Annotated in this window: 108 protein-coding genes, 1 tRNA gene and 1 CRISPR repeat array (1 of these 110 running past the window's edge); of the genes, 49 read left to right on the top strand and 60 right to left on the bottom strand. The window is 34.2% G+C overall.

The features are described from left to right. The 6 genes from IEW45_RS06315 to IEW45_RS06290 all read right to left on the bottom strand — a co-directional run. Positions 1-1,212 carry the 5' portion of a T9SS type B sorting domain-containing protein gene (locus IEW45_RS06315; protein WP_188620391.1) on the bottom strand. 1,059 nt of this gene lie to the left of the window's left edge, so only the first 1,212 of its 2,271 coding nucleotides appear in the window; it begins with the start codon at positions 1,210-1,212; its stop codon lies beyond the left edge, outside the window. Positions 1,213-1,273: 61 nt separating this feature from the next. Continuing rightward, complete coding sequence (locus IEW45_RS06310) at positions 1,274-2,116, bottom strand: ABC transporter permease (protein WP_188620390.1); 843 nt, start codon at positions 2,114-2,116, stop codon at positions 1,274-1,276. 2 nt (positions 2,117-2,118) lie between these two features. Further along, a complete protein-coding gene (locus tag IEW45_RS06305; protein ID WP_188620389.1) occupies positions 2,119-3,024 on the bottom strand; it encodes an ABC transporter ATP-binding protein in 906 nt (301 codons plus the stop codon). A 95-nt stretch (positions 3,025-3,119) separates the two neighbouring features. Continuing rightward, positions 3,120-4,979, bottom strand: a complete 1,860-nt coding sequence (locus IEW45_RS06300; RefSeq protein ID WP_188620388.1) for a BamA/TamA family outer membrane protein — start codon at positions 4,977-4,979, stop codon at positions 3,120-3,122. Between the two features lie 148 nt (positions 4,980-5,127). Next, positions 5,128-6,186, bottom strand: a complete 1,059-nt coding sequence (locus IEW45_RS06295; protein WP_188620387.1) for a nucleoid-associated protein — start codon at positions 6,184-6,186, stop codon at positions 5,128-5,130. A 33-nt stretch (positions 6,187-6,219) separates the two neighbouring features. Further along, positions 6,220-6,750: an IS1096 element passenger TnpR family protein gene (locus tag IEW45_RS06290; RefSeq protein WP_188620386.1), complete on the bottom strand. Its 531-nt coding sequence runs from the start codon at positions 6,748-6,750 to the stop codon at positions 6,220-6,222. A gap of 151 nt (positions 6,751-6,901) precedes the next feature. On the opposite strand from IEW45_RS06290, the gene IEW45_RS06285 reads away from it, so the two are divergent. Further along, entirely contained in the window at positions 6,902-8,131 is a 1,230-nt protein-coding gene (locus IEW45_RS06285) for a T9SS type A sorting domain-containing protein (RefSeq protein ID WP_188620385.1), read from the top strand. Here the strand turns inward: IEW45_RS06285 and IEW45_RS06280 are convergent. After that, positions 8,121-8,705: a DUF1543 domain-containing protein gene (locus IEW45_RS06280; protein ID WP_188620384.1), complete on the bottom strand. Its 585-nt coding sequence runs from the start codon at positions 8,703-8,705 to the stop codon at positions 8,121-8,123. The genes IEW45_RS06285 and IEW45_RS06280 overlap by 11 nt on opposite strands. A gap of 105 nt (positions 8,706-8,810) precedes the next feature. Here IEW45_RS06280 and IEW45_RS06275 point away from each other — a divergent pair, with 105 nt between their 5' ends. After that, positions 8,811-9,317 (top strand): hypothetical protein, encoded by a 507-nt coding sequence (locus IEW45_RS06275; protein WP_188620383.1) that lies wholly within the window; start codon positions 8,811-8,813, stop codon positions 9,315-9,317. Positions 9,318-9,483: 166 nt separating this feature from the next. Here IEW45_RS06275 and IEW45_RS06270 read toward each other — a convergent pair whose 3' ends face one another. Further along, a complete protein-coding gene (locus IEW45_RS06270) occupies positions 9,484-9,756 on the bottom strand; it encodes a mitoguardin (protein WP_188620382.1) in 273 nt (90 codons plus the stop codon). Between the two features lie 491 nt (positions 9,757-10,247). On the opposite strand from IEW45_RS06270, the gene IEW45_RS06265 reads away from it, so the two are divergent. The 3 genes from IEW45_RS06265 (at position 10,248) to IEW45_RS06255 (ending at position 14,196) form a co-directional block, all read left to right on the top strand. Beyond that, positions 10,248-12,437, top strand: a complete 2,190-nt coding sequence (locus IEW45_RS06265) for a glutamine synthetase III family protein (RefSeq protein ID WP_188620381.1) — start codon at positions 10,248-10,250, stop codon at positions 12,435-12,437. 100 nt (positions 12,438-12,537) lie between these two features. Beyond that, positions 12,538-13,290 carry an OmpA family protein gene (locus IEW45_RS06260; protein ID WP_188620380.1) on the top strand — a complete coding sequence of 251 codons (753 nt, stop codon included), beginning with the start codon at positions 12,538-12,540 and terminating at the stop codon, positions 13,288-13,290. A 12-nt stretch (positions 13,291-13,302) separates the two neighbouring features. Then, positions 13,303-14,196 (top strand): OmpA family protein, encoded by an 894-nt coding sequence (locus tag IEW45_RS06255; protein ID WP_188620379.1) that lies wholly within the window; start codon positions 13,303-13,305, stop codon positions 14,194-14,196. A gap of 111 nt (positions 14,197-14,307) precedes the next feature. On the opposite strand, the gene IEW45_RS06250 is transcribed toward IEW45_RS06255, so the two are convergent. Then, positions 14,308-14,967, bottom strand: coding sequence for a hypothetical protein (locus tag IEW45_RS06250; RefSeq protein WP_188620378.1), 660 nt, complete (start codon positions 14,965-14,967; stop codon positions 14,308-14,310). A 604-nt stretch (positions 14,968-15,571) separates the two neighbouring features. On the opposite strand from IEW45_RS06250, the gene IEW45_RS06245 reads away from it, so the two are divergent. The 3 genes from IEW45_RS06245 (at position 15,572) to IEW45_RS06235 (ending at position 18,109) form a co-directional block, all read left to right on the top strand. Beyond that, positions 15,572-16,750 carry an AIR synthase related protein gene (locus IEW45_RS06245; RefSeq protein ID WP_188620377.1) on the top strand — a complete coding sequence of 393 codons (1,179 nt, stop codon included), beginning with the start codon at positions 15,572-15,574 and terminating at the stop codon, positions 16,748-16,750. Between the two features lie 47 nt (positions 16,751-16,797). Beyond that, positions 16,798-17,562 carry a YqjF family protein gene (locus tag IEW45_RS06240; protein ID WP_188620376.1) on the top strand — a complete coding sequence of 255 codons (765 nt, stop codon included), beginning with the start codon at positions 16,798-16,800 and terminating at the stop codon, positions 17,560-17,562. Between the two features lie 109 nt (positions 17,563-17,671). Next, complete coding sequence (locus IEW45_RS06235) at positions 17,672-18,109, top strand: hypothetical protein (RefSeq protein ID WP_188620375.1); 438 nt, start codon at positions 17,672-17,674, stop codon at positions 18,107-18,109. A gap of 67 nt (positions 18,110-18,176) precedes the next feature. Here the strand turns inward: IEW45_RS06235 and IEW45_RS06230 are convergent, their stop codons facing one another. The 5 genes from IEW45_RS06230 to IEW45_RS06210 all read right to left on the bottom strand — a co-directional run bounded on the left by IEW45_RS06230 (position 18,177) and on the right by IEW45_RS06210 (position 22,131). Then, entirely contained in the window at positions 18,177-19,301 is a 1,125-nt protein-coding gene (locus IEW45_RS06230; protein ID WP_229665911.1) for a peptidylprolyl isomerase, read from the bottom strand. Positions 19,302-19,307: 6 nt separating this feature from the next. Then, positions 19,308-19,880, bottom strand: coding sequence for a gliding motility-associated peptidyl-prolyl isomerase GldI (gene gldI / locus IEW45_RS06225; RefSeq protein ID WP_188620374.1), 573 nt, complete (start codon positions 19,878-19,880; stop codon positions 19,308-19,310). Between the two features lie 10 nt (positions 19,881-19,890). Continuing rightward, positions 19,891-20,898 (bottom strand): DHH family phosphoesterase, encoded by a 1,008-nt coding sequence (locus tag IEW45_RS06220; RefSeq protein WP_188620761.1) that lies wholly within the window; start codon positions 20,896-20,898, stop codon positions 19,891-19,893. A 108-nt stretch (positions 20,899-21,006) separates the two neighbouring features. Continuing rightward, positions 21,007-21,444: an SRPBCC family protein gene (locus IEW45_RS06215; protein ID WP_188620373.1), complete on the bottom strand. Its 438-nt coding sequence runs from the start codon at positions 21,442-21,444 to the stop codon at positions 21,007-21,009. 6 nt (positions 21,445-21,450) lie between these two features. Beyond that, positions 21,451-22,131 carry a DUF4919 domain-containing protein gene (locus IEW45_RS06210; protein ID WP_188620372.1) on the bottom strand — a complete coding sequence of 227 codons (681 nt, stop codon included), beginning with the start codon at positions 22,129-22,131 and terminating at the stop codon, positions 21,451-21,453. Positions 22,132-22,290: 159 nt separating this feature from the next. Between IEW45_RS06210 and guaA the strand changes: the two genes are divergently transcribed. The 12 genes from guaA to IEW45_RS06150 all read left to right on the top strand — a co-directional run bounded on the left by guaA (position 22,291) and on the right by IEW45_RS06150 (position 35,585). Beyond that, complete coding sequence (gene guaA / locus IEW45_RS06205) at positions 22,291-23,820, top strand: glutamine-hydrolyzing GMP synthase (RefSeq protein ID WP_188620371.1); 1,530 nt, start codon at positions 22,291-22,293, stop codon at positions 23,818-23,820. A gap of 235 nt (positions 23,821-24,055) precedes the next feature. Beyond that, the gene (locus tag IEW45_RS06200; protein WP_188620370.1) at positions 24,056-25,024 is read left to right on the top strand and encodes a LysM peptidoglycan-binding domain-containing protein; all 969 of its coding nucleotides are present in this window, start codon (positions 24,056-24,058) and stop codon (positions 25,022-25,024) included. Positions 25,025-25,125: 101 nt separating this feature from the next. Then, a complete protein-coding gene (locus IEW45_RS06195) occupies positions 25,126-27,192 on the top strand; it encodes a LysM peptidoglycan-binding domain-containing protein (protein WP_188620369.1) in 2,067 nt (688 codons plus the stop codon). Continuing rightward, positions 27,192-27,590, top strand: a complete 399-nt coding sequence (locus IEW45_RS06190; protein WP_188620368.1) for an OsmC family protein — start codon at positions 27,192-27,194, stop codon at positions 27,588-27,590. The genes IEW45_RS06195 and IEW45_RS06190 overlap by 1 nt, the downstream gene beginning before the upstream one ends. Positions 27,591-27,599: 9 nt before the next feature. Next, entirely contained in the window at positions 27,600-27,845 is a 246-nt protein-coding gene (locus IEW45_RS06185) for a DUF3820 family protein (RefSeq protein WP_262891428.1), read from the top strand. Positions 27,846-27,984: 139 nt separating this feature from the next. Then, on the top strand, positions 27,985-29,610 hold the full coding sequence (gene pyrG, locus IEW45_RS06180; protein ID WP_188620367.1) for a CTP synthase: 1,626 nt from the start codon (positions 27,985-27,987) through the stop codon (positions 29,608-29,610). 41 nt (positions 29,611-29,651) lie between these two features. Next, the gene (yidC, locus tag IEW45_RS06175; RefSeq protein WP_188620366.1) at positions 29,652-31,556 is read left to right on the top strand and encodes a membrane protein insertase YidC; all 1,905 of its coding nucleotides are present in this window, start codon (positions 29,652-29,654) and stop codon (positions 31,554-31,556) included. Between the two features lie 105 nt (positions 31,557-31,661). Further along, positions 31,662-32,366, top strand: a complete 705-nt coding sequence (locus tag IEW45_RS06170) for a toxin-antitoxin system YwqK family antitoxin (RefSeq protein WP_188620365.1) — start codon at positions 31,662-31,664, stop codon at positions 32,364-32,366. A 62-nt stretch (positions 32,367-32,428) separates the two neighbouring features. After that, the gene (gene mnmA / locus IEW45_RS06165; RefSeq protein WP_188620364.1) at positions 32,429-33,616 is read left to right on the top strand and encodes a tRNA 2-thiouridine(34) synthase MnmA; all 1,188 of its coding nucleotides are present in this window, start codon (positions 32,429-32,431) and stop codon (positions 33,614-33,616) included. Between the two features lie 23 nt (positions 33,617-33,639). Further along, a complete protein-coding gene (locus IEW45_RS06160) occupies positions 33,640-34,221 on the top strand; it encodes a hypothetical protein (RefSeq protein WP_188620363.1) in 582 nt (193 codons plus the stop codon). A 10-nt stretch (positions 34,222-34,231) separates the two neighbouring features. Continuing rightward, on the top strand, positions 34,232-34,876 hold the full coding sequence (locus IEW45_RS06155) for a TatD family hydrolase (RefSeq protein ID WP_188620362.1): 645 nt from the start codon (positions 34,232-34,234) through the stop codon (positions 34,874-34,876). Continuing rightward, positions 34,869-35,585, top strand: a complete 717-nt coding sequence (locus IEW45_RS06150; protein WP_188620361.1) for a tRNA threonylcarbamoyladenosine dehydratase — start codon at positions 34,869-34,871, stop codon at positions 35,583-35,585. The genes IEW45_RS06155 and IEW45_RS06150 overlap by 8 nt, the downstream gene beginning before the upstream one ends. Positions 35,586-35,607: 22 nt before the next feature. Here the strand turns inward: IEW45_RS06150 and IEW45_RS06145 are convergent, their stop codons facing one another. From IEW45_RS06145 to IEW45_RS06120, 6 genes are all read right to left on the bottom strand, one after another. Further along, positions 35,608-36,462, bottom strand: a complete 855-nt coding sequence (locus tag IEW45_RS06145; protein WP_188620360.1) for a GyrI-like domain-containing protein — start codon at positions 36,460-36,462, stop codon at positions 35,608-35,610. Positions 36,463-36,556: 94 nt separating this feature from the next. After that, positions 36,557-36,943: a hypothetical protein gene (locus IEW45_RS06140; RefSeq protein WP_188620359.1), complete on the bottom strand. Its 387-nt coding sequence runs from the start codon at positions 36,941-36,943 to the stop codon at positions 36,557-36,559. 2 nt (positions 36,944-36,945) lie between these two features. Continuing rightward, complete coding sequence (locus IEW45_RS06135) at positions 36,946-38,802, bottom strand: COG3014 family protein (protein ID WP_188620358.1); 1,857 nt, start codon at positions 38,800-38,802, stop codon at positions 36,946-36,948. A gap of 28 nt (positions 38,803-38,830) precedes the next feature. After that, positions 38,831-39,424 carry a penicillin-binding protein activator LpoB gene (locus tag IEW45_RS06130; RefSeq protein WP_188620357.1) on the bottom strand — a complete coding sequence of 198 codons (594 nt, stop codon included), beginning with the start codon at positions 39,422-39,424 and terminating at the stop codon, positions 38,831-38,833. 330 nt (positions 39,425-39,754) lie between these two features. Further along, on the bottom strand, positions 39,755-40,363 hold the full coding sequence (locus IEW45_RS06125; RefSeq protein ID WP_188620356.1) for a response regulator transcription factor: 609 nt from the start codon (positions 40,361-40,363) through the stop codon (positions 39,755-39,757). A 176-nt stretch (positions 40,364-40,539) separates the two neighbouring features. Then, complete coding sequence (locus IEW45_RS06120) at positions 40,540-40,728, bottom strand: hypothetical protein (protein ID WP_188620355.1); 189 nt, start codon at positions 40,726-40,728, stop codon at positions 40,540-40,542. Between the two features lie 77 nt (positions 40,729-40,805). Here IEW45_RS06120 and IEW45_RS06115 point away from each other — a divergent pair, with 77 nt between their 5' ends. Next, entirely contained in the window at positions 40,806-41,189 is a 384-nt protein-coding gene (locus IEW45_RS06115; RefSeq protein ID WP_188620354.1) for a pyrophosphohydrolase domain-containing protein, read from the top strand. 85 nt (positions 41,190-41,274) lie between these two features. Here the strand turns inward: IEW45_RS06115 and IEW45_RS06110 are convergent, their stop codons facing one another. Then, complete coding sequence (locus tag IEW45_RS06110) at positions 41,275-42,342, bottom strand: branched-chain amino acid aminotransferase (protein WP_188620353.1); 1,068 nt, start codon at positions 42,340-42,342, stop codon at positions 41,275-41,277. A 199-nt stretch (positions 42,343-42,541) separates the two neighbouring features. On the opposite strand from IEW45_RS06110, the gene IEW45_RS06105 reads away from it, so the two are divergent. The 4 genes from IEW45_RS06105 to IEW45_RS06090 all read left to right on the top strand — a co-directional run bounded on the left by IEW45_RS06105 (position 42,542) and on the right by IEW45_RS06090 (position 44,559). Then, the gene (locus IEW45_RS06105; RefSeq protein ID WP_188620352.1) at positions 42,542-43,069 is read left to right on the top strand and encodes a DUF4920 domain-containing protein; all 528 of its coding nucleotides are present in this window, start codon (positions 42,542-42,544) and stop codon (positions 43,067-43,069) included. Next, positions 43,069-43,557: a hypothetical protein gene (locus IEW45_RS06100; RefSeq protein ID WP_188620351.1), complete on the top strand. Its 489-nt coding sequence runs from the start codon at positions 43,069-43,071 to the stop codon at positions 43,555-43,557. The genes IEW45_RS06105 and IEW45_RS06100 overlap by 1 nt, the downstream gene beginning before the upstream one ends. Before the next feature lie 64 nt (positions 43,558-43,621). Beyond that, the gene (mnmC2, locus tag IEW45_RS06095) at positions 43,622-44,227 is read left to right on the top strand and encodes a tRNA (5-methylaminomethyl-2-thiouridine)(34)-methyltransferase MnmC2 (protein WP_188620759.1); all 606 of its coding nucleotides are present in this window, start codon (positions 43,622-43,624) and stop codon (positions 44,225-44,227) included. Positions 44,228-44,364: 137 nt separating this feature from the next. Then, the gene (locus tag IEW45_RS06090) at positions 44,365-44,559 is read left to right on the top strand and encodes a hypothetical protein (protein ID WP_188620350.1); all 195 of its coding nucleotides are present in this window, start codon (positions 44,365-44,367) and stop codon (positions 44,557-44,559) included. A gap of 60 nt (positions 44,560-44,619) precedes the next feature. On the opposite strand, the gene IEW45_RS06085 is transcribed toward IEW45_RS06090, so the two are convergent. After that, on the bottom strand, positions 44,620-45,567 hold the full coding sequence (locus IEW45_RS06085; RefSeq protein WP_188620349.1) for a LysR substrate-binding domain-containing protein: 948 nt from the start codon (positions 45,565-45,567) through the stop codon (positions 44,620-44,622). 118 nt (positions 45,568-45,685) lie between these two features. On the opposite strand from IEW45_RS06085, the gene IEW45_RS06080 reads away from it, so the two are divergent. The 4 genes from IEW45_RS06080 to can all read left to right on the top strand — a co-directional run bounded on the left by IEW45_RS06080 (position 45,686) and on the right by can (position 48,921). Beyond that, the gene (locus IEW45_RS06080) at positions 45,686-46,186 is read left to right on the top strand and encodes a Dps family protein (RefSeq protein WP_188620348.1); all 501 of its coding nucleotides are present in this window, start codon (positions 45,686-45,688) and stop codon (positions 46,184-46,186) included. A gap of 67 nt (positions 46,187-46,253) precedes the next feature. Next, the gene (locus tag IEW45_RS06075; RefSeq protein ID WP_188620347.1) at positions 46,254-46,544 is read left to right on the top strand and encodes a hypothetical protein; all 291 of its coding nucleotides are present in this window, start codon (positions 46,254-46,256) and stop codon (positions 46,542-46,544) included. An 80-nt stretch (positions 46,545-46,624) separates the two neighbouring features. Beyond that, on the top strand, positions 46,625-48,259 hold the full coding sequence (locus IEW45_RS06070; RefSeq protein WP_188620346.1) for a SulP family inorganic anion transporter: 1,635 nt from the start codon (positions 46,625-46,627) through the stop codon (positions 48,257-48,259). 23 nt (positions 48,260-48,282) lie between these two features. Beyond that, the gene (gene can / locus IEW45_RS06065) at positions 48,283-48,921 is read left to right on the top strand and encodes a carbonate dehydratase (RefSeq protein WP_188620345.1); all 639 of its coding nucleotides are present in this window, start codon (positions 48,283-48,285) and stop codon (positions 48,919-48,921) included. Between the two features lie 52 nt (positions 48,922-48,973). Here can and IEW45_RS06060 read toward each other — a convergent pair whose 3' ends face one another. Beyond that, a complete protein-coding gene (locus tag IEW45_RS06060; protein WP_188620344.1) occupies positions 48,974-50,173 on the bottom strand; it encodes an LETM1-related biofilm-associated protein in 1,200 nt (399 codons plus the stop codon). 145 nt (positions 50,174-50,318) lie between these two features. Here IEW45_RS06060 and IEW45_RS06055 point away from each other — a divergent pair, with 145 nt between their 5' ends. The 3 genes from IEW45_RS06055 to IEW45_RS06045 all read left to right on the top strand — a co-directional run bounded on the left by IEW45_RS06055 (position 50,319) and on the right by IEW45_RS06045 (position 52,413). Then, positions 50,319-51,521 carry an NAD(P)/FAD-dependent oxidoreductase gene (locus tag IEW45_RS06055; RefSeq protein WP_188620343.1) on the top strand — a complete coding sequence of 401 codons (1,203 nt, stop codon included), beginning with the start codon at positions 50,319-50,321 and terminating at the stop codon, positions 51,519-51,521. Positions 51,522-51,642: 121 nt separating this feature from the next. Further along, on the top strand, positions 51,643-52,230 hold the full coding sequence (locus tag IEW45_RS06050; RefSeq protein WP_188620342.1) for a DUF4142 domain-containing protein: 588 nt from the start codon (positions 51,643-51,645) through the stop codon (positions 52,228-52,230). A gap of 27 nt (positions 52,231-52,257) precedes the next feature. Further along, positions 52,258-52,413, top strand: coding sequence for a lmo0937 family membrane protein (locus IEW45_RS06045; protein WP_188620341.1), 156 nt, complete (start codon positions 52,258-52,260; stop codon positions 52,411-52,413). Between the two features lie 163 nt (positions 52,414-52,576). On the opposite strand, the gene IEW45_RS06040 is transcribed toward IEW45_RS06045, so the two are convergent. From IEW45_RS06040 to IEW45_RS06005, 8 genes are all read right to left on the bottom strand, one after another. Further along, entirely contained in the window at positions 52,577-54,379 is a 1,803-nt protein-coding gene (locus IEW45_RS06040; protein ID WP_188620340.1) for an acyl-CoA dehydrogenase FadE, read from the bottom strand. Positions 54,380-54,419: 40 nt separating this feature from the next. Next, positions 54,420-54,755 carry a four helix bundle protein gene (locus IEW45_RS06035; RefSeq protein ID WP_229665910.1) on the bottom strand — a complete coding sequence of 112 codons (336 nt, stop codon included), beginning with the start codon at positions 54,753-54,755 and terminating at the stop codon, positions 54,420-54,422. A gap of 78 nt (positions 54,756-54,833) precedes the next feature. Further along, complete coding sequence (locus IEW45_RS06030; RefSeq protein ID WP_188620338.1) at positions 54,834-56,015, bottom strand: acetyl-CoA C-acyltransferase; 1,182 nt, start codon at positions 56,013-56,015, stop codon at positions 54,834-54,836. 18 nt (positions 56,016-56,033) lie between these two features. Further along, positions 56,034-58,424 carry a 3-hydroxyacyl-CoA dehydrogenase/enoyl-CoA hydratase family protein gene (locus IEW45_RS06025; protein ID WP_188620337.1) on the bottom strand — a complete coding sequence of 797 codons (2,391 nt, stop codon included), beginning with the start codon at positions 58,422-58,424 and terminating at the stop codon, positions 56,034-56,036. Between the two features lie 53 nt (positions 58,425-58,477). After that, a complete protein-coding gene (locus IEW45_RS06020; RefSeq protein WP_188620336.1) occupies positions 58,478-58,939 on the bottom strand; it encodes a MarR family winged helix-turn-helix transcriptional regulator in 462 nt (153 codons plus the stop codon). 211 nt (positions 58,940-59,150) lie between these two features. Further along, a complete protein-coding gene (locus IEW45_RS06015; protein WP_188620335.1) occupies positions 59,151-60,122 on the bottom strand; it encodes a hypothetical protein in 972 nt (323 codons plus the stop codon). 82 nt (positions 60,123-60,204) lie between these two features. Further along, on the bottom strand, positions 60,205-61,359 hold the full coding sequence (locus tag IEW45_RS06010; RefSeq protein WP_188620334.1) for a hypothetical protein: 1,155 nt from the start codon (positions 61,357-61,359) through the stop codon (positions 60,205-60,207). A gap of 109 nt (positions 61,360-61,468) precedes the next feature. Further along, the gene (locus tag IEW45_RS06005; RefSeq protein ID WP_188620333.1) at positions 61,469-63,244 is read right to left on the bottom strand and encodes an AMP-dependent synthetase/ligase; all 1,776 of its coding nucleotides are present in this window, start codon (positions 63,242-63,244) and stop codon (positions 61,469-61,471) included. A gap of 242 nt (positions 63,245-63,486) precedes the next feature. Here IEW45_RS06005 and IEW45_RS06000 point away from each other — a divergent pair, with 242 nt between their 5' ends. The 3 genes from IEW45_RS06000 to IEW45_RS05990 all read left to right on the top strand — a co-directional run bounded on the left by IEW45_RS06000 (position 63,487) and on the right by IEW45_RS05990 (position 65,483). Continuing rightward, complete coding sequence (locus tag IEW45_RS06000) at positions 63,487-64,065, top strand: PhnA domain-containing protein (protein WP_188620332.1); 579 nt, start codon at positions 63,487-63,489, stop codon at positions 64,063-64,065. Between the two features lie 516 nt (positions 64,066-64,581). Next, on the top strand, positions 64,582-65,001 hold the full coding sequence (locus IEW45_RS05995) for a hypothetical protein (RefSeq protein ID WP_188620331.1): 420 nt from the start codon (positions 64,582-64,584) through the stop codon (positions 64,999-65,001). A gap of 23 nt (positions 65,002-65,024) precedes the next feature. Next, a complete protein-coding gene (locus IEW45_RS05990; protein ID WP_188620330.1) occupies positions 65,025-65,483 on the top strand; it encodes a hypothetical protein in 459 nt (152 codons plus the stop codon). A gap of 79 nt (positions 65,484-65,562) precedes the next feature. Here the strand turns inward: IEW45_RS05990 and purL are convergent, their stop codons facing one another. The 4 genes from purL to IEW45_RS05970 form a co-directional block, all read right to left on the bottom strand. Further along, a complete protein-coding gene (gene purL / locus IEW45_RS05985; RefSeq protein WP_188620329.1) occupies positions 65,563-69,225 on the bottom strand; it encodes a phosphoribosylformylglycinamidine synthase in 3,663 nt (1,220 codons plus the stop codon). A gap of 108 nt (positions 69,226-69,333) precedes the next feature. Next, a complete protein-coding gene (locus tag IEW45_RS05980; protein WP_188620328.1) occupies positions 69,334-69,711 on the bottom strand; it encodes a hypothetical protein in 378 nt (125 codons plus the stop codon). A 75-nt stretch (positions 69,712-69,786) separates the two neighbouring features. Then, on the bottom strand, positions 69,787-70,353 hold the full coding sequence (locus IEW45_RS05975; RefSeq protein WP_188620327.1) for a DUF1579 domain-containing protein: 567 nt from the start codon (positions 70,351-70,353) through the stop codon (positions 69,787-69,789). Positions 70,354-70,434: 81 nt separating this feature from the next. Further along, positions 70,435-72,000 carry a choice-of-anchor Q domain-containing protein gene (locus tag IEW45_RS05970; protein ID WP_188620326.1) on the bottom strand — a complete coding sequence of 522 codons (1,566 nt, stop codon included), beginning with the start codon at positions 71,998-72,000 and terminating at the stop codon, positions 70,435-70,437. Positions 72,001-72,150: 150 nt separating this feature from the next. Here IEW45_RS05970 and IEW45_RS05965 point away from each other — a divergent pair, with 150 nt between their 5' ends. The 4 genes from IEW45_RS05965 to IEW45_RS05950 all read left to right on the top strand — a co-directional run bounded on the left by IEW45_RS05965 (position 72,151) and on the right by IEW45_RS05950 (position 74,664). Continuing rightward, the gene (locus IEW45_RS05965; protein ID WP_188620325.1) at positions 72,151-72,588 is read left to right on the top strand and encodes a PaaI family thioesterase; all 438 of its coding nucleotides are present in this window, start codon (positions 72,151-72,153) and stop codon (positions 72,586-72,588) included. A 2-nt stretch (positions 72,589-72,590) separates the two neighbouring features. Further along, positions 72,591-73,655 (top strand): isochorismate synthase, encoded by a 1,065-nt coding sequence (locus tag IEW45_RS05960; protein WP_188620324.1) that lies wholly within the window; start codon positions 72,591-72,593, stop codon positions 73,653-73,655. Between the two features lie 141 nt (positions 73,656-73,796). Next, positions 73,797-74,513, top strand: a complete 717-nt coding sequence (bshB1, locus tag IEW45_RS05955) for a bacillithiol biosynthesis deacetylase BshB1 (protein WP_188620323.1) — start codon at positions 73,797-73,799, stop codon at positions 74,511-74,513. Between the two features lie 75 nt (positions 74,514-74,588). After that, positions 74,589-74,664: transfer RNA gene (locus IEW45_RS05950), tRNA-His, on the top strand. 203 nt (positions 74,665-74,867) lie between these two features. Here the strand turns inward: IEW45_RS05950 and IEW45_RS05945 are convergent. The 13 genes from IEW45_RS05945 to IEW45_RS05885 are packed head-to-tail and all read right to left on the bottom strand — an operon-like array spanning position 74,868 to position 86,378. Beyond that, positions 74,868-76,001, bottom strand: coding sequence for a type II secretion system F family protein (locus IEW45_RS05945; protein ID WP_188620322.1), 1,134 nt, complete (start codon positions 75,999-76,001; stop codon positions 74,868-74,870). Beyond that, positions 75,991-76,458, bottom strand: coding sequence for a PulJ/GspJ family protein (locus tag IEW45_RS05940; RefSeq protein WP_188620321.1), 468 nt, complete (start codon positions 76,456-76,458; stop codon positions 75,991-75,993). The genes IEW45_RS05945 and IEW45_RS05940 overlap by 11 nt, the downstream gene beginning before the upstream one ends. Beyond that, positions 76,448-76,783: a hypothetical protein gene (locus IEW45_RS05935; RefSeq protein ID WP_188620320.1), complete on the bottom strand. Its 336-nt coding sequence runs from the start codon at positions 76,781-76,783 to the stop codon at positions 76,448-76,450. The genes IEW45_RS05940 and IEW45_RS05935 overlap by 11 nt, the downstream gene beginning before the upstream one ends. After that, positions 76,771-78,069: a polymer-forming cytoskeletal protein gene (locus IEW45_RS05930; RefSeq protein ID WP_188620319.1), complete on the bottom strand. Its 1,299-nt coding sequence runs from the start codon at positions 78,067-78,069 to the stop codon at positions 76,771-76,773. Before IEW45_RS05930 ends, IEW45_RS05935 begins: the two co-directional genes overlap by 13 nt. Then, positions 78,066-78,539, bottom strand: a complete 474-nt coding sequence (locus tag IEW45_RS05925) for a hypothetical protein (RefSeq protein ID WP_188620318.1) — start codon at positions 78,537-78,539, stop codon at positions 78,066-78,068. Before IEW45_RS05925 ends, IEW45_RS05930 begins: the two co-directional genes overlap by 4 nt. A 2-nt stretch (positions 78,540-78,541) precedes the next feature. After that, the gene (locus IEW45_RS05920) at positions 78,542-79,483 is read right to left on the bottom strand and encodes a hypothetical protein (protein WP_188620317.1); all 942 of its coding nucleotides are present in this window, start codon (positions 79,481-79,483) and stop codon (positions 78,542-78,544) included. A 2-nt stretch (positions 79,484-79,485) separates the two neighbouring features. After that, positions 79,486-80,214: a hypothetical protein gene (locus IEW45_RS05915; protein WP_188620316.1), complete on the bottom strand. Its 729-nt coding sequence runs from the start codon at positions 80,212-80,214 to the stop codon at positions 79,486-79,488. A 43-nt stretch (positions 80,215-80,257) separates the two neighbouring features. After that, positions 80,258-80,797 (bottom strand): general secretion pathway protein, encoded by a 540-nt coding sequence (locus IEW45_RS05910; RefSeq protein ID WP_188620315.1) that lies wholly within the window; start codon positions 80,795-80,797, stop codon positions 80,258-80,260. After that, positions 80,794-81,975, bottom strand: a complete 1,182-nt coding sequence (locus IEW45_RS05905; protein WP_188620314.1) for a PilN family protein — start codon at positions 81,973-81,975, stop codon at positions 80,794-80,796. The genes IEW45_RS05910 and IEW45_RS05905 overlap by 4 nt, the downstream gene beginning before the upstream one ends. Next, entirely contained in the window at positions 81,975-84,119 is a 2,145-nt protein-coding gene (locus tag IEW45_RS05900; protein WP_188620313.1) for a type II secretion system protein GspD, read from the bottom strand. The genes IEW45_RS05905 and IEW45_RS05900 overlap by 1 nt, the downstream gene beginning before the upstream one ends. 60 nt (positions 84,120-84,179) lie before the next feature. Beyond that, positions 84,180-85,589, bottom strand: a complete 1,410-nt coding sequence (locus tag IEW45_RS05895) for a GspE/PulE family protein (RefSeq protein ID WP_188620312.1) — start codon at positions 85,587-85,589, stop codon at positions 84,180-84,182. Between the two features lie 2 nt (positions 85,590-85,591). Continuing rightward, positions 85,592-86,080: a general secretion pathway protein gene (locus IEW45_RS05890; RefSeq protein WP_188620311.1), complete on the bottom strand. Its 489-nt coding sequence runs from the start codon at positions 86,078-86,080 to the stop codon at positions 85,592-85,594. Beyond that, positions 86,073-86,378: a hypothetical protein gene (locus tag IEW45_RS05885; RefSeq protein WP_308421033.1), complete on the bottom strand. Its 306-nt coding sequence runs from the start codon at positions 86,376-86,378 to the stop codon at positions 86,073-86,075. The genes IEW45_RS05890 and IEW45_RS05885 overlap by 8 nt, the downstream gene beginning before the upstream one ends. Before the next feature lie 264 nt (positions 86,379-86,642). Here IEW45_RS05885 and IEW45_RS05880 point away from each other — a divergent pair, with 264 nt between their 5' ends. The 6 genes from IEW45_RS05880 to IEW45_RS05855 all read left to right on the top strand — a co-directional run bounded on the left by IEW45_RS05880 (position 86,643) and on the right by IEW45_RS05855 (position 98,225). Further along, entirely contained in the window at positions 86,643-90,434 is a 3,792-nt protein-coding gene (locus IEW45_RS05880; RefSeq protein WP_188620310.1) for an RHS repeat domain-containing protein, read from the top strand. A 39-nt stretch (positions 90,435-90,473) separates the two neighbouring features. Next, a complete protein-coding gene (locus tag IEW45_RS14825; protein ID WP_229665909.1) occupies positions 90,474-95,468 on the top strand; it encodes a DUF6443 domain-containing protein in 4,995 nt (1,664 codons plus the stop codon). 1 nt (position 95,469) lies between these two features. Then, a complete protein-coding gene (locus IEW45_RS05870) occupies positions 95,470-96,039 on the top strand; it encodes a hypothetical protein (protein ID WP_188620309.1) in 570 nt (189 codons plus the stop codon). Positions 96,040-96,277: 238 nt separating this feature from the next. Next, entirely contained in the window at positions 96,278-96,418 is a 141-nt protein-coding gene (locus IEW45_RS05865) for a hypothetical protein (RefSeq protein ID WP_188620308.1), read from the top strand. Positions 96,419-96,459: 41 nt separating this feature from the next. Then, entirely contained in the window at positions 96,460-97,731 is a 1,272-nt protein-coding gene (locus tag IEW45_RS14820) for an RHS repeat-associated core domain-containing protein (protein ID WP_229665908.1), read from the top strand. 2 nt (positions 97,732-97,733) lie between these two features. Beyond that, positions 97,734-98,225: a hypothetical protein gene (locus tag IEW45_RS05855; protein ID WP_188620307.1), complete on the top strand. Its 492-nt coding sequence runs from the start codon at positions 97,734-97,736 to the stop codon at positions 98,223-98,225. Positions 98,226-99,337: 1,112 nt separating this feature from the next. On the opposite strand, the gene IEW45_RS05850 is transcribed toward IEW45_RS05855, so the two are convergent. The 12 genes from IEW45_RS05850 to IEW45_RS05795 form a co-directional block, all read right to left on the bottom strand. Then, positions 99,338-100,249 (bottom strand): hypothetical protein, encoded by a 912-nt coding sequence (locus IEW45_RS05850; protein ID WP_188620306.1) that lies wholly within the window; start codon positions 100,247-100,249, stop codon positions 99,338-99,340. A 4-nt stretch (positions 100,250-100,253) separates the two neighbouring features. Beyond that, positions 100,254-101,516 (bottom strand): SLC5/6 family protein, encoded by a 1,263-nt coding sequence (locus IEW45_RS05845; RefSeq protein ID WP_188620305.1) that lies wholly within the window; start codon positions 101,514-101,516, stop codon positions 100,254-100,256. Positions 101,517-101,520: 4 nt separating this feature from the next. Then, positions 101,521-101,868, bottom strand: coding sequence for a hypothetical protein (locus IEW45_RS05840; protein WP_229665907.1), 348 nt, complete (start codon positions 101,866-101,868; stop codon positions 101,521-101,523). Positions 101,869-101,909: 41 nt separating this feature from the next. Beyond that, on the bottom strand, positions 101,910-102,167 hold the full coding sequence (locus IEW45_RS05835; RefSeq protein WP_188620303.1) for a DUF4236 domain-containing protein: 258 nt from the start codon (positions 102,165-102,167) through the stop codon (positions 101,910-101,912). A 6-nt stretch (positions 102,168-102,173) separates the two neighbouring features. Next, positions 102,174-102,602 carry a hypothetical protein gene (locus IEW45_RS05830; RefSeq protein ID WP_188620302.1) on the bottom strand — a complete coding sequence of 143 codons (429 nt, stop codon included), beginning with the start codon at positions 102,600-102,602 and terminating at the stop codon, positions 102,174-102,176. A gap of 65 nt (positions 102,603-102,667) precedes the next feature. After that, positions 102,668-102,805: a hypothetical protein gene (locus tag IEW45_RS05825; RefSeq protein ID WP_188620301.1), complete on the bottom strand. Its 138-nt coding sequence runs from the start codon at positions 102,803-102,805 to the stop codon at positions 102,668-102,670. Between the two features lie 8 nt (positions 102,806-102,813). After that, positions 102,814-103,218 (bottom strand): SH3 domain-containing protein, encoded by a 405-nt coding sequence (locus tag IEW45_RS05820; protein ID WP_188620300.1) that lies wholly within the window; start codon positions 103,216-103,218, stop codon positions 102,814-102,816. 85 nt (positions 103,219-103,303) lie between these two features. Then, positions 103,304-103,474 carry a hypothetical protein gene (locus tag IEW45_RS05815; protein WP_188620299.1) on the bottom strand — a complete coding sequence of 57 codons (171 nt, stop codon included), beginning with the start codon at positions 103,472-103,474 and terminating at the stop codon, positions 103,304-103,306. Between the two features lie 101 nt (positions 103,475-103,575). Further along, positions 103,576-103,845 carry a hypothetical protein gene (locus IEW45_RS05810; RefSeq protein WP_188620298.1) on the bottom strand — a complete coding sequence of 90 codons (270 nt, stop codon included), beginning with the start codon at positions 103,843-103,845 and terminating at the stop codon, positions 103,576-103,578. A 252-nt stretch (positions 103,846-104,097) separates the two neighbouring features. Beyond that, complete coding sequence (locus IEW45_RS05805) at positions 104,098-104,763, bottom strand: response regulator (protein WP_188620297.1); 666 nt, start codon at positions 104,761-104,763, stop codon at positions 104,098-104,100. Between the two features lie 3 nt (positions 104,764-104,766). Next, positions 104,767-106,422, bottom strand: a complete 1,656-nt coding sequence (locus tag IEW45_RS05800; protein ID WP_188620296.1) for a tetratricopeptide repeat-containing sensor histidine kinase — start codon at positions 106,420-106,422, stop codon at positions 104,767-104,769. Positions 106,423-106,464: 42 nt separating this feature from the next. Next, complete coding sequence (locus tag IEW45_RS05795; RefSeq protein ID WP_188620295.1) at positions 106,465-106,647, bottom strand: hypothetical protein; 183 nt, start codon at positions 106,645-106,647, stop codon at positions 106,465-106,467. Positions 106,648-107,007: 360 nt separating this feature from the next. On the opposite strand from IEW45_RS05795, the gene IEW45_RS05790 reads away from it, so the two are divergent. The 4 genes from IEW45_RS05790 to cas2 all read left to right on the top strand — a co-directional run bounded on the left by IEW45_RS05790 (position 107,008) and on the right by cas2 (position 113,532). Beyond that, on the top strand, positions 107,008-107,736 hold the full coding sequence (locus IEW45_RS05790) for a hypothetical protein (RefSeq protein WP_188620294.1): 729 nt from the start codon (positions 107,008-107,010) through the stop codon (positions 107,734-107,736). Positions 107,737-108,207: 471 nt separating this feature from the next. Continuing rightward, positions 108,208-112,284, top strand: a complete 4,077-nt coding sequence (cas9, locus tag IEW45_RS05785; protein WP_188620293.1) for a type II CRISPR RNA-guided endonuclease Cas9 — start codon at positions 108,208-108,210, stop codon at positions 112,282-112,284. An 11-nt stretch (positions 112,285-112,295) separates the two neighbouring features. Then, complete coding sequence (cas1, locus tag IEW45_RS05780) at positions 112,296-113,189, top strand: type II CRISPR-associated endonuclease Cas1 (protein ID WP_188620292.1); 894 nt, start codon at positions 112,296-112,298, stop codon at positions 113,187-113,189. After that, a complete protein-coding gene (cas2, locus tag IEW45_RS05775; RefSeq protein ID WP_188620291.1) occupies positions 113,182-113,532 on the top strand; it encodes a CRISPR-associated endonuclease Cas2 in 351 nt (116 codons plus the stop codon). The genes cas1 and cas2 overlap by 8 nt, the downstream gene beginning before the upstream one ends. 114 nt (positions 113,533-113,646) lie before the next feature. Next, a CRISPR array of direct repeats spans positions 113,647-115,284; the repeat unit is 46 nt; unit sequence GTTGGGAATCATGAGTAAAAGTACAATTTTGAAAGCAATTCACAAC. Positions 115,285-115,343 lie beyond the last annotated feature (59 nt).

The following is a 115,343-nucleotide window of genomic DNA, read 5'->3' as shown; positions in this document are numbered from 1 at the left end:
TTGGTTAGGGATATTGTTATTATAGGCAGTATAAGATGGAAGCCTGTCTATATCATTTTCCGCATCAGTATAGTTTTCGTAATAGGTAACGCTATAGGTGTCGTCATTATTAGTAACTACAGGATTTGCCAGTTCAAGATTAAAAGTAGTAAGCCCATCGTTATTATCATCACATTGTATAAGGCTTGTAGTTACTACATCAGGATTTGTGGTGTATTCTATAGTAACTTCTCCTTCGGTAGAGCAGCCTGTGGTTAATTCTACAATAACACTGTACACTCCCGGTGTGGTTATAGTATAATTGGTAGTAGTTTCTCCTGCCATTGCATTTCCATCTTTATACCACTGGTAGCTTAAAGCATTATCATACCCTGTATTGAGTTCTAATACTTCGTCTTCACAAAGTGGGTTACCTGTACTTACTAGTCTGTCAGGGCCTAAATCAGTAATAACATCAAAACTGCCGCCACCTAAAAATATGGCAGAGTCATAACGATAATTCCCTTCATCAGCAATTACCAGTTTTATATGGTATTGTACCCCGGGCGTTACGCTTGCTTGTGCCTGCATAACTTTAGTTTGCCCGTTAAAGTTAGTAGGGTGCTCCGAACCGTTGAAAGCATCAAAATATTCTTCGTTTTGTGCAGAACAAGCCCCCGGTATGGTAGGACGAACCGATGTTACTTTTACAGGGATATCTGTATTGGGTACAACGGCTAAGTTTTGGTAAGGGGCATCAGTATTTGCCTCTTTTAAAAGGAAAGCAAAACCATCAGAATAATTGCATGGTGCAGTGTCATGGTATTCTTCTGAGGATAGCATATAATCAAAACTGATTTTATTACCCAACGGAACAAAATCAAATTCAAGTATGGTAGCGTTTATGGAGTTGTTAATGTTTAATGCATCTTCCAAATCATTGTCGCCCGGCCAGTTTATATTACCGCCATCGTCCAGTAAGGAAGTATTAGGTCCTTCGGTTTCTGTGGCTCTACCAGTGCTTAAAACAATACCATTATTAAAGGGAAACGAAGTACCGCTACCTGAAAAATAACCATAGCTTTGTACACCATTACCAAAATTACCGCCTGATACGGTAAAGTTGGAAACCGAAGCACAGGGGCTGTTTACTAAAACATTTTCAACTAATTCCTGTGCTGTGTAACTATCATCTACTTGTATGTATTGTGCTGATGCCTTGTAAGATAGCATCGTGAACAATAAGAACGTAATATAATATGCCGACTTTATTTTCATTGCGGCTGCAAAGATACTACAAATCTCTCTTTTTCAGTATTCTGTATGACATAAAAATAAAGAAAAAAGTCCATGCTAACACTATTATTATCTCATACCAGTGCGTTCCGTAAAACTTTTCTGTCACTACACCATTTGAGTTAATATTTTCCAGTGCACGATATGCCTCAAATCGTGAAAAAGGTTCCTTTACAAGGTTTGCCATAGACATGAAAGGGAAAAATTGTATTACCTTATCTGTTTGCGGACCGTCGTTTATAATAAACCATCTTAATACCCACCATGAAATAAGTTCTATTATTTGCCACAAAATAATAAACCCTACTGCAAATGCAGAGCGCTTAATTAGTATGCCTGCAAATAAGCAAAAAGAGAAAAATGCTACATGTTTAAGAAAATAGTAGGCAATGTATCCCATATCCGAAAACATAATTGATGCTTCGGTATAGGATGAAAAATTATAACCAAGTATTAGTGACAGAAGGAATATGAAAATAGTAGACCCAACTGCAAATAAAATTACTGTAAGTACTTTTGATAGTATAAATTCCTGTTTGTTTAACCCGTCAATAAGGTTTTGTTTTAGTGTGCCATAGGTATATTCATTAGACATCATAGATACTATGACTAAAGCCAAAAATATTTTTAGTATAGAAGCTATATAAGTATTAAAATGCCATATATAAGGGAAGTTAAATATTCCCTGATCTGCAAGGCGGAAATCCAGACCTATAAATTTAAAGTTAACAGAAGCCAGCATTGCTATAAATGAAAGCAATACAAAGTAGGCTATTATTAGTATTTTACTGGATCTGTTTTTCCAAAGTTTCTGGAGTTCTATATTTAAAAGGCGTTTCATTATTAATTAGTTGTTTTAGTTGAAGTTAATTGAATAAACTGTTCTTCCAGACTGTGTTTTTGCAGTACTAAGTGGCTAAGGCAAATACCTTTTTCAAATAAGTAACGATTAAGTTCGCTACCCGCTACAGGCTGGCTTAATACTACTACCAGTTTATCGTCTTTTTCTTCGATATTAGTTACTGCGGGATGGTTTGCTAAAGCCTCTTTCATTTGAGGTAAGTTATCAGCTTTTAATTCAAAAAAGCCTTCATTTGATGTCATACCTGTAACAGTACCTGTATACAACACTTCGCCACGACGTAATACTACTGCGTGGGTACATACTTTTTCAACTTCATCTAAAAGGTGAGATGCCAGTAATATAGTAGTACCTGTTGCTGCAATTTTCCTGATGATATCCCTTATTTGGCGAATACCTTGCGGGTCAAGCCCATTGGTAGGTTCATCCAGTATTAGTATTTCAGGGTCATTAAGCAGGGCAGAGGCTATAGCCAGTCTTTGTTTCATACCCAGTGAATAGGTACGGAACTTGCTGTCTTTTCTTTCAATAAGTTCAACCAGTTGTAACTTTTCGTCTATTTTGCTGTACGGTATTTGCTTTATATCACATACCAGTTTTAAGTTTTGGTATGCCGTCATGTATGGGTAAAAGTTAGGGCGCTCTATAATTGCTCCTACTTTTTTTAAGGCTTGTTGAGTATTACTGGTACCGCCAAACCAACTATAACTACCGGAAGTTTTATTAACTACATCAAGTATAATTCCCAAAGTTGTTGATTTTCCGCTTCCGTTAGGTCCTAAAATTCCGTAAACATTTCCTTTTTTTATTTCAAAGGAAATGCCTTTTAATGCCTGTACTTTTCCGTACCTCTTCTGGAGGTTATCAATAGTTAAAATGGTATCCAAAATATAACTGGTTTTAAGGTCTGTTACTTATTTGGACGATAATGTGCTGATAGTGTTACAGGAAAAGCAATAAAATTTACTTTTCAGGCTATTTCTTATTCATAAGGAACAGTTACAGGTCTGCCAATTTGGAATTCAGGCAATGTTATATCATCATTTTTTAAAGTGTTGGTTTGGAATATATTGTAACCTTGCCCCGGTATGTAGGGATAAAAAGCAATTGATAGCTGAAAGCTGTTAAACACTAAATAGTCATTGTAAATTAGTACACCTACTCCTATTTTGCTATATACTTTACTTTTAGTTAGCCTGTTATGGCTGTCGCCCAGTACCCCCATTGTAAAGTTTGCAAACGGGTTAACCCTAAACCCGGATAAATTCCAAGGGGAGTAGGATTGTGTTTGTATAGTAAGAAGTAATTTTCTGGTTCCTTGTGTTGTTCTGCTGTTAAACCCGGGAATACCGGTACCCCCTTCAAGGTTTAACTGGTCGGTTATTATAGGTGCTCTGTTATCACCATATATTAATGTTGGTTTTATAAAGTGCCTGAAACGCCAGTTCCCCCACTCCCTAACATTGGTAAAGTATAGCATATCCAAACGATAAACGCTTTGCATAGCTTGCTTTTTATAAAAATAAGAACCCACCTCTGCATTTGCACTCAGGTAGCCCCATTTGTAAAGGTTACCAAAGGCGTAACGTGCCCCTAAGTACAATCGGTTTTGGTGATTTTTGTTTTGCACCCCAAAAGTTCCTGAATATACTTTACCAATAGGTATATCCTCTACAATATCATAATTAAAGAGAAATTTATCCTGAACGAATTTTCGGGAAGTAACCCCCACACTGGCCAGATATAGTTTTTCATCTGAATAATAGTTGATAGAGTCAAATTCAATACTGGGAGATTCTTTATATACCTGATTGAAAAACCGTCCTGTGGTAACAAGGTTTGTGGTTCGGTCTTCCTCTGTAAAGCCTTTAAAAATTTTAAATGAATAACCAGCCCAATAATCCTGAGCTTCTGATTTCAGGTTTTGCATTTCCCATACGTTTTGAGCATTGGGTAACGAATCGCGTACTAAACGTTCTTCTACATACACACCACCGGCAACTCTGGTAAAAGCAGAGAAAAATTCACGTTGTACACTAACACTTTTTAAAGAATTTTCATTTTGCCATATTTCATAATTAATTTCAGTGTCTATATAAGTATTTTTAAAGTTATTAATCCTGTATCGGGCAAGGTAAGTTACATCTCCGCCGGATTGATTGGTAACACTGTTTTCAAATTCGTGTCCTAGGCCGAGGAAATTACGTTCTGTAAGTTCAGCAGACTGGCTTGAGCCTGAAATAGAGCCGTTGGGTATTAAACTCCACGAATCCATAACCCTTATATATACATCAACAGAGTCTTTGCTGCTTGTAGGTAATGCTTTTATAGCTACCCTACGGGTATAACGCTGTGTACGAATAAGACGTTCTGATTCTTTAACTAATAAAGAGTCCAGTCGTTCATGTTTCTTGAATAGCAGTAGGTTTCTTATTGTAAATTCTTTAGACTTTAAATGGACATCATTACCAAATTTTTCTAACCAGGTGTCAGGTTTTCTAACGGTATCGGTTATAGAATAACCAAAAGGGTCTAATGTTTCTATTTTTATATTGCGAATAATTTTCCCTTCATACTCTTTATAAGTATTCTGCATTTCGGGAGTACTACGCTTTATTTCTTTTCGGTTATTAGAACCTTCTTTTTTTCTTACAGGTCTGAAGATAAGTTTATGAAGGAATTTGGTGAATTTACTTTTTCGAGAGTATTCCTGTATATCATTATACATTTCCTTATGTTGCTCTTGCTTTTTAATAGAGTCATTTTGCTTTTTATCGTTCTGTGCAGTGGCAGGCACAGCAATAGCCAGCAGTAAAAAAACAATAAACAATTTAAATTTCAAGTACATTTTTTCGACTCCTTCCTTCTGAACAACTTGTATAATCTGTTGCGAAATAACGGAAAAAAACGATATATGATATAATGTTTATAATGCGTTTAACAAAAAAAGGGGCATTAGCCCCTTTTTAGTATTATTATTTAAGCTTTTATTAGCTTTTTTGTTCTTTATTAAAGTAAACAAGGTAGTAGTACATTTGTTTTTCTTCATCCCAGCCTTTTTCTACAAATTTTTCGGCACTTTCAGGGTTTACAAAGTCCATTTTAATCTGTATGTTAGTATCCAGATTAATAATATTCTTTATTTTTTTACGTGCATCACTTACCGCAGCATTAGCAATAGGGAAGTTTGTAACATCCTCAATACTGTATTTTGGTGCTTTTTCGGTTTTATAGTGTTTAAATTCCGGTATTAAGTCTGGGTTATCCAGTACTTCATTTAAAAAGTTTGTTTCTTCAAACTCATCATTTTTAGCGAAGTAGTTAACCGAACGGTTCATAAACATTACCTCCTCTTTTTTATCCTCAGCAGGCAGTACAACATCTTTAGCAAAGTCCTGTACTAACTTCATGTATTTTTTGGTCTTAAAGTTTTCGTCCTGAAAGGCATCAACCGAAAGGAAATGTTCCAGCCAGTAACGTGCATCATATCGGTTACTGTCTATGGTTAAAATTTTATACCCTTCTTCTTTTTTGTAGTTGAATATAAGGCAACCTTTATCCAGTTTATTAAGGTTAATACCCTGTTGTAAAATTATTTCAAGGTTAGTGTCTTTTTCTTCAAACTGAAGGAAATCTGCTTTTATTTCGCTTTTAAAAACACCTATAGCATCAACTACATTATTATCAATACTTACATTAGTTAAGTAGGTAACGTATACCTCACCATTTTTAATGTGCGGGTGGTTAGACTGCTCAAAAAGGTGTTTGGTTATATTTTTAGATACTTCATGCGCATTATCAGGATTAGTAAAAATCTCTGTTGCATATTTATACATTTCATGGTAGTCTAAATCTACATCGTGCGCAAACTGAAAGTAATTTTCTTCTTTATCCCTAAAGGGTTTAAAAAAGTACTCTTTTAAAAGTGGTGTTATTTCGTCGTTAAGGTTATAAGGCTGTTCTGAAAGGAAAATAGCCTCATTACGACTTTTATTGCCAACCCTATGTACAGAAAGGGTTTCAATATGAGTATTAAACAGGTTTATCATTGTATGTTAACAGAAATAAGGGTAAAAGCGTTATTAGTTCCAGTTATTATCATCAAAATGGATGTCGCCATCTAGCATATCGAAATCATCATCATCCAGGTCATCATCAAAATCATTGAATATATCATCAGCGTTTTCAGCTTCAAAATTTACCTCAGGAGCATTACTTGGCATCTGACCGTGAGAGAAAAGCAGGTCCGGATAGCTTATACCGCTTTCGGGTTCTTCTATAGCAGCAAGCTCCACAAAAAACGTCCACATATTTAAAAAGTCATATACATAGATTATTTTAGTATTGTCCTCATCAAGCATACTGTTTAGCTTATAACTTGCCATGGTTTTCTGCTCGCCCGGTACTTCACCTGTATCAAAAAGGGGTATTTCCTCATCATCCTGATTCCATTCATCATCACAGGTGTAAAAAGACGCAACTTCAAGCCCGTCAAAGCCAAAAGCATTAACAAGCGCATTGTGTAAATCTTCAAGTGTATCCTCTTCGTTTATGGCAATATCTCTGAAAACATCCTCTTCCATATCCAGTATTGCCCTGAACTTATAAATCATATTCTCTTGCTTTTTTTATAAAGTTCAAAGGTAAATGATTAATTCGAAAATATGGTTTTTGGATTTTTATAATTTTTGGGTATAACGGAATAATTCAGAAAAATGAAATATGTTTTGTAACTTCATAAGGAACACTTGAAAAAATAGAGTTATGAAGTTGATTAATATGTTGTTAGGATTATCTTTATTTGTTGCTTTACAAAGTTACGGGCAGGTTGAAGGGTGCACTGACCCGCTAGCCATAAATTACAATGCTGAGGCTACTGAAAATGATGGAAGTTGTATGTATGAAAATGAAACTGTATCGCCTGAAAGCAGTGTAGTATTACCTGATGAACTAACCGAAACATCAGGTTTAATAGTAATTGATGATAGGGTTCTTACTCATAATGATAATACGGATACGAACCTGTATGAAGTAAATAGTGAAACCGGAGTGGTAGAGGAGGTGTACCCAATTCCAGGAGTTACAAATATTGACTGGGAAGAAATCACTCAGGATGAAGACAACATATATATAGGTGACTTTGGTAATAATGCTAATGGTAACAGAACTGACCTGAAAATATTGAAAGTTAATAAGGCTGATTTGTTTAATAATGAAGCACAGGTTGAAATAATAAATTTTAGCTATTCTGATCAAACTGACTTTACACCCACAGGAGGGAATAATACAGATTTTGACTGTGAGGCTTTTATTGCTTTTGAAGACAATATTTACTTATTCACAAAACAGTGGCAAAGCAAGGAAACAAGTGTTTATATGCTGCCTAAAATTCCCGGTACTTATAGTGCCGAATTACAAGATACACATAGTGTAGAAGGGCTTATTACAGGAGCTACTTATCTTGAAGATAAAAAACTGGTAGTACTATCGGGTTACGACAGTTCTTTTTTACCATTTTTTTACTTGTTATATGATTATGATGAGAATGATTTTTTTACAGGCAACAAAAGAAAAATACAAGTTTCTACTTCTTTCCACCAAGTAGAGGGTATAGCAACTAGTAACGGTACAGATTATTATTTAAGCAATGAACGCATACAGCACCCAACTTTAGGTACTATTCCTCAAAAACTACATTATTATGATCTTTCTGTTTATTTAGAAAACTACCTTCAAGGTACTGCCGGTACGGAAAGTTTTAAGGCTAACAATGTAAAAGTATATCCTAACCCTGCTACAGGTACAATAACAGTAACAATGCCGGAGCACATACAAAACACTGGCTATACTATATATGATATGACAGGAAGAGTAATTTTAAAAGATACTTTTAGCAAAACAACTTCTATTGATATTTCTGTGTTACAGCCTGCTACCTATATTATAAAGGTAGATAGTAAAAACAGTAAGCCACTTGTAATTATTAAGGAGTAAGCAGTGGGTTTTTTCCTAATTTTAAATAGCCTATATGTTGCTCGTCTTCACTCATGGGAGAAGTAAGAGGGGTAATATTTATAGTATATTTTTCCTTTAAAGTATCGGTTAATACATCTTCTACATTGTGCAGATCATCAGCATCAAGAGCATATTTATCATCAACATGCGATACTGCTCCCTCAAAATCGTAATGTTTGTAAAAAGAAGTTTTTTTAGCACTTTTTACAGCAACACCCATGCTTTCTGCTACAATTAGTTTTTTGTAGTGATATTCTTCAAAATCTCCCGGTTTATAACCGCCAAGGTTAATAAAAAATAATTTTTGGTTTTGTTCATTGGGTTGTACTTCTGTAGTCCTCTCGTGTATAGTTATGGCATAGTCGCCTACTTTGGTTACCTCGCGCCAGGAATCTACATGCAGTTTTCCGCTTTCAGGCCAAAACCTGTACATGTCAGGTAGTAATTCTTCTAAAGAAGTACCTATCCCGAAAAAAATATCATGTTGTTCTGTTAAACGACCTTTGGGCGTACAGCCCACTAAAACCATATATAATTTTAGCTTTTTTTCCATATTCTAACAAATATATTTAAAATAAAATTGTAAAAAATTACCGATAAATATTTTTTTGGTTCAGTTTTTGGAGTTAGGCTTACTAACTATAAAAACTTAATACACATGAAAAAGATATTTTTACTTTTATCAATGGTAGGAGCACTTACTCTGACCTCTTGTAACAACGACGATGATGTTTATGTAGATAACGACACTATTGGTGAAAATATACAACTGAATGGAGTTAACCTTGGGTTTAATACGAGTACCGGAAGGTATGAAAGTTTATATGTTTTAGACCCGCCAATTTTTGATTCAGATGTAGTGTTAGTATATAGAAATGTTATTGACGATGGTTTTTCTGCATGGCAACTAATACCAAGAACATTATATTTAGATGGTGGAGATGAAGTTGATTATGACTTTAATTTTACAACTACTGACGTGCTTATATATGCAGATGCAAATTTTGATCTTGCTTTAGCTCCCCAATTTATAAGTAATCAATCATTTAGAATTGTAATAGTACCTGCTTATTTTGTGAATTCTGTAGATACTAATAACTATGACGCAGTTATGAGTGCTCTTGAAGCAGAGGGAAGAGAATTACAATTTATTGATGTAAAATAGAATACAAACTTCGATTATACTTTATATAAGTAAAAAGGTTGCTTCCCGAAAGGGAGCAACCTTTTTTAGTTGTGTTGAGGTTCAGGTTTTCAGGGTTCAGCCTGAAAACATTTCTAACTTCATTGTTCTTATTTCCATTTACTGAACCAAGAACACAATTTTTTAATTAAGCACTTGCTGTTTTGTTAACCCAGTTATTTGCTTTCTCTTTAGCAGTATTAACCGCACTTTCAGTTTCGTTTTCAGCGTTCTTCATGTCTTTTTGTGCCTTACGCTGAAGTTCATTAAGCTTGCCTTTCATATGCTGTTTAGCATCTTCTACGGTTTCTTTGTAAGCTCTTTTTTTATCTTTTCTTCTTTTTAGTAATGTCGCTACTCCTGCCAGTGCTAAAACACCTGCTGCAACACCTATAGCTACTTTTTTTCTGTTAGTATTCATGGCTATTGTTTTTAGGTTAATAATTTACTAGTACTAAATTAGGTTATTGTCACTGTTTAGCCTATTTGGTTTTATAATGTTTAACATATTTATCTTTCTGTTAAGAATTTTAAAATTTACTTAACAATAATTAGCGTACAGATGAAAATAAAACAATAAGGTTTTTCTTTTAATGCAAGAATAGTCTTATAATATAAAGAGTGTTATTTTTATGTTCAGCCTTAAAAATGTATATTAGTTTGAAAATCAATATTCTAAAATTCTATCTTCATAAGTATATATAAAAGCTCTTTTAAGATAAATTTAACCCTATTGGGGTATTAGTTGTGTTTTGTAATGTTTTTGGTATTTAAATAAGGGGTTGTTTTTTATTTATATCAATATATGATAAAAATACCCCTTAAAAATTAGGGGTTTTTATTTTTGGAATATAAAATTTGTATATTTGCACTGTTTTTAAAAAGCTATTAACAAACTAAATAAATAATTTCATGTCTACATTACGTTTTAAGGCTTTAAGCGAAACTACTAACAGAAAAGCGGTAGAGGTTAAAGAACTTGACAGAAAGTCAATCATTTTTGGAAGTAACGTGTTTAACGACAAGTCAATGCGTCAATTTTTAACGCCTGAGGCTTACAAAGCTGTAAAAAACGCAGTACAGCATGGAAAAAAAATAGAGCGAAAGCTGGCTGATTATATTGCTATGGGTATGAAAGAGTGGGCACTTAGTAAAGGTGTTACACACTACACACACTGGTTTCAGCCGTTAACAGGTGCTACAGCAGAGAAGCACGATGCCTTTTTTGAAACATCTTTTGAAGGAGCTGACCCTGTTGAAAAATTCGGAGGAAGCCAATTAGTACAACAAGAGCCTGATGCATCAAGTTTCCCTAACGGAGGTATTCGTAATACTTTCGAGGCTCGTGGTTATACAGCTTGGGATCCAACATCTCCTGCCTTTATATTTGGTACTACACTATGTATACCTACTGTGTTTGTTTCTTATACCGGTGAAGCACTAGACTACAAAACACCATTATTAAGAGCACTTGCAGCAGTAGATGATGCAGCAACAGATGTGTGCCGTTATTTTGATAAAAATGTAAAAAAAGTAGCTGCTACTTTAGGATGGGAACAGGAATACTTCCTTATAGATTCTTCTCTTGCTAATTCAAGACCTGATATTACCCTTACAGGACGTACACTTTTGGGGCATGCTTCAGCAAAAGGACAGCAGTTAGATGACCACTATTTTGGTTCTATACCAACAAGAGCCCTTAATTACATGAGGGATTTAGAAAATGAGTGTATGCTTTTAGGTATACCGGTTAAAACCCGTCATAACGAGGTAGCACCAAATCAGTTTGAGTTAGCTCCTATATTCGAAGAAGCTAACCTTGCGGTAGACCACAACTCATTACTTATGGATGTAATGGGTAAGGTAGCAGAGCGCCATAACTTTAGGGTGCTAATGCACGAAAAACCATTTAAAGGAGTAAATGGTTCAGGTAAGCACAACAACTGGTCATTATCTACTAACACAGGTATAAACCTTTTATCTCCGGGGAAAACCCCAATGAGTAACTTACAGTTCCTTACTTTCTTTATAAATACAATTAAAGCAGTATATCAAAATGAAGAACTTTTAAGAGCTGCTATTGCATCTGCATCAAACGATCACAGACTTGGAGCTAACGAAGCACCACCTGCAATTATATCAGTATTTATTGGGGAGCAGTTAACAAAAGTATTAGAAGAACTTGAAGGAGTATCTTCAGGTAAACTTTCTCCACAAGAAAAAACATCACTTAAGCTTAACGTAGTTGGTAAAATTCCTGATGTATTACTTGATAATACAGATAGAAACAGAACTTCTCCGTTTGCATTTACAGGTAACAAGTTTGAGTTTAGAGCAGTAGGTTCTACAGCAAACTGTGCTAACGCAATGACTATTCTTAACACTATTGTTGCAAAACAATTAAAAGACTTTAAGAAAGAAGTTGATGCACTTATCGCTGATAAAGGAATGAAGAAAGATGATGCTATCTTTAATATACTAAGAGAGTACATAAAAGAAAGTAAGAATATTCTTTTTGAAGGTGATGGGTATAGTGAAGAATGGGAGCAGGAAGCTGCAAAACGTGGTTTAAGTAACAACAAAACTACTCCGAAGGCACTTAAAGCAAAAGTTTCGGAAAAATCTCTTGCATTATTCCAAGAACTAAACGTAATGAACCATGTAGAAATGGAAGCGCGTTACGAAATTGAGCTTGAAGAATACACTAAGAAAATTCAGATTGAAGGAAGAGTACTTAGCGATATAGCAAGAAACCACGTAGTACCAACAGCTATACGTTACCAAAATATTCTTATAGAAAACGTAAAAGGATTAAAAGAAATATTTGGTAAAGATTTTGAAAACCATGCGGGCGAGCAAATAGCTATAATTAAAGAAATTTCAGGACATATTGCTGCTATTAACTCCAAGGTTGCAGAAATGACTGAAGAGCGCAAAAAAGCAAACAAGCTGGAAAGTGCAGAAGATATGGCTGCTGCATATTGTGACCAAGTGAAGCCTTATTTTGATGTAATAAGAGAACACTGCGATAAATTAGAACTTTTAGTAGATGATGAACTTTGGACACTTACTAAGTACAGAGAATTATTATTTACAAGATAATATATAGTAACCATTCTTATTTTAAGCCCGCTACTCATGTAGCGGGCTTTTTTTGGACTAAAATTTGTAGATTTGAAAATATACTTAAATAAAAAGATACATGAAAAAGCTGCTGCTTGTACTGTTTACCCTTACTTTAGGAACTGCCAATGCACAGAAAACACTGAGTTTATATTTTGAAAATGATGTTGACACTCCTAATGAAGCATCACGACAAAAATTAAACGAATGGATAAAGGAAAACAAAAATGCTGAAGTACTTAAAATATATGGCTATGCAGATGCTAAAGCTACTAACAGCTATAATATAGACCTTTCGCAAAGGCGGGCAGATACTGTAAAAGCTATTTTGCAGGCTAATAAAATAACAGTGACTGACAGCATTGAAGTAAAAGCATTTGGCGAAGATTTTGATTTGGCAGCAAATGAAGCAGAAAACAGAAAAGTAACTATATTCTATGAGAATAAAATATCAGAATTTGTACAGGCAGTAAAAGATGCCAAAAAAGGGGAAATACTAAGAATACCAAACTTAAACTTTCATAATAACTCTGATTTATTGTTACAGTCTTCAATACCGGTTTTACAGCAGTTATTAAAGCTACTACAGGACAATCCTACCTTAAAAATAGATATACAGGGGCATATATGTTGCCAAAAGAAAGAAAAAAATGATATTTCATTAAAACGAGCTGTAGCTATCTACCAGTTTTTAATAAGCAGCGGTATAGATAAAGAAAGACTTACTTACCAGAGTTTTGGCAGTAGCAGACCTATTTATCCTTTGCCTGAAAAAAACGAAGAAGAAAGAGTTGCCAACCGCAGGGTAGAAATACAAATTACAGACAAATAATTCACGGTTTTTATGAAAAAGCTATTTATATATATAATTATGTTGATTCCCGCTATTACTATAGCACAGGAGCAATTTTCGGTATATTTTGATACGGATAAATACAAGTTAAACCAAACCCAAACCGAGAGGCTCAATAACTGGATGCAACAAAACAAAACATCTAAAATATTGGCTATAAACGGTTATACCGATGAAGACGGAACATCCGGCTATAACGATACTTTGGCGCAACAAAGGGTAAATTATATATATAATGCTGTAAAGAATAAAGTAAAAACGCGAGACGATTTTAAAACACACAGTTTTGGCGAGCAGCACGATATGGAGTCGATAAAAGCTAAAAACCGTAGGGTTACTTTATTTTACTTACAAGAAAAAGATTTAGACAAAGAGAATGAAATATTAGGTATAAAAGAAACCCCTAAACCTGTAGAAAAAGTAAAACCGCAAATTGTATTTCCTGATAAAATATATGTAACCGACCCAAGAGGTGGTAGGCATGAAATTCCGCTTGATGTGGAATTTATGCAGGAAGTAAGTAATGCCAAGCCGGGAGAAAAATTACAGTTAAAAAATTTAAACTTCCGCCTGAATACATTTGCTATAGTGCCGGAATCCCGTCCGAAATTGTATGAGCTTTTACAGATTATGAAGGCAAACCCCAACATGAAAATAAAACTGCTTGGGCATATTTGCTGTATAGAAGGCGACCCACGTAAACTGTCGTACGAGCGTGCTAAAGCCGTAGCAATGTTTTTACGCCAAAACGGTATTGAAAAAGAACGTACCTCTTTTGAAGGGCTTGGTACTACCGACCCTATATACCCATTACCCGAAAATAACGAAGAAGAACGTGCTGCTAACCGCAGGGTAGAGGTGTTGGTTATTGAGAATCCTTATTAATTTAATTTATCAATGCTTTTAATGTAGCAATCTACCAATTGCCAAGCACCGTCATTATGAGGAGGTACGACAAAGTAATCTTGATAATAACAAAGAAGAAATATGATATATTTAGATTTTAAAATAATGAATATATCTAATAGTTTCAATTAGTTTATTATGCAAGTTTCCTAAATCTTTTTTTTCCATATTATCTAAACTGTTTGAGTTTTTAAGTGCACCCTTTACATCTTTTAGCAATGTTTTGAAAAAAGGACTTGTTTTGTCTCTTAATATCTCAAATTCTTCATTTAGGATTTTAATTCTTCCGTCATATTCTAAAGGATATTTTTGCTTATCAATAGTAAGGTCTAAATTTTCCTTTCTTTTTTTTAGTCTTTCAAATTCTTTTTTGAATTTTGAAAGCTCTTCTTTAATTGTATCATCTATATAATTGATCCAATCATTTAATAAATATCCCATGTAGTTTTGTTGAAGAATTTCTCGAATTTTATCATCCTGTAAATCTTTTACATATATCTCATATTCAAGGTTTTCTAAATTAACTGTATATATATCTTTCTTATTAAGCTCTATAATTTTATCTAGAATTATTAAGCAAAAGTATATTGTTGAACAAATAATAAATAAATCATATTTATAAGTGATTTTATAACTTATAATTTTGGTTAATGACTCAACTATAATATATCCAGCAATTATGACCATCATATAATTTGTAAATGTATTTTTATCCTTGCTAGTTTCATTTATATCTATTTTATCTTTCATGAAAAGATATTCAATAGAAAAACTCAAAAATACACAAGTTCCAAATAAATTTATTAACAGGAATATCCATAAATGTATTTCTAAATCTACATTTGATATATAAAAGTTATATACTGTTATACTAGTAAAGTAAATAGGCAGTCCCATTAATATTATAATGGAAAGGCTGGTAAAAGGGTTTTTGTCGACAGAAGTTTTTTTTATTATCCTAGTGTATACATTTTTTGTGTTAAAACTAATGAATACTGCACATATGAATATGCATGCAGTCAAGAAGTTAAATATGTAGCAAAAGAATAAACTATTATTATTAAATTCTATTTTAGATATGGTTTGTAATCTCTCTAAGAGATTGTATAGTAAAATAAAAAAGATAGAATATAAAGCATAAGTAGTAATTCCTGATTCCCTTTTACGTTGTAAATTTCTGTCAATTAATTTAGATATAAACCCTCTCATGTAGTATTTTTAGTTGAAAAAAATGAATGTAAATTTAACAAAATTCTCTTATTAAAACACTCGTTAATAATTGCTACATTATAAAATTGTTACATTAGGGCATTAACATTATCTTTGCGCTTTACAACACAACAAACATAACTACATGAGTTCTGATACCAGTAAACGCTATAGCCAAAGAGGAGTTTCTGCCTCTAAGGAAGATGTACACAATGCGATTAAGAATATTGATAAAGGATTGTTCCCTAAAGCATTCTGTAAAATAGTACCTGATTACTTAACCAATGATGATGAATATTGCCTTATTATGCACGCTGATGGTGCAGGTACAAAATCATCGCTGGCATATATGTACTGGAAAGAAACAGGCGATATATCGGTATGGAAAGGTATAGCACAAGATGCGCTTATTATGAATATAGACGACCTGCTTTGTGTAGGCGCTACCGATAATATTATGCTATCCTCTACCATTGGTAGAAACAAAAATCTTGTTCCGGGCGAAGTAATTTCGGCTATTATTAATGGTACAGAAGAGTTAATACAAGAACTTAAAGACTTTGGTGTAACCATATACGCTACAGGTGGGGAAACTGCCGATGTGGGTGATTTGGTACGTACTATAATTGTCGATTCTACTGTTACAGCACGCATGAAGCGCAGCGACGTAGTTGATAATGCGAACATAAAGGCTGGCGATGTAATTGTAGGGTTAGGGTCTTTCGGGCAGGCAACATACGAGAAAGAATATAATGGTGGTATGGGTAGTAACGGGCTTACTTCGGCACGTCACGATGTATTCAGTAAATACCTTGCAGAGAAATACCCTGAGAGTTTTGACGCCTCAGTACCGGAAGAGTTAGTGTATTCAGGTGGTGTAAAATTAACTGATGAAGTAGCGAATAGTCCGCTTGATGCCGGTAAACTGGTACTTTCACCAACACGTACCTATGCACCGGTTATTAAAAAGATATTAGAAAAATATACATCTGCTGATGTTCACGGTATGGTACATTGTAGTGGTGGTGCGCAAACTAAAGTGCTTCACTTTGTAGATAATGTCCACGTTATAAAAGATAATCTTTTCCCTGTTCCGCCATTGTTTAAACTAATACAGGAACAAAGCGGTACTGACTGGAAAGAAATGTATCAGGTATTTAACTGCGGTCACCGTATGGAGCTGTATGTGCCTGAAAAGATAGCTCAGGATATTATAATGATATCAAAATCGTTTAATATTGATGCCCGCGTAGTAGGAAGAGTAGAAGCAGCAGACAACAAAAAACTGACTATAGAAAGTGAATATGGTACTTTTGAATATTAATATTTAAATCCGCTTTTGTAGCGGATTTTTTTATATCTATATAAATCATGGCACAGAATAATATCTCTAAAAAAAGAACCTTTTTAGATGCCGAATGGCGCAAGTTGGTAATGGTTAATTATGCAGTTGATCCGGAAGTATTAAAACCATACTTGCCCAAACATACAGAACTGGATACTTGGAATGGCACCTGCTATGTAAGCCTGGTTGGTTTTATGTTTGTAAATACTAAAGTCATTGGGGTTCGTGTGCCGTATCATATCAATTTTGAGGAAATCAATTTACGGTTTTATGTGCGCTACGGTACTGATGAAAACTATAAAAGGGGAGTGGTGTTTATTAAGGAAATAGTACCACGCCCTGCGCTTACTATGGTGGCAAACCTACTGTATAATGAAAATTACGAAACCATGCCTACTAAACATGCGTGGGTAGAGTGTGGAGAAAACTTAACGGTAGAGTACGGCTGGAAAAAAGGTGAGTGGAATACTGTAAAAGTAATAACAGATAAAACGTCTGTTGATATTGATTTAAACAGTGAAGAAGAATTTATTACGGAGCATTTTTGGGGTTACACCCAAGTAAGTGATTCGGTTACTTCGGAGTATGAAGTGGCACACCCACGCTGGCAAATATATCCTGTAAAGAGCTATGAGGTTAATGTGGATTATGCTAAAGTATATGGTGATAGTTTTGCTTTCCTGAAAGATGCAAAACCAGTATCAGTTTATTTGGCAGAAGGGTCGGATATTTTAGTAAAGCAAGGTGCTAAAATAAAATCAGCTCCAAAAGCCGTTATTGAGCAGGTTTAAGTTATATTACTTTTAAATTTTACTATAATTTTTGATTAATCTTTAATTCTCATGGCAGGTTTCTAAAAAAATGTATTTTTGCTTTTGAGCGAAAAAAATAGTTTTTATTATGGAAGTAAATCTTAGAGAAGGGATAGACGGATTGCGTTTCGGGATGAAACAAAAAGATGTTGAAAAGCAATGCGGTACTCCCGACAAACAGTATAAAGACGACGAAGATAATGTTGTTTATTTGTATAACGACAGAAAAATCATGCTTACCTTTTATGAGGAAGAAGATTATAGGCTAAGTTATATGGCATCATCACATCCGGAGCTGGAACTGTTTTCATCGAATATTATTGATGAAGAGTGGGAAGATGTAAAGCAGCTTTTAGAGAAAAATGGGGTTAAAGGTTTTGAAAAAGAAGATTTTGATTCTTTTGAAAATTACTTTAATGAAGATAACTGGTTAACGTTAGCCGTAGAGTTTGGCGAAGTAACCCGTGTGGAAATAGGCGCTATTATAAGCGACGAAGACGAATTTGAATGGAAATTTAAGGAATAAAGGTTTACTTTGTTCTATTATAAAAAAGAAAAAGCGGATACATCTTAGTATCCGCTTTTTTTATTATTTAGTTTCCTGCCGTTGCAGCTTCTTTCATTTCAAGTTCAAAAATTAAATCAGCATTTCCGGGTATTTTACCTCTAGGGTTACCTCTTTCACCATAACCCAAGTGCGAAGGAATAAATATAATAGCTTTATCACCTATGCTCATTTGTTCTATACCTTCTATAAAGCCCGGTATCATTCCTTTTTTAGAGCCAATTATAAATGGTATTGGCTTGTAAAAACCTGCCTGATCTTTTTGTGGAATGTAGTTACCGAATTCCTTAGCAACATCTGTTATGCTGGAGTCAAAAAGGAAACCGTTATCTAGATATCCTGAGTATTCTATATCAACTGTTACACCTATACCCGGTTTTTCTCCGCTACCTTTTTCTGTAATAACATATGTTAAGCCTGAGTTAGTAGTAGTACCCTTTGCTTTCATTTCTTTAAAGTAAGCAGCTTTATCTGCCTTTACTTTTTCAAGAGCTGCTTCTTTTTCTTTTTGCTCTTTTATAAGGTCTTCAAGTTTGTTTTTAAATACTTTTCCGGCTTTAAATTTCTTAGCATCACGACCTTTACGTATTATCTCAATTTTTTTCATTGTGTCGCCCTGCTCAATTTTGTTTACCACTTCCTGTCCTTCAACTACATGCCCAAAAACAGTATGTTTTCCATCTAAATGAGGTGTAGCGTTGTGAGTAATAAAAAACTGACTACCGTTTGTTGCAGGTCCTGCATTTGCCATAGATAGTATACCTGCTTTATCATGCTTTAAATCTGTAATTTCATCAGGAAATTTATATCCCGGCCCTCCTGAACCATCTCCTTTAGGATCTCCGGTTTGTATCATAAAGTTCTTAATAACACGGTGAAATTTAAGTCCGTTATAAAAAGGTTTACCTTTATATTTTTCGTCTACCATTTCATTTTCGCCTTCTGCAAGGCTAACAAAGTTAGCAACGGTAAGAGGTGTTTTTTCGTGTTCCAGTTTTAGTAATATATCACCTTTATTGGTTTCTATTTTAGCATATAATCCGTCCTCCAGTTTTGTTGTATCTATAGGATTATCGTTATAGGTAGTAGTTGTATTGTTGCAAGAATAAAATATAGCAACTAAACTTAAAAACAGACTTGTCATTGGTTTCATTTAATTTTAATAATTATTTTGTACTTCGTTTTCGGGTTTTATATCATTTAAAGTTACGGTACATACCAAAGGCTGGTTTATACCTATTTTTTTGTTATCGCCATGGTAGCCATACCCCATATTACTGGGGAATAAAAAGCTAACTTTTTCGCCTTTATTCATTAGCTTAATACCACTGCGTAGTCCCAGCATAATATTTTGCTTGTCTACATAATATATTTGTGGCTTGGTTTCATCTGTAGTATAAATAAAGTTACCGTCAAGGTCTTTTACTTCGTAGTCAAAAAAAGCAACATCACCTCTTTTCGGGGTAATACTATCCTGAACGTTTTCAATTTCATAGTGATACCAATATCCTTTGCTGGAGGCAATATACTTTATATGCGGATTGCTTTTTATAATAGAGTCTATTTGCGCTTCCTCTTCTGCAATCAGTTTTCTGTTACGCTCTACAGAGGCATCAATAAATTCGGAACCCGAAGTACGTGAAATAGGTTTGCGGGCTTGTTGCTGGTTAGAGCAACCTGTTATCATGATTCCTGCAATAGAGAGTATGGTAATAAAAACCTTTCTAATCATTCTCTTATTATTAAATATTAACTTCTGCTAATGTAGCAATAAATTTTTCTATTGTAGCTTCCAGTGATTCAGTTGATTTACCTCCGGCAGCATTTATATGTCCTCCGCCGTTAAAATAAGTACGTGCATACTGGTTTACATCAAAATCACCTTTAGAGCGGAAAGAAATTTTTATAATGCCTTCATCTTTATTTTCTTTAAAGAAAGCAGTAAAAACAATTCCTTTCATGCTTAACCCATAGTTAACAACTCCTTCTGTATCACCTTTGTTATACCCCAGTTCGTTTAATTCGTCCTGGCTTAACGAGGTGTACGACGTTTTGTTTTCAGGCAGCACTTTCATATTATGCAAAGCTCTTGCCAAAACCTGAATTCTGCTATAAGAATTATTATCGTGCAGCAGTGTGTGTATTTTACTGTTATCTACACCAAGCTCTATAAACTCAGCAACTATACGGTGTGTAGTCCCTGTAGTGGAAGGAAAGCGGAACGAACCCGAATCAGTAACAATACCTGTATACAGGCATGTACCTATAGTAGCATTAATTAACGATTTATCACCTAATGCATTTATAAAATGATATATCATTTCGCAGGTAGAACCATAAGAAGGATCCGAAAACATATAGTTAGCATAATCATCAGGTTTTTGATGATGGTCTATCATTATATAGGTAGTGTCTGCCTCTTCAAGTACCGGTTGCATACTGTTCCCTGTACGGTGGAAAGCATTAAAGTCCAGTGTAAAAATTATATCAGCCTCTTTTATTATAGGTGTAGCTTTATCATATTCTCGTTCAAAAACCACAACCTTTTCGGCTTCCGGTAGCCAGGCTAAAAATTCAGGATATTCATTAGGACTTATTACTGTTACTTCGTGCCCTTTTTGTTTTAAAAAATGATATAATCCTAAAGAAGAACCCATGGCATCTCCGTCAGGATTACGGTGCATTGTTATTGTTATTTTTTTAGGAGTATCAAGTAATTCTTTAATCTCCAATATATCTTGAGTCGTCATCATTACGCGAATTTACACCTTTTTTCTTTTTATAGAATAGATATATAAAACAAAGGCTGCACAAGCAAAACGCTATATGCAGCCTATTAGTGTATTAAAACAGAGTGGTTATTGTTTTTCGGCAAATGTTTTAAAGTCCTGCAAGTATTTCATGCTTTGTTTTTTAAAAGCCCCGGGCATTAGTGCTCCCATTATTTTCATAAAAAAACCTTTAAATTCAAAGTAGTTCTCAGAAATATATTTTGTTGAGTTACCGTCAATATACTGAAACTTAGTGTTAATCTTATTATGTACACCTTTAGCCTCATAGGTTGTAACCATTTCATCGGGTAAATTATTTTTAATTATGGTTTCTATCATAGTAATTTCCCGTTTCCCCATTTTAAAGTGCAGTTCTGTTTTAGCTCCTTCTTTACCGGGCTCTCCGCTAAGGTGTTTAAAACTTTGTAAACCTTCCATCCATAACTCCATATTATCAGGATTGGTAAATAGCGTAACAACTTCTTCAATGGGTTTGTTTATTGTAATTTCACAGGTATATTTCATAATTGATTAAAATTTTAAAGCGTTAAGACTGCGTGAAACATCAAAATATAAGCCTTCTATTTCATACGGGTTTTCTTCAATAGCAAGGTAATCGTAACGTCCTTCTATTAAACTTTGTTCACCACCAAATGAAAAGCCGAATATACTTATCAATTCATACTCATTAGTTACATTAATAACGTAAATGGAGGTTTCTTTTTCTACTCCGTTACCTGTACTCAGCATAGCATCTATAATTGCATTTGTTTGAAAGTTTTCTTTTCTAGCCTCTTCAATCATGCCTAACTCTCTAAAACAATATATCCTTATATCTTTCAGTTTTATACTAAAAGGGAAATCACTAAGCAGCTCATCAGTATATTCAATTATTTTTTTTAAATCCTCTTTGTCAGCTTCTTGCTTTTGTAATATTTTGTTTAGTTTTTGTCTCACTTCAGTTGAGCCGGAGCCGTATGGCGAATAATTATGACTAAAAGAGTAACCATAATATAAATGCCTTTTATCTTCTATCGTCATAGTGCTGTCGGCATTTTTATAACGTTCAAAAAGTAACTCAAAATTTAATTCAGAGTTTTTGTCTGTACTGTTTTTTTCAATCAGGTCATAATCGGGCGGAGTATAATTTTCGGTTTGTGCATATCCTGAAACAGTAAAAAGCAAAACAAAAAAGAGTAGTATATTTTTCATATAATTTGAATATTAGATGTTTAAAGATAAACAAAAACCAGTTATTATTTTTTGTTTATCAATTTTATAGGTAAGTAGTTCAAACAGTTCTTTTTTAGATATACCTCCAAAAAAATAATAATCCATTTTCATTTTTCGATTTTATAGCTATTTTTGCACATGCAACACAACGTACTGATTTTAGATTTCGGCTCGCAATACACACAACTAATTGCGAGAAGGGTTCGTGAACTAAACATATTTTGCGAAATTTTCCCTTATAACAATCCACCACAAGACTTATCATCCTATAAAGCTGTAATCCTTTCGGGGAGTCCTTTCTCTGTTAGAGCAGAAGATGCACCACATCCTGATCTTTCGGGAATAAGGGGTAAACTGCCAATGCTGGCTGTTTGTTACGGTGCACAATACCTTGCTCACTTTAACGGTGGGGAAGTAGCACCTAGTAATATACGCGAATATGGGCGTGCTAACCTGTCTTATATAAAAGAAGAGGAACTTTTTTTACAAGGCGTACAAACAGGTAGCCAGGTATGGATGAGTCATAGTGATACGATTAAGCAATTACCGGAAAATGGTGTAAGACTTGCAAGTACTAATGATGTAGAGAATGCTGCATACCGTTTAGACGGAGAAGATACTTATGCTATACAGTTTCATCCGGAAGTTTATCACTCTACAGATGGGAAATTAATACTGGAAAACTTTTTAGTTAAAATAGCGGAAGTACCGCAAAACTTTACCGCTGCTAATTTTGTTGATGATATAGTAGCAGAGCTAAAAGAAAAGCTAAAGGACGATAAGGTAGTTTTAGGGCTGTCAGGAGGGGTAGACTCCACTGTAGCAGCTGTGCTTTTAAATAAAGCTATAGGTAAGAATCTTTATTGTATATTTGTTAATAACGGATTGTTACGTAAAAACGAATTCGAAAGCGTATTACACCAGTATAAAGATATGGGGTTAAACGTGAAGGGTGTAGATGCATCTGACCGTTTTCTTACTGCTTTAGCAGGAGTTGATGACCCTGAGAAGAAGCGTAAAGCCATAGGTAGAGTATTTATTGAAGTTTTTGATGATGAAGCTCATAAACTAACCGATGTTAAATGGCTGGCGCAGGGAACTATATATCCTGATGTAATCGAGTCAATATCCGTAAAAGGACCATCAGCAACTATAAAATCGCACCATAACGTGGGGGGGCTGCCAGATTTTATGAAATTACAAGTGGTAGAGCCTTTACGTATGCTATTTAAGGATGAAGTGCGCCGAGTTGGGGCTACTTTGGGTATAGACCCTGAGTTGTTAGGGAGACATCCGTTCCCGGGGCCCGGATTGGCGATAAGAATATTAGGAGATATAACTCCTGAAAAAGTGAGCATACTACAAGAGGTTGACGCTATATTTATTGAAGGTTTAAAGGCAAACGGACTGTATGACAAAGTTTGGCAGGCCGGAGCTATATTACTACCCGTTAACAGCGTGGGAGTAATGGGAGACGAAAGAACTTATGAGAAAGTTGTTGCTTTAAGAGCAGTAGAATCTACAGACGGTATGACTGCCGACTGGGTTCACCTTCCTTATGAGTTTTTAATGAAAGTTTCTAATCAAATCATCAATAAAGTAAAAGGTGTAAACAGGGTAGTTTATGATATTAGCTCTAAACCCCCTGCAACCATAGAATGGGAATAAGAAGATTATCCTGCCTATTATCCCACCTTTACCACATAAAAATTTGTTGATAAGTGTTGTTAGTTTTTTAAATAAATAACCAATACTTGTAATCTTTTTCTACATTTTAGATTAAGTTTGCAGTTATGTGTTAAAAAAAACTTAATAATGTATTGAATGTTTAATTATTTGTAAGTGTTGTTGAGTCTTAATACGTTTAATACATTTACAAGTGCCATAAATAAATATTATCACAATGAGAAAGAACATGCTTGCGTTAGTATTTTTAGGGTTATTGTCCTATAATGCTGCTGCGCAAACGCAACCAAATGGTGGTGTGGTAAAAGAAGCCAGCGAGAAAATTATTATTCACAAAGTAGCATTAGGCGAAACTATTGTACTGATAGCTAAAAAGTATTTAGTACGACCGTCGGATATTTATGAGATAAACCCCGATGCGGTAGAAGGTATTGGTCCCGGCATGCTTTTAAAAATACCTGTGGATAAGGCACTTATTGTTCATAAACCAAAACTTGCAGCAAAAGCTCAAAAAGTAACAAAAGATAATGTGCATAAACTGTCAGCTTCGGATATTCAGGAGAGAATAGAAGAAGACTCTGATGTTACAGAAGAAACCATAGTTCAAACAGAGACTGAAAGACCTTCTGAATCTATGGAAGTAAAAACAATAGCTGTTCCTCTTAAAAAGACTGTTGAGACAAAAGTCGAAACAAAAAAGGTTCAAATAGAAGACGAGGCTGAAGAAGCAGAAGCGGAAATAGAAATAGTAGAAGTAGAAGAAGAAATTGTACAGTACAATAATGGAAATGAAGAGGTAACTCCGGTAGTATTATCGCCTGCTGAAACAGATTTGCCCAATAACGGGGTTTTCACTTTTACACACACTGTAGAGCCTGCTGAAACCTTAACAGGGCTTGCCAGAAAATACAACACAACTGTAAGAGCTATTGAAGTCGCAAACCCCGGGAAGTTTAAAAATGGTTTACAAATAGGGCAGGAAGTAACTATTCCTGCGGGACCAACGCCCGAAACTGTAAAGGGTGTAGTAATTCATAATGTTAAGCAGGGTGAAACTTTACATGGGCTGGCAAGGCAATATAACACTACTGTTGAAGCTATAGAAGCCTATAACAAACGTAAACTGAAACATGGTTTACAAACAGGACAAAAAATTAGTATACTGCCCGGCAAAGACAACAGGTAGTCCTATATAATTAGTAAATATCATAATTTTAAAATAAAATTTATATTTAAGCCGTTACAAAAGTTACCTTTGTAACGGCTTAAACTTTTTAAATACTAATAATGAAATTAAGGCTGTTTTTACTTTTTGCACTATTTAACTGTGCATTTGCTTTTTCTCAAACCTATAAAAAACATAAAGTTGCTAAAGGAGAAACCATTAGCAGTATAGCAAGGGAGTATAAAATAACTCCTTATGATATATTCAGGCTTAACCCTGATGCTAAAAACGGTTTAACTCCTGATATGGTTTTACTTATACCATCTGTTAACGGAGTAAAGACCACTACAGAAACTACAACGGCACCTGTAAAACAAAGTCCTTCTAAAGTTGTAAATACTGTACATAATTTACAGGAAGGAGAAACGTTTTACAGCCTTTCTAAAAAATATAATGTAACTGTTGATGCTTTAAAAAAAGCTAATCCTGATATTTCTCTGGATGATTTACAAATAGGTCAGGGGGTAGTTATACCAATACAGAATACTACAAATGCTGCTGATGTTCAGGTAAAAAAAGCAGAAAAGATAGAAGGAAAGCCTAACAGAGATGCTTATGTGTACCATACAGTAATGCAGGGAGAGACAAAATACTCTATTGCGAAAGAGTATGATATGACATTGCAGTTGCTGGAAGAGTTAAATCCGGAAGTTAAAGATGTTTTACCTATTGGCTATAACTTAAAACTGGTAAACAGAGATGTAGTAAGCAATCAGCCTATTACTGATATAACAGTTGTAACCCCTAAGCAAGACCCTAACTATATGGTATATGTAGTAAGAGCAAAAGAAACCTTTTATAATTTAGGTAAAAAAACGGGACTTACTGAAGAAGAAATAATTGCTTTAAACCCTGAGGCTAAAGAGGAGCTTAAAGAGGGAATGAAATTAAAACTGCCAAAGGCAGGGTTAGGAGCAAATCCTAATCAAAATAGTGGTTTTGCAAGTCCTGTATCAGCAAGACCATTTACTGATTTAACCAAATCGTTACATAAAGCAGAATCTAAAGAATTAGTGCTTTTACTTCCTTTTAATACAGAAAGGATGGTGCAGGATACTGTAAGAAGTCAACTAATACGCAAAGACAGATTTTTAAATATAACACTTGATTTTTATTCGGGAGCATTAATGGCTATAGACTCAGCTAAAGTTTTAGGCTTACCGCTTCGTGTGAAAATTTATGATTCTAAAGAATCAAAAAACTCGTCGGCAGTTTCTTCTTTAAGAAGTAAATTAATGACTGCTGATGCAGTTGTAGGACCATTTTTTCCTGCAAATGTAGAAACTACAGCTTCAATTTTACCTGGTGTTCCTGTAATATCACCATTTTCAAAGGAGCATGGTTCACAGTATGCTAATTTACTTCAGTCAGTGCCATCTTCAGAGTATTCTAAAAAAATACTGTTTAACTATTTGGTTACTCAAAAAGCCAATGTGTTGGCAGTAGTAGATGCTAAAAAATTGAGTTCAAGGCAATATATAAAGCATAATTATCCGTCAATTAAAATAGTAGGGCTGGATGCAGATGGCAAAGTTACAGAGTCAGCATTAAGAAGTTTATTAGTAAAAGGCAGTAAAAACTATATAATACTGGAAACTGAGCGTATAGAAACGGCAATAAGTATAACTAAAACACTGGAAAATGCCATAACAGATTATTCTGTACAGCTTGTTGTGCCCGAGAATACTGATATGATGGAGAATGCAGAGTTACCTATTGAAAGGTTAATAGCACTTAAAATGATGTATGCTTCAGTAACAAATGATAGTAAAACAGTAAAGGATACACTTTTCGCAAAAGCTTTCAGAGCACGAAACGGATACAGTCCTAACCAGTTTGCTACAAGGGGGTTTGATGTAACTTTTGATGTGATATTACGCATGTTCCAGCAGCAACCTTTAAACACAATGCTGGACAGCGTAGCTACAGAGCAGGTTAAAAACAAGTTTGCATATAAAAAAGAAAATGGAGGTCGCTACAATACGGGTGTATATTTATTGCATTATGACGAAGGAATGACAGTAAAAGAAATTACTATTCCTGTAGCTGCAAAACCTGTAGAAGAAGTAGATGAAAATATTATAGAGGAGGCATTTCCGTTTATAACTCCAAAAGAAGAGGAAGAATAATGACATCTAAAGTAACATACCTTGGTGATTTAAGAACATCATCTGTACACTTGCAGTCAGGAAATGAAATAATTTCTGATGCACCTGTAGATAATAATGGTAAAGGAGAGGCTTTTTCTCCTACTGATACTGTTGCTAATGCTTTAGCCAGTTGTATGCTTACTATTATGGGAATAAAAGCCAGAGATATGGAAGTAGCTATAGAGGGTTCTGTAGCTGAGGTTACTAAAGTAATGCAATCTAACCCTCGTAAAATAGCAGCTATAGAAATTACTTTTGCCATGAAGGCTGATACAGATGATAAAACTAAAACTATACTGGAAAGAGCTGCTTTAACCTGCCCGGTATACCTTAGCCTTCATCCTGACATTAAAAAGGATATTACTTTTAACTGGTAACTATTTATTTTGGCAAAAGACCTTGCAGAAGAACAAAAAGAACAGCTAATACAGTTAGCACATGCCAAAATGCCTTTTGGTAAGTATAAAGATTACTACTTAATTGATATTCCCGAGCATTATATTGTGTGGTATAAAAACAAAGGGTTTCCTAAAGGAAAACTGGGGCAACAAATGCAAATGGTGTACGAATTAAAACTGAATGGTTTGGAGGGAATGATAAGGAATATAAAGAAAGCCTACCCTAAACCGTAAACTGTTTGATTTAGCGACCAATAGTAAAACTAATCTTTTCGGTTTTACTAATCACCAATTTACACGCCATTATCAAATTAATTTGATTATTTTTGCCTCGTTTTTTACGACTACAACAAAACTACACAACAACAATATAATGAATCAGACTAAATATATTTTTGTTACAGGAGGTGTGACTTCTTCTTTAGGGAAGGGAATCATTGCTGCCTCTTTGGCAAAACTATTACAAGCAAGGGGTTACAGGACAACAATACAAAAATTTGACCCTTACATAAATGTAGATCCGGGTACATTAAACCCTTATGAACACGGGGAATGTTATGTAACAGATGATGGTGCGGAAACAGACCTTGACCTTGGTCATTATGAACGTTTTTTAAATGTAAATACTTCTCAGGCTAATAATGTAACTACCGGTAGAGTATATCTTTCGGTTATAGAAAAAGAGCGTAGAGGAGAGTTTTTAGGTAAAACAGTACAGGTAGTACCACACATTACCAACGAGATAAAAGAACGTATGCAATTGTTAGGTCACTCTGGTGATTATGATATTGTTATTACAGAGATAGGTGGTACCGTTGGTGATATTGAGTCTTTACCTTATATAGAATCAGTAAGACAGTTACTTTGGGAACTGGGAGAAAATAATGGTATTGTTATTCATTTAACATTAGTGCCTTTCCTTGCAGCAGCGGGAGAGTTAAAAACAAAGCCAACACAACACTCGGTAAAAACATTAATGGAAAGCGGTATAAAAGCTGATATATTAGTGTGCCGTACAGAGCATGAGCTTTCATCTGACCTTAGACAGAAACTTGCTTTATTCTGTAACGTAAAACAAGAAGCAGTTATACAATCAATAGATGCTTCTACAATATATGATGTACCTAACTTAATGTTAGAGGAAGGGCTGGATAAGGTTGCACTTAAAAAGCTTGATTTACCGGAGAAAAACACCCCGGATTTAAAACATTGGAATGAGTTCCTTTACAGACTGAAAAATCCTAAACATACCATTAATATTGGTTTAGTAGGTAAATATGTAGAGTTACAGGATTCATACAAGTCTATACTGGAAGCATTTATACATGCAGGTTCGGCAAACGAAACGAATGTAAATGTAATAAGCATACACTCAGAGCATGTAGACAGTGATAATATGGAGAAAAGACTTAAAGGTCTTGACGGTATATTAGTAGCACCTGGCTTTGGAGAAAGAGGTATAGAAGGGAAAATAGATACAGTACGTTATGCAAGAGAAAACAACATACCATTTTTAGGTATATGTTTAGGAATGCAAATGGCAGTTATAGAGTATGCCAGAAATGTACTGAACCTTAAAGACGCCAATTCTACAGAAATGAATGCGAGCACAAATAATCCTGTAATTAACATTATGGAAGCTCAAAAGAACATTACTGATAAAGGAGGAACTATGCGTTTAGGTTCGTGGAAATGTTCGCTTGAAGAAGGTTCATTAGCATCAAAAATATATGGTGTATCAGAAATAGAAGAAAGACACCGTCACCGTTATGAGTTTAACAGTGAGTATAAAGAAGCATTAGAAGAAGCAGGTTTAAAAGCATCAGGTATAAACCCTGATACCGGTTTAGTAGAAGTTGTAGAACTTCCGGAGCACCCATTCTTTATAGGGGTACAATATCACCCTGAGTATAAGAGTACGGTAGCTAATCCGCACCCGCTTTTCGTACATTTAGTAAAAGCAGCCGTTGCTAACAAAGCTAAAGCAAAGCAAGCTTAGTTTTTATAACGGCTATATTTATAGTAACAATTTAAGTATAAATGGAAGAAAAAAAGTTAGATGTTAAGTCGTTAGTTGGTTTTGGTCTTATAGCGCTAATCCTGATATGGATGATATACAACCAAACAGAGCAGGAAGAATCCAAAAATAGCGAAAAAGACAAACAAGAGCATATTGACAAAATTACTGACGAAACAATACCTGAAGAAGGTACTACATCACTTACTGAGGTAGATTCTACAGTGAGTGATTCAGTAAATGCAGAGAATTTAAAAAGCTCTCTGGGTGCTTTTGCATACAGTGCATCATTACCATCTGCTAAGGGAGGTGTGACTGAGCTGGAAAACGAATTATTGGACTTAAAAATAGCTAATAAAGGAGGTTATATATCATCAGCTACACTTAAAAACTTTGAGCAGTTCCGTAAAGGTTCAAACCAAAGAGTAGAACTTATTAAAGATAATAATGCTGATTTTAACTTACAATTCCAGACTAAGGATAACCGTATATTAAACACAAGAGATCTTTACTTTGAACCGGAATTTACTAAAGAAGGTGAAAATCAAGTATTAACTATGCGTTTAAAGGCAGGTGCACAACAGTACCTGGAGTACCGTTACGTACTTAAGCCTAAAGACTATATGCTTGATTTCTCTATTCGTACTCAGGGGCTTTCAAAAGTTGTGAATACTTCTAAACCAATGGATTTAGAATGGCAATTAAAAGCATACCGTAACGAGAAAAGTGTTACCTACGAAAACAGGTATACTGATATGGTGTATGAGTATGAAGATGGTAAGGATGACGATTTAGGGCAGGGCAGCACTGAAGCAGAAAAAGCGGAAGATGTTACTTATATAGCTTACAAGCAGCATTTCTTTGCATCTATATTGTTAACCGATACTCCATTTAAAACGGCAGATTTAACATCGGAAAACTTAGTAAAAGATGAAGAAATAGATACCGTATTCACTAAAAACTTTACCGCTAAAGTACCATTAGAATTTAAAGGTGGAGAACTTAGTTATAACATGAACTGGTATTATGGTCCTTCAGACTATGAAATACTATATAACTACGACCGAAACCTTGATGAAATAATGCCATTGGGTTGGGGTATATTCGGTTGGATAAACCGTTTTATATTCATACCGCTATTTGGTGCATTAAGCAGTTTCTTACCTTACGGTATTGCTATTATATTGTTTACAATATTGGTAAGACTTGTAATGTCTCCGGTAACATATAAGTCATACTTATCGCAAGCTAAAATGAAGGTTATACGACCTGAAATAAATGAGCTTAACGAGAAGTATAAAAAAGACCCGATGAAGAAGCAGCAGGAAACTATGAAGCTGTATAACAAAGCAGGAGTAAGCCCTATGGCAGGATGTTTACCTGCATTAATGCAAATTCCGGTGTTCTATGCTTTATTCCAGTTCTTCCCGTCGTATTTTGATTTAAGACAAAAAAGTTTCCTTTGGGCAACCGATTTATCATCGTATGACTCTATTATTCACTTACCATTCTATATACCGTTTTATGGTAACCACGTGAGTATATTCCCAATACTGGCATCGGTAGCAATATTCTTCTATATGAAAATGACTACAGGAGACCAGAGTATGGCGCAACCACAACAGGAAGGTATGCCGGATATGAGCAAGATTATGAAGGTGATGATATACATTTCACCATTAATGATGCTTATATTCTTCAACAACTACGCATCAGGACTTAGTTTGTACTACTTCATCTCTAACCTTATTACTATAGGTATTATGTTTGTTATTAAAAACTACATAGTAAAAGAGGAAAAAGTACACGCTATGGTACAGCAAAATAAAGAAAAGCCTAAGAAGCAAAACAAGTTCCAAAAGAAAATGCAGGAAATGATGGAGCAGGCTCAGGAACAACAGGAAAGGCAACAAAAAAAAAATAAATAAATAAAAGAGCACTCTACGGAGTGCTTTTTTACTTAAGGTATATATTTTGCAAACACAATAACAGTTACGTTTTCAGGTTAATAAAAAAATAGCTTTATTAGTAGTATGAAAAAGAAGTTTTTAATAATTACTGTATTACTTACTTGTATAAATCTTTTCGCTCAGGGCGGAGTAAACCAATATGATGATAACGGTAAACGCCATGGGGTATGGAAAGGTACGTATGAAAACAGCGGAAACCCTCGCTATCAAGGTACTTTTGAGCATGGTAATGAAAAAGGTGTTTTTAAGTTTTTTAATAACGATAAAGAATCAGTTGTAATAGCAACCCGTGATTTTACCAAAGGCGATGGCGTATCGTACACTATATTTTATGATGCTGACGGGAAAAAACTAAGCGAAGGGAAAGAGGTAAACAGGCTGCGTGAAGGAGAATGGAAGTTTTACCACCCCGGTAAAGAAGCAATAATGTCTTTAGAGCATTATAAAAATGGAAAACTAACAGGAGTTAGAAAAGTGTTTTTCCCAGAAGGCGCTATTGCAGAAGAAGCACAATATCAAAACGGTGTAAAACACGGTATTTATAAAAAATATACAGAAGAAGGCATAGTACTTCAGGAACTGGTATATAAAGAAGGAAAAATGCACGGTCCTGCCACTTACAGAGATTCGCAAGGAGAAATAGTAAGTAAAGGTAATTACACTGATAACGTGAAAAGCGGTATTTGGATGTATTATGAAAAAGGCAAAGTAGTTAAAAAAGAAACCGACGAAGACAGAAGAGTGGAGATTGTACGCCAAAGAGGCTAAAACAAATTACGTGGCTAATTTTGCCTACCTTTGCATTTATTTTTTAATACAATTACAGAGTAATGAAACGTGTAGTAGTAGGATTATCAGGAGGGGTAGATTCCAGTGTGGCAGCATACCTGCTAAAAGAGCAGGGATACGAAGTTATAGGGCTGTTTATGAAAAACTGGCACGACGATTCTGTTACCATATCCGATGAATGTCCTTGGCTGGAAGATAGTAATGATGCACTTTTAGTAGCCGAAAAACTGGGTATTCCTTTTCAAACAGTTGATCTTAGTGAAGAATATAAAGAACGTATAGTTGATTATATGTTCAACGAATACGAGAAAGGCAGAACACCTAATCCGGATGTATTATGCAACCGCGAAATTAAGTTTGATGTTTTTATGAAAATAGCACTTAGCCTTGGGGCTGATTATGTTGCTACCGGTCACTATTGCCGTAAAGGTACTATAGAAGAAGACGGTAAGAAAATATATCGGCTATTAGCAGGTGTAGATACTAATAAAGACCAGTCGTATTTTCTTTGCCAATTATCGCAGGAGCAATTAAGTAAAGCATTATTCCCGATAGGCGAATTAACCAAGCCACAAGTACGTGAAATCGCAGCCAAAATGGAACTGGTTACAGCAGAGAAAAAAGACTCGCAGGGACTTTGTTTTATAGGTAAAGTACGCCTACCTGAATTTTTACAGCAACAATTAAAACCAAAAGAAGGTACTATTTATGAAATAGCTACCGATGCAGCTTTATATAATGCCGAAACGCCTCAGTTTGCATCTGTAAAAGAACAACTGGCTTACGAGGCAGAAACTAAAGCCTATACACCACAAATGGGTAAAGCGGTAGGTAAGCACCAGGGCGCACACTATTATACCATAGGGCAGCGCAAAGGGCTTAATGTAGGCGGAACCAAAGAGCCTTTATTCATAATAGCTACCGATGTGGAGACAAATGCTATATACACAGGGCAGGGCAGTACACACCCGGGCTTGTTTAAAAAAGCACTATACATTCAGGAGAGTGAAATACACTGGGTACGCGAGGATATGCAACTAAAAGATGGCGAAACTATGGAAGCGATGGTTCGTATACGCTACCGTCAGGCACTTAAAAAAGCTACACTTCACAAATTTGATAACGGTATGTATATTGAATTTGAAGAACCACAAAGCGCCATTACCGAAGGGCAATTTGCTGCTTGGTATATTGGTGATGAGTTAATAGGTAGCGGGGTTATTTCTTAATATTTCAAATATGCATCTGTAGCATGAAGTTTAAATTAATTCTTCTTTTATCATTATTATTTTTGAGGATTGGTTTTTCTGATAGCAGAAATATATCTAATGCTCCAATTAAGCAAATACAGGAGTTTACAGCTATTATAGAAAAAAATGGTTGGGTATCAGACGAAGAGAGGATTAATAAGAAACAAATCTACAGGGAATTTAATAGAGAAAGTAAGAAACTTTTTGCTGGGAAACCTTTTTATACTATTACTTATGAAAACACAATGTTGAATAGGTTTTCGGATAATTTACCCTCCGAAGGAATTTCTATTTTTAAAGAAGTTAAAAGTATATGGGGCTATTTTTATAAGGATAAAAATGCAAGAGATTGGATAACTGATGGAGTTATTGAACAATGGGAGTTTTCTAATGAAAAAGATGCCCAAAATGCTATGGAATATATGCATAAACATGGTGATAGAATATATTTTAATACCTCTCCCTATTTTTGCAGAATAAATAATCATGTTATTGTTTTTCAGTCCAGAGCTATGGCATTTAGTTATAAGCAGAAGCCCGTTTATGACTTGTTTATAAAAATGTATAATCCTGTACTGCCTTAAAGTGTTTACTATGCTCTATAACCTCCATACCCATAACTATACGGCTAATGCTTCTGTTTTAGAAGTAGTGAATCGTTATCCGTATGAGGAGATAGATGTACCTTATTTTTCTACGGGTATTCACCCTTGGTATATTGATGAGAGTAAAGTTGAGAGACATCTCGCTATTATCGGGCAGCGTTTACAAATGGATAATTGCCTGGCACTGGGCGAATGTGGTTTGGATAAGCGTATAAATATGCCTTTAGACCTGCAACAAGAAGTATTTGAAAAGCAATTGTTATTAGCTAAAAAATATAATAAACCTGTAATTTTGCACCTTGTTGCAGCATTTCAGGAGTTAATTGCAATAACCGATATTATAAAACCTGATGTGCCAATGGTAGTGCATGGTTTTTCTAAGAATATTCAGGTAGTAGAGCAATTATTGAATAAGGGGTTTTACCTTTCATTTGGTAAATATTTGCTACGTAATCCAGAATTATCAAGTGTTTTTGCACAAGTACCTGAAGATCGCTTTTTTCTGGAAACTGATACTATTGAAGAAGGTATCGAAAAGGTATATGAAAAAGCTGCTGAAGCAAGAAATATAGATATAGAGAATTTAAAAAATATAGTTACCAATAACTTTAAAACTGTTTTTAAGAATGGCTGAATGGACGGAGCGTGCTGAGCTTTTGTTTAAAAAAGAAGGACTTGAAAAATTAAAAAACTCCCATGTATTAATTGTAGGCTTGGGTGGAGTAGGCTCGTTTGCTGCTGAATTTATTGCAAGGGCAGGAGTGGGCAGCATGACTATTGTAGATGGCGATACTGTTGATATTACTAATATAAACAGGCAACTACCGGCACTACACTCTACTGTGGGGAAAACCAAAGTTGATATAGTAGGAGACAGGCTACAGGATATAAATCCTGAGCTTAAACTTATTCGTATTCAAGAATTTCTTTCTCCTGAAAGGGCATCTGAAATTGTTACGGATGAGTACGATTATGTAATGGACTGCATAGACAGTGTTACTCCAAAACTTAACCTGATTATATCGGCAAGGCGTAAGAAGATTAAAATAATCAGTAATATGGGAGCAGGAGGTAAGTTTGATGCTTCAAAAGTTAAGGTTACTGATATAAGAAAAACAGAATACTGTCCGCTTGCTAAAACAATACGTAAAAGGCTTAGAAAAGAAGGAATATCAAGAGGGGTTAAGGTTGTGTTTACTACCGAGCCTGCTGATGAAACCAGTTTAAAGTTAACAGACGGGACTAACTTTAAAAAGTCTTTTTACGGTACCAATAGCTGGATGCCTGCACTATTTGGACTTCATGCTGCGGAAACTGTTGTAAAATATTTACTAAAGCGCTAAGTTATTTGGCGCTTTATGTTTTTTAATTGAGAGTGTCTGTATCTACTATACTGTCGGTTTCAATTTCAATTTCAATTATAGGGTAGTATAATTCTGTTACCCATTCTGAAGGTATTGCAGTTTGCTGTGGCGTTCTTTTATAGTTTTCTATATAATAGCCCGTGCTGTCTATTACTATTCTCTTTTCTTTGCAGTAGTTGCGTGTGGCTTTTTGGGCTTCCTGCATGTGTGAATAATGTCCTGTAAGTGTTGTTTTTAAAGCAGGAAATACAGCTATTGTATCAGTCTTAAATTCTCCTTCAATATTCTTATTAAAAGGTAAATAAACGTAGGTTTTCTTACTGTTATATTTCTTTAATAGTACTGGTTTAGTGCTTTTTGCTGCTTGTATGTCTTTTATAAGCATATACTTGTTTTCACTTACTGTTTTATTAATACTGTCATAAACTAAATATATATTCTCTTTAAAATAAGTCTTTTCGTAATCAATAGTATACTTGTTTAATGATTCTGATAAAGAAGTGTTTAAACTTGTTAATTGCTCTTGTAATTCTTTCCGCTTTTCTTCTTTTTTATCGTTATTCAGAAAAGTATAAACTTTATCAGTAAAACTAAGTTTTCCGTTAAAGTGAGCTGTTATATTGGTTTGGTTAACAGAGTCTTTAAATGTCCAGTTTGTGTTATCCAGTTGTATGGTGTCATTACTAGTATTACTTATATTGAAATAACTTTTAGCATATTCATAAGTAATATCCTTTGGACTGTATATCAGTTTGCTTTCCGTTACAGAAAACTCACTGGGTAGTGTAAATATATAAGTTGCAAAACCTGCTGCAAGCACAAAAATGAGCAGGAATAGATATTTAATAACTTTCATGCATATATGTTAGGTGCGGTACTGTTCTTCTTTACCTTCTCTCTAGGTATATGCAATATAATAAAAAAAGCCCTGCAATTGCAGGGCTTATATTTTAATGATCACAATCTAAAAAGTTTTCAGGGTAGGGCGACAGGCTTGCTTTATCTACAAATAAGTAAATATCTTCTTCTGTAGTATATACATCAATAGCCTCACTAAGCTTTTGTGCGTATAACGTTTTCCTGTGTGTAGTAATGTTATACTCTTGTAATTTATCCGTTACATGGTAGTTGAATGACACAATACTGTTATAATTATTTTTAAACTGTACCTGCCAATGATGCTGTTCGCCATTTTTACCTACATACTTCATTCTGTACTCTATGTTAGCGTAGCATTTAGTCGCTTCCCATTTTCTCCATCCGTCGTCAGTTTGCTTTTGTGCCTGTGCAACTGAAAACGATGCTATAATCAACAATAAGGTAATTATTTTTTTCATGACTATTCTGTTTTAAAGATAGTGATATATGATTCAGGTTTATACTGCGTAATTTTATACGTAACTACTTCCTCAGGTTTTACTACCTGTGTTATAGTAAAGTATTTATCAGCTACTCCGTTTTTACCTTTTTTCATGAAGTCGTAATACTCTTCTTCTTTTACTTCTTTCAATACTTCTTTTAAAGGTTCTTCGGTAATAGCATAGGTAACTTTTACAGCTTGTGGTTTGGTAGTTTTAAGTGCTATATTTTTTACATAAACAGTTTCTCCCTGTTCAATAGCTTCAGTATTTTCTACTCTGTAAAGTATACCTTCTCCCGCATTTTTCCATACCTTTTCTTTTTTGGCAGTAGCTACTAAAACCGGGTTTTTATTTTGCTGTAAAGGAGTACTTAATGAGTTATCTGTAGTATTTGTAACTTTTTCGTTTGGTATAACCTGAGTTCTGCCTACATCAAAGTAGTCTATTATTTGTAATCCTTTTTTGTACGCAACGGTAATAGTATCAGTGTCAATACCCATTTCGCCATACTTTTTAATTACAAACTTATTTTCTCCTTTTTGTAAAGGGACTCGGGTATAAGAAATGGTGGCGGGTAACGATTGCCAGTTTCGGGTATCAGCCTTTTCTGTAGCAGCTCCTGTAATATCTGCACCAAGTTGAATAAGGTCGCCACCTGTATCACCAAGTAATTCTTTACCTAATGCACCTAAACCGGCACTTGCTGCTTTTTTAGCAGCAAAACGGGTAACAAGGTCTATGGTTTCTCTAAGCATACGGTCCTTAAGTGTTTGCTTTGCTATAGGGTAAAAATCCTGAGCCAATTCCAGTTGGTGTGATTTCCCGTTTGCTATAACCTCTGCTTTGGAGTAATATCCACCTCTTTCCCGGTATTTTGGTATTGCAATTGCATTTACATTACCAATATCGGTACCAAACGGTATAGGTATTATTATCTCTTCCATAATATCACCATCCATATAAGTACCGTAAAAAATACCGCCACCACCGGATGCTGTTATTACAATTTGGTCTTTTGCAGGTCCTATTCCGTTTTCCCAAAATAGTATCGCCTCTCCGTCAGTAGTATTTTTAGAAGCTAAAATTTCTTCTTTAGAGAAACCGTACTTCTTTTGATACTGTTGGAACTCCTGCATAAAGCCCATTTGTAAAGCAGTACGCATTAAGTCTTTTTTAAGCTGTGTAGGCATTACTACACCAAAAAAAGCACCATTATGCTTAGTATATATTTCTTCGGCGTTACGGTAGGCAATAAAAGCGTTGTTTATATCTCCTACAGACTCATATATTAAACCTTGCAGTATTTGAGAGAAAGCATCTTCGCTGTACTTGTTTTTATTGTTTTTGTACTGTTCATTTATTTCATACAGCTTAAGGTTGATACGCTTTGCTTCAACAAGTGCTTCATAAGGCATACCCAGGTTAAAATAGTTTAGTGCTTTGTAGTAAAATATAGTAACCTTTTCAAAATCTTCCCCTTTATATGGCGTTGCCATAGGGTTAGTAAGTTTTGAGGCAATAGCCTGACCTGCATTGGTTTTTATCCTGTCTTCAATAAGTATATAGGCTTGTTCCAGCAGGTCGTTACTTACTTTGTAATTACCCCGCATGTGCTCAACCTTCCCTTTTTCCATCAGGTAAAGAAGCTTATTCCTTTTCTTTTTTAGGAATTTGTTCTGGTCTAGCGATGAAATAGCACCATCAAAATTACCGTTGAACAGTTTGCTTTCAATATCTGAGGTTTTGGTGTTATAAGTTCCGCAGGATTGAAAGCTAACCATTAACAGTACCAAAACAAGCCTAATAGTTGTAGTTTTAGTTATAGTTGCTTTCATAAAATATCAGTAAGCAGTTATAACACTACTATTTGTTTATGTATTTCTTGATTTTTTTGTCACCAATCCAAACTTTATCATTTGTTTCAATATTGGTAAGCTCAAGATCTATTTGGTAATAAACTGTTTTTTCTTTCTTGTATTGGTCTACAATAGAGTTTATTGTGCCCTGTAGCATAAAATCAGCACCGTTTTCAAGACCAAACTTTTTCATTGTAGACTGAGAAGCGAAGTTTTGCTGGTCAGCTCTTTCAGCTCTTATTTCTTCACGCATGTTACCTGCCTGTACAAGTTTCATTCTGCCTGAATTAATTATAGCCTTTTCAATGTCTTTAGAAAAAGTTTCGGTAGCAATATGCTCATGAGATTTATTGGTAATCATACCAACAATAATTACCGGCTTTTTACCACCATGTTCAGATGCATAAGTACTGTACCAAGAATGTTCCATTAACTCAGCAGTAATTTCTTCCGCTGTAAGTCTTGAATCTGTTTCATTCCAACGACCGCTAAGGTCTGTTACTGTGTTTTCACTCATACGCTCTACTTTGTGTGAAGAACAGTTTGTAAAAGTGAAACCAAGCGTAAGGATAAGGGCTAATTGTAATGCTTTAAATTTCATAATTCGTGTTTTTATGTGTTACTTAGTTTATGATGATGTTAAAAATACTACATCTTTTTTTATTTAAAGGCATACTTACAAAAGATGTGCCAGTACGTTTTTATATGTTAATAAAACAAAAAAAATACCTCCGTTAAGAGGTATTCTTTTGCTAAACAACTACTATGTAAATTTAAGAAAATTATTGATTTAGAGAAGAAGAAACATATAAGGAATTTTCATAAGTAGCTGTCTACTTCTGCAATTTATGTAGGGCAAAGATTGGGTAAATAAGGACTAAAAAAAATACCCATTAGTGGGTATTTTGGTAGGTATTGATAGATATTTATGTTAAAAATCGTATTTACGTTCCATTGAAAAACGCAGAAGTTCACTTTTTCCCTGTAGATTTAATTTCTTCAGGATATTTTTGCGGTGGGTGTCAACAGTGCTTTTTTCAATAAAAAGTAATTCAGCTATTTCCTGAGATGTTTTACCTTCCCCAACCAGTTTTACAATCTCCATTTCCCTTTTACTTAACGGAATGCTTTTGTTTTCTGCTTTTTGAGGCTGTATAGGGGTATCAAAAACTTTTTCCCCACTTACAACTCTTCGCACTACAGAAAGGACTGTTTTTAAAGGAGAGTTCTTCATTATATAACCCGAAGCTCCTGCTTCCTGCATTTGGGTAATGGCTTCATCCTGGTCGTACATTGTAAAAGCTATTACATGGCAGTCAGGTAACTCTTTCTTTATAAGTTTTGTAGCTGTAATACCATCCATTTTAGGCATGCGGATGTCTGTTATTACAACATCGGGCTTTTTCTTAATAACAATATCAAGTAATTTTTTACCATCATTAGCTTCGCCTACTACAGTAATGTCTTCTTCATATTCCAAGAAAACTTTTATACCGTCTATTAACGATTGATGGTCTTCGGCAATTACAATACTTATCATTGTTATTAATTTGTATAGATTTCCCCTCTTTGGTTTAGGTGTATATTATTTATTATAAGCAAAATACTACTTAGTAATAAAAAAATTACCTAAAAGTAAATGTAGTAATTTTCGTTGAATTTACGTTAACTAAAAGTTATAACGTTTAGTTATGCACTGTAGTATTGTTACTATAATTATTCTTTCAGGTATATTTTAATAATAACTAAAAGTGCTATAAAAGCTAAAAAGCCTAAAAGTATTTTATAACTGCCTTTGTAATGCATTTTGTGTAAGCCAAGGTCTTTACGGTATACATATACCATAGCAATTATAAAAACTACTACAAAAAAGCCTGCAAATATCAGTTGCCCTGTTGTAAACATGTTGAAATCTTTTTTGCAAAAATACAATATACACTTCTCATTTACGGTATTTTTAAGCTTTAAATAAACTTACAATAATGAAGAAACAACTGGATGCCGTAAAGAAATTTCATGATGCCTTTGGTTTAGGAATCAGTGAAACGCCAAGAGCCGATTTGGGCGAAAGTGTTAATATGTTGCGTTATAACCTGATGAAGGAAGAAAATGAAGAATATTTAGAAGCTGTAAGCGATAATGACTTAACAGAAATAGCCGATGCTTTGGGCGATATGCTGTACATTTTATGCGGAACTATAATAGAACATGGGTTACAGCACAAAATAGAAGAAGTATTTGACGAAATACAGCGTAGTAATATGAGTAAACTGGGAGAGGACGGAAAACCTATTTACAGAGAAGACGGTAAGGTTATGAAGGGACCTAATTATTTTAAGCCTAACTTCACTGAAATATTAAAGTAGCAAAATAATTACTTCATAGTTTGATTGAATAAAAAATGCTCGATTTTACAATCGAGCATTTTTTATAATAACATATATTGTTAACCTATATTTTTACAGTCCAGCCAAAAGTATCTTTGGCAACTTTATGTTGTATAGCGGTTAATTTTTTCTTTAGGTCTAAAGCTATAGGGTTATCCAGTTTAGGTAACTCATAGTATTTTTCTTTATAGCTAAAGCCTACAATAGGGTTTACTACGGCAGCAGTACCTGCACCAAATACTTCTTGCAGTGTACCGTTTTCAGCAGCAGCTATAACTTCTTCTACCAAAACAGGGCGAACTTCTACATTTATATTTTCACGTTTCGCAAGGTCTATAAGGCTCTTTCTGGTTACACCATCCAGTATTCTTTCGCTTGTAGGTGCAGTGTATAAAGTATCGTTTATTCTAAAAAATACATTCATAGTACCCGCTTCTTCCAGCTTACTATGGGTAGCGTCATCAGTCCATATAATTTGCTGAAAGCCCATTTCGTTAGCCAGTTTAGTAGGGTAAAATTGTGCCGAGTAATTACCCGCAGCCTTTGCAGCTCCTATACCACCATTAGCAGCTCTACTAAAATGTTCTGCTATAATAACCTTTACTTCTCCTGAATAATATGCTTTTGCAGGCGAAAGAATTATCATAAACCTGTAAAATTTTGCAGGAGCAGCTATAACACCGGGACCTGTAGCAATCATAAACGGGCGAATGTATAGTGAATTTCCTATCCCTTTTTTAACCCACTCCTTTTCTATTTCCAAAAGTTTTTTCATGCCATCCATAAATACACTTTCAGGTACTTCCGGCATAGCAAGCCTTTTAGCTGATTTATTAAATCGGTTGTAGTTTTCTTCCGGTCTAAAAAGCCACACATCTTCATTATCATCTTTATAGGCTTTCATACCTTCAAAAATTGCCTGGCCGTAGTGAAACACTTTTGCTGACGGGTCTATAAGGAAAGGTGCGTATGGTTGTATAATTGGTTTTTCCCACACACCTTGCTTGTAGTCACATATCAGCATATGGTCAGTAAAAATTTCTCCGAAAACTAGGTTGTCAAAATTAACAGCGTCGATTTTTGTAGATTCCGCTCTGTTAATAACAATATCTTCTGTAGCGTTGTTGCTCATTAAGTTAGGTTTGTTAAGAATATAAGTGTGTTATGCGCAAATTTAGTAAAAAATATGTGTTTTTTCTCATGCCAAGTGCTATTTAAGGATATAGGAACACTTACTTTTTTTAAATTATTTGTAACAGTTATAGAGCTAAAAGGGCTGTATTTGTATAAATTATATAAATTTGCTGTATAAAATTAAAATTCTGTTAAACATGAAAAAATCATTAGTTTTAGTAGCATCATTATTAGTTTTAGCTGCTTGTAAAAACAATAAAGAGGCTGAGAATGAAGTTGAAACTCCACAAGTTGAAGAAACTGTAAATGAAGAAACTGCAGCAAATTACGAAACTTTCGGTGAAAAAATAGTTGCGGATAATGCACTTAATGAAGAGCAAATGCTGGAGGCTTATAAAAACCTTAAAGCAGGAGATACTATTGAAGTTAAATTTAAATCAACAATAAAAGATGTTTGCCAAAAGAAAGGGTGCTGGATGTCTATGGAGTTACCGGGAGAGGAAGATTCTTTTGTGCGATTTAAAGATTATGGTTTTTTCGTACCACTTAATGCAGGTGAGCAGGAAGCTGTAGTAGAAGGTAAGGCTTTTGTAAGTGAAACACCGGTAGCAGAGTTAAAGCACTATGCTAAAGATGAAGGAAAATCACAAGAAGAAATAGATAAAATTACAGAGCCTGAAATTACTTATGGTTTTATGGCTAATGGTGTATTGATAGCTCAATAATGAAATACTTTTCAATAGTTATAGTAGGGGTCTTACTAACAACTTTTGCAACCAGCTGTAAAGAAGAAGTCTCTGAAAATGTAAATGAAGAAAAAGAAGCCGCTGCTATAAGTGCAGATAGTACAACGTCTAATAATTCTGATAAAAAGGAATTTAAAATGTACGAGATGTCAGAAATGGCAGCACTTATGGAACAGATGTATGCAGAAAACCAATTATTAAAGCAGCGTATAGTAAGCGGTGATACATTGGGTAAATTTCCTAAATACTTTTTAGATATTCATTCGTCTGTAATGACAGATGAGAGTGAGAATGATGCCTTTTTTAAAGAGCAGGCTGCGAAGTTTTTAAAAGCACAGGAACTTATATATAACGATGCTGAAAATGCAAAAGAGCATTTTAATGATGCTGTTTCAGCCTGTGTAAAGTGCCACGAGCAAAAATGTGGAGGACCAATACCAAGAATTAAAAAATTATACATTAAATAGGGTGAAGGAAGAAAGAGAAATTATAACTACTTCTGATGGTTCTGTAACCATATACCTGCCTGAAATGAAAGAAACCTATCATTCCAGGTTTGGTGCTATACAGGAAGCCTATCATGTATTCATAAAAAACGGGCTGGCTTTAACCGAAGGTCAGCCTGTTTCTATTTTAGAAATAGGCTTCGGTACAGGTTTAAATGCATTTATAACCTATTTAGAGTCGCTAAAAACAAAACAGCAAATTAACTATACAGGAGTAGAGGCATACCCTGTAGCACCTGAAGAAGCCCTTAAGCTGAATTATGTACAACAATTAAATGCAGATAATCAGCAAGAAGTTTTTAATTTAATGCACTCTTCAGGCTGGGAAAAGCCGGTTTTAGTCAATGATATGTTTACCTTACTAAAACGTAAACAGCATTTTGAAGAGATTGCATATGAGAATTTGTATGATATAATATACTTTGATGCCTTCGGATATCATGCGCAACCTGAACTTTGGAGTGCAGCGATATTTGCTAAAATGTATAAAGCTTTAAAAGCTAATGGTATACTTGTAACATATGCCTGCCGAACGGTAATAAAAAAGGCTATGCAGGAGGTAGGTTTTGAAACTGAAAAACTACCGGGACCTCCCGGAAAAAGAGAGATGCTACGTGCATTTAAACGTTGATTTTTTGTTAATAAAATGTTTAAATAAAAATTTAACAGCTTTATTTTATCAAATTGTTAACCATAGTGTCCATTTTTTTAGTATATTTACACTACGTTCTTATTTCAGTTAACCAATTAATAATTTGTAAAAGAATTATGCCCAGATCAATGTTTGCCTACACAAAGCAAGTACTAACAAACGTGAGTTTTGACCCTGTACTCTTTTGTAAAGAAGTAGAAAAAGCAGTTAAAAGTCTGTTACCGTATGAAGTTGACCAATTAGTAGACTGGCTACGAACTTTTACTACCGAAAAGCCGGAACTACAAGCGTGTTTAACTTATTTGGAATAAAATAGAAAAGGAGCTTTATAGCTCCTTTTTGTATTTAATAAATAAAAATATTACAAGTTGTTATTTAGCTTGTAAGGGGCTGGTAATTTCTACATCCTGAAAAGTAATAGCCCCTTTTACTACGCCTGCTATAGTATTTCTCAGTGCTTCTATAATATGTAGTTTAAGCTCTTTTTTAGAGTATATTAAACTAACCTCACGTGATGGTCTTGGCGATTTAAAGTGACGTAGTTTAGCCATAGCCTTTTCATTCATATCAAGTGTGTGCAGGTAAGGCAGCAACGTCATACCAAGCCCTTCATCAGCCAGTTTTACCAAAGTTTCAAAGCTTCCGCTTTCTATCTGGAAGTGACTGTCAACATCTAAACTTTTTGCTTTACATAAGTTTAAAATATTATTACGGAAACAATGCCCGTCCTGTAACAATAACAAGTGGTTAAGATTAGAACTTAAATCATTAACATCAAGTTCCTTTTTATCAAAAGGTGGCATACTTTCAGGAACATACGCTACAAAAGGTTCATAGTATAAAACTACTTCCTTAATAGTCTCTTCATCAAGCGGCGTTGCTGCAATAGCGGCGTCAAGCTGCCCGTTTTTAATCATTTTAATAATTTCCTCGGTAGTGCGCTCTTCTATAATTAAATTAACCTTAGGGTACTTCTTTATAAAATTATGCATAAACATAGGCAGTAGGGTAGGCATAATAGTAGGTATAATGCCTACTTTAAAATCTCCGCCTATATAACCTTTTTGTTGGTCTACAATATCTTTTATTCTTCCTGATTCACTTACTATATTTTTTGCCTGATTTACTATTTGTTCTCCAACATCAGTAAGCTGTATAGGTTTCTTACTTCTGTCAAAAATTTGTACATCCAGTTCTTCTTCAAGTTTTTGAATCTGCATACTAAGTGTAGGTTGTGTTACAAAACATTTTTCAGCAGCAAGAGTAAAGTTTTTGTGTTCGGCAACAGCCAGCACATATTGCAGTTGGGTTATTGTCATTATTATAAATTTTTATGATAAAATTATAAAATCTATCGATAACGGCTATAGTTTTTCTGACTAAATTTGTTTAAATTTATTACGTAAAAAACTTACAATTAATAATAAAATTTCATTTATGGACACAAAAGAAAAAACTGAAGCAACCAATGCTTTAGGGTTACCAGTAAAAGAAACAGGTGTAATTGCAGCCGAATTAAATATCCTTTTATCTAACTTTCAAGTATATTATCAAAACCTGCGTGGTATTCACTGGAATATTAAAGGTAAAAGGTTTTTTGACCTTCACCCAAAGTTTGAAGAACTTTATAACGACGCACAAGTTAAAATTGACGAGATAGCGGAGAGAGTACTAACGCTTGGAGGTACACCATTACATACTTTTGAAGATTATTTATCTAACAACAGACTTGAAATTGGTAAAGATGTTTCTAAAGATGAGGATGCTGTACAGCTTATAATATCTTCACTTACAGACTTATTAAAGATAGAGCGTGTTATTCTTGAAGAGACAGATAAAATTGAAGACGAAGGAACAAACTCTATGATGAGTGATTTTATTACAGAGCAAGAGAAAACCATGTGGATGATGAAGGCATGGTGTGATGAAGAGATTTAACAGATAATCTCTTATTTTACGGCTTTTTCTTAAAACTATCTTCAAGAAAATAATTACCTTAGCCGTAATGAAATTACTAGTAAATATACTACTGTTAATCTTTTTGTCATTTTTGGCAACGCCAACTATTGTTAGTTTGGTGCAGGATGATGCAGATGTATCTGTTGCTTATAATTTAAATGAAGAAGAAGTACACAAGGAGTTGCAGGAAATTAAAGCAGGTCTTAATGAGTTTACTTTTTCCTTCATGATAGAAAAATCAGAAAAAAAATCACAAATAAATACAGAATATCTCCTTAGACATAAACTTGTCTTTGGAGATATTTTTTTACCGCCTCCTGAGCAAAATATAATATAACCATTCACCTTTTACAAGTAAAAGCATAGGGGCGTAGTACAACTACAGCACCCTGCATACTAACTATATTATATTTTATCATGTCTAAAAAAGTAAATCTTTTTGCTAACCTTAAAGCCGATTTTCCATCAGGCTTAGTTGTTTTTTTAGTTGCATTACCATTGTGTTTAGGTATTGCATTAGCCTCAGGAGCACCACCATTATCAGGAATACTATCAGGGATAATTGGGGGTATAATTATCGGCTCATTAAGTAACTCACATATTAGTGTATCCGGTCCTGCTGCGGGGCTTATAGCTATTGTATTAACAGCCATAGCTACTCTTGGCTCATTCGAAGCCTTTTTGGTAGCAGTTTTCTTTTCAGGAGTGTTTCAATTAATATTAGGCTTTATAAGGGCAGGTAGTATATCTAATTATTTCCCTTCTAATGTAATTGAAGGTATGCTTGCCGGTATCGGGGTTATAATAATTATTAACCAAATGGAGCATGCTGTAGGGTATGATGCAGGAGGATTTGAAGGAACAGAATCGCTTTTCAGGTTAGACGGAGGTAACCCTTTTTCAGACATTCCCCAAATTATAAGCCGTTTTGAGATGGGAGCGGTAATAATTTCGGTTATATCTATAATAATACTTGTATTATGGGAAAATGTAGCAGCATTAAAAAAGCTCAAGCTATTACCAGGGGCACTTGTTGCGGTAATATCAGGAATTGTTTTAAATGAAATATTTATGAGTATGGGGAGTGACTGGGCTTTAGGAAGATCGCATTTAGTTACCCTGCCTGTACCAGAGTCTTTTGAAGATATTAAAAATATTATTGCTACTCCTGATTTTTCTATAATTACTAATTATGAAGTATGGCTTACAGCAGCCACTATTACTGTAGTTGCTTCTATAGAAACACTTTTATGTATTGAGGCTTCAGATAGAATGGATCCGCATAAGCGATATACAGATACTAACAGAGAGCTTAAAGCACAAGGGGTTGGTAATATGATTAGCGGACTTATAGGAGGATTACCTATCACATCCGTAGTGGTACGTTCAACAGCTAACGCCAGTAGTGGTGCTAAAACAAAAATGTCTGCTGTAATACACGGTATATTATTATTAATATGTGTGTTGGCAATACCTACTTTACTTAATAAAATACCATTTGCTACACTGGCAGCAGTACTGCTGGTTATAGGTTATAAACTGGCAAAACCGGCTAAACTTAAACACTTTTGGAGTAAAGGTATATACCAGTTTGTTCCATTTATAGCAACGCTTTTAGCGGTAGTACTTACTGATTTATTAAGAGGGGTTGCATTGGGTATGATAATTAGTATATTATTTATTCTTAGGGGGAATTTAAAACGTGCATATAACTTTAGAAAAGAAGAATATATGGAAGGCGATGAAATACACATAGACCTGGCGCAGGAGGTTTCTTTTCTTAATAAAGCAGCAATTAAAACTACGCTAAAAGACATTCCGGGGAACTCTAAAGTAATTATTGATGCTTCTGAAACGGTATATATAGCTTATGATGTACTCGACCTTATAGAAGAGTTTGCCAGAGTAAAAGCTAAAGAAGAAAATATAGATGTAAAGCTGATTGGTTTTAAAACCGAGTATGAATTACAAAATTCAGATAACAATAATGTTTTTGTTACTCATAATGATGATAAAGAGAATAACAGAAAAGAGAAACAAGACGTTTATTAATACAACTTAAACAGAGAAAAAAAATGGGCTCAGAATTTTATAAAAAAATATTAGAAAATAACAAAGCGTGGTCTGAAACAAAACTTGCGAAAGACCCTGAATTTTTCAATAAACTGGCACAAGGGCAGTCGCCACCACTTTTATGGATTGGTTGTTCGGATAGTCGTGTTCCTGCAAATGAAATTATAGGAGCACAACCGGGAGAAGTATTTGTACACAGAAATATTGCCAATATGGTAGTACATTCTGATATGAATATGCTTAGTGTATTGGATTATGCTGTTAATGCGCTAAAAGTAAAGCACGTTATAGTATGCGGACATTACGGTTGTGGTGGTGTTAATGCTGCCATGGGCAATCAGTCTATCGGGGTAATCGATAACTGGATTAGACATATTAAAGATGTGTACAGGCATCACAGAGCGTATTTAGACTCTATAATTGACGAAAAGAAACGTTTTGATGCTTTTGTGGAAATAAATGTAAAAGAACAGGTTTGCGATTTAGCTAAAACCTCTATAGTACAGTCTGCATGGAAAAACGGGCAGGAACTTTGTCTTCACGGTTGGGTTTACGGTCTTGATACCGGTATTGTAAAAGACCTTGAAGTAAACTTTTGTGACAATAATGATTTAGATAAAGTAGATCGCCTTGTTTTTTAATTAGTCATTTTAACCTATAAAAAAATCCCTAAGCAATGCTTAGGGATTTTTTTTATTCTTCATTATCAAGATTTTCATTAAAAACCGTAGGTAACAATTTCGGTATAAATTTAATTAGCAAGGGTAGTAATAAACTACCGCCCGGTAATAAAAATATAGTTAACGACGGTACTGTTTTACATATTTCCAGTAGTTGTTTTTTTACTTTTTTCTTCTCTGCTGGTTGTAAACTACGGTGAGTAGAGTGGGTAAGGAGTACCACAAGCTCCCCGTTATTAGAAAGTTCTTTAATTAACCTGTTTTTATTACGGTTTATAAGTAATGTTACATTTTGAGATGCATGGTTGTAAAAATGTTTTACAGGATTAGAGTACTTAAAGTAATGAATATTTTCACGATTGGTTTTTACAAAAACATCAAAATCAGCAATACTTTCTGTAATTACACTGTCATCAAGCTGTAGTTTATTGCCCAAGTTATATAAAAATTCCAATTCTTCCGCTTCTACTTTTTTATCACTCCATATTGCCATGCTGGAGGTATCTACAAAATATAAATGTTCCAGTTCATCAGTAAAATAGTCTAAACTAAGTTCTTCTATATTATTTATATTAATCCTGCCGGTTTTAATATACCTTACAGATGATTCCAGTAGCTTTATTAATAAATCGTCGTAAGTAGTTTTATTTAATTTAGTTTTTAAAGCTAATGATGCCAAACTCACTGTTGTTTCTTCGAGCTTCTTTAAATAGCCATCATTAATTTTCCCTTCAGTCAGGTAGTGCTTAAATGCTAAAACATCAATAAAAAGCAAAGCATTAGTAAGCACATGAGAAAAGTTACGGCTTATAATATTGTCATTGGTTTTTACCCTTTGGTCTAAAATGCCTTCCAGTTCTCTGCTACCCGGCGATGTGGGTAATACTTTTTTTAAAAAACTATATCCTTCAGGAGTCATATGTTTATAAAAAAGAATGGCATGTTTTATAAAGGCATTAGTATCATCATTTTTAGCAACAAGCCTGTAAAGTTCGTAAAGGGTATATAGTAATGTAACTTTTGTTATTTCCTCATCAGTACACCCTTTAGTTTCTTTTTCGTCCAGTTGTTTACATGTCGGTATGTAGCCATATATAAAACCGGTATCTCTTATGGCTCTGTAAAAATCGTGGGTAGGAGTGTTTTCAGGCAGTTTAGTTTTCAGCCTAACAAAAAACTTATCTATCCATCCGTTTGCAGAAGGGTTAATCATGGTTGTATTTGTAATACTGCAAAACTATTACTTTTTTGCTTATGTAATACATATTTCAACAATAGTTAAATATATTATATAATTATGTATGGCAGGGTTAACAATTGGTTTAAATAGGTAATTTTATAGTAAAACAAGCTACTCTATGAACTTAAAATCAGGCTATCCTTTCTCTATAGTTAAAAACGGTATACCTAATGATTATTTAAAACTTGAAAACGATATAACTACTGATGTCGTTATACTGGGGGCAGGTATAACAGGAGCGTTAGTACGGTATCATTTAGCGAAAGAAGGTATAAAATGTGTAACTATAGACGCCCGCACTATAGGTTTTGGCAGTACAAGTGCCAGTACATCCTTATTGCAGTATGAAATAGACGTTCCGCTTTATAAATTATCAGAAATGATTGGGAAAGAAAAAGCCGAAAGGGCTTACCAGCTTTGTGATAAAGCTATAAATGATCTTGAGGATATTGCTAAGGAATTAAATGTAGAAGAATTTGAGTCGAAAAAAAGCCTGTATTACGCAAAGTATAAAAAGGATGCTGATTGGTTAAAGCAAGAATATGAAGCAAGAAAAGAAGCCGGTTTTAAAGTAGACTATCTTACCCCGAAAGAAGTACAAGACCAGTATGGAATTAAATCTTATGGAGCTATACTATCACACCATGGAGCGCAAACCAATGCGTATGTAATGGCACATGAATTATTACGATATAAATCAGATAAAAAAGAGTTTCCTGTATATGACAGAAGCCCCATTAAAGATATTACACATAAAAAAGACGGAGTTGTATTAAAAACAGATAATGGTTATACTATAAAAGCCAAAAAACTCGTATATGCCACAGGGTATGAGGTGGTAGAGTTTATTGATAAGCCAATTGTAGATTTACTGTCTACTTATGCCGTAGTTAGTGAACAGTATAATGAGAGGAATTTCTGGAAGGATGAGGTTTTAATTTGGAATACAGCAGATCCTTATCTGTATATAAGAACGACTATAGATAACAGAGTATTAATAGGAGGAAGAGATGAGGAGTTTAGTAATCCTAGAAAACGAGATGAATTGCTTAAACGAAAAACAAAACAGCTTACTGATGATGCAAATGGACTTTTCCCCAAGTTGAATTTTATTCCTGAGTTTAGCTGGGCGGGAACTTTTGGCTCCACTAAAGACGGTTTACCGTATATAGGTCCTTATAAGAAAAAAACTAATAGTTATTTTGCTTTGGGTTTTGGTGGGAACGGAATTACATTTAGTGTTATCGCAGCACAAATAATACGTGACCTTATACAAGGAAAAGAAAATAAAGATGCTGAGCTTTTTTCATTTACCAGATAAACAATTCAATTAGATGTTTTAATATTTCAATAACAATAATTGTGATATTACTAACAGCAAATACCTGCCGGATGTAGTAATTTAGCTAATATAAAATTCAACCAAATAAAATAACCATATTATGAAAAAGAGACCATTTTTAGGGAAAATGCTTCTTGGAGCAGCGGTACTAACAATGTCGTTAGGAACTGTTTCGTGTAAAGAAGATAAAAACGATCCTGCTGAAGTAGCAGAAGAGCAAAACGAAGAGAAGTTTGATGAAAATGAAGCTAAAGAAGATGACTCAGAGTTTCTTGTTGAGGCTGCTGCAATAAACATGAAAGAGATTGAACTTGGTAAACTGGTTGAAAACAGATCAGAAAATCAGGCGCTTAAATCATATGCAGAAATGCTTGTAGAAGAGCATACCAAAGCAAATGAAGAACTTAAAGCCATTGCAAAAGAGATGAATGTATCACTGCCAATGGATTTAACAGAGGATGGGAAAAAGGCTTATGAAAATTTGAAAGAAGAATCAGGAGAGGATTTTGCTAATGATTATGTTGACATGATGATTAAAGATCATGAAGAAGCTATTGATGAGGTAGAAGAAGGTATTGAAGAAGCCAATAATGAAAAAGTAAGAGCTTGGGCTGCTGATATTCTTCCTAAACTAAGAGAACATTTAGCTAAAGCGAAAGACTTAAAAGAAAAAATGGAAAGTATGTAATTAGACATACTATAAATAAAAAATGCTATGAAAAATTTATTATACGTAATTGCTTTATTATTAATTATAGCTTGGGCTTTAGGTAGCTTTGTTATGGCTGTAGGAGGAGCTTTAATTCACTTATTATTGCTTATAGCTGTAGCAATGATTTTACTTAACTTTTTTAGAGGCAAAAGGTTATAGTTGATATTATAGAGTAATTACTGGTAACCGCTATTGCTGTATTTACAGTGGTAGCGGTTATTTTTATTATTATGTTTGCTTAAATAAAAAAATCCTGTGATATAATTATATCACAGGATTTTCTTTTTAATAAACTTAAACTAAACCCCGGTTAACCATATTATTAAAACGGATAACTGTTTTCTTCTATTACCTTGGCTGCTATTGTTTCTCTTAAAGCAGCTACATTTGGCAAATTAGTATATTTTGTAAAGCGCTTTAAGCCCATAAGCATCATACGCTGTTCATCACCTTCCGCAAAAGAAGCTATTCCTTCTTTACCTTTACTGTTTATAATATCAACAGCATTGTAAAGATATAACTGAGCCATTTCAATTTGTGCTTTTACGTTTTCTTCGCCTTTGCTTTTCGCGAGTTTTTCGGTACGTAGTATGGTAGACTCTGCCATATATATTTCAATTAAAATATCAGCAGCAGCCATAAGTAATTGTTGGTGTTCTTCTAAATCCGGACCGTATTTTTGTGCAGCACTACCGGCAACCATCAAGAAAACTTTTTTCAGCTTGCCTATCATTTCTTTTTCCTCAGCAAAAAGCTCTGAGTAGTCAGGAGTGTCGAATGAAGGGATGCCCATAAGTTCTTCGCCTACTTTAGTTGCAGGACCTAAAAAGTCAACATGACCTTTCATTGCTTTTTTCATAAGCATTCCTACCGAAAGCATACGGTTAATTTCGTTTGTACCTTCATATATACGTGCAATACGTGCATCTCTCCAAGCACTTTCCATTGGAGTATCTTCAGAGAAGCCCATACCACCATATATTTGGATACCTTCATCAGAACAATTCTGGATGTCTTCCGAAACCGCTACTTTAAGTATAGAACACTCAATAGCAAATTCTTCTACACCTTTAAGTTCCGCTTCCTGGTGGCTTTCGCCATTTGCCATACGTGCATCTATTCTATCCTGAATGTCTTTTGCAGCTCTGTAGCTTGCACTTTCACCTGCATAACAACTAGCAGCCATTTCTGCAAGTTTAGCACGAATAGCACCAAAGTTAGCAATAGGCGTTTTAAACTGTACTCTCTCGTTAGCATAGTTAACAGCATTGCTTATAGTTCTGCGTTGTGCATCAAGGCAGGCAGCAGCCAGTTTAATACGCCCTACGTTAAGTGCGTTCATAGCAATTTTAAACCCGTTACCTCTTTCAGAAAGCATATTTTCTACAGGTACTTTAGTTTCACTAAAGAATACCTGACGGGTAGAGGAAGCACGAATACCTAATTTGTGTTCTTCTTCTCCGAAAGAAATACCGTTTTCAGGATCATTTTCTACAATAAATCCTGTAATATTTTTATCATCTTCAATACGGGCAAATACAATAAACAAATTACAGAAGCCTGCATTTGATATCCACATTTTCTGCCCGCTTATTTTATAGTGTGTACCATCTTCCGAAAGTACTGCTTTTGTCTTCCCTGAATTAGCATCACTACCTGCATCAGGTTCAGTAAGGCAGTACGCTCCAAACCATTCTCCTGTAGCTAACTTAGGTACATATTTTTTCTTTTGCTCTTCTGTTCCGTATAAGGTAATTGGCATAGTACCGATACCTGTATGTGCACCAAATGCAGTAGAGAAAGAACCTGTAGCTCCCGAAATATAATCGCAAACCAGCATAGTAGAAACAAATCCCATTCCCAGTCCGCCGTACTCTTCCGGTACAGCTACACCAAGAAAGCCCATTTCTCCTGCCTTACGCATTGTTTCTTCTGTAAAGGCATAGTCTTTCTTTTCAAAACGTTCTTTATTTGGCCAAAGCTCACGGTCAACAAATTCTTTAACCGAGTCGCGCATCATTTTCTGCTCTTCCGAAAAATCTTCCGGCGTGAAAATATTTTCACTTTTAGTTTCTTTTACGAGGAATTGTCCACCTCTTGTTATGTCTTTTTCTTGTGCTTCCATAAATTAGATTTTTTAGATAATAGATGAAGGATGATAGACACTAATCGTTACCTAAAGTGTTTTGAAAGCTCATCGTCATCCGTTGGAATTCTTCTATTTTGTTTTCTATTTCTGTTGTTTTTTCTACTGTAATATAGTTTTTATGAGCTGCTAACAATAATTGAGTTTGTAATTCAAATGCTGAGCCTAATGAAATATCAATAAAATGTTTAAAAGACTTATTAGTACGGCTTGAGCCTTCTGCTATGTTAGAAGGTATAGAAAATGAACATCTATCCATTTGACTTTTCAAACCAAACTTTTCGTGTGTTGGAAAAGTTTCAGTAATATCAAGAATTATTTTTGCTAGCTCCATACCTGATTGCCATATTTTCATTTTCTTGAAATTGTGTCTTTTATGGGTACTCATGACAATCTATTATCTCTTATCTATACACTCTTTTATCTCAAATAACTATAGTACCTCAAATATACCCGCAGCACCTTGTCCGGTACCTACACACATGGTAACCATACCATATTTATTACCTCGGCGTTTCATTTCATCAAATAGTTGAACGGATAGTTTAGCTCCTGTGCAACCTAATGGGTGACCAAGTGCAATAGCACCACCATTTACATTTAATATATCTGTATTGATACCTAACTCACGCACTACAGCAAGCGATTGCGATGCAAAGGCTTCATTAAGCTCTATAAGTTCTATATCTTCCAGTTTCATACCTGCTTGTTTCAGTGCTTTTGGTATTGCTTTTACAGGACCTATACCCATTATTCTAGGTTCTACACCGGCAGCAGCATAGCTCACCATTCGTGCAATAGGCTCAAGGTTTAATTCTTTTACCATATCTTCACTCATTACCATCACAAAGGCTGCACCATCACTCATTTGCGACGATGTACCTGCGGTAACACTACCATCGGCAGCAAATACAGGTCTTAGTTTGCCTAATACTTCTAAAGATGTGTCCGCACGAGGTCCTTCATCTTGTGTTACCGTATAGCTTTTAGTAGCTTTTTTACCATTACCATCTACATATACTTGTTCTACAGTTATAGGTACTATTTGTTTATCAAATTTGCCCTCTGCCTGTGCTTTTAATGCTTTTTGATGTGATTCGTAGCCAAATCTGTCTTGGTCTTCACGGCTTACGTTATATTTTTTAGCTACTGCTTCGGCAGTAAGTCCCATACCCCAATAATAATCTTCATGTCCTGCTTTCGCAGCTTTATAATCAGGTACGGGTTTGTAACCACCCATTGGTATGTAGCTCATACTTTCGGCTCCCCCGGCTATAATACAATCGGCCATTCCGCTTTGTATTTTTGCTGTAGCCATAGCAATGGTTTCCAGTCCTGAGGCGCAGTAACGGTTTACTGTTACACCTGGTACATCTTCAATTTTAAGTCCCATTAGGGAGATAAGACGTGCAACGTTTAGTCCTTGTTCGGCTTCGGGCATGGCATTACCTACCATAACATCGTCTATTCTGGTTTTATCAAAATCAGGCAGTTCATTCATTATATGCTGAATGGTCTCTGCTGCCAGTTCATCAGGTCTTTTAAATCGGAATACGCCTTTTGGGGCTTTCCCCACTGCGGTTCTGTATGCTTTTACTATATATGCTGTTTTCATTGTTTCGGTTTTTAGCTATTAGTTTCTAAGTGGTTTTCCTTTAGTTAGCATATGTTGTATTCTTTCTAGTGTTTTGCGTTCTCCACATAGTGAAAGGAATGCTTCTCTTTCAAGGTCTAGTAAGTATTGTTCACTAACCATTGTAGCTTCACTTAGGTCGCCACCTGCCATAACATAAGCAAGTTTATTGGCTATTTTTTTGTCATGTTCGCTAATATAGTTTCCTGCTTCCATACTATCTGTACCTACAAGGAACATACCTAAAGCCTGTTTACCCAGTACTTTAACGTCTTTACGTTTTACAGGTTGTGTATATCCTGCTTCGGCAAGTATTTTTGCATATTTTTTAGCTTCGGCAAGTTGTCTGTCTTTATTCACTACAATAACATCTTTACCTTTTTGCAGTATTCCTGTATCAAACGCTTCGTAAGCAGATGTCGATACTTTTGCCATTGCTACGGTAAGGAAATATTCTTGTAATACATTTAGTTCTACATCATTTTTATGGAAAAGGTCGGAAGCACGCAGTGCCATTTCTTTAGAACCGCCCCCGCCGGGTATAACTCCTACACCAAACTCAACCAGCCCGATGTATGTTTCGGCAGCAGCAACTACTTTATCAGCATGCATACTCATTTCGCAACCGCCACCCAGTGTCATTCCGTGTGGGGCAACTACTACGGGTATAGCTGAATAGCGTACACGCATCATAGTATCCTGGAACATTTTGATAGCCATATTCAATTCATCATATTCCTGCTCCACAGCCATCATGAATATCATACCAATATTTGCACCTACAGAGAAGTTAGCAGCTTGGTTACCTATAACCAGTCCTTCATATTCTTTTTCAGCTAAATCTATAGCTTTATTTATACCTTGAAGTACACCACCGCCTATGGTGTTCATTTTAGACTGGAATTCAAGGTTAAGTATTCCGTCGCCAAGATCTTCAATGATTGCATCACTGTTACTCCATACTTTTTTGCTTTCGCGTATGTTGTTCAGGATGATAAAGGCATCTTGTCCCGGTACTTTTTTCTGAGATTTTGATGCGATATCATAGTAATAAGTATTTCCTTCTTTTACGGTGTAAAAACTATTATTACCCGATGCTAACATTTCGGTTACCCATTCGGCAGTCTCTTGTCCTTCGGCTTTCATCAGTTCAATACCTTTTTCAACGCCTACAGCATCCCATATTTCAAACGGGCCATTTTCCCAACCGAATCCGGCTTTCATAGCATCGTCTATCTTGTAAAGGTCATCGGTAATTTCAGGTATTCTGTTAGCTACGTAAGCAAACATGCCTGCAAAGTTTTTACGGTAAAACTCACCTGCTTTGTCTTTGCCATTTACCAGTACTTTAAAACGGTCTATAGGTCTATCTATAGTTTTAGTTTGCTCTAAAGTAGCAAAAGAAGCTCTTTTCTTTTCCCTGTACTCCATGGTATCAAGGTCAAGCGCAAGAATATCTTTATCTACTTTTTTATAGAATCCTTGTCCTGTTTTACTACCTAACCATTTTTTTTCCATCATAGTGTTGATGAAATCCGGTAGTTTAAACAGTTCGTGTGCTTCATCATCAGGGCAGTTGTCATAAATACCGTTAGCAACGTGTACCAGGGTATCAAGCCCTACTACATCTACCGTACGGAAGGTTGCTGATTTTGGACGGCCGATAACAGGGCCGGTAAGTTTATCAACTTCTTCTACGGTAAGCCCCATTTCCTTAACTTGGTGGAAAAGGCTCATAATACCGTATATACCGATACGGTTACCTATAAAGGCAGGAGTATCTTTAGCTACTACCGAGGTTTTACCTAAAAACTTCTCGCCGTAGTTATTTAAAAAGTCCAGTACTTCCTGCGAAGTATCAGGACCCGGAATGATTTCAAATAGTTTTAAGTAACGGGGCGGGTTGAAGAAGTGTGTGCCGCAGAAGTGTTTGCGGAAATCTTCACTTCGCCCTTCGTTCATAAATTTAATAGGAATACCCGATGTGTTTGAGGTGATTAAAGTACCCGGCTTGCGGTGTTTTTCAATTTGTTCAAACACTTTTTGCTTAATATCCAGCCTTTCTACTACTACTTCAATTACCCAGTCTGCATCAGCTATTTTAGGTAAATCATCTTCTGTGTTACCTGTAGTAATGCGCGAAGCAAAGTCTTTGTGATAAATAGGGGATGGTTTAGATTTTAAAGCATTGGCAAGATGGTCATTAACTAATCTGTTTCTTACTGCTTTATCCTCAAGGGTGAGTCCCTTTTTCTGTTCTGTTTCTGTGAGTTCTCTTGGCACTATGTCGAGCAAAAGTACTTCTACACCAATATTGGCAAAATGGCAGGCAATGCCCGAACCCATAATACCGGAACCTATAACGGCTACTTTTTTAATATTGCGTTTCATTTGCTATATAAAATTTTTTGGTTGTTTAAGTGGTATATTACTTTAACTATTCTTTATTCGATTTTGGTTTCAACTTCTTCAGTTGTGTATATTTTTTTCTCAGCTATAAGGTGGTTTATTACTTCTGCTACTTCAACAAAATGATCCATCTTTTCCTGAGATACGTGTTGTTTTATTATATCATTAAATTTAAGAACTGTGTTTTTTGATAACTCTCTTTTTTCCTTCCCCAACTTAGTGAGGTGTATTATTACCCCGCGCCCGTCTACCGGATTCTTTTTTCGTACAATTAAACCTTTTTCTTCCATAGACTTTAATGTACGGGTAAGGCTTGTTGGTTCCATGCCCATTTGTGGCCCCAGTGCGGTAGAGGGGATGCCTTTTTCTTTATCAATAGATAATAAGGCAAAACCTATGGACATTGTTGCACCATATTTAGAGGCTTCTTCATTATACATTCTTGCTATTGCCTGCCAGGTTGCCCTAAGTATATAGTCTATTGTTTTCTCTTTCATAGAACGTGTTGTTTTTCAAATATACAAAAAAATATTATGCGTGCATATTATTTTTTTGAAAGTTAAATTATTTTAATGTTGTGTAATATTTATGTTATATTGTAAAATTTTACTGATTTCCTATTTTTAGTGCAATTACGTAGCTACGTAAATATAATGAAAAATAGAGAGATTAGCATATAAAAAAACTCCCGATAGAGGGAGTTTTAACTTAATTTTTCTTTTTATGTATATGCTCATAATAGGGGACGCTGCCACTATTGTTATACGCCCGGTAATAAATAATATCTGTACTAAAATCTAAATCAGGAATAGCCTTTTTAATTTCTTTTTTAATTTCAGCCAGTTCCATTTCTAAAAATTCAGTTTCATCAAGATGTATAGGAGTTTGATAACTGATTTTAGGATAAACTCCTTTTACTGTTTTTATAGGTTCTATCCCCATTATAGCAGGTTGGCTTTCTACATTTCTAAGTACATAAGGAAATTTATATTTCTCACTTAAAGTTTTACGCCATTGGTTTTTATAGAACTCAATACGTTCTTCATTATCATACGTAAGCATATCACCAGCGGGCTCAAGAAAACTTGCAGCCATATCGCAGTTAAAAGCGGCATCTATTAAAAAGCCTTCTTTTTCTTTTTGCTTGGCTATTTCAAAATAATCCTGTGCGTTTTTATCAAAATGTCCTAAAAGTCCTGTTTCTACATTGCTTAGTTTCCATTTACCATCTACCAGTTCATAAATAACAGTAATTAAGTAGTCTTCCATTTTGCCATACTTACTTTTTAATAGTGAAACATAGGCTTCCGGTTGTGTATTACTAAATGTAATGGAGTATTTATTTTCTTCATCTTCTATCAGCATGTTTTTAGATATTGTGCCTTTGCAGTAATACTCTTTATAAATTTCTGTATTATCTTCTTTTAAATACCCTCTTCTAAAAGCCCATACTGTACTTTCTATTCTGCTTCTCAGGTGCTTATTAAAATCATCTGAACCCAATGCTTTTAATGCTTTCATGTTGCTGTTAGACAGGGCATCAAACAAGCTGTCGTTTTTTCTTTTAATGGTTTCCCGAAGCGAAGCATCAATTTGGTTGTTGGTTAAGGTTTCGGTGCTGTTAGAGCAGCTTTGTAATATAGTAATGCATATTACAGCTAAAAAAGCTTTAAATTTCATTAGTTGATAGAATGTATATATTAATTAGGGTGTAAAAATATAAAGAATAAAAAAAGAGGTCAAAAAACCTCTTCTTATTTTTTTAAAGCCCTAATATTTTTGCAGCTTCTTTTACGTTCTCATAATGGTCATCCTCTATATCGGAGAGGGCTTTAGCAACTAAATCTTTCCACTTTCCGTTTTTAATTACATTATCTAAAGTGATAAGACAATCTGTAATTAACTTATCATTCCAGCCCGAATCTTTATACTTTTCAAGTAACTGATTATTAAGATATAATTTTATTCGGTGTAATAATATAAAGTCGTATATGCTTTTTGCATGTACTAAAGAGTGGTCTAAAAAACTTTTAATTAATTCAGGACTATGTTCATAACACGAAATATCTTCGCCCGGACCGCTTTCCAGCATTGATATTAATATCTCGGAAGTTGATTTATAATAAGCATGACTTATTTTTTCACCTTCCAGTTTTTTATGTAACAGCCCGCCGGTCGCACAAGTACAGGCAAGGTATTGGTTATTTACCGAGTTTTTAAATCCTTCAGTAATAAGCCACTTTCTAACAACTTCTTTACTGCTTATACGGGCAAGTCTGTCTACAAGTTGTATTTTCCCCCATCCGTTTACATGCTGTCCCAGTTCAAATAATTCGTCTTCAGGGTCTTCGCAAAGGCTTAATAATGCAATTACTACATATACTGTAAACTCATCGTGTCTTCCCAGTATTTTTAATTTTTCAATTATAACCTGATTTTGGCATAATCCTAATATAGCAATACCTAGTTTAACAGCGTTTTTGTTGTTGCTATTAAATGCTAAATCATTAGCAAAGCCAAACAAGTGGGGTTCTATAGCCAACGCATTATTAGAAATTTCTTCTAAAAACGGATCTATAAGGCTAACAATATCTTTATGTTTTACTATATAATCATAAAAAGAATTCTCAGTTGCTTTACTTCCTGTTTCAGCTATCTTTTTAACCTTTAATGCTAATTCTCTGGCTTCGTCTACAGAGGGCTTATTATAGCAGGGCTCAGATAACGCATCAGAAAATCCCGGAGTAGTTTCTGCCTTTTTGTTTTTATTGCATAACGAAACAGAAGATACATGACAGTTATCTCCATTTTCTTCTATATGGTTAACAATAGCTCTGTATATGGAATGTTTTGTTTTCCAGTGCGGAACATAGCTACCCTTACTTGGTTTTAATATTTGGTATAACCACTTTATCATGGTAATTTTTATTGGTAAAAAGTTCGTAATTAAGTCGGATAAAGTATTATAGCAATGTATAAAAATGTATAAAATGGAGGCAATATAAAACTCAATACTTTATTTGAGTTTATATACGATAAATTTTGTCATATAGATTTTTATATTTTTCTTTTATGACTTTACGTTTCAATTTTAGAGTAGGGGTCATTTCGCCACCTTCTACACTCCATAATTCTGAAGTAAGTTCAAATCTCTTTATTTGTTCCCAGTGACCAAACTTTTTATTTATTTCATTAACCTCTTCCTGTACTCTGTCAAGTATTTCTTTGCAGTTAATTATTTCTTCATTAGTTTTTCCGCAGTTTATCCCTTTATGATCTGCCCAGTGTTTAACAAAATCAAAATCAAGCTGAATAAAAGCAGCAGGCATCTTTTCACCTTCTCCTATAACCATAACCTGTTCTATAAAACGGGATTGCTTCATGGCATTCTCTATAAGCTGCGGAGCAATGTATTTACCGCCCGATGTTTTAAACATCTCTTTTTTCCTGTCGGTTATTTTTAGGAAACCATCTTTATCAATTTCTCCTATATCTCCCGTATGGAAGTAACCATCAACAATCACTTCATTCGTTTTGGTTTCATCTTTAAAATATCCCATCATTACGTTAGGACCTTTACATAAAATTTCACCATCTTCAGCTATTTTAACTTCTACACCATTTAACGGTCTGCCAACTGTACCAATGCGGAAACCGCCATTACGTTCATCATTAACAGCAATAACAGGAGATGTTTCGGTTAAACCGTACCCTTCCATTACCGGTATTTCAGCTGCAGCAAATACTCTGGCAAGCCTTGGCTGTATAGCAGCACTACCCGATACCATTAATCCTAAACGACCGCCTAAACCTGCTTTCCATTTACTGAAAATAAGTTTACGGGCAAGCCATAATTTAGCAGCATATATTGGTCCGTTAGCACCATAAGGCTCATATTTAAGACCAACATCAACAGCCCAAAAGAATAAACCTCTTTTAACGCCGGTAAGCTCTAAACCTTTAGCAATTATTTTGTCGTATACTTTTTCAAGAAGCCTTGGCACAGCTGTTATAACATCAGGAGTAGCTTCTTTAATATTATCACTTACTTTTTCAATAGATTCCGCGAAATAAATTGATACACCGTAATACTGATACAAATACAATATCATTCGTTCATATATATGGCATATCGGTAAAAAACTTAAAGCCCTGTTTTTTCCGGGTTCAAAAGGAACTCGCTCAGCACTCATCAATACGTCCGATGTAATGTTTTTATGCGAAAGCATTACACCTTTCGGTCTGCCTGTGGTTCCTGAAGTATATATTATAGTAGCAAGGTCGTCTTCAGTAATTGAATTTTTAATTGAATCTAATTCACCCTGATTACTTTCGTCTTCTCCAAGCTTTATAATCTCAGTCCAGCTTTTACAGCCATCAATCTCGTTAAATGAATATACTTCCTGTAAATTAACCAGTTTGTGTTTTATATGGCTTATTTTGTTGTATAGCTCTTCATCTGAAACAATACAATATTTTGCTTCGCAGTGATTAAGTATATATTCATAATCCTCTTCCGATATAGTAGGGTATACAGGTACATTTTGTGCTCCTGTTTGTAAAATACCAATATCAACAATATTCCATTCCGTACGGTTGTTAGATGAAATAACCGCAATTTTATCGTTCTTTTTTATCCCCATGCGAAGTAACCCGCGCGAAAAAGCGTTAGCTTTATTAAGATATTCTTTAGTAGAAGTCTTAACCCATTCGTTACCATATTTAGTAACCAAAGCATCAGGTAGGTCATATTTTTCCAATTGGTAATATGGAAAATCAAACAGGCGTGATATAGATGTCATATTTATTCAAGATTTACTCTTTGCAAATTAGGAAAATATATTGTAGAAAGCAATATGTTATATTATATACAATATTTTAAAATATTATTACAGAATAATAAACTGAGTAGTCAGGTTTTTAAGTAGTTGATAGTTAGTATTTTTTTGTAATTTTTATTTTGAATACATCTAAACACATAATAAGTAACTATTCACTAGCTTCAAAATGGTTATATTTGCGCACCTTATAAAACCTATTCCCAATGAAATTAGAAGAACAATTAAAACAACGAAGTGGCAATGTATGCGAACTAAGCGGAGCAACAGAAAACTTAGTAATTTATGATGTGCCTCCTGCAAAAGGCAACGCAGATACCGCTATATTAATTACAGAGCAATGTTTTAACCAGATAGAAAAGAAAGAAGAGTTAGACAGCCGCTTTTGGGAAAGCTTTTTGCCTACAGCTATGTGGAGCGAAGTTCCTGCGGTACAAGTAGTATCGTGGCGTATGCTTAACCGTTTCAGGAACGAAAGCTGGGCTGCCGATGCATTGGATATGATATATTTGGATGAAGATAATTTAGCATGGGCAGAAGCAACAGGCGACCATTTAGGCGATGCCTCTACCGAATTACATAAAGACACAAACGGTAATATTTTACAAAACGGTGATACTGTAACGCTTATAAAAGACCTTGATGTAAAAGGTTCTACTATTAATGCAAAAATTGGTACAGCGGTACGTAACATACGCCTAGTACATGACAATGTGGAACAGATAGAAGGGAAAATCGACGGACAGCAAATAGTTATCCTTACCAAGTTTGTAAAAAGACAGTAAGTTTTTTAGCTATTTAAAATATATAAAGAGCCTCCTTTTGGGAGGCTTTTGTATTTATAGTCATGACAGAGTAATTACTGGATGGCAGCCGAAGAAGCGAAAGCCTTTGAAGATTGTTAATGGGCTACTGTGAACATTGATAATACTTTAGGTTTTGAATTTTAATATAAAAATAAAATATTGAATATTTTGTTTTGTGAATTATTTTAATATTTTTGAATACCATTTAATTAAAAAATTACAATAATTATGAAAAAAAATCACATTACCCATGCTGATATGTGTGTTAACACTATCATTTTTTTCTTGTTCAACTGATAACACTGATATTTCCTCGGAAGGTATTAACCAAGAAACTTCTTTATTTAAATTAAAGTCTTTAAGTTCGACAGATTTAGGTATAGCCAAGCAATTGTATATTGATATGATGGCAACCCAAGAGTATGCCGATTACAAAATTTTAATAATAAATTAGGGATAGTAAACCAAGTTTCATTTAAAACTAAAGCTGAATGGATGGATTGGATACGAAATAATATTTCTAATACTTCATTTACAAGCATTTCACAATTCGAAATTTTATATGATAATTCAATTAGTAAACTTGATACAATGATATCAGCAAATAAAACTCTGTATGATTTTATGGATAAAGCTGATTCATCTGATATAGGTCAGATTATTGCCCCTGAGTTTAATGATACAGTACCAGGAGGTTATCCAGTTGTAACCAATTCATGTGTAGATAATTGTATTGATTGGTGTGATAGTGCATTAGATTTGATTGATAGTATACTTCAAGACTCGTTAGCAATAGCAGAAACAGCTACATACTCTACTGTTTATCTTCAAGCTACTTTGAGCGCATATCAAGCACATGCTAATCAATATATTAGTGTTACTGGGCAGTTTAATCAATGTATAGGAACTTGTTAGTATTAAAAAATAATATACTTCCGATGAGACATTATTTATTATTTATACTTTTTTTTAGTTTTACCAACTTAGGAGCACAATCTGTTTCTAATGATTCTATACTTCCTCCTGTAAAAAAGGATCTTTCTGAAGAAGAACTTCAAATGGCTGTAGATAGTTATTTACAAATGACAAAGTCAGAAACTTATAAGCAGTTTAAAAAAAACTTAAGAGAGAATTCAATTAAACTAAAAGGTTTAGACTATCCACCTGATTTGAAAACGAGTGATAAAGAAAGTATTGAAAAATGGTTGATAAATAATATTGAAAAAACAAAGTATAGTTCCGTTAAAGAAGGTGTAGAAATGATTCATAAATCTTATTTATTAATGCAAAAACTGTATAAAGAAAATACTGAAGTATATACATTTATGCGAAGAGCAACTAAAGAACAATTGCGTGAGATTATAGCACCTGAACGAAATACTTTTTACGATTATTAATTGATGATAGCCTAATGAATTAAATAAAAAAAGCCTCCGTTTAGGAGGCTTTTCTAATCTATTATCATCGTCTTTTATCTTATACTTTTTCTTCAATCCACTTACGGGCATTAACAAAAGCTTCATGCCAAGGCGAAACTTCATCTTTTCTGCCTTCAGGGTAGTATGCCCAGTTCCATTGGAACATAGAACGCTCAATATGCGGCATCATTACTAAATGACGACCGTCATCACTACTCATCATCGCAGTATCAAAATCAGAATCGTTCGGGTTGGCAGGATAGCCTTTGTAAGCATACTTTGCCACAATGTTATATTTATTTTCTTCATAGGGCATACTGAACCTGCCTTCGCCATGCGAAATCCAGACACCAAGCGTACTGCCTGCCAATGTGTTTAGCATTACCGAATTGTTTTCCTGTACGGTAACGGAGGTAAACCCACTTTCGTGTTTACCACTCTTATTGTGCAGCATTTTTGGTTTTATCTCGTGGTCAGGGTTTATCAAGCCAAGCTCAATAAATAACTGGCAACCGTTACAAATACCAACCGATAGCGTATCTTTTCGCTTAAAGAAGTTCTCTAAAGCGGTTCTGGCTTTCTCGTTGTACATAAAAGCACCCGCCCAACCTTTCGCCGAGCCTAACACGTCACTGTTAGAGAAACCACCTACAGCACCAATAAATTGAATATCTTCCAATGTTTCACGACCGCTGATAAGGTCAGTCATATGCACGTCTTTAACGTCAAATCCTGCCAAGTACATAGCATTTGCCATTTCACGCTCGGAGTTACTTCCTTTCTCACGGATAATAGCCGCTTTAGGACGCGGTTTGCTGGTGTCGAAAGTTGCTTTCTTCCCGTTAAAATGTTCCGGGAAAGTATACTGTAAAGGCTGAACTTTATAATTATCGTAACGTTCTTTAGCTTTCTCTGTTCCGCTTTGTTTTTTATCTAACAGGTACGATGTTTTAAACCAAGTATCACGAGTTTCAGTAATATTAAAAGAAAGGTTGGTTTCGCCGTTTTTAATAGTAACTGTAGTACCTTCTTTTGGTTGTCCTATTTTGGTAAAGTTAACGCCGTTAGCATTAAGTTCTGCTTCAACAGAAGCATCTGCCTGTATTACTACCGCTATATTTTCTGCAAACAATGCTTTTACAGTGTCAGTTTCATTAAGTGCTGATAAATCATATTCAGCACCCAAGTTTACTTCTGCAAAACTCATTTCAAGCAGAGTAGTTATTAAACCGCCACTACCTATATCGTGACCTGCTGCAATTTTACCTTCTTTAATTAATTGCTGTAGGGTATTGAAAGTAGTTTTAAATTTAGCCGAATCGGTAATAGTAGGAACTTCGTTACCTACTTTATTTAATACCTGAGTGAAAGATGAACCACCCAGTTTAAAACTGTCATTACTTAGGTTGATGTAGTATATATTTCCGCCATTGCGTTTTAATACAGGTTCAACAACCTTACTAATATCATTACAGTTACCTGCTGCTGAAATAATAACCGTACCCGGAGCAATAACATCGCCATCAGGATATTTTTGCTTCATTGAAAGCGAATCTTTACCTGTTGGTATGTTGATGCCTAATTCGATAGCGAAATCGCTACAACCTTGTACAGCTTCATATAAACGAGCATCTTCGCCTTCGTTTTTACAAGCCCACATCCAGTTAGCGGAGAGCGATACGCTTTTCAGTCCGTCTTTAAGTGGAGCAAAAACAATATTACTCAATGCCTCACCAATAGAGTTACGGCTACCTGCTACAGGGTCAACCAACGCCGAAACAGGTGAGTGCCCTATAGAAGTTGCAATACCTTCTTTTCCGTTATAGTCTAACGCCATAACACCAACGTTGTTTAAAGGCAGTTGTAAAGGACCTGCACATTGCTGTTTAGCCACTTTACCGCCCACACAACGGTCAACTTTATTGGTAAGCCAGTCTTTACAGGCTACCGCTTCCAGTTGCAGTACTTGGTTAAGGTATTCGTGTATTTTATTTTGGTCGTATTCTGCTTGGCTATAGTTAGCAGTAACCGTTTTATCATTCATTATTGTTTTTGGCGATGAACCAAACATATCTTCTAAAGCAAAATCCATTGGTTTTGCACCAGTAGTAGCTGATTGAAACGTAAAACGATGGTCACCAGTTACATCACCTACAGTGTACATTGGCGAACGCTCACGGTCGGCAATACGCTGTAATGTATCAATGTCTTTCTCGCCGATAACAAGCCCTATACGTTCCTGGCTCTCATTACCGATTATTTCTTTAGCCGATAGAGTAGGGTCACCCACAGGTAGTTTGTCAAGATCTATTTTACCTCCTGTTTCCTCTACCAGTTCGCTAAGACAGTTTAGGTGCCCACCCGCACCATGGTCGTGTATCGAAACTATTGGATTGTGCTGGCTTTCTACCATAGCACGAATAGCATTGGCAGCACGTTTTTGCATTTCAGGGTTACTACGCTGTATGGCGTTTAATTCAATACCACTGCTGAATTCTCCTGTATCAGCCGATGAAACGGCAGCACCACCCATACCAATTCGGTAGTTTTCACCACCCAGTATTACTACTTTATCGCCTGTTTCAGGTTTTTGTTTTTTACTTTGGTTTTCCTTACCATAACCAATACCTCCCGCAAGCATAATAACTTTATCGAAGCCCAGTTTGCGTGCGTCCTCTTCATGTTCAAAAGTAAGTACCGAACCCGAAATAAGCGGTTGCCCGAATTTATTACCAAAGTCCGAAGCACCGTTTGATGCTTTTATAAGAATATCCATTGGTGTTTGGTACAACCATTTGCGCTCCTGCATACCTTTTTCCCAAGGGCGGTTTTCTTCCAGTCTTGAGTACGATGTCATGTATACCGCAGTACCCGCTAATGGTAAAGAACCCTGACCTCCTGCAAGCCTGTCGCGAATTTCGCCTCCGCTGCCTGTTGCAGCACCGTTAAATGGTTCTACGGTAGTAGGGAAGTTATGCGTTTCTGCTTTTAGCGATATTACCGAATCAAATTCTTTTGTTTCGTAATAATCAGGTTTATCAGCAGTTTTAGGAGCAAATTGCTCTACACGAGGTCCTTTTATAAAGGCTACGTTGTCTTTGTATGCCGAAACGATATCGTTAGGATTTTCCTGACTTGTTTTCTTGATGAGTTTGAATAGGGAAGAAGGTTTTTTTTCTCCGTCTATTACAAATGTACCGTTGAATATTTTATGACGGCAATGCTCTGAATTTACCTGAGAGAAACCAAACACTTCTGAATCGGTTAATTTTCTGCCCAGTTTTTCAGATAAGCCTTGTAAATAATCTACTTCTTCCGGACTAAGTGCTAAGCCTTCTTTTTCATTGTAGGCAGCAATATCATCTATTTCAATAATAGATTCCGGTTGTATATTAATAGTAAAAATATCCTGATTTAGCCCGTTATACTTTTGTGATAACATCGGGTCGAAATCCGTGAAATTTTCGTCTCTTTTTTCAAATTCCTCAATACGTATAATGCCTTCAATTCCCATGTTTTGGGTAATTTCTACAGCATTAGTACTCCAAGGGGTTATCATTGCCGCACGAGGTCCAACAAAAAAATCCGTCAGTACGGATTTCTCTATTTTATTTGCGTTGCCAAAAAGCCAGTTTAGTTTAGTTATGTTTTCTGCCGAAAGTTCGTCTTGCGTTTGTACCGCAAAAACCGTGTTTGTTTGGTTTTCGAAGAAATGAATCATCTAGATAGGAAGTTATGTTGTTGAAACCGCAAAATTAGGTATTAATTTGGTTATTCGGAAATATGAAAATTAGTTAAGTAAAACTATTTTTTAAAATTAAATAATACACTAAAAATTTTTTTCAATATAATCTATTGCTTTTGCTACTGCTTTTTCTTCTAATTCTTCATCCCAGTCTCCGGTTTCATAACGTATACCGTCATAATTCCATATGCATATTACACCATAGTAATCTAAAGCCATACAAACAGTTTTGTTTCCGTCATCAAAAATGCAGTAACTATCTTCAGTATCTATAGTCCAATAGTAATTAGGCTTTCTATCTACTGCTTTTAAAAAAGTTAGGTGTTTATATATATGTGGTAACTTTCTTTTAATTTCAAAATATAAGGCTTTACCATAACCTTCATAGCGTTGTAAAAATTCTTCAAAAGTTTCTTCCTCATAAAATATGTATTGTGATAAAAGTTGATGCTGTTTTTCCATTAAATGTTTAAGTTAAGTAGAATAAAAAAATCGACTTGATAGCCGATTTTCTGTTTTTGAGAATAAGAATATAAGTTACACTTTTCTCTTCATAATAATCTCCATAGTTTTAGCTTCTTTTCCAGTTTTGTCATCAAACATTTCAAGCTTACGCGTGTTTTCATCTATAATAGTATATACTTCGCGCATTTTAATTTTTTTACCTGTTGCCGGGTCAACTCCTTCACCTGAAAAATGTATAACATTAGAACCTTTTTTCATCTCTCCTTTCATTATCATAATCCCTGTCCCCATATTATCTATCCAGGTAGAAATATATTTCTTTTCGGCGTTATCATAGCCTAGGGTAGCTTTTCCTTCAAAAGGCATGCCCATTATCATTCCTTTATAATCAGAAAGCTGATAACGTCCGCCAAGAATCATACTAATTTCTGCAGTAGATTTATATGTTTGCGGAGGGGCTCCGGGAGCCATCCAGAATTTCATTTCGCAATCCCATTCACCTGCTTCTTCAGCAAGCATTTTATGAGGCTCGCCCGGAGTCATATAGAACATCCACGCTTTTTCCTCATCTGACTGCGCAGACACGCTTAAACCTAATAGGCAAATGCCTAATGTAAGTAGTTTGTAAATTTTTTTCATAATTGTTAGTTTAAAGTTTGTAAAGTAAAATTATGAAAAAAATCAGTAGATAATATTCTGAAAATGTGAATGTAACTATTTTTATTCTTCCGATTCTGTAAAGTAGTATTCATATGCTCCTATATCCGGTATGCCTGTAGTTGGGTTTGGTCTTGCATTACCACTAAGATCGATAGGGATATTAATATTTACAGCAGCATCTATAGCGGGAGATTCTTCTCCTAAATGCAAGTTGTTTTCGCCAGGATTAATAAATTCAGGTGTTAGGCTGGAACTTTCCGCTATAATGTTATTGTTGTATTGTACTAATGCTGGGTCGTTTCCGTCAAACGGATAAAGCGGATTGTTTTCCAGTTGATTACTGAAATCAACTACTTTTATAAAACAGTTATTGAAGCTACAGTTAAAAGCCACTTCATCATCAGCTTGCCTTTCTAAAGACAGCCCGAAACTACCTGAACCATATACAATACAGTTTTCGAATGTCGCATCTGTATTACCTATGTATAAGGTTTCTTCAATTATTTGGTAGTCGTTTATTAATACAGGTACTTGCCTAAAGTTATTAAAGTAGTTCGCAAATGTACAATGTTTAAAGCTGTAGGTTCCTCCCAAAGTACAGGCTAATGATGCTTGTCCTGCATTGCTTATAGCAAGGTTGGTTCCCTCTATACTTGCACCTCTGGCAAGTATGCCGAAGTTACTGTTATTGTATATCTGACTGTTATTAATAGTTAACTGAGGGATAGTATTATCAAAAAGCCTATCCATAAGTATACCTACAGAAGCATTTTTAAGTGTAAGATGATTAATAGTATTGTCTTGCCCTGATAGTAAGTATACGCCATTCCATTGTCCGGGAATATCAGAAAAAGAAGGCTCTAAGCGGTCACCTTCAAAAATTACTTCATTTTCAAGTGCTTCGGTAGCTGATATGTCTCCGTTAATTTTTAAAGTCCCCGTATCATCTACAATTATACCGGACTCCGCATGAAAATGCACTCTAGCCCCTGCATCTACAGTAAGCGTAGCGCCATTTGGTACTAAGGCGTAGCCGTATATTACATAAGGTTTTTCGTTTGTCCAATTTAGTTCTTCGGGTGTGGTTAATTCATGCCCTTGTATATCTGACGGTTGCCCGCTAATGGTAAGCGTCTCTTTCATATCAGTAGGCAAAGGTCTATCAGGTTTTATAAAAACGGCATCCTGTACCAGCGTTACCAGTTCTACTTTTTGATAGTTAGCTCCTGTATCAAATTCAATTTTATCGGTATAAAGAAAATTAGAGTTTTCGTTGGCATATTCGCTGTAATCAATAGTAGTTTCTATAAAAACAAACATGCTGTCTTTCGCTAAAAGCTCTACATTATTGAATACTCTGCCCGGTATACCGTCTACCATCAGGCGATATTTTGATTCCTCTCCTTCACCAAGCCTAACACTTGGTATGTTAATATCCTTATCACTGTTGTTGTATACTTTAAGCGTATATGTACTTGAACCTATGTTTGTAAAAACAGTGTCTAAGTAAACGGTATCTTTAGAGAAACCAAGACCTCCGGTGTTTGGTTCAAACTCAAAGTCATTACGGCAAGAAGCCAGTAATAATACAAAACCTGATAAAAATAAAAACAAAAGGTTGCGCATAGCAATAACAATTTTTGGTAAAAGTAATTATTTCCCTTTAATAAAGGAAAGTGATTTACATTCCTTAACGGAGGTTTGGTTGTTTTAGTCTTAACAAATAAAATTGTAAGACGTTATTTAGTAATTTTACAATCCGTAAATTTTTCCAATATGACTTTTGATAAAGAGAAAGCACTAAAAATGTGCAATGAATATAGCAAGAATACTTTAATGCAAACACTGGAAATAACTTATACTGATGCAGGAGAGGATTTTTTAGAAGCTAAAATGCCGGTTAATTCAAGAGTACATCAACCAATGGGACTATTGCATGGTGGTGCAAATGTTGCCTTGGCAGAGAGTGTAGGTAGTGCGGCATCGTTACTATTTATTAATACAGAATTATTTGAAGTACGCGGTATAGAGATTTCAGCAAACCATTTGAGAAGCAAGCGTGATGGGGTAGTAACAGGAACTGCCAGAATAGTACATAAAGGCAGGTCACTACACTTATGGGAAGTTAAAATAACTGATGAGCAGGACAGGTTAATCTCACTATGCAAGATAACTAATATGGTACTTCCTAAAAAGAATAACGACAAGAAATAATAATGACTGATTTTTTTGATAAGATAAAGTACCAACTGGATAAAAAACTTCCTTTTGCTGTATACAGTAAACCTGTTTCTGATATTGTAACAGGTGTTTTTCAAAAAACAGGTGCTGTACATAACTTAACCGATTTTAATGCTAGAGGCTTTGTTTTCGCACCTTTTGCAGGGAATGATGTTGTTTTTATTCCAAAAGATGATGCGGAAGTTATAACTGTAAAAAACGAAGCGAGTATAGAAGCGGTTCTTAATGATTTAGAACAACCAAAAATTGATGAGACAGCTAAACAAGAATTTGAAAGTTTAGTGAAAAAATGTGTTTCGGTAATAAAAGGGAGGCAGTTTGAAAAACTGGTAGCTTCCCGAACCGAAAAAGTGCCTGTTACTACCGATGTAATAACTATTTATAAACGCTTATTGCAAACGTATCCTAATGCTTTCAGATATTGTTTTTATACGCCTAAAACAGGCTTATGGATGGGAGCTACACCTGAGCAGCTATTAAAAGCGCATGAAAACACTATAAAAACCGTTGCCTTGGCAGGTACACAAGTATATAGTGAAACCAAAGAGGCTGTTTGGGAAGAAAAGGAGCAACAGGAACAAAAATTTGTAACCGATTATATTTTGCAAAGGCTTTCGCAATATTCAAGTGACATACAAGCAACACAGCCTTATACATTTAGAGCAGGAAACATAGTCCATATAAAAACAGATATTACAGCCGATTTAAAAGAAAGTAGTAACATAGGCGAAGTAATAAATAGTTTGCACCCAACCCCTGCGGTTTGTGGTATTCCTAAAGAGCAGGCAAAACAGTTTCTACTGGATAATGAGGGGTATAACAGGAAGTACTATTCAGGGTATTTAGGAGAACTGAACTATGATTTTGGCTCAGGAACATCAAGCAAAACAGATTTATTCGTGAATTTACGCTCCATGAAAATGAGTGAAGATAACGCTCAGCTTTTTATAGGTTGCGGTATAACTAAAGACAGCAACCCTGAAAAAGAATTTTTTGAAACGGTAAACAAGAGTATAACCATGCGTAAGGTACTTGTGTAGGGGGAGAAGACTGTTTTAAATATATTATAGACCTTCGGAACCACAATCCGACGCCCTATAAAAGTAGAGGATCTTATTATATTGTGTAATTTTGTCACAAAATAATAATTGTGGTTAACACAAAAAAATATAATTAAAATAATGAAACTTGATATATTAGCCTTTGGTGCGCACCCTGATGATGTAGAATTAAGTTGTGGAGCAACATTGGCAAAAGAAATAACATTAGGAAGAAAAGCAGGAATTGTAGATTTAACCCGTGGCGAACTGGGAACAAGAGGTACAGCCGAGATAAGAGATGAAGAATCAGCTAATGCTGCTAAAGTATTGGGAGTAGAAGTAAGGGAGAACCTGCGTTTTCGTGATGGCTTTTTTATAAACGATGAAGAGCATCAACTGGAGGTAATAAAAATGATTCGTAAATACAAACCGGATATTGTGCTTTGTAATGCTGTAGATGATAGGCATATTGACCATGGTAAAGGGAGTAAGCTGGTATCGGATGCTTGTTTTCTTTCAGGGTTACGAAAAATAGAAACAGAACTGGACGGAGTACAACAAAAAGAATGGCGACCTAAGCAGGTATACCATTACATACAATGGAAAAATATTACTCCTGATTTTGTAGTAGATGTAACAGGGTATATAGATACTAAAGTAGCATCGTTAATGGAATATAAGTCTCAATTTTATGACCCAAACAGTACAGAACCTGTAACACCAATAGCTACAAAAAACTTTAAAGAAAGCATTCATTACCGCGCTCAGGACTTGGGAAGGTTAATAAATACTGAATATGCAGAAGGTTTTACAGTAGAAAGGTATGTGGCTGTGAACAGTTTAGCCGATTTGATATAAAATTGACATAAAAAAGTTAACTTTATACTTGCATAAAACTAAAAGTGCAATTATATTTGCACCCACAAAATAAATGGTGATTGTAGCTCAGTTGGTTAGAGCGTCGGATTGTGGTTCCGAAGGTCGTGGGTTCGAGACCCATCATTCACCCTGATAGAGTATAAAGCCTGCTTGTAAATCTAAGCAGGCTTTTTCTTTGGTAAAACATTTATAACTATAACTTTTTAGGTAGTTTTCCGCTACTAGAACTTGGAGTTTATATTTAGAAGAGAAAAAGTTTACATAAATGTAAGTTTTTACTTACGTATAATTTACTTTTTAATCCATCCGAAGAAAATTATTTATTATTTCCTCCTATCCAATGGCGCTACTAAGCTGGAACATTGGCAAGTACATAGCTATAAGTAAAACGGCTACAATAACCCCTACAATTACTATTATTAAAGGTTCTAATACAGTAGAAATAGTTTTAGACTGGCGCATAACCTCTTCGGAGTACTGCTTGTTTAATTGGCTGAAAATATACTCTGTCTGATTGGTTTCTTCGGCTACCTTTACAAGAGAAACCACTTTATTATCAAACATTTTATTGCTTTTAAGGCTTTCGCTTAACGAATCACCTTTCATAATGTTCTGCTCTACTTTTATAAGTGCTTCCTGTAGCGGTATAAAGCGGATCATTTTAGTAACCATTTGTATACTGTTAAGTATAGGTACTTTGGATGTCGTTAACAGCGTAACCGCCTGTGTAAATTGAGCCAGGTATACTTTTCGTATAAAAGTACCTGCTATGGGAACCTTTATTAAAAAATAGTGTAGCCCTTTTTTATAGGTATAGTTGTTTTTTAATAAGCGGTTTAAAACGACCAGAGAACAGAAAAATAAGAAAAACAACCAACCATAGTTTTTAATAGCATCAGACAGGTTTACTACTATTTGCGTAAGGTAAGGCAGTTCCATATTATTTTGCTTAAAAATATCCTGAAACATAGGAACTACATAGCTAAGCATAAATACTACTACTAATAAAGCTGTTAGTAATACAATAACAGGATATGTTAAAGCCGAGATTATATTCCGTCTCTGTTCATTTTTTTGCTCATAGAATGCACCTAATTCCTGACATACTCTTGCTGTTGTTCCTGTTTCTTCGCCTATTTTAATAGAGAAGTATTCGTATTCAGAAAATTGTTTTGAATCATGTAACGACTCAGAAAAGGCTTTACCGTTTACAACTTCTTTCAGTATGTCATTTAATAACGCTTTATCCTTTTCTTTTTTAAAGGAATCTGTCATTAAAGTGAGTGCTTCCTTTATTGTTATTCCTGCCCTTAAAAGCGTTGAAAGTTCAAGATAGAAAGACTGCTTTTTTTTATTAGAAAAACTATTACCAAACAGTGTGATTTCTGTCTTTAATAGTTTGTCAATATCAAACCCTTCAGATTTATCGGTATTTTTGTCTGATATGTTATCCAATTTAAAAGCCATCGTTATTCATAAAATAAGAAGCGTCATGCTCCATTGAAGCAAAAATACTGTAGTTAGACATTTCTTTACCCGCTGAGATTAAAACGGCATCTATAGTACCGGATTGCACCTCTTTGCCAAGGTAATAAAATTTATTTGTAATAAGTTTAGTGTTTATAGTATCTGTATTTCTCAGTACATGATTTTCGTTGAAAGTGTATAATACAGTGTCTACATCTGAAACAAAAATTATCGTATTACTATTTGCTATGATGTTGTTATGGCGGTTAAAATCTGCCCATAGTCTTTGCTCAAATAATGACAACGCTGTAGTTTTACTAAAGTTCTTTTCTATACCACTAATTTGTCGTTGTACTAAGTTTAGTACGCTAAAGGCGATACCCACCACTATAGCGGTAATTATCATTACTACCAGCATTTCAGAAAGCGTGAATGATTTAACTTTATTACTTGCCATATAGCCTGTTTATTTCTACTTCTTTATTAGTGTTTTTATTTTTAGCACTTGCATTAAGCCACGTTGTATTGTTTTCCTCTACTAATTGTAGTTCTATATTCCAATTCCCCAACTCTTCTTGATACGGGAGTTTAAGAGTATTGTGTTGTACCTGATATCGTAGTTCATTAATTCTGGTTTCAACATTATGTGTTTTTGCCTGAAATGAATTAAACAGTAAATTATTTAATATAAGGCTGGCTACAATAAAAACAATTACTATAAGCACTGTAGCAGTAAGCGTTTCTATAAGTGTCGCGGATTTTATCTTTTTTAGTAAAGCCATTTTACTGTAGTTTTAGGTTCGTTTTCAAAGACAATTCCTCCAAACGCTTCAGGTAACTCACTGCTGGATATACTGCCGTTATACAGATGGTTAACAAACACGGTTCCACCTTCGTTAGCAACAAAGAGGTTTACATAAGCAGTACCTGCTACTTTTCCTTTTAATTCCAGATTTCCTTCACAATATACTTCTCCTTTTATTTTTGCAGTATCGTTAATATAAATATTGGTTTTATAATCGTTTGAGTTAGGCTGACCTAAATAAGCAACTGTACCTTTTACTGTAGTACCTTGCCCAATGTGTATTTTTCCTTTTTTTCTGAAATACTCCCTGTCGGTAGTATTAGTGTTTAAAGTGGTATGGTTTTTTAATAGTACTAATGCTGTGGGGTAACTAAGCATAACATTATTATTAACTTCTATATAATCACTAGCAATGCCCTGAAAATTACCTTTAAAACCGGATTCTATTTCAATGATAGGGGCTACTATTATTACATCGGTTAGTTTAGCCGTGTTCTTTATAATTATTTTTTTATCTGAACGAACTATTATATTGCCTGTAAGTGATGTGTTTTCCAGAATGATTGTTTGCTCAGCTACAAACCCCTTTACTTGTTTATTAAAAGAGTTAACTATAACTATATTATTTATAGCAGGAATGAAATTTCCCTGCTCAGGGAAAAACCTATTTAAGTAATAATTGCAAATATCCTGATAGTTGTACTGTAGACTTGGCAGGTTAGGTGTGCTTTGTTGTACTGTTCCGTATACAAGTTGTGTACCATAGTAGCTTTTCCCTTTTATACTACCTGTTTTAATACCCCTTTCAGGTAATATTGCCTTTCCTCTTATTGCAGCATCACCCACTACTACTAAGGGCTTAGATTTATCTTTTAGATATAAAGCAGGTCTTTCTACAGCATTTTTTGAAGAGCCTAGAAAGGAAGATTTTATAAATTCTTTTTCTTTATGCTTACTTTTTATAAAAGCATTTTCATATATACCCCAATGCGATAAGTGCCCTGTAATGCTATGATTAACTTCAGTATCAGGTAAAGGTATTTCAAGTGTGTCTAAAGTAATACCTTTTTGCCTTTTAAGGGCATTAATACCTGAATCTGCCAGTTGAACAGTACTGATAAATGATTTGGATTGTTGGAGAAAAAAGCTGTGGGTGTAAAATAATACAACTACAGCAGCCAATAATATAGCTATAATGACAGAAATAAAAATGGTGAACTGTAATGCTCCTGAATAAACTTTATTTTTCCATTTAAATATCACTCCTGAATCAAAATTTTATTTTTCTTGCCTTTATATTTTACCTCAATAAACTCCCTGTTCCCTTTTAAAAGTTTTACTTCTTCTTCGGTATCTTTTTCCCTCATAAAAAAGGTTTTCCCCTTAATCATAACCATAAATACTTTCCGCTTATCATCACTATCTGAAACTAAACCTTTATATATAACCGAAGGCCATACAATAGTTTCTTTAGGCTTATTAGAAGTATTTTGTTTTCTGGTCGCCTTTTTATTATGCGGATTATACATTTTACCTAAAAACGGATCTCTGTAATTTACATTTATACTAAAAGTATCCCGCTTAGGGGCTTGTATGGGTTTTATGTTTAACGTAGTATGATTTTCTACAATAGGTTCACTACCTCCTGAAAAAGAAAAAAACTGATATATAACCATAGCCCAAACAAACAGGACTACCACCAGTAATATATATGTTGTTTTTTTATTCTTCATTTTTAATTAAGCGTAAAACTATAAACAGTGCTTTGCGGGCTAATATTACCTGCTTCGTCAAACGATTCTACATACCAGTAATACGTTCCGTTACCAAGTGTAGATGTAGTATATGGGCTGGTTTCAATACCTTCATACACAAGATTGGTAAGTTGCTCATCCGAATATATAAAAATACTGTCTTGCTCTGTACTTCCATCAATTGGGGTTCTACTCCAGTTAAAAGTTACCTCGCTTTCAGAAGAACTGCTTTCATCTTCCGGCAGGTTAAGGGTAGGGGTGTTAGGAGCGGTAATATCTACTACTATACTTCTTGCTGAATATAATGTATTTTCGCTGCCGTTTGTTGCTCTTACACGCCATTCAAAATTTCCTTCGGGAAAAGTATAATCTAAAAAGGTGTTTGATACCTGTTCTTCATAAACAATTGTGCTACTGCTACTTTCTACTATTTGTAAATCATAGTTTGTAGCTCCTAATACCGACTGCCATATAAGATTTTGTGAGGCATTATTAGTTATCAGATTATTTTCGGGTGCAGTTAATGCCACAGAATTATCCTGAAACTCATCATTGCTAACTACAGTTACTGACCTTGTAGTATAAGCTGTTTCATAACCACTGTTAAGTGCCTGTACTCTCCATTCATATTCACCAATATTTAACTGGGTAGTAAAAGAATTAGTATCAATAATATTATCAGCCACTATTTGCATAGTGTTGTTAAAGTCAGGCTTTGCTATTTGTATCCTGTACTCTGTTGCATCTTCTACAAGTTCCCAATTAAAAGTTATGCTTGTAGAATAAAACTCTGTACCTTCTACAGGGGCAATTAGTCTTACTGTTCTGTTAGAAATATCCTCTTCCAGTAAAACTTCTTCACAGGAAACAGAGAATATTGCTATTAACCATAATGTAGTTATATATATAAGCCTTTTCATCATCCTTACATTTTAAATAAGCTTGTTCTTTCTTTTTCTTTTATTTTACTTTCTGTATTGCCTTTACAGCCATTATCATTGTCAACAATGTCCGCTATATACCAGTTATGCCTTTCATCAATAGCCCAGCAAAATCTCCCTAGTGTATACCCCAGTATAGTTCCTGATTTTAAATCTATTTCACTGGTCTTTTTTCCATTAGTAAATAAAGCTAAGGTATATTTTTTTTCTTGCTCATTAATTAAATAATAGGCATCAGCTGATTTAATTTGAGTTAATGTCTCTTTAGGAAATGTTACTGCTAAGCCTGTAACAACTACTCCGTCTTCTGTATCTTTTAAATAGGTCGTAATATTTCTGTTATATTCACTATTTAACTCATTTAAATAACTTCTTATATCTAATATTGAAATCGTTACCAATTCAGGCTTTACGGGAATGCTGTCTGCATACTGTATTTGTTTTTTAATTTGGGCACTTTCTGCTTTCTTGCTATAGATGCTATATAGTTTTTTATTAAAAGGCATTGTTTTAATATCCAGCCTGATGTTATTTTTTAATAGCGGAAAAGAATGTGTTTCAAAGTCATTCTTCAATTTAAATAATGAAGTAGCCTGCCCAATGCTTCCCAACTCAGTAGTTGCAGGTGAAACATTGTACTTTGTGTTGTTTATTTTGGCAGTTTGGCAACTTGCCATTAAAATAATTACTAAGAGTAAATTAAAATACTTCATATCAGTTTTTAGCTTTAGTAAATGTAAGCAATTCAGTATATTTTTATTGTTGAGGCTTCTCTTTTACTGTTTCATTTTTCTGAAGGATTATTTCCCCTGTAAGGAAGTCTCTGTATGTTCTGTAATTTCTATGTTTTATGAAAGAAACGCTTTTAACAGCACCAAGTGTAATATCGTTTTCTACAGTATTTATAAGCAGTGCCATGTCATTAAAACTTCCTTCTAGCGTAAATATGTAACTCGATGTTTTAACACCATTGTCTGTTATTACATGAGGCTCTTTAAAATCAGTAATTTTTAAATGATATTTAGTGCTTAATGCTGTAATTTTTTTTAAAAGCTCATTTTGAAATGACTCTCCCTGCGCAATAGCGTATTGTGCTAAAATAGTATCCAGTTGGTGCTTTCGTATAGTTAGTTGCTTTAGCATATCAGGATTACTTAAAGCACTGTTTACCAATTCCTTTTTAGACTGATACTCTTTATAATAATTTATAGTTTTTGAAAAGGCAAAGCTATAGCACAGGTAAAGCAATAGTGCTAACACCAATAAAAGCAGTTTATTGTTTTTATTTAATTTCATTGTAGTGCTGCTTTTAATGAAAACTGTGTTTTATTGTCTTCTTTACCGAAAGAGGTTATGGTTATATTTTTTATTCCCTCTAAACTTTCTGTTTTAGAAACCCAATCAGTAAAATCTTCATTACTTAAAATTTGTCCTGATATTACAATAATACTGTCCTGCAACTGTATTTGCTCATCATCTTTTATTCGCTTTTCTACAGGGTGATAGGTTAATTCACTCAACAGTATTGATGGTGGAACTAAAGAAGCTATATTATTGATAAGCAAAGAGCTTTTGGAAGATGTATTTACAGCAAAACTTTCCAGCTTTTGCTCTTTATCTTTAATTTGTTCTCTTAGTTTACCTATTCGCTCTATATCTACTTTATTCATAGAAAGCGTAGTTTCTATTTCATTCGCCTTTTTGAAATAATGACTAAACAGTAAAAAGTTTACTAATAAAAGCCCCAAAACTAAACCAACTCCAAATTTTAATGTTTTATCAAAGAATGACTTCTGTTTAAACGTTTCAAATAGGGTGGTATTTATATCTGTAATGCTTCCGGATGTTGCACCTGTAGATAAGATACCCGCTAATACAGCAGCAAAAGGTAAAAGCCATTGGCTTTTTATGTCCAGTCCGTTTATACTATAGGTATTACTTCCGGCTACCTCTGAAACTAAAACCCCTTCAATGCCACCAAAGTTTATAGTATGGGTATTAGTAGTAATAGTTTCATCTTTTAAAAAGTCCGCAATTGTAACTACTGTACATACCCCAAGACTAACGGCTGTAATTTTAAAACTCTTAGAAAGTTTTTCTATTTGTTCATCAACATAATTTTTTCTGCAAATAGCAATTAATGAAACAGTTCCTAATCGGGAAATTTCATAGTAAAAGTCTTCCAGCTTTATATTCGGGAATGCCTTATGGAGTAATTTTTTATCATTACTATCAGAACCTGCAATTTCCTTTTGTAAAACATGCTGGTTATTTATAGCAATTACAGCAGGGCTTTTTGAAGCCTGATTTTTTAATTCATCTAGGCTGTTATACAGTTCTTGCTGATTACCTTCTAAGCTGTTCTTTTTTCTTTGTACTTCTAAATACGCATACCGCTCCTTATTGTCTATTGAAAAAAGTTCAATACCAATAAATTTATTGCCGGTAAGTATATTTTGCAGTACAGAAGCCATTAATATATAACGGTTGGTTTAATAAGTACAGTTAGTTTTTTTCTTGAGTCTTCTCTTTTTCGGGAACTGAACAACCACTTAATAATAGGAATACGGGCTAATAAAGGTACTCCTGAACCTGAATCGTTTTTAACTTTTTCTTCCAGTCCACCCAGTACAATTAAGTCCTGATCTTTTACCCTTATAATAGAAGTAAATTCTCTTGAATTAATTCCAGGAGGGGCATCTTCATCTATACGCTCTCCGTTAAAGCTGGATTGTACCACTCTTATATCTAACGTAATCTGCCCGTCACCTGATACCAATGGTTTTATAGAAACCATTAATTCTGCATCAATAGGCTGGTAATTCTTAATCTCAGAAGCCTGTGGTATCTGCGAACCATAAAAGTTTTGGTTAGTAACAACATAGTATGTTGTTTCACCTATCGAAAGTTGTGCTTTATGCCCGTTTAAAGTAGACAGCCTTGGGGAGGAACGTATTTTTAAATCTCCGTTAGCTTCCATAGCCTTAAGGCTTAAATAAAAGTTAGGTAGTACCTTGCCTACATTTAAAGATCCAAAACCATCAAATCGGTTGATGATTTTATTAATGGTTTGCGCACCAAGTGTAACATCTGCCGTAGGGAAAACAGTACCTGTAGTTGTTGTGGGTTTTTCTCCAAGCCCGGCACTTATTCCTGTCTCTATAACGGCACTTCTGCTTATTTCTAAAAGCATTACTTCAATAAGTATGACCGGTACAGGCTTATCAATATATTTAATAAAAGACTCGAATCGCTGTATGTTGGCTGACGGACCGTTTATAATAAAACTATTTAACTCTCGGTCAATTTTAATGTCTAAATCTTTTTGTATCTCATCAGGAATAATGGTTAATATAGACTCTGTAGGTGTATTCTCTGCAGTACCGCTTTGAGAACGTTGTGATTGTAGGTTATTGTTGTTAGCGGAATTAAAAGAACCTGAATTATAATTGGTATAATTATTTGAAGAAGTTCTCCCTACAGTTCTCCCTGAAATAGAAGGGTCGCCCAATAATTCTATTGAACGATGCATCATTGGTATTGTGCGTATATCCCTTACTGTTAACTGACTTTTTGTACCGAAGTAATATACCCTATTTTCTTTTAAGAAAGTATAAAAATCGTCTCCGCCTGCCGTTTGATTACCGGGGCTGTTATTAACATTCATTCTGGGGTTATTCTGGGCAGTACCTGAAGCTACTTCGGAATTTGCTTCAAACATTTTGATAAGTAATTCATCAAAAGTTATATTTTTTGCTTTTACTGTTGCATTCCCTGCATTTTCCAAAGGGCTGGCAATAAAAAAGTCTATCTGTAACTCAGTTCCTATATCATATACAATACTGGAAATAGGAGTATTTTCAAAATCTACTTCCAGTAGTTGACGCTCCTTGTCCAAAACATTAAAAAAGAAGTTAGACCTTCTTTGTCTTTGTGGTCTGCTTTGTGCTACTCCCGTACCTGTCGCACTAGGGGCAGGGGCATTTAGTTTCTCAAAAAGGTAAAAATTATCTCGGGATTTTGTTACGAATAAATCATTAGCATAAGCCAGTTTATTAAGAGCTGCATCAAACGGCATATTTTTTATATAAACTGTAAGCAGCTCATTTTCTAAACCGGGTGCAAAAACCAAGTTTTTACCGCTTTCATCCATAATCTTTTTGAAAGCATCATACAATTTATCATCTTTCAAATTAAGTGAAAGTAAATCTTCTCCTATAGTATATTCTACATCTATTATTTTTTTCTCAGGAATTTCTACAGGAGCTTTATAGGGTTTTATGGCAAGAATATTTCCGGTAAAATCTATAGTTAAATTATATTCCTTACACAGAAACAAAATTAAATCGGCAACATTTACATCAGTAAAGTTATTTACAATATTAATCTGATTAAGACTAGGGTCTACACTAATGTTTACTTTATGGACTTCTGATACCATAAGTAAAAAATTTGAAAGCGAAGTCTGTTTAATATTTACATCAACCTTTTCTGCCAGTCCGGGAGTATCAGGAATAATCAACTCAATATTATTTCTAAGCTGCATAATACGGTTATCGTCCTGAGCATGAATAATTGTTACGATAAACAGGAGACAACACAATAATAACTTCCTCATAGTTATAATAATTCTTTTAATTTCTTTATCCGGCATTAATAGTTGCCAAAGATAATTTTTTTATTCCATCAATAAAGAGAAAGCTTCCTCAACTGATGTAACCCCTTCTTTGATAAGGTCTATGGCATTACGTTTTAAGGTGTAAATATCTTTTTCTTCCAAATATTCATCAATACTTAAGGTGTTGGTTTTTATTAAAGACATTAATGCTTTATCTATTGGTAATATTTCATAAACGGCTTTTCTTCCATTATAGCCTGTTTCGTAGCAATTTTCACAACCAACTGATACATAATGGTGAGTAAGTTCCTCGGGGATTGAAAATCCTGAAGGAAATACAGCTTCTGATATGAGTCTTTTTTCTTTGCAATGATTGCATAGTTTCCTAACCAGTCTTTGTGCAATACTAATATTTAGAGTACTGGCAATAAGAAAAGAAGGAACACCCATATCTATAAGCCTGGAAATAGTTGCCCAGGCAGAATTTGTGTGTATTGTTGAAAGTACTAAATGTCCTGTAAGTGCAGCACGTATTGCCATATTGGCAGTATTTACATCCCTTATTTCTCCTACCATTATAATGTCAGGATCTTGACGAAGAAATGTTCTTAATGTGGTAGCAAAATCTAAACCTATATTTTCCTTTAGTTGTACTTGGTTTATACCTTCTAAAGTATATTCTATAGGGTCTTCAACAGTAAGTATATTAGTGTTCGTTTGGTTGAGTTCTTTTAAAGTTGCGTACAAAGTAGTTGTTTTACCCGAACCTGTAGGTCCTGATATCAGTACAATTCCGTTAGGTTTTTTTATACTTTCAAGATATATTTTTAATTCTTTCTCTGTAAACCCAACTGAACTTAAGTCAATGTGACTGGTGTCTTTACTTAATATTCTTAAAACTACTTTTTCGCCATGTAATGTAGGTAATATAGAAACACGGATATCAAAATCTTCAAACTCAGTTATTACAGTTATACGCCCGTCTTGGGGTAACCTTTTTTCAGAAATATCCAGTTGGGACCGTATCTTAATTTTATTAACTATAATAGGGTAGTCTTCATTATCTATAAAGAATTGTTCTTTCAGTTTCCCGTCTAAGCGAAAACGAACCCTTGCTTTTAGTTCATAAGGTTCAAAGTGAATATCACTACTTCCTATTTCTTTTGCTGCAAGCAGTATTTTTTCAAGAAAATCGTTAGAATAGTGTATTTCCGAAACCCTATCCGAATTTGATTTTCTATAATTTGTAGAAAGATATTTGTTTATGTTCTCTGAACTTTCTTCTGTTAACTGAACGTTTAATCCCAGTAATATTAAAAGCTCTGATTGTAACGTACTAAAATTATTGCTGTCTGTTTTTATTAGTAATACATCTCCTTTCTTTTCTATAGGTATGATGCGGTAATGATATGCTTGCTCAGCACTTATTAGTTGTTGTAATTCTATGGGGATGGCGAAATCTTGTTTCATACTTAATAAGAAAAAAGATAATGTGGTTTAATAAAAAATGACACTACATATACTGATGCAAAAAACATAGCCATGTAGCCTGCCAAAGGTACTGTATTATGAGGTGTTTTTTGCTTTAAAAGTAAATGCATACTTAGTGAAAATATAAGTGAGAACACAAGTAATACAATATAAGTTATGGAAGCAAAAGTGGCCGATAAAAATAGGAACATTAAAACATCTCCAATTCCAATACTAGTATTCAGAAAACTTTTTTTTGCTATAAATTTTGAATAGGCTGCGGTAATAAAAATGATGATTAAATTGATGATACTATTTACTGTTGTATTAGTTACTGTAACCATTAGTCCTGCATGCAAATAGTAAATACTAAAGGCTAATACACCTACCAAAGGATAAAGAAACCAATACACTTCTCTGTACTTTACATCCTGCCAAAATATTATAAAGAAAACAAAACAGATAAAAAGTTTAAGAAAAACCTCAATCATCAGTCACCTCTTTAGGATTTCCGCTTTGGTCAATTTCCCATACATTAAAAACACCGTTCCCATTAAAATCTGTTATTGCAGTAGCACGCGCTTTAAACTCATTATTAGTAGCCTGAATAACCTCATAAGTATAATTAGCTGTACCGTCTTCTTTTACAGTTCTTGGTGCTTCAAAATCAATTTCATCTAAATCAACACTATACTTAGAGTACATATAAAAATATTGTCTCTCAGCATTATATATTGCCTTTAACTGTGTTTGTGCTTCAACACTTTTAGCCTTTGTAATTAAAGGCATTAAGTTAGGTAAAGCAATTAGTAAAAGTATGCCGATTATTGCCAAAACAATAAGGGTCTCTTGTAAGTTAAACGAGGGAAGTTTTTTTATTCTTTGCGTCACAATTTTCTTTTTATTAAAAAACAGTCAAACTTAATAAAAAATAACTAATAGATTTCTGTTTTAGCCTCTAACTACAATATTAACTTTTTTTTAACGTTAAATACTTGTTAAAAGAATTAAGCAAAGAATAGCTTTGCGCAAAATAAATCCAAACCATACCAAATGAAAAAAATACTTTTCTTTTTGTTATTTCCTCTGTTTTTATATTCTCAAACAGTAACATCAGAACCTGAACCTAAATTACCAAGTGTAATTCCCCCTTCACCTACTGTTGCGAGCTTAATGCACTTTGAAGAAGTCCCTGTGGATACATATTCAGGTCAGCCTAATATAGCTATCCCTTTAGCATCTAAAAATTTGGGGAGTGGTTTAGTTCTTCCTATAGCATTGCGATATTCTACTCTCGGCTTGCGTGTTCATGAGCGTTCCGGTTGGGTAGGTAAAGGCTGGTCTTTGGAGGCTGGAGGTACAATATCAAGAACCGTTAGGGGAGTTGCTGACGAAAAACAGCAGTCTCCGGGAAGAAATCAAATAGGTATTTATTTTGTTGAAGGTCGTAATGATGATGGTGAAATAATTGATTTTGAAAACTTTAGCTCATTATCACAGTGTAGTAAGAAAGAATATGCTTGGAATGTAATGGGAACTAAATACCAACAATGGGACTCTCAGCCTGATTTATATCAGTACAGTATGCTGGGCATGAGCGGAAGGTTTGTAGTGCTAAAAGAAGGTAATACTCTTGTTGCAAAGCAGTTAAGTTTAGATAATAAGGTAGATATAGATTTGATATATGATAATAATTATATTATAAGTAGCTTTATAATAACAGACTCAAGCGGTATTAAATATATTTTTGGTAACGGAGCAATTGAAACTAATGAGTCTACTCCTGTATCTCTGGTATACCCAAGAAAACGCAGAGGTGGGGGAGAAGCGAATACTGTAGCTCCAAATGTTGGAACGCACCCTAGTACATCAACTTCTGCATGGCATCTTGTGTCTATAGTTGTGAATAGAGGCGGAGGGGCTTATCAAGATGAGGAGTTAGCAAGTTTTAGTTATACAGAAAGCATAGAGAACTATTCTACCAGAGAAACCCGTACTGAAAATAAACTAATTGAATCAGGAACCCAGTACAACGATATTTTAGCAAACTCCGAAAATATTAAATACTTTAAACCGGAAAGAGTAATTTCTTGGGCAAATATTAAAGCTACAACAAAAAAACTAAGTAGTATCAATTTCAGAGACGGTTCTAGTTATGAGTTTGTGCTTTCCTCACAAACAAACCCTGAAAATGAAGGAGTGTATTTAGATCAGATTCTTTTAAAGGATAAGTTAGGAAATACTTATAAATCAATACAGTTAAATCATGTAACTAAAGTAACTAAAAAACTTACTCAAAGGTTTGATGGTTCTTATAATAAAGAAACTGATCTAAGTGCAAGGTTATGGTTAGAAGGTATTACTATAGGCTCTCTACCTGATCAACAAAAATATTTGTTCGAGTATTTTGATAATGATAATTTTATGGCTGTAACCAGTGGGAATGTAGATCATTGGGGGTATGAAAATGGTGATTTCAGAGGAGTTTCATATGGTAATATAGGATATTTTTATTATGATTATGATGCTGTTAAAAGAGGAGTTTTAACAAAAATAACAGAGCCTTCGGGTGGAGTTAAAGAGTTTGTTTTTGAACCACACACTTATACATATGAATATGGGAATGAAATTCTCGATGACTACAACGAAAATCCTCTGAATGAATATGAAAAAACTCAAAGTAACCAATTTAACGTAGGTGTTCATACACATTCGATGGATGATGTTCATGGAGGCTTTAATGTTAACTTAACTCATAATCAAGATATAAACATCGATGTAAACATTACACTTAATCCGGAATATATATCATTAACGAGCCTTAAAATAGAAGGTACTCTTTTGGAGGGAGGACAGTATAGTATTTCTTATCCATTAAGTAATTTTTATAATACTTCAGGAACTTTACCTATGCCTGCCGGGAGTTTTCACTTTACTGTGATAGGGCAACCTGGTAGTTATACACCTGGTGGTAATTTACCAAATAATTATGGTCAGACTGGTGAACAGCATGTAGGTGGCTATATAAATTTAAGGTACCGTGCAAATAGGAGTAGAACCAGTACAGATTATAAAAATTATTTATTTGGAGGTGGGTTACGTATAAAGTATATTGATTTTAAAGATATGTTGTCACCTTCTCTTTTAAAACGTAGGTTTACATATGATTATCACACAGCAATAGATTCTTCATATGTACCTGAACTATCCGGACCGGGTGGTATTTCAAATCCAATAAACCCTGTAGATCCTATTGATAATTCTTTGCCTTCAATAGAGTATAAATATGTACATTCTAACGGAACAATAGATGGTAGTCATACTATTAACAAGAATTACGTTACAAAAGATAATAGATATCTTTTTAATCATTACGAGAACAATAGTACTTCTGTATATAATTTATATACAATAGCTTATAAAGTAACAATTAATGAGCCTGTTGTGTTTTTGACTAAAGGTAGTTTTGTAGGGTATCGTTCTGTGAAAGTAAGTGAAGGAGAAAATACAATTGCCGAAGATGGAGTAGAAATATACCACCCTAAAGGGTATACAAAGTATGAGTACACATCTGCATATGATGACCCAATAGGAGTTGCTTTTTTTGAGTATCCATATAAAGAACTCCCTGAGATTGATTATAAAAGAGGACTTCTTTTAAAGACAACTATTTATAATGACTTAGAACAAAAACTAAAAGAAACAGTTAATGAATATGATACTATAGAAGGAGAATCTGTATTTTCTTTTACTGTTGAAGAAGGTGGCTGGGCAGCTGGAACATGTATATGGAGACCCTTTTATGAGACATGGGAGCAGTATAGTACTATGAATCCTCCATCAGAGCTTAGACAACTTTGTGCTTTAGGACCAATATCCGGAGGGGGTATCGTAACTGATTGTTTTGATGAGTTTTATTCTAATTGTGAAGAAGGGGGAGATTGTAGTATTGAAGGAAGTTCTATTTATGTTTTGGAGCGTAGTGATATCACTAGCTACAGATCAGTATTAGCTAGTAGTCAAAATACTGAATATTATTACAATACTGATGTTGTTACATCAACAAATACAGCTACAACCTATACCTACAATACCGATAACTATCAAATAGCCAGTACTACTACCACTATTGCAGAAGGAGCAGAAACCAATGAATATAAAACAGAATATGAATACCCCGTAGGAGGATATACTGCGAGTTTATTTTCAAATAGTGAACAGATAGCATTAGGAGCTATGGTACAAAGAAATATTATCAATACTCCTATTGTAGTATATCACTATAAGAACGATGAGCCATTACAAAAAGTAGTTACAAAATATAGTAGTTTTAACGGGCTGCTTTTACCCTCAAAAGCAGAAACCTTAAAAGGAGATGAAACAACAGCACATGAGAGAGTAGTATATCATAACTATAACGAAATAGGCAATGTAACAGAAGTGTCCCAAGCTAAAGGAACACACGTTTATTACATATGGGGATATGGAGGAACGCTCCCTATAGCTAAAATAGATGACTTTACGTCCTCTACTGATATGAGTCTTGCTATCCAGAGTTTAATTGATGTTGCAAAATCTGCTTCTAATAGTCATGTCTATGTCTATGGAGACAGTAACAACACCGAACAAGATTTAAAAGGTGCTTTAGATAACCTACGCAGTGCATTGTCAGACTATCAAGTTACTACCCTAGTATATGATGCTGCTAAAGGAGTTGTATTAAGCACTAAAGACCCTCGAGGCAGAGAAACAAGTTATACTTATGACTCTCATGGCAGGTTAAAAGAAGTAAGAGATAATGAAGGTAATATTTTATCTGAAAATGAATATCACTACAGAGACTAATCCAATCAAACTTATTACCCACCCAATTAATTAAGACTCATGAAAAACATTCTATATATAGCATTATTTCTTATACCTTTAGTAATAAATGCACAGACTGACACTCATAACTACGTTAAATCTACCAGTTATTACGAGGCTACAATTCAGGCAGATACTTCCAAGGCTCGTACAAATATTACTTATTTGGATGGGCTGGGGCGTCCTATTCAGCAAATAGCAAACAAGGCTTCAGGACAGGAAAAAAATATAGTAACCCATATTGAATATGATGAATTTGGGAGACAATTAAAACAATACCTGCCTTATGGTACCACTACAGCAACAGATATTGAATATGACCCTTCAGGGTTAGCCAATACTAACACTTTTTACCTAACTCCTAAATATGAAAATACAGCTAACCCTTATTCAGAGGCTTTTATAGAAGCATCTCCTTTAGGTAGGACAAATAAACAAGCAGCTCCGGGAGCTGAGTGGGCAGGTCTTCCCGATACTGATTACAATGTAGATAACGATGGAGACCACACAGTAAAATTTAAATATAAACTAAACATAGCCAACGAAGTAAGGAATTTTGCGGTTAAATTTGATGACCCTACAGATACAGAAACCACAATACTTATACATAAAGGCTATTACGGTCCCGGTCAACTATACAAGACAATAACAAAAGACGAAAACTGGCAACCTGCAGACGGAAAAAATAAAACTACGGAAGAGTTTAAAGATAAATTTGGGAAAATAATTTTAAAACGAACCTATAATGAAGGTGAACCACATGACACCTATTATGTTTATGATAAGTTTTCCAATTTAACGTATGTAATTCCTCCGCTTGCATCTGAAGGAATAGTTGAAACCCAAGTTAGGGCAACTTTACCCGGAAGAAACTACCCATGGACCCATCTTTCAAAAGTAAGTCCGGAAACAGTAGCCAACTTCAAACAATATATATATAATTATGATAATAGTGAAATATTAAATCTGGAAGGGCTTAGTACTTACGGCGGTCAGGGAGGTTTCTCTTTAATTCCTGAACAGGACGGCACCCTCACTCTTACTATTAATATAGCTACTGACGGAGCAATTCCATATAGAACAGATGCTTTGGTAGATTTAACCAAGGAAAAGCTAGGCAGTTTTCCGGATACTGAACTGGGAAGAATCTCCGGAGACGGTTATGATTATCTTTTTTCAATTAATAAAAACCAATTAATTGTACAAGGTAACGGAGGGGCGGTACCTTCTATGAACATTAGTTTTAACAGTTCTCAAAAACTATCCTATTCTAAAAGCTACCCATGGACAGCATTTTGTAAAGTAGACCCAACAACCTCTGCAGAGTATCAACGAGCTATTGATAGTCTTGGTCTTAGCGGAAGTGCCATAGTTAACACCTATATAGACAACTCCTATGGTGCTACAGGTGGACTATCGGTAACAATAGGAGAAGATGATATAATTACTTTATCTATGAATCTTTCCTCTAATATACCTTTAAATCTTAAAAATGGCTATGTTATAAACCTGCCCGTACAAAGAAGTCTTCCTGATATGGATTTTGTTACTTTAAGTGGTACAGGCTATAGTTATGATTTATCTGTACGAAATAATAATATATATATAAATGGTTCAGGAAGTCTTACCAGTAATAACTATCAAGGCTCTTTATTCCATACCGTTACGTATAATATTATAGAAGAAAAATTATACGGTTTGTGCTATATATATCATTATGATAGCCGTAACCGTGTAGTAGAAAAGCATATTCCGGGAAATGGCTGGACCTATATAGTATATGACGAGCTGGACAGAGTTGTACTTACCCAGGATGAAAACCAAAGACTGACAACGTTAGATGAAAAAGGGAATCCTGTTAACAAATGGCTCTTTACAAAGTATGATAAACTAAGCAGAGTAGCCTACACCGGGATATATTACAATCACGACATGACTTCCGGAGCTCGTCAAGTAAGAAGAAACCTTCAGGATGTTATTAAAAGTACACCAGAAGAGCATCTATATGAAAACCGTACAACAACCCCATCCCTGTTTGATGGCACTGAACTCTATTACGACTTTAATGCTTATTCTAATCCTGCTATAATAATGTATGACTTGCTGAGTGTTAATTATTATGATGATTATAATTTTAATTTAGACGGAATAGCTACTCCGTCTACAGCAACTGATCCGGACATTACCGATAATTTAAAAGGCTTGGCAACAGGAACAAAAGTAAGAGTTTTAGAAGATAATAATCTTACTGGTGATGCTGATATAGACTGGATTACTTCTGTAACAGGTTATGATGAGAAAGCACGACCAATATTAGGGCATACCAAAAACCCTTATTTGGGAACGGAGGATATTGTAGAGAGTACGCTTAACTTTACCGGACAGCCGATCTATACAAAAACACATCATTTAAAAACAGGAAAGCCGGAGCTTATTATTTATGATAGATATACTTATGACCGTATGGGCAGGTTGTTAAAGCACAAACAGTCACAAACACCTCAAAGCGGATGGCAGATGGGACCTTATACTCACGTTATAGCAGAAAACCATTATGACGAATTAGGACAATTGGATGAAAAAGGAGTAGGAGGAAAAGACGGTGTATATGATGATATAAGACTCCAGACAATAGACTATAACTATAATATTCGCGGGTGGCTTAAAACAATAAATAACCCTGATGTTACTTTATATGATGACCTTTTTGCTTTTAAAATAAATTATACACAAACTGATGAAAGTAACGGAACAGCACTCTATAACGGAAACATAAGCGAAACCTACTGGAAGAGTATAACCGATAATAACAAGCGAGGCTATTACTATAAGTACGATGCACTAAACCGTCTTACAGATGCCAATTATATGGGGGCTTATGGGCTTGCAAATAATCCTGCGGAAACAGAGAATTATACAGAAGGTAATATCAGTTATGACAAGAACGGTAATATACTCCACTTAGAGCGTCACGGATGGACTAATCTTGAAGTTATCGAAAAAATAGATGAACTTGATTATATTTATTATACAGACAGCAACCAGTTAAAAAGCGTTAGTGATAATACACAAGGCTTAGAAGGATTTAGTGATAGAACTACAGGTGCCGGTGATTATGATTATACATATGATGTAAACGGTAATATGGAAATAGACCTTAATAAAGGTATTGGAACAGAAGCTATTGAGGGTATTACCTATAACCATTTAAACCTACCTACTGAAATAACTTTTTTTGATGATAATGTACAACAAATAGGAGTTATTAACTATATATATGATGCTACCGGGGCTAAACTGCAAAAAGTAGTAACTGAAAACAGTAACGTTACTACTACTGATTATGCAAACGGGTTTATTTATGAAAATGATGTACTGCAATTCTTTAGTCATCCTGAAGGTTATGTAAAAGTACCCGAAGCAACCCTTACAGATCCCGAATACCCTAACAGTCCATACAGATATAATCCAGATGATTTTGAGTATATTTACCAATACAAAGATCATTTAGGCAACACAAGACTGAGTTACAGTGACATGGATGATGATGGCTATATAAACGACGTACACCATACTTTCTGGGATGGGTTTGAAAACCAAAGCGGTTGGACATTAATAAACCAATACGGTACAACCCTGCCATCAGGCACAGACACCTTTAAATACTATTTTAATAACCCAACCCTTGTAAATAGTGGTACCTACTCAGGACAAGTACACAACCCTGAAAACCTGATTAAAGGTAACCAGGAAATACGTATACTGGCAAACCGTGATCCGATTGCTGTAAATAACACAGAAAGCACCCAATACACCTATTCTGCCTGGGTATACAGTAACGGTCCCAATGTAAGCCTAACCCTTAAAATGAAAAGCAGTAGCGGCTATATAACCGAAACTATAGGCGTAGGAACTACAACAAGAATGGAATGGGTAAAATTAGAAGGCACAGTAAATGTTCCTGCAAATATTGTATCTTTAAACATACAATTAAAAAACATGGGACAACGCCCCAACACAACCGGATATACCGTTTGGTATGACGATGTAAGTATAAAGAAAACCGGTAGCGAAATAGTAGAAGAAGACAATTACTATCCGTTTGGCTTAAAACACAAAGGCTATAATATAGCTGTAAACGGAGGGAATGATAAAGCACAGAAGTATAAATACAATGGCAAGGAGCTGCAAGATGAGTTAAACCTTAACCTTTACGATTACGATGCACGTAATTATGACCCTGCATTGGGACGCTGGTTTAATGTTGACCCGTTGGCGGAAATTTACTCTCAAGTTTCAGTATATGCTTACACATTGGATAACCCTATCTTCTTTATTGATCCTGACGGAAAAAAAGTTAAAAATAGCGATGAAGAAAGAAAAAATAAAGCAGAACAGGATGTAGAACAGGCTAAAAATGCTGTAAATATGTTTGAAAAAAAATATGGTAAAAATAAAAAGGATTATTCTGGTAATAAAAAAGAATATAAGAGGTATAAGAGGTATTCAAATATGTTGAAAAATGCTGAAAAAGAACTGAAAAAATATAAAAATCGTTCTGAAATAACTGAAAGAAAGATAAAAGAGTTCAAAGAAAACTCTCCAAATTTATTTAAAACTATGGATAATATGGTTAATGAGTATGGAGAATCAGTAGATGTTTATGTTGGTGTAGAAAATTTTGGACCTGGAACTTGGGGCGGAACGGAAGCTACTTTTGATTATAATAAAGATGGTAGCGTGAGACCTATGTCCAATGAATTTGGTATAAATACTGTTTCTATAACTCTTGCAATAAATAATACAGCAGCATTTACAGCAACTATTCCAACTAGTTTACAGACTATTAAGCATGAAATGGGTCATGCAAATTATATTATTGAAAATGCTTTTTGCTATATGTTTTACTTAAAAGATCTAGATAAAAGAGGAATTGATCGTAATGGAGGGCATAATCCAGGTAATCCTAGTGGTAAGAGAGCAAAAGAATGGGAGCAAATGTCTAATAATTAATATGATGATAAAAAAAATATTAATAAATATAGTAATATTTTATATAACAAACTCTTTGTATAGTCAAACACAAAGTGTTGATTCAGTTTCAATTGCTTTTAAAGCTAAACTTTTTACAGTAAGTGAATATGGAATTGCCAATAAAGAGCAAATATTGCTAGATATTGAAAGTCAAGAAGCAAAATTTTTAAAAACTGTATATAAAAATTTTTTTTTCTTAAAAATAAAATTTTCGCAACCTTACAGAAACTCAAATATATCTGTTAGAACATTAAATAGAAAATGTTATTATTATATTGCATTTAATATTATTGAAAATAGATTCTATAGACTAGGCGGTTTTAACTCTTTAGATGTTATTGATTTTATATCTGATTTAGGAAATATAGAAAATATAAATATAGAAAACTGGAATAAAGATCTTGTTCAAGAAATAGATATTGATTGTTTATATGAGTATTACTATTTAGATGATAAGAAACGTTTCAAGAAAAAGTTTTTATGTTTTCCAAACTGTAATGAAAATACTAAGACCTATTATATGGAGCATAAGGATAATGGTTCAAATTAGCCTCAGTTCAATAAATGTTGTTTGAATTTTTGAAAACCAGTAAACTAAAAAAAAAATAGAATTTAAAAAGGTGTACAATTACGTACACCTTTTTTCTTTTCAACATAACTAAAAGGCTAAAAATACGCTTTTCTCAACTTTTTGGGTTCAATTAATTGATGAACATAACCCAAATGATTTTGAGTATATTTAGCAGTACAAAGACCATTTAGGAAATGTACGATTAAGTTACAGTGACATGGACGATGATGGCTATATAAACGACGTACACCATACTTTCTGGGATGGATTTGAAAACCAAAGCGGTTGGGTATTAGTAAATCAATACGGTACAACCCTGCCATCAGACACAGACACCTTTAATAACCCACCCTGGTAAATAGTGGCACCTACTCAGGACAATTACACAACCCTGAAAACTTGATTAAAAGTAATCAGGAAATACGTATACTTGAACGAGACAGAGATGACTGTCTTATAATAGACAACCCAACAACCACAGAGTACACCTATTCTGCTTGGTTATACAGTAATGGTCCCAATGTAAACCTAACCCTTAAAATGAAAAGCAGTAGCGGCTATATAACCGAAACCATAGGCGTAGGAACTACAACAAGGATGGAATGGGTAAAACTAGAAGGTACAGTAAATGTTCCTGCAAATATTGTATCTTTAAACATACAATTAAAAAATATGGGACAACGCCCCAACACAACCGGATATACCGTTTGGTATGACGATGTAAGTATAAAGAAAACCAGTAGCGAAATAGTAGAAGAAGACAATTACTATCCGTTTGGCTTAAAGCACAAAGGCTATAATATAGCTGTAAACGGAGGGAATGATAAAGCACAGAAGTATAAGTATCAAGGACAAGAACGCCAAGACGAGCTAAGACTTAACTGGGATAGCTTTAAATGGCGTAATTATGATTATGCGATAGGACGATTCATGAGCATTGACCCATTAGCAGAGAAATATGCATACCAATCTCCATATAATTTCGCAGAGAATAAGGTAGTTTTATATAAGGAATTAGAAGGATTGGAGGCAGTTCCTTCTGAAGTTACTGCAGCAGGTAGAGTCATTGCAGACAAAATTGATTCATTTTTTAATTGGATTGATGAAGGCTTATCTAAAGCAGGAGAAGCTATATCTGCTACTCTTGCCGATGATAATTTTGAAGGTAATGGAGAAAGTAGCAACTATGGAGGCTATGATTTTAGAAGTGAAGTGTCAGATGATGCTGATGCTGTTCTTTCAAATAATCAAAAACGAGATTCAAATGGACAGGATGTAGAAGTGGTAGACGCTACAGGTGCTGCTGTAGCGGGCGCATTGAGTGGAGGGTTATCTAATAATGGAACAAGAAATATTAAAGAAGTACTTGAGAAATTTAATGATGGGGTTTCACTAGGAGATAGTATCAAAACCACTCTTGATATGGTAGGTAGTACAGGTGAAGGTGATGAAACCACTCAAAAAAATACAACCATAACAGTTCCAAATAGTACTTTATATACAGTACCATATGGTAATTCAGCATACTTACAAAAAACTAATAATGGTACAACTCAAGTAACAGTTCCAAACAATCAGGACTCTATTGATAGTGCTAGAACTGCAGCAGAAAATAGCGAAAAAGAAAAGAGTCGATTAGTTAATGAGTCAATCAATAATTTATCCCAATAGATATGAAAAAGAACCTTTTTTTAACAGCTTTTTCTATTCTTTTCTTTTGTGTTTCGTGTGAAGACAAAACTATAGTAGAAAAGATATATTATAAAAATGGAAACCTTAAAGCTGTAATGTATGATCAAGACTCTTTAAATATTGTTGAAAGCTATGATAGTTTAGGCTATTTAGACTTAAAGATTTTTGTTAGAGATGGAAAAAATGATTCATTAATTAAATTTAATAGAAATGGAACTCTGCGTTTTAGTAAAAAAACATTACCTACAGGAGCTACTTATAGTGTAGAATATGATAGTAATGGAAATCTTGATAAAGAGGGATTATATATAAACGATACTATTAAAGCTTGGTGGTGGAAGTTTTATAAAAAAAACAAAATTTCAGCTAAACGAGAATATGTAATTATCTGTGATGACTACTATTTAAATCAGGAAATAATTTTAAATGAGAAGAATGATACAGTTCTCAATAAGAGTACTTTTTTACAGTAAAAAAAACTCTTGTAAATCACTCTCTTATTCTTGATTATAATGTAAAATCATTATTTAAAAATAATAAGTTAGAATTAGTAATTTTAAAAGATACAAAATGTGAAGAAAAACCTGATACAGTTATACGTTTACCTTCAAATAAAGGAAGAATAATACTTAACAAGAAATATTCAGATAAAAATGCATTCTTTTTTGATTATGTTATACATGAAAATGATAGTCATGCTGAAGGTTCATATAATATGCAAGAACACAAAAAATACTTTGATATTTCTCAAATTGGTAATGGTTCAAATTAGTTGATAGTCAATAAATGTTGTTTAATTTATTAAAAACTAGTAAACTAAAAAATAAATAGAATTTAAAAAAGGTGTACAATTATATACACCTTTTTTCTTTTCAATAAAGTGAAAAGGTTAAAAACGTGTTTTTCTCAACTTTTTTGGTTCAATTAATTGATGAACATAATCCAAGTGATTTTGAGTGTATTTACCAGTACAAAGACCATTTATGAAACACAAGGTTAAGCTAGAGTGATATGGGTGATGACAGCTGATTTTTTTAAGCTAAAAAAGGTGTTATTTTGCTAAATCATTAAAAATAAAATATTTAATTATATACACGAATGATAATGTCTAATAATCGGAGAGTTATTAGGAGAGGGAAAAGATAAAGTATGTATAAAGTGAGGTGGTTTCATTATACAATGACAAAGGGCAGCGAAATTATTTAAATCAACAAGAACGGTTACGGTTCTTGAAGCGACATAGCAATACGATACTTACAAAAGGTTACTCTATCGGTTGTTGTATTATACCGGAGCGCGTATTACGGAAATCCATAACCTAAAAACAGATACTATTGACTTGAACAATGAGGCGCTCATTAATGGGATTTTTATCTATTTGGTAATTTCATACACAATAAACACTTAAATTAAGAAACTATAACTTTTATTATCAGCCAAAAAATATAATATGTATCAAAATATTTTTAATAAATAAACACCTAGAATCTCTATAGACAAGAAGCTCTCTTTGACTTTACAAATTAATCATAACAGAAAAATTTGTGGTTGTGCAATTATATTTCCTTAGTATCCTTAACATTCTCTAATCATTTGTAATAAAATCTTTTATAATCTGATTTGTGTTTGATGGTAAAGCGGTGGTTACTATTTTGTATTTTTTTACCTTCATATTATTAAACCAGTGTTCCCAATAGTACTTTATTACAGATTCTTCATAAGGGTTTCCATCATCTGGATTAATTCCTAATACAAGTATCTCTATGTCGGACAAATTGTTATTTGCAGTTATAAAACCATAACCTTTATTTTCAATCTTAGCCTTCCACTGTTCATCATTCAACTTTAAACGTTTAATTAGTTTAGATGTTAAATAAGACGTTTTATTACCTTGAGTAATCTTTGAGTTTTCATGGTAAATATAGCCATCTGTTAAAATCACTAAAATATTTCTATGGTTTTCTCTAATACAATAATCTTTGATGTTAGTTTCAAAAAAACGCCATGTATCCGAACCTATATAATCCTTATCCTTTATTGCGGCTTTATAAATTTCTAAAGGTTTTTTAGAATAAAATATATCTATTTTATTCAATAATTTTAATGTTGCATTTTTACTGTTTACATTAAACTTCAATTCATCAGACAACCTGTTTATATCTTTATTTTTAGGAGCAGGATCAAAATATAGCTGTATATCATCATCCATAAGTCTTGTTTTTTTGGTTTTTAAACTCGAGGTAAATACCTTTGCTACCGATTGAATATAAGCCACATCACGTAAATAGTATTCCATAGATTCGTTAGGATGTTCTTCAGGGTCAATCCTATCAGAAAGGTCTAAAAGAAAGCTTATGTTTAACTTATCATCCGATTTAACTTTTTCTTGTTCCCCTATATTTTCTTCTATCTCGTAATTAGTTTCATTATCGCTTTTACATGAAGGTGAAGCAGAAATAACCAGTAGTATAAGAATTTTAAATAGCGTAAATTTCATAATATTAGTTTTTAGTGTATACCAAATGCTGATAATCCATTTCTTCTTTTAAGCTCAATTGCGAAAGATGTTTTTCGGATATTTCTTCACACATACCCCTCAATTCGCTTTTCTCTGAAGGTAGCGTTACTGTTGCATTAATTGCCTGATACCAACCTTCTTTATATTGATAATGATAATGAAGGTATTCTTTAATAGGAAATATAAAGCCTTCAATCTTAGATTGCAGTTCAGATATTTTACCATTAATTGATACTATTTCCTGCTTTACATTTTCTATTTTAGATATAAGATCATTTTTTTTAGCAGACTCATTTTCCAGCTCTTCTTTTTTATGCCGGATGAATTCTTTTATTTTATCCATATTTTCATGTTCTTTCATAACGAAATCAAAAACGAGTCCCCATATAATATAAACCATAAACCCTGCAAATATTATCCCCCAGAAGTTTGCACTTTTAATAGCTATTAAAGGTGAAAAACTTTCTCCAAGAACTCTTTCAAAATCAAAAATTTTCTTTTCAATTAAATATGCTAATATGATGTCAAAAATAAATGTGACTAAAAGAAGTAGAAAAAGTTTTGAGTAAGAAAGAATTTTTTTAGTTTTTTGAAACATATGTATTAAATAGCCCAATCCCATAAACACAAATGGAATTGTGCTAACAAAAATAACTTCCAGCCAACCATCTTTTACTGCTTTACTTAAGGCATTTGCATCAAAAATTGCTGCGGTTAAACTATCCGTCTCAAAATCTTTAAAAAAAGCAGAGTATGAAGCAGATATATAAAACACAAATAAATATATTGTTATAGGTAGTAGTATTAATAAACCTATATAAAATTGTGCTTTGGGGCGTTTACTAATATCTATATCATACTTTTCCGGATTCTGCTTTACATTAATAATTTCAAATTTAAATTCTTCAATATTCTTACTAACTTCGTCTTTTTGCTCTTCGTAAATTACTAAAGCAGTTTCACGCTTTTTTAGCTCAGTTCTTTGCTTTTCCTGTTCTTCCTTATAAGGTTGTTTAAGCATTTTCTGCTCATTTAACTGTTTCCTGCATAGGTCCTCAAAAGCGAAATAAAGGTTTCTTAAACAAACTCCAAATGTAACTGGCTCCCCTTTTGCTTCTTTAGAGGCACTATACCCACTTTGGTAATAGGTAATTCTTGTCTGCTCTCTGGCATTTTCAGTACTCTCTTCTTCAGTAATAGGCTCGCTATTATCCTTGAGTTTAAATAAGTTTTTAATTGAATCCATTTTGTTATAGGTTTATTTCATTGATTATATCTTCTTTTTTTAAACCCTTTTTAGCACAATCCAGTAAATAATCTGCTAAAGCTGTAATGTTCGCGTCAAGAAACTCGAACTTTTTACAGTATTTTTTAAGTGTTATGTACTCATCATCTGTTACTTTTTCATCTGCCCAAATCATTACTGCTAAATCATATAAATATTCTATTTTTTGCTCTAATGACTCGGGAACTGAAGAATCGTGTGATGGGTTTAAGAGAATATCATTTAGCTGTTCTTTAGTCAGTCCTCTTTCTTCGGCAAACTTGTACAGCATCTGCATTTCCAAAACATCAAAATTATCATCTGAAAATGCCATTTGATACAGTCTTAGAAAATGACTTTTTAACTCAGTAGAAATCATAGTTGTATGGTTAATATTAATAATAATATACTTGTAGCTAAAAAGAACATGAACAGTAAAAGGCAACCGCTTTTACGTGATGATTTAGAAAAGTTTTTTCTATAAGTTAAGCCCGGAATACCTGACCTTATAGAGTAACCTTTTGAGCTAATTGTACCTCTCTTTGTTCTGTAACTTGGAGATATTCCGGACTTGCTAATATTAATACCAAGCCCTTTACCTATTTTTATCCTTTTTTGAAATCGTAATCCCATTTTTTATCACTGTTTTTCTTGTACAATAATTTCCCAATTACCAACAGCATTAACATATAAGTAATAATCACCTTCTGGTTTTTGAATTGTACTCTGGCTTTCTTCTTGTAAACTCTGTGTAAGTACCTCCGGAATACCACCTTCAGTCATTACATCGTGTCCTTTTTCAACAACATAAAATGAAAAGGCACCACCATATGAGTTTCCAGCGTTATATTTATACAAAACTTTAGCGTCTGCCCCTGTAAGGTAAAACGATTCTGATTTTTTCATTCCATTACCTTTAAAAGTGAATACATCTTTATAAACTAATTCCTTTTCAGGTTCTGGTTCTTTAGATATTTGAGTTTCGGTTGAAGAGAATACCGCAATAAGAATATTAATACCAATTACTGCTATTATTATGACTCCTATAACTTTTAAAACTTTTTTCATAATTGTGATATTTTTTAATTGAATATAAAACTGAGTGGAAAAGCATGAATATATATCTCATAATATTATTTTGGAGGTTGTTGTCTATGAGGTTTAACAGGTAATGTTTTAGGACCAGGTTTAGGCTTGTTTGGGTTAGGTCTCGGCACAGGCGAAGGTGTTGACCTTTTATGAGGCTTAACGGGTACAGTCTTTTTTGCCATATTTATATTTATTTCGGTTTTCTTCTTGTATGCGGGCGAACATAAGTGCCATCTTTTCTGTAATAGCCTTTTACATGCACAGTACCGCCTGAACTATGATAACTTGATGATTTATTTTTCTTTTTTTTGAGTACTTTAAAAGTACCCTTGTATTCATATTTTTTCTTATTCTTAAGCCGTGGGATATAAGCCCAGCCAATTGTATCGTTATATTGTATTTTATAATACATGGCTTTAGGTTTTTCTTTAATAATAACCTGCTTACCCTTAGGTATTACGGTTATTTGCTCTCCTCCATTAGACTTATTAAAATATATTGGTGTTGGCGCATCTGTTTCACACATATAGTAATTTGTGTAACAAGAACTTAATACAAGCGGTAGTAGTAAAAGAAATAGTAATTTTGTTTTCATAACTTTATTAGTTTGGTCAAACTTAGGTCTATTAAAAAATAAAGCCTTACGGGATTCCGTAAGGCTTTTAAATTTGTGAAAGCTTCTATGCGTATCGGATTAATTTCCATGTAACAGCTTTATCTCTGTATGGAGGCATTGTGTTGTTCTCAGCTATAGGAGCTGTGGTTGAGGGAGTTCCGACTACTTCCCAATCACCTGATTCAGGGCATTTTTCCCCTGTCTTTGCTGTTGTACCTAATGGTTTTTTGGCCATATTGATTTAATTTAAAGATTAATAATACTCCAAAATTAAAGTCAATACTTATCTAAACATTACGGCAAACCTCATTCTAAAAATTATTTTACTTGAACAATTTAAGCCCCGACAAATTCGTCTGCTATTACAGCTATTCCCTTGTCAAGTACAACATTTAGTTTTTTACAAACAGTTTTTAAATCGTTCATTGCCTGAGTAGAAGATTTTCTTGAATGCCACAAAGTAGTATTAGGCAGATAATATCTGTGTACACCATTCTTGTACTTAAAATTATCTGAATACCCAAGACTCTCTAATTCTGTTTTCACTTGTGTATGTGATTTGTTTATATCATACGATATCAACACATAGCCTACTGTATTACCCATTGCTTTAAAATTTAAAATTAATAATAAGGCAAACTTAATGGCTATCGTTTACCACTCCTTACGGACTTCCTCAATGTGAATAAAATATATTCATTTATTGCCGGATAATATCCAAAAAGTGTTTTTGGACTCTAAAAAGCAGCCTTATTGAGTCTTGTATAAAGAGAAATTACGCTAATTGTATAGTAATAGTAATTAGGGAAAGAGTGCTGCTTACAATGAGTAGATTATTTATTGCTTTGAAGTTGATGTTTATATTAACCCCATATCCTTTACTATAGTAATAAGGTGGGTTGTGTTAACAGCCTGAAACTGATCTTTTAGTTTATTTATTCTCTTTTCTATAGAACTTAAGCTGGAGGGAGATACATTTTGTTCCTTAAATAAAATGCTAATTTGGTCTTGAGACATGCCTTTAGATAATTCCGTTATTATTCGTATATCATAATCAGATATTTCCAAATCGAGTTTTTCGCTTAATGCATTTTTTACTGCTGGAGAAAGGTATTGCTTTTTGGCATAATTATCTATAATTGCTATAGCTAATTCATCCAAACCCTTACGCCCTTTACAAACATAAGCGTTGATATTAAAATTAAGGAAAAGGCTTCTTACTTTTTGCAGCCTGTCATCAATTGAAAAAACAATTATATTAATATCAATTGATTCTTTATAAAGTGCTTCAACAAGCGCCTCTCCCGAAACTAATTTTTGTTCCCTATGGTCTTTTTTAAAGGATAAATCAGTTATAAGAAGCTGATAGGGTTGGTTATCTTTAATGCCTTTTTTTATTTTTAAATAAGCATCATCACAATATTGAACCTGCTCTATAGTATGTATACCTAAATTAGTTAAAACACCTTTTACCCCTTGATTTATGCTGCCCAAATCGTCAGCTACTATTACTCTAGAAAACATATATTACACTTTTATATTGACTTTAAAGCCATTATTAACTTCTGATTCAAATGTAACAGTCCCGTTAATTGTTTTTATACGGTTTTCCACATTTAGCAAACCTCCGGTTTTATTCAGTGTACACCCTTTACCATTATCTTTATAGTCTATTGCTAATTTGTTACCTTCCTGATTAAACTTAATCACTACATGAGTGGCATTACTATGCTTTTTCATATTTATCATTAACTCTTGCAGTACTCTGTAAGTAGTATTTTTCTTAATTTCGGATAGCTGATTCCAATTTACTTTATTAAAATTTTGCGTAATCACTGTAGTGCTATCGTTTTTGAAACTTAATAACATATCATATAAACAGTCATTAAATTTCTCCTTTAAATCGATGGTGTTATTTTCCCTGGATATATCTCTTGTTTTATTATAAATACTTTCTAAGTTATCTAAAACATTATAATTATCTGATTGTATTTTTGACATAACATGATATACGTCGTTAGCGACCTCATCATGGATTTTTTTTGATATTCTTATTTCTGTATTATAAACTTGTAATAGTTTTTCTCTTTTGTACCTCGCCCTTAGATACAAAATTAATAACACCCCTGACAAAAGAATTGAAATACCCAATAATAAAAATATCTGGGCTCTTCTTTTTTCTTTTTCACTTAAAAGCTCGTTTTCATCTGCCCTGCGCTTTTCTTTAGTGAAATCATATTTCATGGAAGCATTTCTGTTTTGTATTTCATTTTTAGTCTTTTTATTATTCTCATCCAATCTTATATAGGTTAAGACTTTTTCATCATCATAAAGCTTTAACGTCCGGGCTAGTGCATCTTCAATAAAGTTGCTGCTTTTTATTTCTTCTGCTATTTCATAGGCTCTATCAGCATATGCGATTGCTGAATTCTTATCACCTTCCTCTTTATAGTAATCGGAAAGGTGAGCTAAACTGCTGTATGACCCTTTAGTATCTCCGATTTTTAATCTATAATCGAGTGATTTTTTTAAGTTTGTTATTCCTTCTGGCATCGCTAATTTTGACTGAACAAATCCTAAATTATCTAAGGCGAAGGTTATTAGAAGGGTATCTTGTATCTCCAAACCTTTTTTATAAACTTTTGAAAGTTCAGCTATAGCTTTGTCATATTGTTTAAGGTCTCTATATATATTTGCTTTATTGTTTAATATAGTAAGGCTGTCATTAAGTTTTGTTGAAAAGGATAAGGCTTTATTATAGTACTTTAGAGCCATATTTTTATTATCAAAACCTCTATATATCTTTCCTAACTGATTATAAATTCCTACTCTAGCTTCTCTCGATTGTGGCGAGTCTTTTAAATCATCCAGTAACTTTAGTGCCGACACAGAAGTTTCCTCACTGTCTTGCAAAGCCCCCCAATTAAATTGAATTATTGCTAGTAGCCTCATATTATTTATTACAAGCAAAGTATCATTATTAATTAATGGTTTTTGAGTATTTCTCTTGTAAAAAGAATAAGCATCAATTAAATCATTACTATCGGAGGGATTAATTACTTTATCATAGTAGTATCTCAAGCTATCGTTGTTTGTTTGCTGTGAGTATAAGTATTGTGGATTTATGTAATAAATAGCTATTACAAAATAAAAAAAGAGGGAGAAGTGCTTTAGTTCTTTCATCCCTCTAAATTAAACAATCTTTTTATATCCGATAATTAAATATTATCCCTTCAACCCCGTATCGATTGGAGGCGGTGGAGGTGGTGGGGGGATATCTCCATCTTCACCACAGCAATCATCTGCCCTTACCGCATCATTTTTCACATCTGTTAAATCCTCAGTAGTACACGAAGAAAATGTGATATTGAGGAAAACCGTAAGCAATAATAAATATATTTTTTTCATTTTGACTCATTAAAAATTAGACACTGGTGTAGCTGTCCGGTAATTTTTATTCCGGATATCTTTCGAGATGCTACACGTTATTATTGAAAAAAGGAGACGTCTCTCCTTGCGGGAAGTAAGGAGCTACAGATAAAGAAGTATAACTGCTTCCCGTGTGTTACACAGCTTTATCTTAAAGCTCCCATAGAATTTAATTTCGCAAACCTTATTGCGTGTAAGGCCATAATTAATTCTGAGACAAATGAAATAACTTTATGCTTTGCGCATTGGAAATACAATTGAAAAGAAATAGAAAATTTTGAGAAATTATTTTCGATAAAGTTTCTAAAAAATTAATGTTCAATAAAGTATATTTAAATTATGCATAGAAACTTGATAATTAAGGCTTTTGAAAAGATGAAAGCCGAACAGGAAAAAGAAAATGGTATCCCCCTCTCTACTACAGCCACTGCAAAGCTGCTGTCTGACTTTATTTATGAAAATCAAAAGTTTCAGTTTGGGGAAAGAAGTTTAGTTGATTGCTATAAATCAGCAAATGATGAAAGTGAGGAAGAAGTAATGATTAGACAGCCAAAAGTTGTAGAGGCTTTGTGTTCTTATTTAGGTTATGATAGTTTTAAAAGTTTTAAAGATGCTAATGAAGGTGGTACTACTATAAAGGAAGACTTTACTGAAGAATCAAAAACATTACTAACTATTATAAAAGAAAACAAAACATTATCTGTAATAACGACTGTTATTATTAGTAGTATAATTATAGTTGTGCTGCTTATTCATTTTTCTAATAATGAGCGTTGGATGGTATGGCAGAATGATAGGTATGTTGAAGTAAATTTCGACTTGGAAAAATATAATTTTTCCCAATTAAAATTATATAATGAATACCGAGTTGATAACCTCAGAAAAGTATCCGTTGATTGTAATACCGAATTTTTTGATGCAAACGGGGAAGTTAAAATTTGGTACGGAAAAAATGCAAAAAAAGAGTTGGAGTATTTTACTTCGTATGGGTTACACCCTGAAACAGGGAAAACATTAAAACCAATAACCAGCTATATGATTAATAAGTATGTATGTCCCGAAATATAAAATTTATACGTATTGTATAGGGTTAAAAAAATGCGATCCGAAGACCGCATTGAATGTTTTCACAACGGAATAATCCTTATTGCGAATTGTTTTCAAAATTGTAATACAATTATACAAAATATTTTTTTGATTACAACTTTATTTTTACGAATATCTAAAAAATACCTAATAATAGGGATGTTCTTTTTAGAATACTTCATTACTTTTAACAAATAAATAAATCATAATTATGACCTCTTTAAATAATATGAAAACAATTCACAACATCACATTGACATGTCATGTTACGTTGCATAAAAATGCAAATTAAGTATATTAACTCGGGATCAATACAAGAATGGTTTGGACCCACTTAAAACCTGTTCGTCAACAGAGAATCAAAATTTACATTACAAATATATAAAAATAATAAAATATATCAATGTGATGAGTTTTTTATTTTTTTAAATTTGTAGAAATACCGTTATTAAGATGAAAAAAATATTAGGACTTGATTTAGGTTCAGCATCCATAGGTTGGGCATTTGTGCATGAAGACGATATCGACAAAAAATCTGAAATTATAAACACCGGAGTTCGTATTGTACCGCTAACTACAGAGGAAGAATCGGACTTTAAAAAAGGAAATACAATTTCTATCAATGCCGACAGAACACTGAAACGCGGAGCAAGGAGAAACTTGCAACGTTTTAAACTAAGACGTGAAGCACTTCTTGAAATTTTTAAAGAAGCGGGATTTATACCGAAAGATTACCAGTATGCCGAAGATGGAAATAATACTACTTTTTCTACTTATGAAGTAAGAGCAAAAGCAGCAACCGAGATGATTTCAAAAGAGGAATTAGTCAAGGTACTCCTAATGATTAATAAAAAACGAGGCTATAAAAGCAGCCGTAAAGCAAAATCGGAAGATGATGGCCAGGCAATTGACGGCATGGCAATAGCCAAAGAATTGTACAACAAAAACATCACTCCTGGTCAGTGGGTATATGCCAGTCTATCCGAAGGTGGTAACTATATCCCTGATTTTTACCACTCAGACCTTACCAGCGAATTTGAAAAAATTGTGCATTTCCAAAATCAATTTTATCCTGAAATTTTTAATGATGAGTTGCTGGAGGTTATAAAAGGAATCCCAAGAAATAAAACACTAGAATACTTTACTAAAACACTTAATATAGAACTTGCCGAAAATAAAGGAAGCCGTGAGCAAATAAGACTACAACAATATGAATGGCGAGCTAAAGCATTAGAGCAGCAATTAACTCAACAAGAAGTGGCTTATATACTAACAGAGGTTAATAATCAAATTAATGGTTCAAGCGGTTATTTAGGAGCTATAAGCGACCGTAGTAAAAAGTTGTATTTTAACAACCTTACCGTAGGTCAGTATTTATACCAACAACTTGTAGAAAATTCGCATAACAGTCTGAAAAACCAAGTGTTTTACCGTCAGGATTATATGGATGAGTTTGACAGGATATGGGAAACACAATCAAAGCATCATAAAGAACTCACCGAAGCACTTAGAAAAGAAGTTAGGGATATTACTATTTTTTACCAAAGGCGTTTAAAATCGCAAAAACATTTAATAAGTCATTGCGAATTTGAAAAGCAACACAGGGTAATACCAAAATCATCTCCACTATTTCAGGAGTTTAGGATATGGCAAAATATTAATGCCATCGTTATTAAAAATACTGAAACAAAAGAAACATTGCTTTTAGACGAGGATGCTAAAAATAGCCTTAGTGAGACTCTAAACTTTAAAGATAATTTAACCGATCTACAGCTTCTTAAATTCTTTAATTTGGATAAAAGAATGCATGAGGTTAACTTTAAAAAAATTGAAGGTAACAGAACTAATACAGCATTATATAAAGCTTTTGAAACTATTTTACGGCAAGAGGGGCAAGATAATCTTGACTTCTCTAAAATGGATGCTGAGGATATAAAGAGTACAACAGCGTCATTATTTAAAGACCTGAATATTGATACCCGTATTTTAGAATTTAATGCCGAGCTACAAGGCGATGCTTTTGACAAACAGCCGTATTACCAGTTATGGCATCTACTCTATTCGGCAGAAGATGATACCAAACTAAAAAAAACATTACAAGACAAGTTTGGCTTTAAGCCGGAGCATACACACCATATTGCTAATATAGATCTGCAAGCTGATTATGCAAACCTTAGCGCTAAAGCTATAAAAAAGATTTTACCCTATTTAAAAGATGGGCTCATTTATGATAAAGCCTGTGATAGGGCAGGCTATAACCATTCTTCATTATTAACAAAGGAAGAGAATGAAAACAGGCATCTGAAAGAAAAACTTCAACTTTTAAAAAAGAACAGTCTTCGCAATCCTGTGGTTGAGAAAATTCTTAACCAAATGATAAACGTTGTTAATGCTATTATTGCCGACCCAACGATGGGTACGCCCGATGAGATACGGGTAGAGTTAGCTCGCGAGCTTAAAGCGAACAGCGAACAGCGTGGGGAAATTACCAGAGCAATAAATAAAGCAACCAAGGAACATGAAGAAATAAGAAAATTACTAAAATCGGAATATGGCTTACGAAGAGTAACACGAAATGATATTATCTGCTATAAACTATGGAAAGAAACTAATGGGATATCACTTTACACAGGTAAGTGTATAGAACCATCTAAACTTTTCACGAAAGAGTATGATATTGAGCACATTATACCTAAATCACGGTTATTTGACGACAGTTTCTCCAATAAAACATTGTGTGAAAGACAGTTTAATATTGATAAAAGTAATCGTACGGCATTTTCTATCTGTCAGGAAAAGCATAATGAATTTGACTTCGAACAGTACCAAAGCCGGGTTAATGAGCTTTTTAAAGCAGGGAAGATAAAATATACGAAGTATAAAAAGCTTTTAATGCCTGACAATGAAATCCCGGAAGGGTTTATTGAAAGACAGAAAAGAGAAACACAATATATTGCCAAAAAAGCTAAAGAATTACTGCTGGAAGTTTCAAGAAACGTAACTACTACTATTGGCAGTATTACCGATAGGTTGCGTGAAGACTGGCAATTGATTGAGATAATGAAAGAACTTAATTGGGAAAAATACCACAAATTGGGACTAACCAGAGAAGAAGAAGGCAAAAATGGGGAGCGTTTACGAAAAATAAACGACTGGACAAAACGTAACGACCACCGCCATCACGCTATGGATGCCCTAACAGTAGCTTTTACAAAAGACGTTTATATTCAGTATTTAAGTAATCTTAATGCCAAAAATAAGGATGATAAAAAGGCTAAAAACATATTGGGTATTGAGAAAAAATATTTAGCGAAAGATAAGGGCAAACTAAAATTTAAATCGCCCATTCCAAACTTCAGGGAAGAAGCAAAAAAACATTTAGAAAATATTATTGTTTCGTATAAAGCCAAAAATAAAGTAGTTACTAAAAACAAGAATGTTACTAAAACAGCCAAAGGAACAAAAACAAAAGAGCAGCTTACTCCTCGCGGACAACTGCATAAAGAAACCGTTTATGGTAAAATAACACAATATGTTACTAAACAAGAAAAAGTAAATGTAAACTTTATCGCCGAGGTTATCAATACAGTAGTAAAAAAAGACTATCGTGATGCTTTGCTAGAGCGCTTAGCAGCCTATGATAACGATCCTAAAAAAGCTTTTACAGGTAAAAATTCACTGGCTAAAAATCCCGTTTATTTTCACAATAACACTCAAGTTGTACCGGACAAGGTAGCAATATCAGTACCCATAGAGGTATATACTATACGGAAAGAGGTTACTCCTGATAACTTTAAAGATGAGAAAAGTATCAATAAAGTAATTGATGCTAAAGTAAGAGAACTGCTTTTAAACCGACTACATGAATATGGCGATGCCAAAAAGGCTTTTTCTAATCTTGATGAAAACCCTATTTGGTTAAAATATTATGAAAGTGAGAATGAAAAGAAAAAAAATATTAGTATAAAACGAGTTACTATAAGCGGTATAAGTAATGCAGAGGCATTACACACTAAAAAAGACCATAATGGCAACGAAATTTTAGATAAGAATGGTAAGCCCATCCCTGCTGATTTTGTAAGTACAGGTAACAATCATCACGTTGCTGTTTACAGGGATGAAAAAGGGAATTTGCAAGAAGAGGTAGTTTCTTTTTACGAGGCCGTAATGCGCAAAAATTTAGGACTTCCTATTATTAATAAAAATCATAAAAATGGCTGGGAGTTTTTATTTACCATGAAACAAAATGAGTTTTTTGTTTTCCCAAATACTGAAACTGGTTTTGACCCTGCAGCTATTGATCTACTTGATCCTAAAAACAGGGAGATAATCAGTCCTAATTTGTTTAGAGTACAAAAAATAGCTACAAAAAACTATATGTTCAGACATCATTTAGAAACTACAGTTGAAGAGAAAAAAGAATTAAAAGAAATAGTATATAAAAATATTAGAAGTACTTCACCCTTATTGAATATTGTAAAAGTAAGAGCTAATCATTTAGGACAAATAGTACAAATAGGTGAATATTAATCCTTCACGATATGATAAAGCGTACTCTGTTTTTTGGCAATTCTGCTTATTTAAGCACTAAAAATGAACAACTTGTAGTTACCTATCCTGATAGCGAAGAAACTAAAACTGTTCCTATCGAAGATATTGGTATGCTGGTACTTGAAAATCAGCAAATTACTATAACTAACGGTCTTCTTGAAAAGCTGATTTACAATAAAGCAGCTATTATAAATTGTAATCAGCAGCATATGCCAATAGGGCTTCTTATGCCTCTCAGCGGGCATACGGAACAGTCAGAACGCTTTAAAAGTCAAATTAACGCATCACTACCCTTAAAGAAGAATTTGTGGCAACAAACAGTAGCTTCAAAAATTTTAAATCAGGCAGGATTATTACAAGAGCGTGGCACGCCCATTAGAAAAATGCAGCAATGGGCAAAAAATGTAACTTCAGGTGACACACTTAACCACGAAGCGAGAGCAGCAGTTTATTATTGGCAAAATTTATTTGATATAGAAAATTTTACAAGACATCAAAATGGAGTCCCTCCCAATAATTTACTTAATTATGGCTATGCCATATTACGAGGTATTACAGCAAGAGCTTTAGTTAGTTCGGGGATGCTACCAACTTTAGGGATATTTCATAGAAATAAATACAATGCTTATTGTCTTGCTGATGACATTATGGAACCATATCGACCATTTGTAGATTTAATTGTTTGCCATATTTTAGAAAACGAGGACAATTTTGAAGAACTAACCATTGATATAAAAAAGCACCTGTTAAGCATTGCTGCTATAGATGTTACTATTGATGGCAAAAAAAGCCCTTTAATGGTAGCCATGAGCCGAACTACAAATTCATTGCATGAGTGTTTTGAAGGATCTTCAAGGAAAATTTTATATCCTGTATATGTATGATGATAGTTATTACACACGTTTAAACCAGTATAGAAGTTTGTGGGTTTTAGTATTTTTTGATTTACCGACAGAAACACGAAAAGATAGGAAGATAGCCACTTCATTCAGAAAAAGACTCTTGGATGATGGTTTCTCGATGTTTCAATTTTCTATTTATATGCGCTTTTGTGCCAGTAGAGAAAATGCTGAAGTGCATACAAAACGAGTACGTGGTAATTTACCTCCTCATGGTAAAGTGGGCGTTATGCAAATAACAGATAAGCAATTTGGGATGATGGAAATTTTTTATGGTAAGAAATCTGTTGATACTGAAAAGCCTTCGCAACAATTAGAATTATTTTAAATCAGGATTAAAAAAGCTATTTCCTTCTGAAAGGATATCAAAAACAACCCATGCTTTTTTATTTCCAAAAAGACATCATAACTACCAACATACCAGTTTTTTATAGTTCGGTATGTTGGGAATCATGAGTAAAAGTACAATTTTGAAAGCAATTCACAACACCATTTAGGTCGCACCCAACCGTAAACAGGTTGGGAATCATGAGTAAAAGTACAATTTTGAAAGCAATTCACAACAGTAACGTATTGGTTGCTCGTATCGCTTCGGTTGGGAATCATGAGTAAAAGTACAATTTTGAAAGCAATTCACAACTACCAGTCAGCTTCTATTTGTTCGGGCGAGTTGGGAATCATGAGTAAAAGTACAATTTTGAAAGCAATTCACAACTTTAAATCTCTTCTCGTGACACGTGGGAGGTTGGGAATCATGAGTAAAAGTACAATTTTGAAAGCAATTCACAACCCTCGCAATCATACATATACCCTTTTCCTTGTTGGGAATCATGAGTAAAAGTACAATTTTGAAAGCAATTCACAACTATAGAGTAGTTAATAATTTCGGTTTGTGTGTTGGGAATCATGAGTAAAAGTACAATTTTGAAAGCAATTCACAACCATTACGATGTTTCCAAGCATCTTTACATTGTTGGGAATCATGAGTAAAAGTACAATTTTGAAAGCAATTCACAACATGTATTCAGTAGTAATTACCCTTTATATGGTTGGGAATCATGAGTAAAAGTACAATTTTGAAAGCAATTCACAACATGATGCAGGCAGCAGCCATTAACGCTAAGGTTGGGAATCATGAGTAAAAGTACAATTTTGAAAGCAATTCACAACAAGTCAACGCTGCGGTAACACCCTGCGCGGGTTGGGAATCATGAGTAAAAGTACAATTTTGAAAGCAATTCACAACTACTCTTTACCCACCGATGTAAGGTAAAACGTTGGGAATCATGAGTAAAAGTACAATTTTGAAAGCAATTCACAACTCGTAAAATTCCGAAGGCACATTGTTTTTTGTTGGGAATCATGAGTAAAAGTACAATTTTGAAAGCAATTCACAACAAGCCCGTAGGATTAATAATACGCCTTCTAGTTGGGAATCATGAGTAAAAGTACAATTTTGAAAGCAATTCACAACTCATTTAATGTTTCTGAACTAACATTTAAGGTTGGGAATCATGAGTAAAAGTACAATTTTGAAAGCAATTCACAACTGTATCTCCCGTATTCCCATTGTAATCAGGTTGGGAATCATGAGTAAAAGTACAATTTTGAAAGCAATTCACAACCTATAAGGTATGGATACAAAGAAACCCGATGTTGGGAATCATGAGTAAAAGTACAATTTTGAAAGCAATTCACAACTGATATATTGTTATTAGTCATAGCCAGCAGGTTGGGAATCATGAGTAAAAGTACAATTTTGAAAGCAATTCACAACTAGTCCTATCCAAGTCTTTACCATTTTTTGGTTGGGAATCATGAGTAAAAGTACAATTTTGAAAGCAATTCACAACACTTGTCCTTGTGCTGGGTTAATATATGTGTTGGGAATCATGAGTAAAAGTACAATTTTGAAAGCAATTCACAACGAGTAAGCCTTTTCTTTTTTTATAGTTTAGGTTGGGAATCATGAGTAAAAGTACAATTTTGAAAGCAATTCACAACTTGCTGTTATCGCGTTTACACCGTTTTCTAGTTGGGAATCATGAGTAAAAGTACAATTTTGAAAGCAATTCACAACATTTTTCGTCTTGCTTTTATATCTACTTTGTTGGGAATCATGAGTAAAAGTACAATTTT

The sequence above is a fragment of the Flavobacterium suaedae genome (assembly GCF_014642915.1).
Classification (GTDB): domain Bacteria; phylum Bacteroidota; class Bacteroidia; order Flavobacteriales; family Flavobacteriaceae; genus Flavobacterium; species Flavobacterium suaedae.
Note: the sequence above shows the minus strand (reverse complement) of the source record. Positions and strands in the feature narration are given on the sequence as shown.

Coding starts and splice junctions, on each gene's coding strand:
- IEW45_RS06310 (WP_188620390.1), bottom strand. CDS start 2,116: ATGAAACGCCTTTTAAATATAGAACTCCAGAAACTTTGGAAAAACAGA.
- IEW45_RS06295 (WP_188620387.1), bottom strand. CDS start 6,186: ATGATAAACCTGTTTAATACTCATATTGAAACCCTTTCTGTACATAGG.
- IEW45_RS06290 (WP_188620386.1), bottom strand. CDS start 6,750: ATGATTTATAAGTTCAGGGCAATACTGGATATGGAAGAGGATGTTTTC.
- IEW45_RS06285 (WP_188620385.1), top strand. CDS start 6,902: ATGAAGTTGATTAATATGTTGTTAGGATTATCTTTATTTGTTGCTTTA.
- IEW45_RS06280 (WP_188620384.1), bottom strand. CDS start 8,705: ATGGAAAAAAAGCTAAAATTATATATGGTTTTAGTGGGCTGTACGCCC.
- IEW45_RS06275 (WP_188620383.1), top strand. CDS start 8,811: ATGAAAAAGATATTTTTACTTTTATCAATGGTAGGAGCACTTACTCTG.
- IEW45_RS06270 (WP_188620382.1), bottom strand. CDS start 9,756: ATGAATACTAACAGAAAAAAAGTAGCTATAGGTGTTGCAGCAGGTGTT.
- IEW45_RS06265 (WP_188620381.1), top strand. CDS start 10,248: ATGTCTACATTACGTTTTAAGGCTTTAAGCGAAACTACTAACAGAAAA.
- IEW45_RS06260 (WP_188620380.1), top strand. CDS start 12,538: ATGAAAAAGCTGCTGCTTGTACTGTTTACCCTTACTTTAGGAACTGCC.
- IEW45_RS06255 (WP_188620379.1), top strand. CDS start 13,303: ATGAAAAAGCTATTTATATATATAATTATGTTGATTCCCGCTATTACT.
- IEW45_RS06250 (WP_188620378.1), bottom strand. CDS start 14,967: ATGAAAGATAAAATAGATATAAATGAAACTAGCAAGGATAAAAATACA.
- IEW45_RS06245 (WP_188620377.1), top strand. CDS start 15,572: ATGAGTTCTGATACCAGTAAACGCTATAGCCAAAGAGGAGTTTCTGCC.
- IEW45_RS06240 (WP_188620376.1), top strand. CDS start 16,798: ATGGCACAGAATAATATCTCTAAAAAAAGAACCTTTTTAGATGCCGAA.
- IEW45_RS06235 (WP_188620375.1), top strand. CDS start 17,672: ATGGAAGTAAATCTTAGAGAAGGGATAGACGGATTGCGTTTCGGGATG.
- IEW45_RS06230 (WP_229665911.1), bottom strand. CDS start 19,301: ATGAAACCAATGACAAGTCTGTTTTTAAGTTTAGTTGCTATATTTTAT.
- gldI (WP_188620374.1), bottom strand. CDS start 19,880: ATGATTAGAAAGGTTTTTATTACCATACTCTCTATTGCAGGAATCATG.
- IEW45_RS06220 (WP_188620761.1), bottom strand. CDS start 20,898: ATGACGACTCAAGATATATTGGAGATTAAAGAATTACTTGATACTCCT.
- IEW45_RS06215 (WP_188620373.1), bottom strand. CDS start 21,444: ATGAAATATACCTGTGAAATTACAATAAACAAACCCATTGAAGAAGTT.
- IEW45_RS06210 (WP_188620372.1), bottom strand. CDS start 22,131: ATGAAAAATATACTACTCTTTTTTGTTTTGCTTTTTACTGTTTCAGGA.
- guaA (WP_188620371.1), top strand. CDS start 22,291: ATGCAACACAACGTACTGATTTTAGATTTCGGCTCGCAATACACACAA.
- IEW45_RS06200 (WP_188620370.1), top strand. CDS start 24,056: ATGAGAAAGAACATGCTTGCGTTAGTATTTTTAGGGTTATTGTCCTAT.
- IEW45_RS06195 (WP_188620369.1), top strand. CDS start 25,126: ATGAAATTAAGGCTGTTTTTACTTTTTGCACTATTTAACTGTGCATTT.
- IEW45_RS06190 (WP_188620368.1), top strand. CDS start 27,192: ATGACATCTAAAGTAACATACCTTGGTGATTTAAGAACATCATCTGTA.
- pyrG (WP_188620367.1), top strand. CDS start 27,985: ATGAATCAGACTAAATATATTTTTGTTACAGGAGGTGTGACTTCTTCT.
- yidC (WP_188620366.1), top strand. CDS start 29,652: ATGGAAGAAAAAAAGTTAGATGTTAAGTCGTTAGTTGGTTTTGGTCTT.
- IEW45_RS06170 (WP_188620365.1), top strand. CDS start 31,662: ATGAAAAAGAAGTTTTTAATAATTACTGTATTACTTACTTGTATAAAT.
- mnmA (WP_188620364.1), top strand. CDS start 32,429: ATGAAACGTGTAGTAGTAGGATTATCAGGAGGGGTAGATTCCAGTGTG.
- IEW45_RS06160 (WP_188620363.1), top strand. CDS start 33,640: ATGAAGTTTAAATTAATTCTTCTTTTATCATTATTATTTTTGAGGATT.
- IEW45_RS06155 (WP_188620362.1), top strand. CDS start 34,232: ATGCTCTATAACCTCCATACCCATAACTATACGGCTAATGCTTCTGTT.
- IEW45_RS06150 (WP_188620361.1), top strand. CDS start 34,869: ATGGCTGAATGGACGGAGCGTGCTGAGCTTTTGTTTAAAAAAGAAGGA.
- IEW45_RS06145 (WP_188620360.1), bottom strand. CDS start 36,462: ATGAAAGTTATTAAATATCTATTCCTGCTCATTTTTGTGCTTGCAGCA.
- IEW45_RS06140 (WP_188620359.1), bottom strand. CDS start 36,943: ATGAAAAAAATAATTACCTTATTGTTGATTATAGCATCGTTTTCAGTT.
- IEW45_RS06135 (WP_188620358.1), bottom strand. CDS start 38,802: ATGAAAGCAACTATAACTAAAACTACAACTATTAGGCTTGTTTTGGTA.
- IEW45_RS06130 (WP_188620357.1), bottom strand. CDS start 39,424: ATGAAATTTAAAGCATTACAATTAGCCCTTATCCTTACGCTTGGTTTC.
- IEW45_RS06125 (WP_188620356.1), bottom strand. CDS start 40,363: ATGATAAGTATTGTAATTGCCGAAGACCATCAATCGTTAATAGACGGT.
- IEW45_RS06120 (WP_188620355.1), bottom strand. CDS start 40,728: ATGTTTACAACAGGGCAACTGATATTTGCAGGCTTTTTTGTAGTAGTT.
- IEW45_RS06115 (WP_188620354.1), top strand. CDS start 40,806: ATGAAGAAACAACTGGATGCCGTAAAGAAATTTCATGATGCCTTTGGT.
- IEW45_RS06110 (WP_188620353.1), bottom strand. CDS start 42,342: ATGAGCAACAACGCTACAGAAGATATTGTTATTAACAGAGCGGAATCT.
- IEW45_RS06105 (WP_188620352.1), top strand. CDS start 42,542: ATGAAAAAATCATTAGTTTTAGTAGCATCATTATTAGTTTTAGCTGCT.
- IEW45_RS06100 (WP_188620351.1), top strand. CDS start 43,069: ATGAAATACTTTTCAATAGTTATAGTAGGGGTCTTACTAACAACTTTT.
- mnmC2 (WP_188620759.1), top strand. CDS start 43,622: ATGAAAGAAACCTATCATTCCAGGTTTGGTGCTATACAGGAAGCCTAT.
- IEW45_RS06090 (WP_188620350.1), top strand. CDS start 44,365: ATGCCCAGATCAATGTTTGCCTACACAAAGCAAGTACTAACAAACGTG.
- IEW45_RS06085 (WP_188620349.1), bottom strand. CDS start 45,567: ATGACAATAACCCAACTGCAATATGTGCTGGCTGTTGCCGAACACAAA.
- IEW45_RS06080 (WP_188620348.1), top strand. CDS start 45,686: ATGGACACAAAAGAAAAAACTGAAGCAACCAATGCTTTAGGGTTACCA.
- IEW45_RS06075 (WP_188620347.1), top strand. CDS start 46,254: ATGAAATTACTAGTAAATATACTACTGTTAATCTTTTTGTCATTTTTG.
- IEW45_RS06070 (WP_188620346.1), top strand. CDS start 46,625: ATGTCTAAAAAAGTAAATCTTTTTGCTAACCTTAAAGCCGATTTTCCA.
- can (WP_188620345.1), top strand. CDS start 48,283: ATGGGCTCAGAATTTTATAAAAAAATATTAGAAAATAACAAAGCGTGG.
- IEW45_RS06060 (WP_188620344.1), bottom strand. CDS start 50,173: ATGATTAACCCTTCTGCAAACGGATGGATAGATAAGTTTTTTGTTAGG.
- IEW45_RS06055 (WP_188620343.1), top strand. CDS start 50,319: ATGAACTTAAAATCAGGCTATCCTTTCTCTATAGTTAAAAACGGTATA.
- IEW45_RS06050 (WP_188620342.1), top strand. CDS start 51,643: ATGAAAAAGAGACCATTTTTAGGGAAAATGCTTCTTGGAGCAGCGGTA.
- IEW45_RS06045 (WP_188620341.1), top strand. CDS start 52,258: ATGAAAAATTTATTATACGTAATTGCTTTATTATTAATTATAGCTTGG.
- IEW45_RS06040 (WP_188620340.1), bottom strand. CDS start 54,379: ATGGAAGCACAAGAAAAAGACATAACAAGAGGTGGACAATTCCTCGTA.
- IEW45_RS06035 (WP_229665910.1), bottom strand. CDS start 54,755: ATGAAAATATGGCAATCAGGTATGGAGCTAGCAAAAATAATTCTTGAT.
- IEW45_RS06030 (WP_188620338.1), bottom strand. CDS start 56,015: ATGAAAACAGCATATATAGTAAAAGCATACAGAACCGCAGTGGGGAAA.
- IEW45_RS06025 (WP_188620337.1), bottom strand. CDS start 58,424: ATGAAACGCAATATTAAAAAAGTAGCCGTTATAGGTTCCGGTATTATG.
- IEW45_RS06020 (WP_188620336.1), bottom strand. CDS start 58,939: ATGAAAGAGAAAACAATAGACTATATACTTAGGGCAACCTGGCAGGCA.
- IEW45_RS06015 (WP_188620335.1), bottom strand. CDS start 60,122: ATGAAATTTAAAGCTTTTTTAGCTGTAATATGCATTACTATATTACAA.
- IEW45_RS06010 (WP_188620334.1), bottom strand. CDS start 61,359: ATGATAAAGTGGTTATACCAAATATTAAAACCAAGTAAGGGTAGCTAT.
- IEW45_RS06005 (WP_188620333.1), bottom strand. CDS start 63,244: ATGACATCTATATCACGCCTGTTTGATTTTCCATATTACCAATTGGAA.
- IEW45_RS06000 (WP_188620332.1), top strand. CDS start 63,487: ATGAAATTAGAAGAACAATTAAAACAACGAAGTGGCAATGTATGCGAA.
- IEW45_RS05995 (WP_188620331.1), top strand. CDS start 64,582: ATGGATTGGATACGAAATAATATTTCTAATACTTCATTTACAAGCATT.
- IEW45_RS05990 (WP_188620330.1), top strand. CDS start 65,025: ATGAGACATTATTTATTATTTATACTTTTTTTTAGTTTTACCAACTTA.
- purL (WP_188620329.1), bottom strand. CDS start 69,225: ATGATTCATTTCTTCGAAAACCAAACAAACACGGTTTTTGCGGTACAA.
- IEW45_RS05980 (WP_188620328.1), bottom strand. CDS start 69,711: ATGGAAAAACAGCATCAACTTTTATCACAATACATATTTTATGAGGAA.
- IEW45_RS05975 (WP_188620327.1), bottom strand. CDS start 70,353: ATGAAAAAAATTTACAAACTACTTACATTAGGCATTTGCCTATTAGGT.
- IEW45_RS05970 (WP_188620326.1), bottom strand. CDS start 72,000: ATGCGCAACCTTTTGTTTTTATTTTTATCAGGTTTTGTATTATTACTG.
- IEW45_RS05965 (WP_188620325.1), top strand. CDS start 72,151: ATGACTTTTGATAAAGAGAAAGCACTAAAAATGTGCAATGAATATAGC.
- IEW45_RS05960 (WP_188620324.1), top strand. CDS start 72,591: ATGACTGATTTTTTTGATAAGATAAAGTACCAACTGGATAAAAAACTT.
- bshB1 (WP_188620323.1), top strand. CDS start 73,797: ATGAAACTTGATATATTAGCCTTTGGTGCGCACCCTGATGATGTAGAA.
- IEW45_RS05945 (WP_188620322.1), bottom strand. CDS start 76,001: ATGGCTTTTAAATTGGATAACATATCAGACAAAAATACCGATAAATCT.
- IEW45_RS05940 (WP_188620321.1), bottom strand. CDS start 76,458: ATGGCAAGTAATAAAGTTAAATCATTCACGCTTTCTGAAATGCTGGTA.
- IEW45_RS05935 (WP_188620320.1), bottom strand. CDS start 76,783: ATGGCTTTACTAAAAAAGATAAAATCCGCGACACTTATAGAAACGCTT.
- IEW45_RS05925 (WP_188620318.1), bottom strand. CDS start 78,539: ATGAAGAATAAAAAAACAACATATATATTACTGGTGGTAGTCCTGTTT.
- IEW45_RS05920 (WP_188620317.1), bottom strand. CDS start 79,483: ATGATGAAAAGGCTTATATATATAACTACATTATGGTTAATAGCAATA.
- IEW45_RS05915 (WP_188620316.1), bottom strand. CDS start 80,214: ATGAAGTATTTTAATTTACTCTTAGTAATTATTTTAATGGCAAGTTGC.
- IEW45_RS05910 (WP_188620315.1), bottom strand. CDS start 80,797: ATGAAATTAAATAAAAACAATAAACTGCTTTTATTGGTGTTAGCACTA.
- IEW45_RS05905 (WP_188620314.1), bottom strand. CDS start 81,975: ATGGCTTCTGTACTGCAAAATATACTTACCGGCAATAAATTTATTGGT.
- IEW45_RS05900 (WP_188620313.1), bottom strand. CDS start 84,119: ATGAGGAAGTTATTATTGTGTTGTCTCCTGTTTATCGTAACAATTATT.
- IEW45_RS05895 (WP_188620312.1), bottom strand. CDS start 85,589: ATGAAACAAGATTTCGCCATCCCCATAGAATTACAACAACTAATAAGT.
- IEW45_RS05890 (WP_188620311.1), bottom strand. CDS start 86,080: ATGATTGAGGTTTTTCTTAAACTTTTTATCTGTTTTGTTTTCTTTATA.
- IEW45_RS05885 (WP_308421033.1), bottom strand. CDS start 86,378: ATGCCTTTAATTACAAAGGCTAAAAGTGTTGAAGCACAAACACAGTTA.
- IEW45_RS05880 (WP_188620310.1), top strand. CDS start 86,643: ATGAAAAAAATACTTTTCTTTTTGTTATTTCCTCTGTTTTTATATTCT.
- IEW45_RS14825 (WP_229665909.1), top strand. CDS start 90,474: ATGAAAAACATTCTATATATAGCATTATTTCTTATACCTTTAGTAATA.
- IEW45_RS05870 (WP_188620309.1), top strand. CDS start 95,470: ATGATGATAAAAAAAATATTAATAAATATAGTAATATTTTATATAACA.
- IEW45_RS05865 (WP_188620308.1), top strand. CDS start 96,278: ATGGACGATGATGGCTATATAAACGACGTACACCATACTTTCTGGGAT.
- IEW45_RS05855 (WP_188620307.1), top strand. CDS start 97,734: ATGAAAAAGAACCTTTTTTTAACAGCTTTTTCTATTCTTTTCTTTTGT.
- IEW45_RS05850 (WP_188620306.1), bottom strand. CDS start 100,249: ATGAAATTTACGCTATTTAAAATTCTTATACTACTGGTTATTTCTGCT.
- IEW45_RS05845 (WP_188620305.1), bottom strand. CDS start 101,516: ATGGATTCAATTAAAAACTTATTTAAACTCAAGGATAATAGCGAGCCT.
- IEW45_RS05840 (WP_229665907.1), bottom strand. CDS start 101,868: ATGGCATTTTCAGATGATAATTTTGATGTTTTGGAAATGCAGATGCTG.
- IEW45_RS05835 (WP_188620303.1), bottom strand. CDS start 102,167: ATGGGATTACGATTTCAAAAAAGGATAAAAATAGGTAAAGGGCTTGGT.
- IEW45_RS05830 (WP_188620302.1), bottom strand. CDS start 102,602: ATGAAAAAAGTTTTAAAAGTTATAGGAGTCATAATAATAGCAGTAATT.
- IEW45_RS05825 (WP_188620301.1), bottom strand. CDS start 102,805: ATGGCAAAAAAGACTGTACCCGTTAAGCCTCATAAAAGGTCAACACCT.
- IEW45_RS05820 (WP_188620300.1), bottom strand. CDS start 103,218: ATGAAAACAAAATTACTATTTCTTTTACTACTACCGCTTGTATTAAGT.
- IEW45_RS05815 (WP_188620299.1), bottom strand. CDS start 103,474: ATGGCCAAAAAACCATTAGGTACAACAGCAAAGACAGGGGAAAAATGC.
- IEW45_RS05810 (WP_188620298.1), bottom strand. CDS start 103,845: ATGGGTAATACAGTAGGCTATGTGTTGATATCGTATGATATAAACAAA.
- IEW45_RS05805 (WP_188620297.1), bottom strand. CDS start 104,763: ATGTTTTCTAGAGTAATAGTAGCTGACGATTTGGGCAGCATAAATCAA.
- IEW45_RS05800 (WP_188620296.1), bottom strand. CDS start 106,422: ATGAAAGAACTAAAGCACTTCTCCCTCTTTTTTTATTTTGTAATAGCT.
- IEW45_RS05795 (WP_188620295.1), bottom strand. CDS start 106,647: ATGAAAAAAATATATTTATTATTGCTTACGGTTTTCCTCAATATCACA.
- IEW45_RS05790 (WP_188620294.1), top strand. CDS start 107,008: ATGCATAGAAACTTGATAATTAAGGCTTTTGAAAAGATGAAAGCCGAA.
- cas9 (WP_188620293.1), top strand. CDS start 108,208: ATGAAAAAAATATTAGGACTTGATTTAGGTTCAGCATCCATAGGTTGG.
- cas1 (WP_188620292.1), top strand. CDS start 112,296: ATGATAAAGCGTACTCTGTTTTTTGGCAATTCTGCTTATTTAAGCACT.
- cas2 (WP_188620291.1), top strand. CDS start 113,182: ATGTATGATGATAGTTATTACACACGTTTAAACCAGTATAGAAGTTTG.